The 112,609-nt window shown below is 69.5% G+C and carries 115 protein-coding genes and 4 tRNA genes (2 of these 119 cut by a window edge); 97 read left to right on the top strand and 22 right to left on the bottom strand.

Annotation, left to right across the window (positions count from 1 at the left end; genetic code table 11):
• The 7 genes in view from OG456_RS15380 to OG456_RS15350 are tightly spaced (at most 32 nt apart) and all read left to right on the top strand, a layout consistent with a single transcriptional unit that may run on beyond the window.
• Positions 1–1,537, top strand: the 3' portion of a protein-coding gene (locus OG456_RS15380; protein WP_266561263.1) for an AAA family ATPase. 1,505 nt of this gene lie to the left of the window's left edge; the window shows 1,537 of its 3,042 coding nt (coding positions 1,506–3,042); its start codon lies off the left edge, out of view; its stop codon occupies positions 1,535–1,537.
• Positions 1,515–2,801: a serine/threonine-protein kinase gene (locus tag OG456_RS15375; protein ID WP_266561261.1), complete on the top strand. Its 1,287-nt coding sequence runs from the start codon at positions 1,515–1,517 to the stop codon at positions 2,799–2,801. Before OG456_RS15380 ends, OG456_RS15375 begins: the two co-directional genes overlap by 23 nt.
• A gap of 3 nt (positions 2,802–2,804) precedes the next feature.
• Positions 2,805–7,589: a hypothetical protein gene (locus OG456_RS15370; RefSeq protein ID WP_266561259.1), complete on the top strand. Its 4,785-nt coding sequence runs from the start codon at positions 2,805–2,807 to the stop codon at positions 7,587–7,589.
• On the top strand, positions 7,586–8,047 hold the full coding sequence (locus OG456_RS15365; RefSeq protein WP_266561257.1) for a hypothetical protein: 462 nt from the start codon (positions 7,586–7,588) through the stop codon (positions 8,045–8,047). The genes OG456_RS15370 and OG456_RS15365 overlap by 4 nt, the downstream gene beginning before the upstream one ends.
• The gene (locus OG456_RS15360) at positions 8,031–8,681 is read left to right on the top strand and encodes a hypothetical protein (RefSeq protein WP_266561255.1); all 651 of its coding nucleotides are present in this window, start codon (positions 8,031–8,033) and stop codon (positions 8,679–8,681) included. The genes OG456_RS15365 and OG456_RS15360 overlap by 17 nt, the downstream gene beginning before the upstream one ends.
• A 32-nt stretch (positions 8,682–8,713) precedes the next feature.
• A complete protein-coding gene (locus OG456_RS15355; protein ID WP_266561253.1) occupies positions 8,714–11,341 on the top strand; it encodes an Hsp70 family protein in 2,628 nt (875 codons plus the stop codon).
• Entirely contained in the window at positions 11,338–11,820 is a 483-nt protein-coding gene (locus OG456_RS15350) for a tetratricopeptide repeat protein (protein ID WP_266561251.1), read from the top strand. Before OG456_RS15355 ends, OG456_RS15350 begins: the two co-directional genes overlap by 4 nt.
• Here OG456_RS15350 and OG456_RS15345 read toward each other — a convergent pair.
• The 3 genes from OG456_RS15345 to OG456_RS15335 all read right to left on the bottom strand — a co-directional run bounded on the left by OG456_RS15345 (position 11,708) and on the right by OG456_RS15335 (position 14,809).
• Positions 11,708–13,771, bottom strand: coding sequence for a CHAT domain-containing protein (locus tag OG456_RS15345; protein WP_266561249.1), 2,064 nt, complete (start codon positions 13,769–13,771; stop codon positions 11,708–11,710). The genes OG456_RS15350 and OG456_RS15345 overlap by 113 nt on opposite strands.
• Positions 13,768–14,193: a hypothetical protein gene (locus OG456_RS15340; RefSeq protein WP_266561248.1), complete on the bottom strand. Its 426-nt coding sequence runs from the start codon at positions 14,191–14,193 to the stop codon at positions 13,768–13,770. The genes OG456_RS15345 and OG456_RS15340 overlap by 4 nt, the downstream gene beginning before the upstream one ends.
• A 127-nt stretch (positions 14,194–14,320) precedes the next feature.
• Positions 14,321–14,809, bottom strand: coding sequence for a YajQ family cyclic di-GMP-binding protein (locus OG456_RS15335; RefSeq protein ID WP_116511131.1), 489 nt, complete (start codon positions 14,807–14,809; stop codon positions 14,321–14,323).
• A gap of 216 nt (positions 14,810–15,025) precedes the next feature.
• Here OG456_RS15335 and OG456_RS15330 point away from each other — a divergent pair.
• Positions 15,026–15,107, top strand: a tRNA-Tyr gene (locus OG456_RS15330).
• Between the two features lie 133 nt (positions 15,108–15,240).
• On the opposite strand, the gene nadE is transcribed toward OG456_RS15330, so the two are convergent.
• Positions 15,241–16,071, bottom strand: a complete 831-nt coding sequence (gene nadE / locus OG456_RS15325; protein ID WP_266561246.1) for an ammonia-dependent NAD(+) synthetase — start codon at positions 16,069–16,071, stop codon at positions 15,241–15,243.
• A 126-nt stretch (positions 16,072–16,197) separates the two neighbouring features.
• Between nadE and OG456_RS15320 the strand changes: the two genes are divergently transcribed.
• Positions 16,198–16,422 (top strand): hypothetical protein, encoded by a 225-nt coding sequence (locus OG456_RS15320; RefSeq protein WP_266561244.1) that lies wholly within the window; start codon positions 16,198–16,200, stop codon positions 16,420–16,422.
• 6 nt (positions 16,423–16,428) lie between these two features.
• On the opposite strand, the gene OG456_RS15315 is transcribed toward OG456_RS15320, so the two are convergent.
• Complete coding sequence (locus tag OG456_RS15315) at positions 16,429–17,085, bottom strand: SDR family oxidoreductase (protein WP_266561242.1); 657 nt, start codon at positions 17,083–17,085, stop codon at positions 16,429–16,431.
• A 76-nt stretch (positions 17,086–17,161) separates the two neighbouring features.
• On the opposite strand from OG456_RS15315, the gene OG456_RS15310 reads away from it, so the two are divergent.
• Positions 17,162–18,244 (top strand): hypothetical protein, encoded by a 1,083-nt coding sequence (locus tag OG456_RS15310; protein WP_266561240.1) that lies wholly within the window; start codon positions 17,162–17,164, stop codon positions 18,242–18,244.
• Between the two features lie 110 nt (positions 18,245–18,354).
• Here the strand turns inward: OG456_RS15310 and OG456_RS15305 are convergent, their stop codons facing one another.
• The gene (locus OG456_RS15305) at positions 18,355–19,614 is read right to left on the bottom strand and encodes an amidohydrolase family protein (protein WP_266561239.1); all 1,260 of its coding nucleotides are present in this window, start codon (positions 19,612–19,614) and stop codon (positions 18,355–18,357) included.
• 286 nt (positions 19,615–19,900) lie between these two features.
• On the opposite strand from OG456_RS15305, the gene OG456_RS15300 reads away from it, so the two are divergent.
• The 9 genes from OG456_RS15300 to OG456_RS15260 all read left to right on the top strand — a co-directional run bounded on the left by OG456_RS15300 (position 19,901) and on the right by OG456_RS15260 (position 25,252).
• Positions 19,901–19,973, top strand: a tRNA-Thr gene (locus OG456_RS15300).
• A gap of 45 nt (positions 19,974–20,018) precedes the next feature.
• Positions 20,019–20,091, top strand: a tRNA-Met gene (locus OG456_RS15295).
• Positions 20,092–20,178: 87 nt separating this feature from the next.
• Positions 20,179–20,343, top strand: a complete 165-nt coding sequence (rpmG, locus tag OG456_RS15290; RefSeq protein ID WP_100594914.1) for a 50S ribosomal protein L33 — start codon at positions 20,179–20,181, stop codon at positions 20,341–20,343.
• 125 nt (positions 20,344–20,468) lie between these two features.
• Positions 20,469–20,921, top strand: coding sequence for a MaoC family dehydratase N-terminal domain-containing protein (locus tag OG456_RS15285; protein WP_116511118.1), 453 nt, complete (start codon positions 20,469–20,471; stop codon positions 20,919–20,921).
• Between the two features lie 2 nt (positions 20,922–20,923).
• The gene (locus OG456_RS15280) at positions 20,924–21,352 is read left to right on the top strand and encodes a MaoC family dehydratase (RefSeq protein ID WP_266561235.1); all 429 of its coding nucleotides are present in this window, start codon (positions 20,924–20,926) and stop codon (positions 21,350–21,352) included.
• Between the two features lie 170 nt (positions 21,353–21,522).
• On the top strand, positions 21,523–22,092 hold the full coding sequence (locus tag OG456_RS15275) for a TetR/AcrR family transcriptional regulator (protein WP_266561233.1): 570 nt from the start codon (positions 21,523–21,525) through the stop codon (positions 22,090–22,092).
• Positions 22,093–22,206: 114 nt separating this feature from the next.
• A complete protein-coding gene (locus OG456_RS15270) occupies positions 22,207–23,652 on the top strand; it encodes a DHA2 family efflux MFS transporter permease subunit (protein WP_266561231.1) in 1,446 nt (481 codons plus the stop codon).
• A gap of 42 nt (positions 23,653–23,694) precedes the next feature.
• Positions 23,695–24,075, top strand: a complete 381-nt coding sequence (locus tag OG456_RS15265; protein ID WP_266561229.1) for a DUF3291 domain-containing protein — start codon at positions 23,695–23,697, stop codon at positions 24,073–24,075.
• A gap of 121 nt (positions 24,076–24,196) precedes the next feature.
• Positions 24,197–25,252 (top strand): UDP-N-acetylmuramate dehydrogenase, encoded by a 1,056-nt coding sequence (locus OG456_RS15260; protein ID WP_266561227.1) that lies wholly within the window; start codon positions 24,197–24,199, stop codon positions 25,250–25,252.
• 28 nt (positions 25,253–25,280) lie between these two features.
• Here the strand turns inward: OG456_RS15260 and OG456_RS15255 are convergent, their stop codons facing one another.
• Entirely contained in the window at positions 25,281–25,913 is a 633-nt protein-coding gene (locus OG456_RS15255) for an NAD(P)-dependent oxidoreductase (protein ID WP_266561225.1), read from the bottom strand.
• Positions 25,914–26,001: 88 nt separating this feature from the next.
• Here OG456_RS15255 and OG456_RS15250 point away from each other — a divergent pair, with 88 nt between their 5' ends.
• Together OG456_RS15250 and OG456_RS15245 are read left to right on the top strand one after the other, a co-directional pair.
• Positions 26,002–26,598 carry a TetR/AcrR family transcriptional regulator gene (locus tag OG456_RS15250; RefSeq protein WP_266561223.1) on the top strand — a complete coding sequence of 199 codons (597 nt, stop codon included), beginning with the start codon at positions 26,002–26,004 and terminating at the stop codon, positions 26,596–26,598.
• Between the two features lie 31 nt (positions 26,599–26,629).
• Positions 26,630–27,355: a thioredoxin domain-containing protein gene (locus OG456_RS15245; RefSeq protein WP_266561221.1), complete on the top strand. Its 726-nt coding sequence runs from the start codon at positions 26,630–26,632 to the stop codon at positions 27,353–27,355.
• An 18-nt stretch (positions 27,356–27,373) separates the two neighbouring features.
• On the opposite strand, the gene OG456_RS15240 is transcribed toward OG456_RS15245, so the two are convergent.
• Positions 27,374–28,399 carry an adenosine deaminase gene (locus OG456_RS15240; protein ID WP_266561219.1) on the bottom strand — a complete coding sequence of 342 codons (1,026 nt, stop codon included), beginning with the start codon at positions 28,397–28,399 and terminating at the stop codon, positions 27,374–27,376.
• A gap of 229 nt (positions 28,400–28,628) precedes the next feature.
• On the bottom strand, positions 28,629–29,867 hold the full coding sequence (locus OG456_RS15235; protein ID WP_266561217.1) for a pyridoxal phosphate-dependent aminotransferase: 1,239 nt from the start codon (positions 29,865–29,867) through the stop codon (positions 28,629–28,631).
• Between the two features lie 190 nt (positions 29,868–30,057).
• Between OG456_RS15235 and OG456_RS15230 the strand changes: the two genes are divergently transcribed.
• From OG456_RS15230 to tuf, 15 genes are all read left to right on the top strand, one after another.
• A tRNA-Trp gene (locus OG456_RS15230) sits at positions 30,058–30,130 on the top strand.
• A 109-nt stretch (positions 30,131–30,239) separates the two neighbouring features.
• Positions 30,240–30,527, top strand: a complete 288-nt coding sequence (gene secE / locus OG456_RS15225; protein WP_100594904.1) for a preprotein translocase subunit SecE — start codon at positions 30,240–30,242, stop codon at positions 30,525–30,527.
• A gap of 77 nt (positions 30,528–30,604) precedes the next feature.
• Complete coding sequence (gene nusG / locus OG456_RS15220; protein WP_266561213.1) at positions 30,605–31,501, top strand: transcription termination/antitermination protein NusG; 897 nt, start codon at positions 30,605–30,607, stop codon at positions 31,499–31,501.
• A 177-nt stretch (positions 31,502–31,678) separates the two neighbouring features.
• Positions 31,679–32,113 (top strand): 50S ribosomal protein L11, encoded by a 435-nt coding sequence (rplK, locus tag OG456_RS15215; protein WP_100594902.1) that lies wholly within the window; start codon positions 31,679–31,681, stop codon positions 32,111–32,113.
• Between the two features lie 82 nt (positions 32,114–32,195).
• A complete protein-coding gene (rplA, locus tag OG456_RS15210; RefSeq protein ID WP_100594901.1) occupies positions 32,196–32,924 on the top strand; it encodes a 50S ribosomal protein L1 in 729 nt (242 codons plus the stop codon).
• A 140-nt stretch (positions 32,925–33,064) separates the two neighbouring features.
• The gene (locus OG456_RS15205) at positions 33,065–33,784 is read left to right on the top strand and encodes a hypothetical protein (protein WP_266561210.1); all 720 of its coding nucleotides are present in this window, start codon (positions 33,065–33,067) and stop codon (positions 33,782–33,784) included.
• 59 nt (positions 33,785–33,843) lie between these two features.
• Positions 33,844–34,692: a DUF1396 domain-containing protein gene (locus OG456_RS15200; RefSeq protein ID WP_266561208.1), complete on the top strand. Its 849-nt coding sequence runs from the start codon at positions 33,844–33,846 to the stop codon at positions 34,690–34,692.
• Positions 34,693–34,969: 277 nt separating this feature from the next.
• Positions 34,970–35,500: a 50S ribosomal protein L10 gene (rplJ, locus tag OG456_RS15195; RefSeq protein ID WP_100594899.1), complete on the top strand. Its 531-nt coding sequence runs from the start codon at positions 34,970–34,972 to the stop codon at positions 35,498–35,500.
• 111 nt (positions 35,501–35,611) lie between these two features.
• Positions 35,612–35,995, top strand: a complete 384-nt coding sequence (rplL, locus tag OG456_RS15190) for a 50S ribosomal protein L7/L12 (RefSeq protein ID WP_266561204.1) — start codon at positions 35,612–35,614, stop codon at positions 35,993–35,995.
• Positions 35,996–36,669: 674 nt separating this feature from the next.
• A complete protein-coding gene (rpoB, locus tag OG456_RS15185; protein WP_100594897.1) occupies positions 36,670–40,155 on the top strand; it encodes a DNA-directed RNA polymerase subunit beta in 3,486 nt (1,161 codons plus the stop codon).
• 122 nt (positions 40,156–40,277) lie between these two features.
• A complete protein-coding gene (locus OG456_RS15180; RefSeq protein WP_266561201.1) occupies positions 40,278–44,177 on the top strand; it encodes a DNA-directed RNA polymerase subunit beta' in 3,900 nt (1,299 codons plus the stop codon).
• A gap of 1,129 nt (positions 44,178–45,306) precedes the next feature.
• Positions 45,307–45,678 (top strand): 30S ribosomal protein S12, encoded by a 372-nt coding sequence (gene rpsL, locus OG456_RS15175; RefSeq protein ID WP_003948652.1) that lies wholly within the window; start codon positions 45,307–45,309, stop codon positions 45,676–45,678.
• A gap of 2 nt (positions 45,679–45,680) precedes the next feature.
• Positions 45,681–46,151 (top strand): 30S ribosomal protein S7, encoded by a 471-nt coding sequence (gene rpsG, locus OG456_RS15170; protein WP_116511074.1) that lies wholly within the window; start codon positions 45,681–45,683, stop codon positions 46,149–46,151.
• Between the two features lie 39 nt (positions 46,152–46,190).
• On the top strand, positions 46,191–48,317 hold the full coding sequence (gene fusA, locus OG456_RS15165) for an elongation factor G (protein ID WP_266561198.1): 2,127 nt from the start codon (positions 46,191–46,193) through the stop codon (positions 48,315–48,317).
• A 138-nt stretch (positions 48,318–48,455) separates the two neighbouring features.
• Entirely contained in the window at positions 48,456–49,649 is a 1,194-nt protein-coding gene (gene tuf, locus OG456_RS15160) for an elongation factor Tu (protein WP_100594894.1), read from the top strand.
• 102 nt (positions 49,650–49,751) lie between these two features.
• Here the strand turns inward: tuf and OG456_RS15155 are convergent, their stop codons facing one another.
• Together OG456_RS15155 and OG456_RS15150 are read right to left on the bottom strand one after the other, a co-directional pair.
• Positions 49,752–51,761 (bottom strand): PIG-L family deacetylase, encoded by a 2,010-nt coding sequence (locus OG456_RS15155; protein ID WP_266569259.1) that lies wholly within the window; start codon positions 51,759–51,761, stop codon positions 49,752–49,754.
• 257 nt (positions 51,762–52,018) lie between these two features.
• Positions 52,019–52,330: a hypothetical protein gene (locus tag OG456_RS15150; protein WP_266561195.1), complete on the bottom strand. Its 312-nt coding sequence runs from the start codon at positions 52,328–52,330 to the stop codon at positions 52,019–52,021.
• A 491-nt stretch (positions 52,331–52,821) separates the two neighbouring features.
• Between OG456_RS15150 and rpsJ the strand changes: the two genes are divergently transcribed.
• The 31 genes from rpsJ (at position 52,822) to truA (ending at position 70,140) form a co-directional block, all read left to right on the top strand.
• The gene (gene rpsJ, locus OG456_RS15145) at positions 52,822–53,130 is read left to right on the top strand and encodes a 30S ribosomal protein S10 (protein ID WP_003948644.1); all 309 of its coding nucleotides are present in this window, start codon (positions 52,822–52,824) and stop codon (positions 53,128–53,130) included.
• Positions 53,131–53,144: 14 nt separating this feature from the next.
• Positions 53,145–53,789, top strand: coding sequence for a 50S ribosomal protein L3 (gene rplC / locus OG456_RS15140; protein WP_266561193.1), 645 nt, complete (start codon positions 53,145–53,147; stop codon positions 53,787–53,789).
• A gap of 7 nt (positions 53,790–53,796) precedes the next feature.
• Positions 53,797–54,450: a 50S ribosomal protein L4 gene (gene rplD / locus OG456_RS15135; protein ID WP_266561191.1), complete on the top strand. Its 654-nt coding sequence runs from the start codon at positions 53,797–53,799 to the stop codon at positions 54,448–54,450.
• The gene (gene rplW, locus OG456_RS15130) at positions 54,450–54,866 is read left to right on the top strand and encodes a 50S ribosomal protein L23 (protein ID WP_266561189.1); all 417 of its coding nucleotides are present in this window, start codon (positions 54,450–54,452) and stop codon (positions 54,864–54,866) included. Before rplD ends, rplW begins: the two co-directional genes overlap by 1 nt.
• Before the next feature lie 39 nt (positions 54,867–54,905).
• A complete protein-coding gene (rplB, locus tag OG456_RS15125; RefSeq protein ID WP_266561187.1) occupies positions 54,906–55,742 on the top strand; it encodes a 50S ribosomal protein L2 in 837 nt (278 codons plus the stop codon).
• 12 nt (positions 55,743–55,754) lie between these two features.
• Entirely contained in the window at positions 55,755–56,036 is a 282-nt protein-coding gene (gene rpsS, locus OG456_RS15120; RefSeq protein ID WP_100594882.1) for a 30S ribosomal protein S19, read from the top strand.
• 42 nt (positions 56,037–56,078) lie between these two features.
• The gene (rplV, locus tag OG456_RS15115; RefSeq protein WP_026249422.1) at positions 56,079–56,426 is read left to right on the top strand and encodes a 50S ribosomal protein L22; all 348 of its coding nucleotides are present in this window, start codon (positions 56,079–56,081) and stop codon (positions 56,424–56,426) included.
• A complete protein-coding gene (gene rpsC / locus OG456_RS15110; protein WP_116511058.1) occupies positions 56,426–57,268 on the top strand; it encodes a 30S ribosomal protein S3 in 843 nt (280 codons plus the stop codon). Before rplV ends, rpsC begins: the two co-directional genes overlap by 1 nt.
• 5 nt (positions 57,269–57,273) lie before the next feature.
• The gene (gene rplP, locus OG456_RS15105) at positions 57,274–57,693 is read left to right on the top strand and encodes a 50S ribosomal protein L16 (RefSeq protein WP_030782563.1); all 420 of its coding nucleotides are present in this window, start codon (positions 57,274–57,276) and stop codon (positions 57,691–57,693) included.
• Positions 57,693–57,917 carry a 50S ribosomal protein L29 gene (gene rpmC, locus OG456_RS15100; RefSeq protein ID WP_010036720.1) on the top strand — a complete coding sequence of 75 codons (225 nt, stop codon included), beginning with the start codon at positions 57,693–57,695 and terminating at the stop codon, positions 57,915–57,917. Before rplP ends, rpmC begins: the two co-directional genes overlap by 1 nt.
• Positions 57,917–58,201 carry a 30S ribosomal protein S17 gene (gene rpsQ / locus OG456_RS15095; RefSeq protein WP_100594880.1) on the top strand — a complete coding sequence of 95 codons (285 nt, stop codon included), beginning with the start codon at positions 57,917–57,919 and terminating at the stop codon, positions 58,199–58,201. Before rpmC ends, rpsQ begins: the two co-directional genes overlap by 1 nt.
• 97 nt (positions 58,202–58,298) lie before the next feature.
• A complete protein-coding gene (gene rplN, locus OG456_RS15090) occupies positions 58,299–58,667 on the top strand; it encodes a 50S ribosomal protein L14 (RefSeq protein ID WP_003974257.1) in 369 nt (122 codons plus the stop codon).
• A gap of 2 nt (positions 58,668–58,669) precedes the next feature.
• Entirely contained in the window at positions 58,670–58,993 is a 324-nt protein-coding gene (gene rplX / locus OG456_RS15085; RefSeq protein WP_100594879.1) for a 50S ribosomal protein L24, read from the top strand.
• On the top strand, positions 58,993–59,550 hold the full coding sequence (gene rplE, locus OG456_RS15080; protein WP_100594878.1) for a 50S ribosomal protein L5: 558 nt from the start codon (positions 58,993–58,995) through the stop codon (positions 59,548–59,550). Before rplX ends, rplE begins: the two co-directional genes overlap by 1 nt.
• 5 nt (positions 59,551–59,555) lie before the next feature.
• On the top strand, positions 59,556–59,741 hold the full coding sequence (locus OG456_RS15075) for a type Z 30S ribosomal protein S14 (protein ID WP_003948630.1): 186 nt from the start codon (positions 59,556–59,558) through the stop codon (positions 59,739–59,741).
• A 223-nt stretch (positions 59,742–59,964) separates the two neighbouring features.
• Positions 59,965–60,363, top strand: coding sequence for a 30S ribosomal protein S8 (gene rpsH, locus OG456_RS15070; RefSeq protein ID WP_030221010.1), 399 nt, complete (start codon positions 59,965–59,967; stop codon positions 60,361–60,363).
• 21 nt (positions 60,364–60,384) lie between these two features.
• Positions 60,385–60,924, top strand: coding sequence for a 50S ribosomal protein L6 (gene rplF, locus OG456_RS15065; RefSeq protein ID WP_266561176.1), 540 nt, complete (start codon positions 60,385–60,387; stop codon positions 60,922–60,924).
• Positions 60,925–60,927: 3 nt separating this feature from the next.
• Positions 60,928–61,311 carry a 50S ribosomal protein L18 gene (gene rplR, locus OG456_RS15060; protein ID WP_116511050.1) on the top strand — a complete coding sequence of 128 codons (384 nt, stop codon included), beginning with the start codon at positions 60,928–60,930 and terminating at the stop codon, positions 61,309–61,311.
• 42 nt (positions 61,312–61,353) lie between these two features.
• Entirely contained in the window at positions 61,354–61,956 is a 603-nt protein-coding gene (gene rpsE, locus OG456_RS15055) for a 30S ribosomal protein S5 (RefSeq protein WP_100594875.1), read from the top strand.
• Positions 61,956–62,138 (top strand): 50S ribosomal protein L30, encoded by a 183-nt coding sequence (gene rpmD / locus OG456_RS15050; protein ID WP_041985698.1) that lies wholly within the window; start codon positions 61,956–61,958, stop codon positions 62,136–62,138. Before rpsE ends, rpmD begins: the two co-directional genes overlap by 1 nt.
• A gap of 2 nt (positions 62,139–62,140) precedes the next feature.
• Positions 62,141–62,596 (top strand): 50S ribosomal protein L15, encoded by a 456-nt coding sequence (gene rplO / locus OG456_RS15045; protein WP_100594874.1) that lies wholly within the window; start codon positions 62,141–62,143, stop codon positions 62,594–62,596.
• Positions 62,597–62,878: 282 nt separating this feature from the next.
• Positions 62,879–64,192, top strand: a complete 1,314-nt coding sequence (gene secY / locus OG456_RS15040; RefSeq protein WP_266561169.1) for a preprotein translocase subunit SecY — start codon at positions 62,879–62,881, stop codon at positions 64,190–64,192.
• Entirely contained in the window at positions 64,192–64,845 is a 654-nt protein-coding gene (locus OG456_RS15035) for an adenylate kinase (RefSeq protein ID WP_266561167.1), read from the top strand. Before secY ends, OG456_RS15035 begins: the two co-directional genes overlap by 1 nt.
• A gap of 103 nt (positions 64,846–64,948) precedes the next feature.
• Positions 64,949–65,785 carry a type I methionyl aminopeptidase gene (map, locus tag OG456_RS15030; protein WP_116511040.1) on the top strand — a complete coding sequence of 279 codons (837 nt, stop codon included), beginning with the start codon at positions 64,949–64,951 and terminating at the stop codon, positions 65,783–65,785.
• A gap of 139 nt (positions 65,786–65,924) precedes the next feature.
• On the top strand, positions 65,925–66,146 hold the full coding sequence (gene infA, locus OG456_RS15025) for a translation initiation factor IF-1 (RefSeq protein ID WP_003948620.1): 222 nt from the start codon (positions 65,925–65,927) through the stop codon (positions 66,144–66,146).
• A gap of 59 nt (positions 66,147–66,205) precedes the next feature.
• Positions 66,206–66,319, top strand: a complete 114-nt coding sequence (rpmJ, locus tag OG456_RS15020) for a 50S ribosomal protein L36 (protein WP_003974245.1) — start codon at positions 66,206–66,208, stop codon at positions 66,317–66,319.
• 187 nt (positions 66,320–66,506) lie between these two features.
• Complete coding sequence (gene rpsM / locus OG456_RS15015; RefSeq protein WP_100594870.1) at positions 66,507–66,887, top strand: 30S ribosomal protein S13; 381 nt, start codon at positions 66,507–66,509, stop codon at positions 66,885–66,887.
• A 65-nt stretch (positions 66,888–66,952) separates the two neighbouring features.
• On the top strand, positions 66,953–67,357 hold the full coding sequence (gene rpsK, locus OG456_RS15010) for a 30S ribosomal protein S11 (RefSeq protein WP_003948617.1): 405 nt from the start codon (positions 66,953–66,955) through the stop codon (positions 67,355–67,357).
• 152 nt (positions 67,358–67,509) lie between these two features.
• A complete protein-coding gene (locus OG456_RS15005) occupies positions 67,510–68,532 on the top strand; it encodes a DNA-directed RNA polymerase subunit alpha (RefSeq protein WP_003966937.1) in 1,023 nt (340 codons plus the stop codon).
• Between the two features lie 161 nt (positions 68,533–68,693).
• Positions 68,694–69,191, top strand: a complete 498-nt coding sequence (gene rplQ, locus OG456_RS15000; RefSeq protein ID WP_100594869.1) for a 50S ribosomal protein L17 — start codon at positions 68,694–68,696, stop codon at positions 69,189–69,191.
• A gap of 79 nt (positions 69,192–69,270) precedes the next feature.
• Entirely contained in the window at positions 69,271–70,140 is an 870-nt protein-coding gene (gene truA / locus OG456_RS14995) for a tRNA pseudouridine(38-40) synthase TruA (protein ID WP_266561161.1), read from the top strand.
• A gap of 4 nt (positions 70,141–70,144) precedes the next feature.
• Here the strand turns inward: truA and OG456_RS14990 are convergent, their stop codons facing one another.
• Positions 70,145–71,002 (bottom strand): hypothetical protein, encoded by an 858-nt coding sequence (locus tag OG456_RS14990; RefSeq protein ID WP_266561159.1) that lies wholly within the window; start codon positions 71,000–71,002, stop codon positions 70,145–70,147.
• Positions 71,003–71,432: 430 nt separating this feature from the next.
• On the opposite strand from OG456_RS14990, the gene rplM reads away from it, so the two are divergent.
• The 3 genes from rplM (at position 71,433) to glmM (ending at position 73,987) form a co-directional block, all read left to right on the top strand.
• Positions 71,433–71,876, top strand: a complete 444-nt coding sequence (rplM, locus tag OG456_RS14985) for a 50S ribosomal protein L13 (protein WP_100594865.1) — start codon at positions 71,433–71,435, stop codon at positions 71,874–71,876.
• A gap of 42 nt (positions 71,877–71,918) precedes the next feature.
• On the top strand, positions 71,919–72,440 hold the full coding sequence (gene rpsI / locus OG456_RS14980; RefSeq protein ID WP_100594864.1) for a 30S ribosomal protein S9: 522 nt from the start codon (positions 71,919–71,921) through the stop codon (positions 72,438–72,440).
• 188 nt (positions 72,441–72,628) lie between these two features.
• The gene (glmM, locus tag OG456_RS14975) at positions 72,629–73,987 is read left to right on the top strand and encodes a phosphoglucosamine mutase (RefSeq protein WP_266561153.1); all 1,359 of its coding nucleotides are present in this window, start codon (positions 72,629–72,631) and stop codon (positions 73,985–73,987) included.
• A 14-nt stretch (positions 73,988–74,001) separates the two neighbouring features.
• On the opposite strand, the gene OG456_RS14970 is transcribed toward glmM, so the two are convergent.
• Positions 74,002–74,952, bottom strand: a complete 951-nt coding sequence (locus tag OG456_RS14970) for a DUF389 domain-containing protein (protein WP_266561152.1) — start codon at positions 74,950–74,952, stop codon at positions 74,002–74,004.
• A gap of 25 nt (positions 74,953–74,977) precedes the next feature.
• A complete protein-coding gene (coaA, locus tag OG456_RS14965; RefSeq protein ID WP_100594970.1) occupies positions 74,978–75,967 on the bottom strand; it encodes a type I pantothenate kinase in 990 nt (329 codons plus the stop codon).
• A 247-nt stretch (positions 75,968–76,214) separates the two neighbouring features.
• On the opposite strand from coaA, the gene OG456_RS14960 reads away from it, so the two are divergent.
• The 8 genes from OG456_RS14960 (at position 76,215) to OG456_RS14925 (ending at position 83,864) form a co-directional block, all read left to right on the top strand.
• Positions 76,215–76,448, top strand: coding sequence for a hypothetical protein (locus OG456_RS14960; protein ID WP_116511024.1), 234 nt, complete (start codon positions 76,215–76,217; stop codon positions 76,446–76,448).
• Between the two features lie 23 nt (positions 76,449–76,471).
• On the top strand, positions 76,472–78,331 hold the full coding sequence (gene glmS / locus OG456_RS14955) for a glutamine--fructose-6-phosphate transaminase (isomerizing) (RefSeq protein WP_266561149.1): 1,860 nt from the start codon (positions 76,472–76,474) through the stop codon (positions 78,329–78,331).
• A 30-nt stretch (positions 78,332–78,361) separates the two neighbouring features.
• Positions 78,362–78,730, top strand: coding sequence for a holo-ACP synthase (locus OG456_RS14950; protein ID WP_116511020.1), 369 nt, complete (start codon positions 78,362–78,364; stop codon positions 78,728–78,730).
• Positions 78,731–78,834: 104 nt separating this feature from the next.
• Positions 78,835–80,280, top strand: coding sequence for an NAD(P)H-hydrate dehydratase (locus OG456_RS14945; protein ID WP_266561146.1), 1,446 nt, complete (start codon positions 78,835–78,837; stop codon positions 80,278–80,280).
• 381 nt (positions 80,281–80,661) lie between these two features.
• A complete protein-coding gene (gene alr / locus OG456_RS14940; RefSeq protein ID WP_266561144.1) occupies positions 80,662–81,825 on the top strand; it encodes an alanine racemase in 1,164 nt (387 codons plus the stop codon).
• Positions 81,818–83,023 (top strand): alpha/beta fold hydrolase, encoded by a 1,206-nt coding sequence (locus OG456_RS14935; protein ID WP_266561142.1) that lies wholly within the window; start codon positions 81,818–81,820, stop codon positions 83,021–83,023. Before alr ends, OG456_RS14935 begins: the two co-directional genes overlap by 8 nt.
• Positions 82,995–83,510 carry a tRNA (adenosine(37)-N6)-threonylcarbamoyltransferase complex ATPase subunit type 1 TsaE gene (gene tsaE, locus OG456_RS14930; protein ID WP_266561140.1) on the top strand — a complete coding sequence of 172 codons (516 nt, stop codon included), beginning with the start codon at positions 82,995–82,997 and terminating at the stop codon, positions 83,508–83,510. The genes OG456_RS14935 and tsaE overlap by 29 nt, the downstream gene beginning before the upstream one ends.
• 135 nt (positions 83,511–83,645) lie before the next feature.
• Entirely contained in the window at positions 83,646–83,864 is a 219-nt protein-coding gene (locus OG456_RS14925; protein ID WP_266569567.1) for a hypothetical protein, read from the top strand.
• Positions 83,865–83,896: 32 nt separating this feature from the next.
• Here OG456_RS14925 and OG456_RS14920 read toward each other — a convergent pair whose 3' ends face one another.
• On the bottom strand, positions 83,897–84,451 hold the full coding sequence (locus OG456_RS14920) for a hypothetical protein (RefSeq protein WP_266561138.1): 555 nt from the start codon (positions 84,449–84,451) through the stop codon (positions 83,897–83,899).
• A 108-nt stretch (positions 84,452–84,559) separates the two neighbouring features.
• Here OG456_RS14920 and tsaB point away from each other — a divergent pair, with 108 nt between their 5' ends.
• The 5 genes from tsaB to OG456_RS14895 all read left to right on the top strand — a co-directional run bounded on the left by tsaB (position 84,560) and on the right by OG456_RS14895 (position 88,195).
• Entirely contained in the window at positions 84,560–85,213 is a 654-nt protein-coding gene (tsaB, locus tag OG456_RS14915; protein ID WP_266561136.1) for a tRNA (adenosine(37)-N6)-threonylcarbamoyltransferase complex dimerization subunit type 1 TsaB, read from the top strand.
• 17 nt (positions 85,214–85,230) lie between these two features.
• Positions 85,231–85,734: a ribosomal protein S18-alanine N-acetyltransferase gene (gene rimI, locus OG456_RS14910; protein ID WP_266569257.1), complete on the top strand. Its 504-nt coding sequence runs from the start codon at positions 85,231–85,233 to the stop codon at positions 85,732–85,734.
• Complete coding sequence (tsaD, locus tag OG456_RS14905; protein WP_266561134.1) at positions 85,727–86,824, top strand: tRNA (adenosine(37)-N6)-threonylcarbamoyltransferase complex transferase subunit TsaD; 1,098 nt, start codon at positions 85,727–85,729, stop codon at positions 86,822–86,824. Before rimI ends, tsaD begins: the two co-directional genes overlap by 8 nt.
• Positions 86,821–87,078, top strand: coding sequence for a hypothetical protein (locus OG456_RS14900; RefSeq protein WP_266561133.1), 258 nt, complete (start codon positions 86,821–86,823; stop codon positions 87,076–87,078). The genes tsaD and OG456_RS14900 overlap by 4 nt, the downstream gene beginning before the upstream one ends.
• Positions 87,079–87,208: 130 nt before the next feature.
• Positions 87,209–88,195: an LCP family protein gene (locus tag OG456_RS14895; RefSeq protein ID WP_266569255.1), complete on the top strand. Its 987-nt coding sequence runs from the start codon at positions 87,209–87,211 to the stop codon at positions 88,193–88,195.
• Between the two features lie 4 nt (positions 88,196–88,199).
• Here the strand turns inward: OG456_RS14895 and OG456_RS14890 are convergent, their stop codons facing one another.
• Positions 88,200–88,820: a class I SAM-dependent methyltransferase gene (locus tag OG456_RS14890; RefSeq protein ID WP_323136330.1), complete on the bottom strand. Its 621-nt coding sequence runs from the start codon at positions 88,818–88,820 to the stop codon at positions 88,200–88,202.
• 130 nt (positions 88,821–88,950) lie between these two features.
• On the opposite strand from OG456_RS14890, the gene OG456_RS14885 reads away from it, so the two are divergent.
• The 4 genes from OG456_RS14885 (at position 88,951) to OG456_RS14870 (ending at position 94,998) form a co-directional block, all read left to right on the top strand.
• Positions 88,951–90,954, top strand: coding sequence for a cell wall-binding repeat-containing protein (locus tag OG456_RS14885; protein ID WP_266561131.1), 2,004 nt, complete (start codon positions 88,951–88,953; stop codon positions 90,952–90,954).
• A gap of 167 nt (positions 90,955–91,121) precedes the next feature.
• Positions 91,122–91,478: a YciI family protein gene (locus tag OG456_RS14880; RefSeq protein WP_266561129.1), complete on the top strand. Its 357-nt coding sequence runs from the start codon at positions 91,122–91,124 to the stop codon at positions 91,476–91,478.
• 56 nt (positions 91,479–91,534) lie between these two features.
• A complete protein-coding gene (locus OG456_RS14875) occupies positions 91,535–92,848 on the top strand; it encodes an RNA polymerase sigma factor (protein ID WP_266561127.1) in 1,314 nt (437 codons plus the stop codon).
• A 101-nt stretch (positions 92,849–92,949) separates the two neighbouring features.
• Positions 92,950–94,998 carry a cell wall-binding repeat-containing protein gene (locus tag OG456_RS14870; RefSeq protein WP_266561125.1) on the top strand — a complete coding sequence of 683 codons (2,049 nt, stop codon included), beginning with the start codon at positions 92,950–92,952 and terminating at the stop codon, positions 94,996–94,998.
• Here the strand turns inward: OG456_RS14870 and OG456_RS14865 are convergent.
• The gene (locus OG456_RS14865; protein WP_266561123.1) at positions 94,976–96,187 is read right to left on the bottom strand and encodes a methyltransferase domain-containing protein; all 1,212 of its coding nucleotides are present in this window, start codon (positions 96,185–96,187) and stop codon (positions 94,976–94,978) included. The two genes, OG456_RS14870 and OG456_RS14865, sit on opposite strands and share 23 nt — an antisense overlap.
• 91 nt (positions 96,188–96,278) lie before the next feature.
• On the opposite strand from OG456_RS14865, the gene OG456_RS14860 reads away from it, so the two are divergent.
• From OG456_RS14860 to groL, 4 genes are all read left to right on the top strand, one after another.
• Positions 96,279–97,220 carry a polysaccharide deacetylase family protein gene (locus tag OG456_RS14860; protein WP_266561121.1) on the top strand — a complete coding sequence of 314 codons (942 nt, stop codon included), beginning with the start codon at positions 96,279–96,281 and terminating at the stop codon, positions 97,218–97,220.
• Positions 97,220–98,233, top strand: coding sequence for a polysaccharide deacetylase family protein (locus tag OG456_RS14855; protein ID WP_266561119.1), 1,014 nt, complete (start codon positions 97,220–97,222; stop codon positions 98,231–98,233). The genes OG456_RS14860 and OG456_RS14855 overlap by 1 nt, the downstream gene beginning before the upstream one ends.
• 226 nt (positions 98,234–98,459) lie before the next feature.
• On the top strand, positions 98,460–98,768 hold the full coding sequence (gene groES, locus OG456_RS14850; RefSeq protein ID WP_073810087.1) for a co-chaperone GroES: 309 nt from the start codon (positions 98,460–98,462) through the stop codon (positions 98,766–98,768).
• 111 nt (positions 98,769–98,879) lie between these two features.
• Complete coding sequence (gene groL, locus OG456_RS14845) at positions 98,880–100,505, top strand: chaperonin GroEL (RefSeq protein WP_266561109.1); 1,626 nt, start codon at positions 98,880–98,882, stop codon at positions 100,503–100,505.
• 135 nt (positions 100,506–100,640) lie between these two features.
• Here groL and OG456_RS14840 read toward each other — a convergent pair whose 3' ends face one another.
• The 3 genes from OG456_RS14840 to OG456_RS14830 form a co-directional block, all read right to left on the bottom strand.
• Positions 100,641–101,348: an ester cyclase gene (locus OG456_RS14840; protein WP_266561107.1), complete on the bottom strand. Its 708-nt coding sequence runs from the start codon at positions 101,346–101,348 to the stop codon at positions 100,641–100,643.
• A 173-nt stretch (positions 101,349–101,521) separates the two neighbouring features.
• The gene (locus OG456_RS14835; protein WP_266561105.1) at positions 101,522–102,295 is read right to left on the bottom strand and encodes an SDR family oxidoreductase; all 774 of its coding nucleotides are present in this window, start codon (positions 102,293–102,295) and stop codon (positions 101,522–101,524) included.
• A 445-nt stretch (positions 102,296–102,740) separates the two neighbouring features.
• Positions 102,741–103,433 (bottom strand): MOSC domain-containing protein, encoded by a 693-nt coding sequence (locus OG456_RS14830; protein WP_266561103.1) that lies wholly within the window; start codon positions 103,431–103,433, stop codon positions 102,741–102,743.
• Positions 103,434–103,513: 80 nt separating this feature from the next.
• Here OG456_RS14830 and OG456_RS14825 point away from each other — a divergent pair, with 80 nt between their 5' ends.
• On the top strand, positions 103,514–104,410 hold the full coding sequence (locus OG456_RS14825) for a LysR family transcriptional regulator (protein ID WP_116510981.1): 897 nt from the start codon (positions 103,514–103,516) through the stop codon (positions 104,408–104,410).
• A 59-nt stretch (positions 104,411–104,469) separates the two neighbouring features.
• Here OG456_RS14825 and OG456_RS14820 read toward each other — a convergent pair whose 3' ends face one another.
• Entirely contained in the window at positions 104,470–104,808 is a 339-nt protein-coding gene (locus tag OG456_RS14820; RefSeq protein WP_266561100.1) for a WhiB family transcriptional regulator, read from the bottom strand.
• 381 nt (positions 104,809–105,189) lie between these two features.
• On the opposite strand from OG456_RS14820, the gene OG456_RS14815 reads away from it, so the two are divergent.
• From OG456_RS14815 to OG456_RS14800, 4 genes are all read left to right on the top strand, one after another.
• The gene (locus tag OG456_RS14815) at positions 105,190–105,801 is read left to right on the top strand and encodes a response regulator transcription factor (RefSeq protein WP_003948568.1); all 612 of its coding nucleotides are present in this window, start codon (positions 105,190–105,192) and stop codon (positions 105,799–105,801) included.
• A 253-nt stretch (positions 105,802–106,054) separates the two neighbouring features.
• A complete protein-coding gene (locus OG456_RS14810; RefSeq protein WP_266561098.1) occupies positions 106,055–106,639 on the top strand; it encodes a sigma-70 family RNA polymerase sigma factor in 585 nt (194 codons plus the stop codon).
• A gap of 252 nt (positions 106,640–106,891) precedes the next feature.
• Positions 106,892–108,397, top strand: a complete 1,506-nt coding sequence (gene guaB / locus OG456_RS14805) for an IMP dehydrogenase (protein ID WP_266561096.1) — start codon at positions 106,892–106,894, stop codon at positions 108,395–108,397.
• Between the two features lie 114 nt (positions 108,398–108,511).
• Positions 108,512–109,636, top strand: a complete 1,125-nt coding sequence (locus OG456_RS14800) for a GuaB3 family IMP dehydrogenase-related protein (protein ID WP_116510973.1) — start codon at positions 108,512–108,514, stop codon at positions 109,634–109,636.
• A gap of 116 nt (positions 109,637–109,752) precedes the next feature.
• On the opposite strand, the gene OG456_RS14795 is transcribed toward OG456_RS14800, so the two are convergent.
• Entirely contained in the window at positions 109,753–111,006 is a 1,254-nt protein-coding gene (locus OG456_RS14795; protein WP_266561092.1) for a nucleotide sugar dehydrogenase, read from the bottom strand.
• Positions 111,007–111,290: 284 nt separating this feature from the next.
• Here OG456_RS14795 and OG456_RS14790 point away from each other — a divergent pair, with 284 nt between their 5' ends.
• A protein-coding gene (locus tag OG456_RS14790) for a glycerol-3-phosphate dehydrogenase/oxidase (protein ID WP_266561091.1) crosses the window boundary here: on the top strand, positions 111,291–112,609 show its 5' portion. 388 nt of this gene lie beyond the right edge of the window; 1,319 of the gene's 1,707 nt are visible here — the first part of the coding sequence; it begins with the start codon at positions 111,291–111,293; the stop codon falls past the right edge of the window.

The following is a 112,609-nucleotide window of genomic DNA, read 5'->3' as shown; positions in this document are numbered from 1 at the left end:
GGAGCGCAGCATCCATCTCATCGGGGTGCTCGCCGAGCACGACTACGAGGATCTGGTCGCCGCCGACCACGTCCTCCAGGAGCTGACCTGCCGTATCGACATGGCCGAGCCGGAGCGGGAAGCGGCGCGGGCCATGGTGCGCCTCGCGGCGGACGCGCTGGAGACGGAGTTCACCGGCATCCGGATCGAGCGCCACGCGGTGGCGAGGGCCGTGGTCCTCGCGGGTGACTTCGTCCGGCACCAGCGGCTGCCGCTGTCCGCCGTCAAGGTCCTGCGCCGCGCCTGCGAGGACCTCGACTACGCGCGCAGACAGCACGGCGACGAGCGCAGCGCCGTGACGCTCGACGAAGTGGCCGACGTGGTGTCCGAGCTGTCCGGGATGCCGCGCGAGCAGATCGCCGGCACGGGCGGCGAACGGGTCGACTACGCGACGGCGCTCGGCGCGGAGGTCGTCGGGCAGGACCAGGCGGTCCGGGTGGTCGCGGACGAGCTGCGACGCATCAAGGCGGGCCTGGCCGCGGTCAGTTCGGGGCCGGCGTCGGTGCTGCTCTTCGCGGGCCTGACCGGCGTCGGCAAGACCGAGCTGGCCAAGCGGGTCGCCGGTCTCTACTCGGCGTCCAAGCGGCTGCAGACGTATCCGATGGAGAACTTCACGGAGCCGCACAGCGTGTCCGGCATCCTCGGCTCACCGCCGGGCTACGTGGGGCACGAGCGCGGCGGGCGGCTCATCAACGAGCTCAACAGCGACCCGTACTGCGTGTTCCTCCTCGACGAGGCGGAGAAGGCGCACCCCGAGGTGCTGCGGCCCTTCCTCAACCTCTTCGACGAGGGCTGGATCACCGACCAGCGGGGTGTCAAGGCGCACGGCGACCGCGCCATCTTCATCCTCACCACGAACGCCGGGCACGAGATCATCTCGCGCCTCGGCGAGGGCAGTTCGGACGAGGAGATCTCCGCCGCCGTACGCGCCAAGCTCGCGTCCGAGCGCAGCCGGGACGGCACGCCCGTCTTCACCCCCGAGTTCCTGGCCCGCGTCCGCCGCGTCATCGTCTTCCGCCCGCTCGGCGGCGACGCCATGACCGCCATCGGCCGCAAGGTGCTCGACCGGCAGGCGGCCTTCTGGCGCGAGAAGCGGGAGAAGGAGCTGACCGTCCCCGAGGAGCTGGTGCGGTACGCGGGCGCGCTCGGGCACCGCCTCAACTCCGAGGCGGGCGGGCGCGAGGGCGGCCGCATCATGGCCAAGGTGCTCTCCGACCTGGTCGAGAACCCCGTTCTCGCGGCGGCCGAGGAGCGGGCGGAGGAGTTCCAGGCCTGCGACCGGATCGTCGTCGACTTCGTGCCTCCACCGCCGCCGGGCGTGCGTGACGCCCTGTTCTCCGGCCGGGACGGGGCCGGAAGTGGTTCCCGTACCCGGGTGCGCTTCCTGTCGCCGGAACCGGCGGACGGGGTGGAACTGTCCTCTGTGGAAGGCGGGTTGACCAAGTCCGGTGGGAGCGGGGAGGGGGACGCGCACGATGAACCAGGCCGCACCGGATGAGTCCGACCTGCGCGGGCTCGAAGGCCGGGTGGTCGACGGCCGCTACGCACTGAGCGGCTGGATCGGAGGCGGCGGTTTCGGGGCGGTCTTCCGCGCCGACCAGTACATCCTCGGCCATCCGGTGCGCAGCGTGGCCCTCAAGCTCTCCCGGCGCTCGGGCCTGACCGAGGAGAACGCCGCGGAGCTGTTCCAGGACGTGCTGCTGCTCGCCGAGGCGATGGACACCATGGCGGACGCCGAGGCCCGCCGCCATCTCGTGCACGTGTACGACGGCGGCCTCGCCAAGGGTCTCGGTGGCCGCGCCTTCCTCGCCATGGAGTACGTCCCCGGGGCCACCCTCGCCGGCCAGTTCGCCGAGATGGGGCGCGTCCCGGCACCGCTGCTGGTCAAGTGGGCGCGGCAGATCTGCGTGGCCCTGCGTGGACTGCACCGACTGGACCCGCCGCTGCTGCACCGCGACCTCAAGCCCGACAACGTCCTCCTGGGCAGCGACAACTGGGTCCGGCTCATCGACTTCGGCCTGGCCGCCCGGATGCTGGAGCTCGGCCACGTCCCGGGCACGGTCGGCACCCTCCAGTACATGGCGCCGGAGACCGCGGCCGGCTCCAGCGTCCCCGAGTCCGACCTGTACTCGCTGGGGCTCCTGATGTACGAGGGCCTGACCGGCCGCCACGCGTACGCGCATCTGACACCGCCGCCCGCGCTGCCCGAGTCGGCGCACGGCGACTGGCTCCAGGAGCAGAAGCGCAATGCGCCGCCCGTACGCCCCTCGGTCCACAACAACCTCGTCCCGCCCGCCCTGGACGCCCTCGTGATGCGCCTGCTCGAACTGCGGCCCGCGCAGCGCTTCCGCAGCGCGGAGGAGGTGATCGCCGCCCTGGACGTGGTCCTGGAGAGGCCCGTCGTGCGGCAGCCGGGCGAGGCCGAGCTGGCGGAAGGGCGGCGGCTGAGGACGTCCGGGCAGGGCCCGGCCGCCGCGACCGTGCTCCGCAGGGGCCTCGAACGCAACCACGTCCCCGACCCGTTACGCCTGGGCCTGCTGACCGAACTGGGGCAGGTCCACGAGTCCGCGGGCGATCACCTGGCGGCCGCCCACTCCTGGGCCGACGCCTGTGAACTCGTCCGCGGGCGCGCCCTGATGCCGTCCGGTGCGGACCGCGCCAGGCTCGCCCGCCGCGCGGAGGAGGCGTTCCGCAAGGCCGGCAACCGTTTCCAGGCGGAGCGGTTCGGGCGCATGGCCCGCGCCGAGCGGGACCGGGGGTGAGGGGTGGAGCCCCAGCGGTCCCTGAGGAAAGGTCTGTCCCGGCGCGGCCGGCTGGAGAACGCCTGGGCGAGCGCGCTCGCCGACGCCGATCCGCGCGCCGGCCTCGTGAGCCTGCGCGCGGTCCTCGCGGGCATCGAGGAATACCAGGACCGCACCGCCGACCTGTGGCCCTCCTTCCAGCGGTCCTTCCTCGGCCCGCAATTCCTGCCCCTCGTCGAGGCCGCCGACCTGGACCGGCTCGCCCAGGTCGGCGAGCGCATGGCGGCCGAGGGGCGCATCGGACTCCACCAGAGCTGGGTCCCGCTCGCCGACGCCGCCGTGGCCCGGTCCGGCGCAGGTGACCGGGACTTCGCGGTGTCCCTGTACACGCGGCTCTACCGCAGCGCGTTCGTCCACGAGGAGTCCCGCTCCATCGCCGCCACCGCCCTGGCCAGGCTCGGCGCCGACCAGGACGACCAACTGGCGATCTACGTGGACATCTTCAGGCGGTACGCGACCGTGCCGCCCGAAGTGCACCAGGTGGTGGGGCGCCTCCTCGGAGCCGGATTCGCCGACGAGACGGGCCGCGTGGAGCGGGCCTTCGCCTTCGCCACGCGACTGTCCGCGGCGGGCCTGCGCCTCGCCGGCCTCGACCGCACGCTCGGCCTCGGCGCCCTGCTGCTGCACCGCGAAGCGGCTGACGCGGCCGACCACTTCACCCGCGCCTGCAGCGCCGACCCCACCGACGGCGAGGCCCTGCGCGGTCTCGTCGCCGCCCGCCTGCACAGCGGCGCGTACGCCGAGGCCCTCACCGCCGTACGCGGACGGGAAGCCGTCCTCACGCCGCGCGGCGCCGAACTGACCGACCTGTGCCGGATGCTGGAGTGGCTCGAACTGGACCCCGGCCGCGACGGCCCCCCGGGCCCCGCAGCCCCGGCCCCGCTGACGGCCGTACGGCTCGCCACGATCGGCGACGGCGGCGACAGCCGTCCCTGGGGCCGCTACGCCCAGGGCCGCGCCCAGCTCCTCGAAGGCAACGCCGACCTGGCCGCCAAGAACCTCGTCATGGTCGCCGACGAGTTCCCGGACCGGTCCGACCTCGGCTATCACGCGGCCTGGGCCCAGCTGCTGTGCGGCGAACACGAGGCGGCGGGACGCCGCTGCCGCGCCCTGCTCGCCGACGGCGACGCGCGCGCCTGGCCGCTCGGCTGCCTCCTGGCGGACGCCGATCCCGGCCACCGCGCCACCGACGAGGAACGTACGGTCATGAAGGGCGCGGCACACGCCTTCACGGCGGTCGTCACGGCCCGGCTGAGGCTCGCCGAGGGGCGGGAACCCGGCGTCGACCTGGCCTGGGACCCGCTCGGCGCCGAGGGCGCCACCGTCCCGGAACTCCTGGAGGCCCTGCGCACCCTCCTCGGTGTCGAGGTCGCCGGCGGCCGCCGGACCGCGGTCGGCCACCTCACCGCCCTCTCGCTCTTCGGCCGCCTGCCCCTGCCCGAACAGCTGTTGTGGCGCGCCTTGTCGGCCCTGCCGGAAGACCGCGACCGGGCTCACTCCCTGCTCGAACAGGCCCGCGGCCAGGGCCTGGAGCGCGCCACCGTCGTCCTCGCCGTGGCCGAACTGAACGCCGGACGCCCCGACCGGGCGGCGGACCTGCTCGACGGCGTACGCGGCCGCAAGGCCGAACTCGTCCGCGCCCGCGCCGAACTGGCCCTCGGCCGCACGGCCGACGCCGGGCGGCGCCTCGCCCGCCTGCCGACACCCCGGGCCCGCTACGAAAGCGGCGTGCTGGCGCTGCGTGAGGCCACGGCGCTGTGGGCCGGCGGGGACGCCGACCGGGCCGTGCAGCGCGCCGGGTGGGCGGCGGCGCGGCTCATCGACGCGCAGGTCACCGGGCCCGGCGCCCTCCCGCCCGTCCCCGCCGACGCCGGACGCCTCGCCCGCGCGGCCCGCCTCCTCGCCGAACGCGCGGCACGGCCCGCCGACGGTACGGGCGCCGCACCGTGGCGCATCGTCCGCCACCACCCCCGTACGGCCTGGCTGCTCGGCGTTGGCCAGCTGCTGGTGGAGCCGCGCGGGGCGGAGCCCGTCCTGGCGGAGGCGCTGGTGGGGTGGGCGGGGGAGGCCGATGGGCCGACCGCCGCTGATGTGGGCGACGCGCGTGCCGTGGAGGTGCTCGCCAGGGCTCTGGGGCGGGCCTGCCTGCTGGGCGAAGAACCCGCTGTACGGAACGAGTTGGCCGGGGCGCTCGGTGTCCTCGCGGAGGCCTGGCCGCTGCCGGTGGTGGCGCGCGAGGCCCGTCGTGCCGCCTCGCTTGCCGGGCCGCACGACGAGACGGCCAAGGCCACGGATACGGATACGGATACGGATACGGATACGGACGCTGACACGGACGCCGCGGCCGAGGTCAGGGACGACTCGCTGCTGGCCCTGCCCCTCGCGGCGGCCGCGCTCGAAGCCGGTGACAGGGCGCATGCGGTCCGGCTGCTACGGGCTGTGGGCGGCGACGTACAGGACGGGGGCACGGAGGGCGACGTACAGGAGGGCGGCACGGAGGGCGACGTGCAGGATGAGGGCGCGGAGGGCGCCGACGGCGCAGGCGGCATCGAAGAGGCTCATCGCGCCGCCGCACAGGTCGTCGCCTTTCTCGCCCAGGCCCTCGAAGGCAAGCCGCCCGCCGAGCTGCCGTCCGTCGGCGGCAACCCCGCCCTGCCCGCCCCGCTCCTCGTCGTCCAGGCGGCCGGTCACCTCCCGGCCCAGCGCGCGAAGGCCGCCGAGGCGCTCACCCTGGCCCTGCGCGATCACGACCTGACCGGCCTGGTCGACGTGGCCGCGACCCTGCCCGCGCTCTGCGCCAGGGTGGCCCGCGCCAGGAGGCGGGACGGCCGCGCCCAGGCCCTTGCGGAGGTCGTACGCCGTCTGGCGGACCGCCTCACCGAAGACTCACCGGAAGCGGACGGTCTCGTACCTTTCGATGCCGTCACCCTCGCCCGGTGCGCCGCCGCCGTCGGGGACCACGAAGTCGCCGACAGGCTGTGGCGGCACGCCCTGAACAGCGATCCCGACGCGGACACGGCCGCCGCCGAGTACGGGAAGTACCTGTGCCACCGGGCGGTGGCCGCCAAGGCGGACGGCGACCCCGCACGGGCCCTGGAACTCCTGGGCCGGGCCGCCGGTCATCTCCCCGGGGAGCACCCGGCTCACCGGCACCGCGCCGACCTGGAGCGCAGCGACCGCTCCGACGCCCTCCTCAGCCACCTCTTCCCGGACGCGGCCCAGACCTGGGAACGCCCCGGCAGGCTCCCGGCCGTGGAGGCCGCGATGGCCGGGCACCCGGTGTGGCAGGCGCTCGCGGCGGACCAGGCGGGCGCCATAGAGCGGGAGTTGACGCGGTTCTTCGCGCGCAGGGCCGCCCGTAACGACATCCCCGTACTGCACTCGATGGCCGTGGTCTACCGCGAAGAGGCCCTGGCGAAGCTGACCCGCACCGGAGCCGCCGACGAGGACCTGGTCACCGCGACCGTCCTGTGGGTCCTGCTGCTGTGCCACCCAGGATTCTGGGAGGCGTTCGCCGACCGCTCAAGGTCCGACGACGCGGGAATCCTCGGCGCCGACGCGGCGACCGGCCCCGACGGCGAGTATCTGCGCACCTCCCTGACCGAGGAGCTCCTGACCCTGCACCACAGCCACGGCGCGCGGGCCCTCGCCGAGCACCGCGAGGAACACGCCCGCCTCCATCTGAACTGCCTGACCGCCCTGCGCCAGGGCACCCATGTCACCCGGACCCTGCTGGCCGAGGGGCCCCTGGCCGGGGTGCTGCCGGGCGTCGACGAGGACCTCTTCGCCGCCGTGTCGGACCGCGCGGGCGCCCTGCTCGACGACTGGTCGACCGACCTGGTGCGCGCGGCCGAGAAGCGCATCGACGAACCCGAGCGGGTCCGCGCCCTGCCGGACGGCATCGACAAGGACTACGAAGAGGGCATCAGCAGCCTGGCGAACGCCATCGACCACGGCTTCGCACCCAGGAACGTCCTGTGCACCGTCGTCGCCTGGCACAACGAGTGGCAGAACTGCCTCTACCAGACGGGCGACCGGGACCACATGCGCACCGTCGTGACCAAGGCCGTGCGGTACGCGGAACTGCTCGCCCAGGGCGCCGTGAAGGGACGCCCGCACCTGCGCGAGAACCAGTTGCTCGCCGCCCACTACGTGGACCGCGGCCTCCTCGACCGGGACACCGGCAAGGCCATCGCCTACTTCGAACTGGCCAAGGAGTGGAACCCGGCCAACACCAACGCGTCGCAACTCCTGGAGCAGTACCGCCAGGACGCGCTGTTCAGCGCCGCCCTCGACCACATCAAGGCGCGCCGCTACCCCAAGGCCCTCGCCGAACTCGACCGCGTCCCGAGGACCGACGCGACCAAGAAGACCCTCGACCGGCTCCGCACCAGCACCCTGATCAACCACGGCTACGTCCTGCTGGAAGCCGAGCGGCTCGACGAGGCGGAGCGCTCGGTGCGCGACGCGGAGCGCATCGCGGCCGCCGGCGACGACCCCAAGATGCGCGAAGAGGCCGCCAAGGCGCTGCGCGCGGTGGCCACCGGGATGAACAACCGTGCGGTGGCCATGAGCAACGCCGCGCTCAGCAACCTCGAACGCTCCGTCCGCATCGGCCCGAACGCCGTGGAGGGTGAACTGCAGGCGGCCATCAACCTGTTGCGGCGGGCGGAGCGGATCGCCCCGGAAGCCGCCACCCGGGACAACATCACCCGTATCGAAGACCTCCTGCGAAGGCTGCGCCCATGACGACACTGCCGTCGGCGAACCGTCGGCCCAACCCCTTCCACGTACTCGGACTCCCCGTCGACGCCACCGAGGCGCACATCGTGGAACGCGCCGAGGAAGGCATCCAGACCGCGTCCACCGCCCAGGACCGCGACCTCTACGACTGGGCGATGCGGGAACTGATCCGCAACCCGCGGGCCCGGCTGCGGTACGAGGTGACCGAGCCGCCGGGCACCGACTACCGGGACCGCCGGTGGGACGCGTTCGCCCGCGCTCACCGCACCTACCCGGCGGACCTCGGGGGCCAGAACCTGCGGCCCGAGGACTTCGACCTGCCGGAGGCGCTGCGCCGCACCGTCCGCGCCCTCGCGGCGGCGCCCGTCGCGGGGGCGGACGACGCCCTGCTCACGGTCCCTGCGGCAGCCCGTGCCCAGGACGAGGAACCGGAACTGGAAGTGCGCGATGTCCTCTTCGGATGAGCCCGGCGCCGAGCGGCCCGGCTGGGAGAACTTCGCCGAGCGCCCCGTCCCCGAGGTCCACGGCGCGACCACCGCGCCGGAGGCCGAGCTGGCCGGCGTACTGCAGCGCCGCCACGAGGAGCTGGCCGCTGCCCGCGGCGCCTCCGCGTCGGCCGCGACGCGCGTGCACGCCACGCTCTTCGAACTGGCCATGCTCATCGGCACGTTGGAGCAACAGGTCAACAGGGCGGGGGAGCCGCGCGAGGCCGTGGACGAAGAGCTCAGGCACCGTGAGCTGAAGAACGTGAAGGACCGGATGCTCGACGTGCTGCGCGGCGCCGGCGTGGAGGTGCGTGACCCGAAGGGCCTGACCGCCGACGAGGTCCTGGACTGGGCGGATCCGGTGCACTGGCTGCAGAGCCCGGAGTTCGACGCCGAGGTCGTGGCCGAGACGAACGAGTACGCGGTGTTCCACGACGGCGCCGTGGTGCGCTTCGCCCAGGTCGTCATGGGCGCCCCCGCACCCGCCCCCACCCCCGCCCCCAAGCCCGAACCCGAGCCCGAGGCTCCCCCCGAGCCGGATCCCCAGGTGAAGCCCGATCCCGACACCGAGATGCCGCCGCCGGGACAGACACCTGCACCCACGGACACCTGAACGAGCAGGCCAAGAAGGAGCGGTCACCCCACATGAGCCAGCAGATCGTCAGCAAGGCCGTAGGCATCGACCTCGGCACGACCAACAGCGCCGTAGCCGTGATGAACCCCTCCGACAGCGACATCGTGATCCACCGTGATCCGGTCTCGAAGTCGTACACGACGCCCAGCTGCGTCTGGCGCAGCCCGGCCGGCGGCGAACTGGTCGTGGGCCGCAAGGCGTTCGCCCGCAAGGGCAGCACCCCGGAGCCGGTCACCTCGGTGAAACGCCTGATGGGCAGCCGTACCACCGTCGACCTGGCCGGCGAGGAGTACACCCCGGCGCAGGTCTCGGCCGCGATCCTGGCCGAGATGAAGCGCCGGATCGAGACGGACGTGGCGGCGTTCGACAGCCCGGACGTCCGCTGGATCGTCGACCGGGCCGTGGTGACCGTGCCGGCCTACTTCGACCAGCCGCAGATCGACGCGACCCGCAAGGCCGCCGAGCAGGCCGGGCTCGAAGTCCTCGGCCTGCTCCACGAGCCGACCGCCGCCGCCAGCCACTACTGCTGGCGCACCACCACCCGTAACGGCACCTTCCTCGTGTACGACCTCGGCGGCGGCACCTTCGACGTCAGCGTCCTGCGCTGCACGGAGGGCACCTTCGAGGTGCTCGGCATCAGCGGCAACAACCGCCTGGGCGGCGACGACATCGACGAGGCCTTCGCCCGGCACCTCCAGAAGATGCTCCAGGCGGACGGCTACGCCCTCGACCTCGACCCCGAGAACGACCCCGAGGACCGGCTCCGCTTCAGCCAGCTGAAGATCCTCGCGGAGGGCGCGAAGAAGGCGCTCACGGACCAGCCCGACTACATGCTCCGCGACACCGGGCGCCTCACCGACCAGGAGAAGCGGCCGGTCGTCATCGACGCACTCCTGGAGCGGCCCGAACTGGACGACATCGCCCGCCCGTTGATCGAGCGGACCTTCGCCTACTGCGACGAGGCCCTGCGGCGCGCCGGGGAGCGGGCCGGCATCACACTCGCCGACGTCGACCACATCATCCTGGCGGGCGGCTCGACCCATATGCCGCTGGTCAGGGAGATGGTGACGCAGGAACTCTGCGCGAACCCCGCGCCCGGCTCCGAGCGCCAGGTCCGCGCGGCCTGCGAGGCGCCGGTCGTCGAGCACGCCGACACGGCCGTCGCGCTGGGCGCCGCGGTGCGCGCGGCGGCCGTCGGCGGCCTCGCCGTCTACGACGAGGCCCGTACCGTACGCGTCTCGTTCCACGGCTTCGCCGCCACGGGCTCCGAGGCCACCCACGTCGGCGGCACCGTCCAGGCGCTCGCCGACGGCCTCGACCTCTCCGGCGGCCGTGTCCACCTCACCACCACCGGCTTCGAGGACGAGGCGGACCTCTCCGAGGAGGGCGCCTTCGCCTTCACCCAGGTCCCGGTGCAGCCGGACGCGGAGAGCCTGCTCACCTTCGAGGTGTACGACGCCGAGGGCGACGTGGTCGCCACGGCCGGCCGCGCGCTCGCCCACAGCGCGCGGCCGGGCGGCGGCGGGGGAGGAGCGGCCATCACGGCCAAGTCGGTCCTCCTGGAGGTGGACCTGGGCGACGGGCGCACCGGCCGCCGCGAGCTGATCCCGGCCATGCAGCAGCTGCCCTTCGAGGCCGACTTCGACTTCGGGCACCCCGGCCGGGAGCAGGTCGAACTGCGGCTGTTCCAGCAGGCCGTACCGATCCAGGTGATCAAGGTCGTGGTCCCCTCGTCGACGCCGCGGGGAACGGCGATCCGGATGAACGTGGCCATGCAGGAGGACGCGTCCATCACCGTCCGCGGCTCGATCGGCGAGGACACCACCTTCGACGCCCTGCTCGAAGTGCCGGTCGACCCGCCGATGCCCGACGCGTCCGTGGTCGAGGAGCTCTACCACCGCTTCGAGGAGAACGTCGGCTATCTCGCGACGGGCCCGCAGACCGTGGTCCGCGCCAAGTGGACCAAGGCACGCCGCGCCTTCGAGGAGGCCCGCGACCGGGGCGACGTGGCGGCGGCGGTGCACGAGTTCCGCGAGCTGGAGGAGATCGTGGCCGTCCTGGGCGAGGCCGACCAGGAACTCCAGCCGCCCAAGCGGGAGTTCGACGCCCTGGTCGACGACTGCCTGCGGCTGCACGCCCATCTCTCCGAGTCGGGACCGGCGGGCGACAAGCCTTTCGACGCGCCCGAGGTGATCCGCGCGATCGAGGCCCAGCGCGCCGAGGGCGAACGCGCCCACGCCGCCGGTGACCAGCGCAGGTACGGCGAGGCGATCGCCCAGCTGCAGGGCCACTTCACCTACCTGAGGGGGCTGCTGCGCTCCGCCTCGGGCGGGGAACTCTCCCCGCAGGAGCGCGCCGAGGGCCTGCTGCGCTTCGGGTTCCAGCGGGCGGAGGAACTGAGCCGCGTCGCCGTGGCCACCGGCAGGACCGCGGAGGAACGCGACCTGACCGACGTCAGGAACCGGCTGGAGCAGCTCGTGCCCCTCCTCGCCACGAACCCGGAGCAGGCGGGCCAGGACGCGGGCAAGCTGGTCGCACGGCTGCGTCAGCTCGGCCAGATCCTGCTCACCGAACGGGCCGAGGCCGTCGGCATCCCGGTCGACAACCCCGGGAACCGGTCCGCAGGGGGGAACTGGTGACGTCGGACCCGGGCCGGCTGGCCTGCCCCCTGCCGCGCTGCCGGGCCGTCAACAGCGCGACGGCGGAGACCTGCCGGTCCTGCGCCACCCCGCTGCGCGCGTGGGCGCGCCTGAGGGCCCACCCGGCGAAGCTCTTCAACTCGGGTCTCGAGGCGGCCAGATCCGGCCGCACGGCCACCGCACGCGACCACTTCGCCGCCGTCGTCCACTGGTGCCCCGGTGACGCCGAGGCCCGCAGCGCCCTCGCGCTGGCCTGCCTCCTCCTGGACGACCCGGAGGAGGCCCGCGACCAATGGCACCAGGTCCTCACCCGCCGCCCGAACGACGCGACGGCGCTGAAGGGCCTGGCCCACCTGGACTCCCGGGTTACGGAGAGTCCGGAGCCCGCGGAGTCTTCGACGCCCCCGCGGAATCCGCAGAATCCGGAGCCGTCGGAGCCGCCGAAGCCTCCGGAGAAGGAGCCTGCAACGACTGAATGACCAGCTCCGGCGCCACCCCCAGGCGCCGCAGCATCGTCCGCGCCGTGGAGTCCTCGTCGGTGAGCATCGCTATCAGCAGCGTCTGCTCGTCGACGGGCTCCTGCGCGTCCCGGCAGGCCTCCTGCACCTTGGACAACGTCCGCGAGGAGAACTCCCTCGGCTTGGGATTCCCGAGCCCGGCCAGCTTCCGGAACGCGGCCGCGCCGTCCTCGCCCTGCGCGGTGAGCGCCCCGCGCAGCGCCTCACTCCCGACGACCCCGAACGCGCGCAGCATCATGTACGTGCTGATCTTCTTGCGCTGCACCGAGGCGAGCAGCCGAGCGCACTGCACGGCGGCGGCCGCACGCGGGTCGAGCGCCCCGATGTCCACGCGCTCGTCGTCGCCCTGCGCGGGCGCGTCCGAGTGCGGCAGCAGCAGCCGCTCGGGTGCGACCCCGATGAGCTGCAACAGCTCGGCGCAGCTCCCGCCGCCCGTCGCGAGGAACGCCAGGGAGATGTCGTCGACGCCGATGTCCCGCCCGGCCTCCTGGGCCCGCGCCTCGGCCCCGTCGAGGACCCGGGTCACGGTGCCGGACAGCCCGATCCGCGGCCGGTGCCCGTTCACCGCGGTGAGCGACGCGCTGCTCGACCCGGCGTGGGTCCCGCTCCCGCGCGGTGTCTGCCCCTGCATCTCGCGCAGCACCTTGGCCAGCAGATCCATGCGCTGGGCCCCGATCCGCGCGGCGGCCCGTTCCCGTACCGCCTCGTCCTCGAGCAGGGCCATCAGTAGATCGACGGAGGTGACCAGACCGCGCACGGCGGCGAACTCCCTCGTTCTGCGCAGGAGTTCGGCGGCCTCGGGGGTGAACTCGGGCCGCTCCGGCGCGGTGGGCGGCGGTGGGGCGTGCTCGGCCGCGGTGGAGATCCGCACCTCGGGATCCCCGTAGAGCACGAACGACGCCCAGGCCCAGTCCGCCCGCTGCTCCAGATCGGCCCGCGCCTGCCGCATCGCGGCCCCGGCCGTGATCTGCTCCTGGAGCTGGCCGTAGAAGGCCTCGGCGAAGCGCAGCGCGCTCGCGTCCCCGACCGGTGTCCGGGTACCGACCACAGTCTTGGCCCCCATGACCATGAAGGACATGCAGGCGCTCATGGTGAGCGAGGCCTCGGCGAGCGCACGCGAGGCCGGTTCGAGCGCGGGGTCGGCGGACGCGCAGCCGTTGATGAAGACGACGGGGGGCGCCCCGAGCCCGGCCAGGGGCTGGAGGGCGTCCATGTCGATCAGCTTCCGGTTGTGCACCATGAGCCCGGCGGCCCCGGAGGCCCCGGACACATGCCCCGAGTAGTGGAAGAGGTCGTACGGCTCCTCGTCCTCGGCCAGCTCCTGGATCACCCGGACCAGGGTCGCGTCCCGCCCGATGAGGACGGTGCACGCGACGCCGTGCCCCTCCAGCCAGGCGCTGATCCGCTCGGCCTCCTCACGGGCCGACGGCAGATCCCCCAGGGTGTCCCCGACGATCAGCGCCCGCCGCACCTGTGTGCACTCGCGCCCGCCCACCACCGGTCTGCTGACGACGGACCGGCGGCCGAGCTCGTGCACGAGGCCGAGGAAGCTCTCCCCGTCGTGCAGCAGCTCCCACGGCACCAGGGACTCGTTCGTGCTGACCAGGAGCGATCCCGTCGACTCCTTCAGCTGGCGCACCATCTCGCCCGAACCGGCGCGCGGAAAGAGCGAGTTGAAGAGGAGCCTTCCCTTCTGTCTGAGCACTCTGCCCAGCGTCGGATCGTCGTCACGGGCGTCCTTGAGCGCCTCGTCGATGTCCTTGCACAGGTCCTTGACCAGGTCCTGGCTGACATCGACGGTGTGTTCCTGCTCCAGCGGCCCCACCACGGACCCGCCACCGGACTTCAGCCCGTACGCGTACTGGGTGCGCCCCGGGCCGTGCGCCGAGGTGCGTACGTCGAGGGTGGTCATCGCCCGTCCTGCCGGTGCAGGTCCAGAAAGCGCGCGATGGCATCGCTCTGCGCGCGGTCCGACGGATACGTGATCTCGAGGCGCTGGTCGCCGATGGTGATGACGACGGACGGGACCACGTCGTCCGCGCCGGCCGGGGCGGGCTGCCGCGCCGCCGCCTCCCGCCGCCCGGCGAGCCAGCCGCGTACGGCCTCGACGATCGACACCACGTCCACCGCCCCGCCGACGAGCAGCGTGCAGACCTGGACCAGCTCGGCGACCCGCTGGTCGGAGGAGGGCGCGGTGAGTCGTACCTGGTCGACGCTGGCGGCCCCCGCGGCCGTCAGCGCCTCGTGGAGGGCGTCCAGTTCGGGCCCCGGATCCGGCCCGTGCAACGCCAGTTCGAGGGTGGAACCTGCGCCGACCGTGGGTTCTGCCGCCACAACAACCTCCAGTGCCCTGTGGGCAGCGGGAATCTAGTCCCACCAGCCTCGCACCGGGAGCGGCGGCAGACCATCACGTCAGGGCAATTGCCCCTGCTTCAGCGACAGTTACGGTCACCCGCCGTCCCTACCGGTAGTTCACGAACTGCAGCGCGAAGTCGAAGTCCTGGCCCTTCAGCAGCGCCTGCACGGCCTGGAGGTCGTCGCGGCTCTTCGAGCTGACCCGCAGCTCCTCGCCCTGGACCTGCGCCTTGACGCCCTTGGGGCCCTCGTCGCGGATGATCTTGGCGACCTTCTTGGCGTTGTCCTGCGAGATGCCCTCCTCGATGGAGGCGAAGATCTTGTACTCCTTGCCGGAGAGCTGGGGCTCTCCCGCGTCCAGCGCCTTCAGCGAGATCCCGCGCTTGACCAGCTTGGTCTGGAAGACGTCGAGGATCGCGTTGACGCGGTCCTCGGAGTTCGCCTCCATCAGGATCTTCTCGCCGGACCACGAGATCGAGGCGCCGACGTTCTTGAAGTCGTAGCGCTGCGAGATCTCCTTGGCGGCCTGGTTGAGGGCGTTGTCGACCTCCTGCCGCTCGACCTTCGAGACGATGTCGAAACTGGAGTCGGCCATGTCCTGTGGCTCCTTGTATCGGGTGGTGAAACGGCTTGCGTCTGAATGCGTCATCCACGGCCCTCGGTCCCCGGGCCGCATCCGCAAAGCCTAGCCACCACCCCGCCCCCGGGTACCGATCAATCGGGTGGCGAAGCACCCCCGTCCATCAGGTATCGTTTACGTCGTTGCCACGGAGCACCGCCCCAAAGCGGAGATCCAAAGCAGCAAACCCATGGCGGTGTGCCCGAGCGGCCAAAGGGAGCAGACTGTAAATCTGCCGGCTCAGCCTTCCCAGGTTCGAATCCTGGCGCCGCCACATGGTGGAGAACCCCCTTCGAACTGCGTTTCCGCAGTTCGAAGGGGGTTCTTTGTATTCCGGGGTCCGTGCGCGGGGGTACGAGACCGTGTCGGACAGGCGGTCTCGTACCCGCGCCCCCACGCAGCGCCCTCTAGGGCGCGATGGGGAGTTGGCGCTTGTGGTCGGTGAGGCGGTAGCGGTGGACGATCGTCTCGAAGGCCCGCCCGTCCACTGGCTTGCCCTCCAGGAAGTCGTCGATATCGTCGTACGTGACCCCGAGCGCGTCCTCGTCGGCCTTGCCCGGGTCGAGGGTCTCCAGGTCGGCCGTCGGGACCTTCCACACCAGCTCGGCGGGAGCACCCAGCGCGTCCGCGACGGCGCGCACCCGACGCTTGGTCAGGCCGGTCAGCGGGACGAGGTCGGCGGCGCCGTCGCCGAACTTGGTGAAGAAGCCGGAGACCGCCTCGGCGGCGTGGTCCGTGCCGACGACCAGGCCGTTGTGTGCGCCGGCCACCGCGTACTGGGCGACCATGCGCTGCCGGGCCTTGATGTTGCCGTGCACGAAGTCCTGGTGACCCTCGTCGCGGAAGCTCACGTCCGCGGCCAGTGAGGCCTCGAGCGCGGCGTCGCTGGCGGGCTTGATGTCCACGGTCAGCACGTGGTCGGCCCGGATGAAGGAGAGCGCGAGCTGGGCGTCGTGCTCGTCGGCCTGGACCCCGTAGGGCAGCCGCATCGCATAGAAGCGCGCCTCGTGTCCGGCGGCCCGGGCCCGCTCGACGGCGAGCTGGCACAGCCGGCCGGCGGTGGTGGAGTCGACACCGCCGCTGATGCCGAGCACGAGCGAGCGCAGTCCCGTGGAGGTCAGCCGTTCGGTGAGGAAGGCCACCCGGCGTTCGATCTCGCGCCCGGCCTCGAAGGTCTCGGCGACCTGGAGCTCCCTGGCGATCTCCTGCTGCAGGCCGTTAGACGCCGACTCGCTCACGTCTGCTCCTTGCTCCGGTTCATGAGGTGCTGTCGCGCCCACCCTACTGGGGGTGTCCCGCGGCTCAGGGGGCGCGGGATGTGTCCGGACGGGGCGTGGACGAGGCCCGTGGCGCAGACTGATCGCATGTCCGTACCGTCGGCGTCTCGCCGCAGAAACTGCCCCGAGTGCCGCCGCGACATCGCCGTCGTGGCCGGCCGCTTCGCCCGCCACGACCCGCCCGGGGCCCGCAGCGCGGGCGAGCTCGTGTCCTGCCCCGGCTCCCGCAGGCCCGCGCAGCTCGGAGCCGCGCAGCCGGCCCTCGACGGCTACGTGGTCCCGGTCGCGCCCGGCCAGCTCCCGCTCTTCTGAACCCGCTCAGTTCCCCGCGATCGCCCTGACCGCCACCGTCACCGGCGTCGACCCGGAGATCAGCTCCAGCGTCAGCCCCGCGGTGGCGGGCGTCTCCACCAGTTCCGCGAGCACCGCCGCCACGTCGTCCCGCGGCACCGTACCCCGCCCGGTGGACGCCTCCAGGCGTACGAGTCCGGTGCCCGCGTCGTTCGTGAGCATCCCGGGACGCAGGATCGTCCAGTCGAGTCCGGTCCGGGCCCGTACGTACGCGTCCGCCTCGCCCTTCGCCCGCAGATACACGTCGAAGATCTCGTCCCCCTGATGGGCCGGGTCCGCGCCCATCGACGACACCACGACGTACCGCCGCACCCCGGCCCGCTCCGCGGCGTCCGCGAACAGCACGGCGGCGCCGCGGTCCACCGTGTCCTTGCGCCCGGCCGTGCTGCCGGGCCCCGCGCCGGCCGCGAACACCGCCCCGTCCGCGCCCTCCAGAAGCCCGGCGACCTCCTCCACGGACGCCGATTCCAGGTCGCACACAAGGGGCTCGGCCCCGGCCTCCCGCAGGTCGTCAGCCTGCTCGGCACGGCGGATGATGCCCGCGACCTCGTCTCCGCGTGCGGCGAGCAGACGCTCGAGCCGCAGCGCGATCTGACCATGACCCCCAGCGATGACAATGCGCATGCTTCCGACCGTACGCCGGGCCGCCCCTGTTCGCCGCGCAACCTTGTGCGTGCCTCGCGGGTCTCCTCAGTGACCCGTGCCGCCGACGGCCGCCGGGTCTCTCATCGGACCTCTGCGGGAGTCAGACATCAGCGCCATACGCACCACCACCCTCACCGCGGCCGGCTGCGCCGCACTGCTGCTCGCGACCACCTCGGCCTGCGGCACCGTCGAGAACCTGACGGCAGGTCAGAAGATTGACAAGGCCGCCGACCGGCTCGGCGAACAGAAGTCTCTCTCCTTCGAGTTGGGCCTCGACGCGAAGCCGGACGCGCTCATGGAGCTGGCCGGCGGACAGGGCGACGAGGCCATGCCGCCGGCGGTCGCCAAGACCTTCGCCGGTGCCCACGTCACCTTCTCCGTACGGTCGAAGAAGCCGCTGTCCGATTCGGGCGAGAAGGACTTCGTCGGTATGGGTATGAAGGTGTCGGTCCCGGGCGGCACCCTGGCCGAGTACCGGCTCGCCGGAGACTTCGTCTACTTCCGCCTCGACATGCAGAAGACGTCGGAGCTCATGGGCTTCCCCGTCCCCTCGCCGAAGGACCTGCCGAAGGGCGAGGAGGGGCTCGCGAAGGCCCTCGAAGGCGAGTGGGTCAAGGTGGACCTCTCGGACGTCAGGAAGAGCACCTCGGGCAAGGGATCCGACGATTCCAAGGGCTCCGGCGGCCTCGACGAGAAGACTCAGCGGAAGGTCCTCAAGGCCCTGCGCGGCGCCATCGCCGACGATGTCACCCTCCGCAGCGCCGGCACCGAGGACGGCACGGAGCGCATCGTCGCCAAGGCGTCCTTCCGTGAGCTCCTGACGGACCTCGTCGACAAGCTCGGCCCCCTGAAGGACGAGCTGCCGCCCGGCGCCGGATTCCCCACCGCCAAGGACCTCGCGGACGCCCCGGCCAAGAAGGTCGCCGTCGACTTCTCGATCACCAACGGCGCGCTGTCGAAGATCTCCTTCGACCTCGCGGCCCTCGGCGACGGAAAGAAGGGCGGGAAGGTCCCGCTGGTGCTCAAGTTCGGCAAGGCGGGCGACATCAGCGCACCGTCCGGCGCGACCGAGGTCCCTCTCGGCGAGCTCGCCGGCGGCAACCCGTTCATGTCGGGTGCCGCTATGGGCGGCTTCTGACGGTTCCGCAGTTTGCCGATGCCGCGCGTGGGGGCGGCGGACGGGCCGACAGGAGCTGAAGCGGCAGAGGGGCGGGCAGGAAACCGAAGGGGCCCCGCGGGCGGGTCTGTTCAGCGCTGCCCGCCGCCCCCGCCCTCCAGCGGCTTCCCCGCCCGCCCCTGCCGCGGCAGATCGAGCGCCGCCGAGTCGCAGTACTCGCGCACCGCGCTGGTGCGCGCCACCACCCGCCCCCAATGCACCACGATCCGGCTGTACGCCAGCGAGAGGGCACCCGCGAGCTCATCGCCGCGTACGGCGATGAGCTCCGCGGGGAAGCCCGCCTCCACCCGCACCTCGGGCAGTCCGAGCGCGGCCCGCGCCGCCCCGCTGACGCAGTCGTACGCCTCCTCGGGGCGCAGCCCGTAGCGCGAGGCCAGCAGGTACGCGGCCTCCAGGGGATCGCCGCGGCCCACCGGGTTCGCCATGTCGCGCAGCGCCCCGCTGCCCGCGGCGACCCGCACCCCGGCCGCCCGCAGGAGCCGTACGGGAGCGGTGCCGCGCCGGTCGACGCCCGCGCAGCCGCCCTGCGGCAGGCAGACCACCGTGACGCCCGCGGCGGCGAGTTGGTCGGCGGTGCGCGCGGCGACCTCGCGCGGCAGCCGCCCGAGGCCGCCGCACGGCCCGATCGTGACGCCGGGACGCAGCCCTCCGGTCATCGTCGCGATCCGCCCGAGCCGGGCCGGATCGCCGCCGTCCGTATGCAGATCCACCGCGCAGCCGTGCTCCGCCGCGACCTCCAGGACCGTCTCCACGTAGCCGGTCGGGTCGGGGTCGAGATCCGGGCAACCGCCCACCACGGACGCGCCCATCTTCACCGCGTCCCGCAGCATCGCCAGGCCGTCGGCCCCCGCGAGGCCCGTCAGGAGCCGGGGCATCGCCACGGTCCGCAGATCGGTCAGGCCGCGCAGCGACCGCCGCGCCTGGAGCACCGCCTCCATCGGGCCGAGACCGTGCACATCTCCGATCCGCACATGCGCGCGCTGCGCGGTGGCCCCGTGCGCGAGCTGGAGCAGCGCGGCCTCGGCGGCCCGCCGCTGCACGTCGGGCCCGTCGTACGACACCGGCCCCTCCGTCTCCGCGGACAGCGCCGTGTCGCCATGGGTGTGGGGTTCGACGGGGGCGGGGAGCAGGACGTAGCCGGCGAGGTCCACGCGCTTGGAGCGGGCGACGAGACTGCCGGCCGTGCCGACGGCCTCGATGCGCCCGTTGTCTAGCCGCACGTCCACGGTCCGGCCGTCCGTGAGCCTGGCGCCGCACAGGAGGAGGGCGGTGCTCTCGGCGGTGGAGTCGTTGCCGGGGGAGTGGGGGTGCTGCGGCTGGCTGTCGGGCATCGCGCTCCTGGGGTTCGGGGGCGGCGGCCGCGTGGGCGGGGGCCGCCCCCGAACCGGGGCGGGCCGGAAGGGCGTACAAGATCACGCAGCGCGGGTCGAGCCTAGAGCTGCGGCAGGCCCGCTTCGCGGAGGAGCGCAATAGTCGTACTGCTGTGGTGCGCGGTGCCGATGAGGCGGCCGTGAGCGGCTGTTGCGGCTCCGGAAGGGCCGCGGTCCTGCCCCTGGGCGGCGGCCGCGAAACGGATTTGGGCGATCGGCAGGCGAGCGTGTAATGTCTTCATCGCTCGCCCCAATAGCTCAGTCGGTAGAGCGTCTCCATGGTAAGGAGAAGGTCTACGGTTCGATTCCGTATTGGGGCTCTGGTGTGAAGTTCCCTCACCTTCGGGTGAGGGGCATCGCATCAAAGCGGTGTAGCTCAGTCGGTAGAGCAAGCGGCTCATAATCGCTGTGTCACCGGTTCAAGTCCGGTCACCGCTACACACAGTAGCCGATTGTGGGGTCGGTCCTCCGGTCGGCTACTATTCATGCGTTCATCCGTCAACCGTCCGTCCAAGGAGCACTCACGTGGCTGCCACCGACGTCCGCCCGAAGATCACGCTGGCCTGCGTGGAGTGCAAGGAGCGGAACTACATCACCAAGAAGAACCGGCGTAACGACCCGGACCGTCTTGAGATGAAGAAGCACTGCCCGCGCTGCAACCAGCACACGGCGCACCGCGAAACGCGCTAACTCAGGCTCGTACATGAGGCCGTCCCCTTACCGAGGGGGCGGCCTCATGTCGTTATCGCGTGTGCGGCCGGCCGTAAGATCCGGCAACATCCGGCAACAGCGCAAATCCAGGAGGTGCCGAGTCCATGGCGCTCGACCAGTCCTTCGTGGGACGGTCCTACCCGCCCACCGACCCCTATGAGGTCGGCCGGGAGAAGATCCGTGAGTTCGCGGAGGCGGTGCGGGACGCCAATCCCGCCTACGTCGATCCGGAGGCGGCCAAGGCGCTCGGCCACTCCGATGTGATCGCTCCGCCGACCTTTGTGTTCGCCATCACGTTCAAGGCCGCGGGCCAGGTGATCGAGGATCCGCAGCTGGGCCTCGACTACAGCCGCGTCGTGCACGGCGACCAGAAGTTCGCGTACACACGCCCGGTGCGCGCCGGTGACCGGCTCACCGTGACCTCGACGATCGAGGCGATCAAGTCCCTTGCGGGCAACGACATCCTGGACATCCGCGGCGAGGTCCACGACGAGGCCGGCGAGCACGTCGTGACCGCGTACACCAAGCTCGTGTCGCGCGCGGCCGAGGGGGCGTGACCATGACGACGACGATTCAGTACGCGGACGTGGAGATCGGCACGGAGCTGCCGGCCCAGGCGTTCCCCGTGACCCGCGCCACGCTCGTGCAGTACGCGGGCGCCTCCGGGGACTTCAACCCGATCCACTGGAACGAGAAGTTCGCGGTCGAGGTCGGGCTCCCGGACGTCATCGCCCACGGCATGTTCACCATGGCCGAGGCGATCCGCGTCGTGACCGACTGGGTCGGTGACCCGGCCGCTGTCGTGGAGTACGGCGTGCGTTTCACCAAGCCGGTCATCGTCCCGAACGACGACAAGGGCGCGACGATCGAGGTCAGCGGCAAGATCGCCGCCAAGCTCGACGACGGCCGCGTCCGCGTCGACCTCGTCGCGACGAGCGCGGGCCAGAAGGTGCTCGGCATGTCGCGGGCGGTTGTGCAGCTGGCGTAACTGCTGCTCCGTAGCAACCTGAGTAAGGGGCACCCTCCATTGCGGGGTGCCCCTTACTCGTAGGCAGGACTCACTCGTAGGCAGCTACTCGTAGGCACGACTCGTACGCCTTCGCGGCAGTCGAGATGTGACGCTTGACATAGGTAGTGATTGACCACTAACTTAGCCGCATGGTCAGGATGAGCGCAGACGAGCGACGCGAGAGCGTCATCCGCGCGGCGATGAGCGAGTTCGCGAGGGGTGGCTACTACGGCACCTCCACTGAGGCGATCGCCAAGCGGGTGGGTGTCTCGCAGCCGTATCTGTTCCGGCTCTTCCCGGGGAAGAAGGCCATCTTCCTCGCGGCGGCGACCCGTTGCGTACAGGATGCGACGCGGCTCTTCGCCGAGGCCGCCGAAGGGCTGGAGGGTGAGGAAGCCCTGGACGCCATGGCGAACGCGTACACCGACGTCATCGCCAGGGATCCCGAGCGGCTCATGATGCAGATGCAGGTGTACGTCGCGGTTGCCGCCGCCGAGGCGGCCGGTGACCACGAGTTCGGCGAGGCGGTCCGCGCCGAGTGGATGAAGCTCTGGGAGGCGGCGCATCTGCCCCTGGGGGCGGACGTGGACACGACGACGACGTTCATGGCCTACGGAATGCTGATCAATGTCCTGGTCTCCATGGGGTTCCCCTCGGAGCACCGGATCTGGGAAGGGCTGTACCCCTCGGCTCGCGCCAAGGGGCGCCTGGAGCACTAGCAGTAGTCGGCGGCTGAGCACGGGGAGCCAGGGGCGGGTGTCCATGGAGGTCGTCGGCCTCTCCATGCCCGTGGAAGTTAGTCATCAATAACTAACCAACGTTCCGGGGGAACGATGTCACAGCAGACAGCACGCCGCGGGGGAGCCGTCTGGGCCCTCGTCATCACCAGCGTCGCCGGATTCATGGCGGCCCTCGACAACCTCGTCGTCACCACCGCTCTGCCCTCCATCCGCAAGGACCTCGGCGGAGCGCTCGACGACCTGGAGTGGACGGTCAGCGCCTACACGCTCACCTTCGCCGTGCTGCTGATGTTCGGCGCGGCCCTGGGAGACCGGTTCGGCCGCCGCCGGCTCTTCCTCGTCGGCCTCACCGTCTTCACCGGCGCGTCCGCCGCCGCGGCCATGGCACCAGGCATCGACTCGCTGATCGCCGCCCGCGCGGTCCAGGGCGTCGGCGCCGCGATCATGATGCCGCTGACGCTCACTCTGCTGACCGCGGCCGTCCCGGTGGCGAAGCGCGGGATGGCGTACGGGATCTGGGGCGCCGTCAACGGGCTCGCGGTCGCGAGCGGGCCGCTGATCGGCGGCAGCCTCACCGAGCACGTCTCCTGGCACTGGATCTTCTGGCTGAACGTCCCGCTCGGCCTCGCCCTGCTCCCGCTCGCCCGGCTGCGCCTGAACGAGTCGTACGGCACCGGCGCCCGCCTCGACCTGGTCGGCACCCTGCTCGCCAGCAGCGGCCTCTTCGGCATCGTGTACGCCCTGGTCCGCGCGCCCCGTGACGGCTGGACCAGCGGGCTCGTCCTGCTGGGCCTGTTCGCCGGCGGCGCCCTGCTCGTCGCCTTCGCCCTGCACGGCACCCGCGCCAGGAACGCGATGCTGCCGATGCGCCTCTTCCGCTCCCGCGCCTTCGCCGGGATCAACGCGGCCAGCCTGCTGATGTTCCTCGGGATGTTCGGCTCGATCTTCCTGCTCAGCCAGTACATGCAGGGCGTCCTCGGCTACTCGCCCACCGAGGCGGGCCTGCGCATGCTGCCCTGGACCGGCATGCCGATGCTCGTCTCGCCGATCGCGGGGTACCTCTCCGACCGGATCGGCGGCCGCCTGGTCGTCGCCACGGGCCTCTTCCTCCAGGCCGCGGGCCTCGCCTACTACGCCTCCGTGATCGCCGTCGACGCCTCGTACACCGCCCAGCTGCCCGCCCTGATCATCAACGGCATCGGGATGTCCCTCTACTTCGCCCCCGCCTCCAACCTGGTCATGTCCAGCGTCCGTCCGCAGGAACAGGGCATCGCGTCCGGCACGAACAACGCGCTGCGCGAGGTGGGCGGAGCGCTCGGCATCGCCGTGATGTCGTCGATCTTCGCGGCTCAGGGCGGCTACGAGCCCGCGCAGAACTTCGTGGACGGCATCCAGCCCGCGCTGTGGGTGGGCGCGGCCACGGTGGCCGTCGCGGGAGCCGCCGCCCTGTTCATCCCGTCCCGCCGGCGCGCGGCCGAGGGACTCCGGAGCGAGCCCGCGCCCGAGTCCGCCCCGGTCCTGGAGACCGCCTCGCACTGAGAACGCCCCGCATCGAACCGGCACTCCCCGAAGGAGCCCGTCATGCCCACGCTGCCCTGGACCGTCCCGAACACCCCGCCGACCGGCGCCGAGGTCCACGTCATGGCCTCCCGCTTCGAGACCCGCACCCTGTGGGGCGCCCTCCGTTTCTTCGCGAAGACCCCCTCTGTCTGGCGCCAGGTGAGCAAGGCGCCCGGCGCGTACGGGGCCTCCGTGAAGGCGGCGCCCCTGCGGCGGACCTTCTGGACCCTGTCCGCCTGGGAGTCGCCCGACGCGCTGAAGCGCTTCGCGGGCTCGGCGCCCCACGGCCCCACGGCCGGTGCTCTGCGCTCACAGATGAAGGACGCGAAGTTCGTGCGCTGGCAGACCACCACGGACGAGCTGCCGCTCGACTGGGCGGAGGCGCTGCGGCGCCTGTCGTGACCGCGCGCCGCGCAGGACCGATCCGCGCGCCGCGCAGGACCACGGACAAGCAGGACCCCAAATACGTACGAGAGAACGGCCCCGCCACGACCGGTGGGGCCGTTCTCGTACTCTTGGGCGCGTGCAGGAACTCCACGACGCCCCCCTCGCCCCCCTGACCACCTTCCGCCTCGGCGGCCCCGCGGCACGGCTGCTGACGGCGACGACCGACGACGAGGTGATCGCCGCCGTCCGTGAGGCCGACGCGGAGGGCACACCGCTGCTGATCGTCGGCGGTGGCAGCAACCTGGTCATCGGCGACAAGGGCTTCGCGGGCACGGCCCTGCGGATCGCCACGAAAGGCTTCTCGCTCGACGGTGCGAGCCTTGAGCTCGCGGCCGGCGAGGTGTGGACCGACGCGGTCGCCCGCACCGTCGAGGCCGGCCTCGCGGGCATCGAGTGCCTCGCCGGAATCCCCGGCTCCGCCGGCGCGACGCCGATCCAGAACGTGGGCGCGTACGGCCAGGAGGTCTCGTCGACGATCACCGAAGTGATCGCGTACGACCGGAAGGCCGACGAGACGGTCACGATTCCGAACGAGGAGTGCGCGTTCTCGTACCGGCACAGCCGTTTCAAGGCCGATCCCGACCGCTTCGTGGTGCTGCGCGTGCGGTTCGGGCTCGAGGACGCGGGCGGCATGAGTGCCCCCATCAAGTATCCCGAGACGGCCCGCACCCTCGGCGTCGAGGCGGGCGACCGGGTCCCCGCGGCCCTCGCCCGCGAGACGGTCCTGAAGCTGCGCGCGGGCAAGGGCATGGTGCTCGACCCCGAGGACCACGACACCTGGTCGGCCGGGTCGTTCTTCACCAACCCGATCCTCACCGAGGAGGAGTTCGCCGCCTTCCACGCGCGCGTGGCGGACCGTCTCGGCCCCGACACCGCCCCGCCCGCCTTCCCGGCCGGCGAGGCCCGCGTGAAGACCTCGGCGGCCTGGCTCATCGACAAGGCGGGCTTCACCAAGGGCTACGGCAGCGGGCCCGCCCGTATCTCCACCAAGCACACGCTCGCCCTCACCAATCGCGGCGAGGCGACCACCGATGACCTCCTCGCGCTCGCCCGCGAGGTCGTGGCCGGCGTCCACGACGCCTTCGGCGTGACGCTGGTCAACGAGCCGGTCACGGTGGGCGTGTCCCTCTGACCCGCCTTCTGACCCGCCCGGTGCCCCGCTAGTAGGCGACCCCCACGCCCTGCTTGACCGTCGCGGGGTCGTCGATCATCGCCAGCATCGCGTGGGCCACGTCGGCCCGCGAGATGCTCCGGCCGCTGCGCGGATTCCCGCCGACCACGGTCCGGTACGTGCCCGTGAGCGGCTTGTTCGTGAGCTTCGGCGGGCGTACGGAGGTCCAGTCGGTGGCGCTGGCCGCGAGCTCGCCCTCCATGGCCCGCAGATCGTCGTAGACGGGCTTGAGCAGCGAGTTGATGACGCCGAGCATGGCGCGGTCGACGAGCGGTGAGCGCTCGGGCTCGGGGCCTACCGGCGCCGCGCTCACGACGAGCAGACGCCGTACGTCCTCGGCCTCCACCGCGCCCAGAACCGACCGGGTCAGCTCGGCCGCGATGCCCGCGTCGGCGCGCCTGCGGGCGCCGAGCCCGGACAGGACCGCGTCGCGCCCGGCGACCGCGGGGCGCAGCGCCTCGGGGTCCCGCACATCCGCCCGGAACACCTCCAGGCCCGCGCCCGTCACCGTGAACCGCGCGGGGTCGCGGACCACCGCGGTGACCTGATGGCCCGATGCCAGTGCCTGCTGGACGATCTCCTGGCCGATACCGCCGGTCGCCCCGAAAACAGTGATCCTCATGGCGCACCCTCCTAGGGTGGGTAAGTGTTCACTCACCCTCTAGAGTGAGTGGATACTCACCCGCTCGTCAAGCTCGGTTGGAGCCCGCATGCATCAGAAGCCGGCCCGGGTCCGCATCGTCGACGCCGCCCATGAACTCATGCTGAGCATCGGTCTCGCCCGTGCCACCACCAAGGAGATCGCCAAGGCGGCGGACTGTTCGGAAGCGGCGCTCTACAAGTACTTCGCGAACAAGGAAGAGCTGTTCGTGACCGTTCTCAGCGAACGGCTGCCCAAGCTCGGACCGCTCCTGAGCGAGCTGTCCAAGGAGCCGGGCGCGAAGAGCGTCGAGGAGAACCTCACGGAGATCGCCCGCGAGGCCGCCCTCTTCTACGAGCAGACCTTCCCGATGGCCGCCTCCCTGTACGCGGAACCCCAGCTCAAGCGCCGTCACGAGGAGGCGCTGCGGGAAATGGGCGCGGGCCCCCACCGCCCGATCCAGGGCCTGGACGCCTACCTCAGATCCGAGCAGGACGCGGGCCGCGTCCGCCGCGACGCCGACACCTACGCCGCCGCGTCCCTCCTCCTCGGAGCCTGCGCCCAGCGCGCGTTCGCGTACGACATGGCCCCCGACCGCAAGCCCCCGCAGCCGCTGGACGAGTTCGCCGCGGGCCTCGCCCACACCCTGCTCACAGGGATCGCATAGAGTTCCCGTTCTTTCCGGGGAGGGCAAGATCATGCTGCGTGGAAGAGGGCGCCGGGGCGCCATATCGGTGCTGGTGGCGGCGCTGACGGGCATGCTCGCCGTGAGGTGCGGCCGGGGAGCGTCCGGCGGGGACGCGACCGTCGACAAGAAGCCCGAGCGGTACGCGAGTTCCGGGCAACTGCCCGAACACCTCGCGGCCGACGGCACGACGGTCGTCGTCGGGTCATCGAAGGCGGACACCGTCGTACGGCTCTATGAGGACCTGCGGTGCCCCGTCTGCCGTGAGTTCGAGGAGGACGGCGGCGCCGGCGCGCTGCGGAAGATGACCCTCCACGGCGAGGTCAGGGCCGAGTACACCCTGGCGTCGTTCCTCGACGACCGGCTGGGCGGCAAGGGCTCGAAGAAGGCGGCCAACGCGCTGCGGGCCGCCCTGGAACAGGGGAAGTTCGTCGAGTACCACGACCTCCTCTTCCAGGAGCAGCCCGAGGAGGCCGTCGACGGCTACACCGACGCGTTCCTGCTCCGCATGGCCTCGCGGGTGAAGGGCCTGCGCGGCGCCGAGTTCGACGCGGCGGTGAAGGGCATGAAGTACCGCTCCTTCGTCACCGCCTCCGAGAAGGCCTACGAGGCCGGCAAGGCGCCCGGCACCCCGTCCTTCGCGGTGAACGGCACCCTCCTCAAGGAGGACCGGTGGAACCTGATGTTCGACCCCAAGTACGTTCCGCTGGCGGTCGGGACGTCGGCCCTGCCGGAGTGACCGACGCACCGGGCCTGGTCAGGGGGCGGTGGCCAGCCAGTCGTCGACCCCTGACAGCAGCTTCGCCCTGATGTCCTGCGGCGCCGCCGAGCCGCGCACCGACTGCCGTGCCAGCTCGGCCAGTTCGGCGTCGTCGAAGTCGTGGTGACGGCGCGCGATCTCGTACTGGGCGGCCAGACGCGAGCCGAACAGGAGCGGGTCGTCGGCGCCGAGCGCCATCGGCACCCCGGCCTCGAACAAAGTGCGCAGGGGTACGTCCTCGGGCTTCTCGTAGACGCCGAGCGCGACATTGGAGGCGGGGCAGACCTCGCAGGTCACCCCCCGGTCCGCGAGCCGTTTCAGCAGCCGCGGGTCCTCGGCGGCCCGCACCCCGTGCCCGATCCGCGTCGCCTCCAGGTCGTCCAGGCAGTCGCGTACGGAGGCGGGCCCGGTCAGCTCGCCGCCGTGCGGCGCGGCAAGGAGGCCGCCCTCCCTGGCGATGTCGAACGCGCGGTCGAAGTCCCGCGCCATGCCCCGCCGTTCGTCGTTGGAGAGCCCGAAGCCGACGATGCCGCGGTCCGCGTACCGCACGGCGAGGCGGGCCAGAGTGCGCGCGTCCAGCGGATGCTTCATACGGTTGGCGGCCACCAGGACCCGCATGCCGAGCCCCGTGTCGCGCGAGGCGGTCTCGACGGCGTCCAGGATGACTTCCAGGGCCGGGATCAGGCCCCCGAGCCGCGGCGCGTACGACGTCGGGTCGACCTGGATCTCCAGCCACCCCGACCCGTCCGCGAGATCCTCCAGCGCGGCCTCGCGCACCAGCCGCTGAATGTCCTCGGGCTCGCGCAGACAGGACCGGGCGGCGTCGTACAGCCGCTGGAAACGGAACCAGCCGCGCTCGTCGGTGGCCCGCAGTTTCGGCGGCTCGGCCCCGGTCAGGGCCTCGGGCAGCCTGACGCCGTACTTGTCGGCGAGTTCGAGCAGGGTCGTGGGCCGCATCGACCCGGTGAAGTGCAGGTGCAGGTGGGCCTTGGGCAGCTGCCGGATATCACGAACCACACCCATCAACGCTCCGTAATCGCTAGGCTCTGCTCTGTGCCGGAAGGCGCCGGGCAGGGCTTGTCCGTCATGAGGCCGTCACGACCGAGTGAGAAGCCCCTCGTGGGGAGGAGTCACTCCAGGATCTTGCCGCAGAAATCCTGGCCCAGGCAGCCGAGTTCACCGAACGAGCGCGTGCCTGAACGCACAAGCGGGCCTCCGGTCCGACCGGAGGCCCGCTTGTGCGTCGTACATGTCAGTCCCTGGCCTCCGCCAGCAGCTTCTGGATCCGCGAGACACCCTCGACCAGGTCCTCGTCGCCCAGGGCGTACGACAGACGCAGGTAGCCCGGCGTGCCGAAGGCCTCACCCGGGACGACCGCGACCTCGGCCTCCTCCAGGATCAGCGCGGCCAGCTCGACGGAAGTCTGCGGACGCTTGCCGCGGATCTCCTTGCCGAGCAGCTCCTTCACCGACGGGTACGCGTAGAAGGCACCCTCGGGCTCGGGGCAGAACACGCCGTCGATCTCGTTCAGCATGCGCACGATGGTCTTGCGGCGGCGGTCGAAGGCCTCGCGCATCTTCGCGACGGCCGTCAGGTCGCCGGACACGGCGGCGAGCGCGGCGATCTGTGCGACGTTCGACACGTTCGACGTGGCGTGCGACTGCAGGTTGGTCGCGGCCTTCACGACGTCCTTCGGGCCGATGATCCACCCGACGCGCCAGCCGGTCATCGCGTACGTCTTGGCGACGCCGTTCACGACGATGCACTTGTCGCGCAGCTCGGGCAGGAGCGCCGGGAGGGACGTGAACTTGGCGTCCCCGTAGACCAGGTGCTCGTAGATCTCGTCGGTGAGAACCCACAGGCCGTGCTCGACGGCCCAGCGGCCGATCGCCTCGGCGTCGGCCTCGCTGTAGACCGCGCCCGTCGGGTTCGACGGCGACACGAACAGGACGACCTTGGTGCGCTCGGTGCGCGCCGCCTCCAGCTGCTCCACGGAGACGCGGTACCCGGTCGTCTCGTCGGCCACGACCTCGACGGGGACACCACCGGCGAGACGGATCGACTCGGGGTACGTCGTCCAGTACGGCGCCGGGACGATGACCTCGTCGCCCGGGTCGAGGATCGCGGCGAAGGCCTCGTAGATGGCCTGCTTGCCGCCGTTGGTGACCAGCACCTGCGAGGGGTCGACCTCGTAGCCGGAGTCGCGCAGCGTCTTCGCGGCGATCGCGGCCTTCAGCTCGGGCAGACCGCCGGCGGGCGTGTACCGGTGGTACTTCGGGTTCTTGCAGGCCTCGATGGCCGCTTCGACGATGTAGTCCGGGGTCGGGAAGTCGGGCTCGCCCGCGCCGAAACCGATGACCGGACGCCCGGCGGCCTTGAGGGCCTTGGCCTTGGCGTCGACGGCGAGGGTCGCGGACTCGGAGATCGCGCCGATACGGGCGGAGACCCGGCGCTCGGTGGGCGAAGAGGAAGGAGTAGCAGCAGCGCTCATAACCCCATCGTTCCAGACCGGAAACCCGGCCGGCACACGGGTTTCACGGACGATCAACGACTGGCCCGCTTCTTTCTGTTCGACGGAGGGCCGCGGAACACGTACACTCACTGCTCGTTGGCCTTCACCGGCCGCTCTCTTCCGGCACACGACGTGCAGTCGGAAGGATGCGGTACGTTGGGGCAGACAAAGGGTCGTAGCTCAATTGGTAGAGCACTGGTCTCCAAAACCAGCGGTTGGGGGTTCAAGTCCCTCCGGCCCTGCTACACACTCCTTCGCCAGGACGTGTGCGCATGTACGTACTGCAAATGCACCGCCGTGCGGCTCAACCGGGCGCGGCACGGCCACGACCCGGAATTCAGGTGAGGACGCGTGACGGACGCCGTGGGCTCCATCGACATGCCTGATGCCCAGGATGAGGCGCCGGAGTCACAGAAGAAGCCCCGTAAGGGTGGCAAGCGCGGAAAGAAGGGCCCCTTCGGTCGTCTCGCGCTCTTCTACCGCCAGATCGTCGCGGAGCTCCGCAAGGTTGTCTGGCCGACTCGCAACCAGCTCACCACGTACACCAGTGTGGTGATTGTGTTCGTCGTCATCATGATCGGTCTGGTGACCGTGATTGACTATGGCTTCAACCACGCCGTCAAGTACATCTTCGGCTGAGCCGATAGCGAAGGGCGCCGTACCCGGCGCCCCTTTCGCGTGTTCCACCCCTATGTATCCAGGAAGAAGCAGCCACAGTGTCTGACCCGAACCTGAACGAGGCGATCGAGCCCGTCGAGTCCGTTGAGGACGAGCTCGACATTGTCGAGGCGGCGGACGCCGAGAACGCCGAGGACACGGTCCAGGCCGAGGCTGCCGACGAGGCAGCCACTGAGGCTGACGAGCACGCCGAGGACGAGGTCGAAGCCGCCGAGGAGTCCCTCGAGAACGACGCCGAGGACGACGCCGCCGAGCTGTCCGACGAGGACGCCCCCGAGGCCGAGGCCGACGAGGAGTCCGCCGAGGAGTCCGAGCCGGTCGACCCGATCGTCGCCCTGCGCGAGGAACTGCGCACGCTGCCCGGCGAGTGGTACGTCATCCACACGTACGCCGGTTACGAGAACCGCGTGAAGACCAACCTCGAGCAGCGCGCCGTCTCGCTGAATGTCGAGGACTTCATCTTCCAGGCCGAGGTGCCGCAGGAAGAGGTCGCGCAGATCAAGAACGGCGAGCGCAAGACCGTCCGTCAGAACAAGCTCCCCGGCTACGTGCTGGTGCGCATGGACCTGACGAACGAGTCCTGGGGCGTCGTCCGCAACACGCCCGGCGTCACCGGCTTCGTGGGCAACGCCTACGACCCGTACCCGCTGACCCTCGATGAGATCGTCAAGATGCTCGCCCCGGAGGCCGAGGAGAAGGCCGCCCGCGAGGCCGCCGAGGCCGAGGGCAGGCCGGCTCCCTCCCGCAAGGTCGAGGTCCAGGTCCTGGACTTCGAGGTCGGCGACTCGGTCACCGTCACCGACGGCCCGTTCGCGACGCTGCAGGCGACGATCAACGAGATCAACGCCGACTCGAAGAAGGTCAAGGGCCTCGTCGAGATCTTCGGCCGCGAGACTCCGGTCGAGCTCAGCTTCGACCAGATCCAGAAGAACTAGCCCCTTCCGGCACCTTCTGGAACAAGCACTTCCGAACAGGTCAGACGGGCTCTCAAAGCCGGTCTGACCTGCTCGGTTTTTAGCTGCACATAGATACCCGTTATCGTTGTGCGGTATGCCTCCATCCGGATGACCGGGTGGTCGGCTGAAAACTCTCACTAGGACCCGGAGAGAGCAATGCCTCCCAAGAAGAAGAAGGTCACGGGGCTTATCAAGCTCCAGATCCAGGCCGGTGCCGCCAACCCGGCCCCGCCGGTTGGTCCCGCGCTGGGCCAGCACGGCGTCAACATCATGGAGTTCTGCAAGGCCTACAACGCCGCGACCGAGTCGCAGCGTGGCTGGGTCATCCCGGTGGAGATCACGGTCTACGAAGACCGCTCCTTCACCTTCATCACCAAGACGCCCCCGGCCGCCAAGATGATCCTCAAGGCCGCGGGCATCGAGAAGGGCTCCGGCGAGCCTCACAAGACCAAGGTCGCGAAGATCACCGACGCGCAGGTCCGCGAGATCGCCACCACCAAGATGGCCGACCTGAACGCCAACGACCTGGACGCCGCCGCGAAGATCATCGCCGGTACCGCGCGTTCCATGGGCGTCACGGTCGAGGGCTGATCCTCACCCCGTTTGACCTTTCAGTGGTAGGGCCAGCGCTGGTCCGCACCACGAACTCCATACCTGAACTCCAGGAGTAGAAGTGAAGCGCAGCAAGACTCTCCGCGCTGCGGACGCGAAGATCGACCGGGACAAGCTCTACGCCCCGCTCGAGGCCGTCCGTATCGCCAAGGAGACCTCCGCGACGAAGTTCGACGGCACCGTCGAGGTCGCCATGCGTCTGGGTGTCGACCCGCGCAAGGCCGACCAGATGGTCCGTGGCACCGTGAACCTCCCGCACGGCACCGGCAAGACCGCCCGGGTCCTGGTCTTCGCGACCGGTGACCGTGCTGCGGCCGCGGAAGCCGCTGGCGCCGACATCGTCGGCTCCGACGAGCTCATCGACGAGATCTCCAAGGGCAACCGCCTCAACGAGTTCGACGCCGTTGTCGCCACCCCGGACCTCATGGGCAAGGTCGGCCGCCTCGGCCGCGTGCTCGGCCCCCGTGGCCTCATGCCGAACCCGAAGACGGGCACGGTGACCCCGGACGTGGTCAAGGCCGTGAACGAGATCAAGGGCGGCAAGATCGAGTTCCGCGTCGACAAGCACTCGAACCTCCACTTCATCATCGGCAAGGTGTCCTTCGACGACACCCAGCTGGTGGAGAACTACGGCGCGGCCCTGGACGAGATCCTTCGTCTGAAGCCGTCCGCCGCCAAGGGTCGCTACATCAAGAAGGCCGCCATCGCCACCACGATGGGCCCCGGCGTTCCGCTCGACCCGAACCGCACCCGCAACCTCCTCGTCGAGGAGGACCCGGCTGCGGTCTGAGCCTGACAGCTCAGCCAAGTCGGCTCGGGCCCCGCACCTTTCGAGGTGCGGGGCCCGTTCCCGTTTTGCCGCTAACCACTCCGGGCGCGGGTGCGCTCCGCTAGCGTGCGGGGTCGACCTGGGGCTCGGCGGGGGAGCGTATGAACGGCAGGACATGGGTGCGGTACGCGACGGTCTGCCTGGCGATGGCCGGCCTGGTGTCCTGCGGCACGCACGAGGCGCCGGGGCGCGACGAGAGTGTCACCGGGGCGCTGAAGGCCGCGCGCTCCGAGGTCGTCGCCGCCGGGTCCGCGAGGATCGAGGCGACGAGCAGTACGGGCACCAGCCTGTCCTCGCGGAGCGTGGGCGTCCTGCGCTGGTCGGGCGGGCTGCGCGGCACGCTGAGGGTGACCACGACCGGCGGCTCGATGGCCTCGACGACCCGGCTCATGGGCGGCTCCCCGTCCCAGTCACGCTTCCTGCCGGACGCGTACTACACGCGGATGACCGACAAGTTCGCCGCGCTGTCGGACGGCAAGCACTGGATCAGATACCCGTACGCCTCAGGGGCCGACCTCTCGCCGGCGGCCTCCCTGAAGCTGCTGCTGTCCTCGGGGAACGCGCGCGAGGTGGGCGCCGAGACCGTGCGCGGCGTCCGCGCGACGCACTACACGGGCTCGACCCACGGGCAGCGCGTCGACGTGTGGATCGACCGCGGCCACCTCCTGGTCAAGCGCGTCCAGCGAGCCGATACGGCCTCCGGCACCTTCTCGGGGACGGTGCATTACGGCGAGTACGGCGCCCGCGCCTCGGCCGAGCGCCCGCCGGCACGGGACACGGTCGACTTCAAGGACGTCGTTGCTCGAAAGCCCGCCGCCTGAGCCTTCGGTATCGTGCGCCCACCTACGTGTATCGATCATCTGTTCCTAGGGGTGGGGTCATGACAGTGAACAGAGCGGCGGGGGCCGTGCTGGCCGCCGCGGTGCTGTGTGGCGGGGCCACGGCCTGTACGTCGTCGGGGGGCGACGGGAGAGCGGGTTCTTCGCCGCGGACGGCGGCGGCCGCGGCCGTCCTCAAGGCCACGGAGAACGGGGAGCGGCTGACGTCGTTCGGCTACCGGATGACCGGCGAGGTCCCCGGCTCGGGCCGGATCGACGGCGAGGCCGCGATCAGCGTGAAGCCGATGGCGATGCGGATGAGGATGACCTCGCCCTACCAGGGCTCCGACGGCACCCTCGAGATGCGCGTCACCGGCGGCGCCCTCTACATGGGTGGCGGCAAGGGCGCGGCCAAGGAGACGGACGGCAGGAGCTGGCTCAAGTTCGACATCTCCGGGCCCGCGTCGCAGGAGGCCGCGGCGACGAACCCGCTGGCCGGCCAGGCGGACCAGAACCCGGCCGAGCAGGTCACGTTCCTCAACGGCTCCAAGGATCTTGAGCGCGTCGGCGAGGAGACCGTGGAGGGCGAGAAGACCGCGCACTACAAGGGCACCGTCACGCTCGACCAGATGCGCGAGAGCTACAAGGACGAGGACGCGGCCACCAGGAAGCGCCGCGACAAGAACCTCTCGATGTACGAGGGCCTGGGCGTCGACAAGCTCGCGGTGGACCTGTGGATCGACCAGGGCGACCGCACCAGACGCTTCCGTACCCGCGGCGCGGCGGACAAGGGCCGCTTCGACATGACGATGACTTTCTTCGACTACGACAAGCCGGTCACCGTACGGGCTCCGGCCGCCAAGGACGTGGTGGATCTGGCGCAGATGATGAAGGGCGCGACCAGCGGTTGAGCGCCCCGGCGGGGGCCGACAGGAGCGGATTTGCCTGAGGCGGACCCCGTCACGTAATCTCCTTGAGAAGCCAAAGACCGCTGGTCGTTGCCGTGTCCTCGCAAGAGGAACCGGTGACCGAAGGATCTGCTGAAAGCGGACGACCTGCGCAGGTGACTGTGGAAAGTTCCCGGACTCGTTCCGGTCGAGCTAAGCCCCGTGCGCCTGCGCCGGGGCGTTTTGTTTTGTACAGCCCCTTCTGAGCGGTCCTCATCACCCGGAAGGAGGCCGACGCTCTATGCCGACGCCCGACAAGGCTGCCGCGGTAGCCGAGCTCACGGACAAGTTCCGCAGCTCGAACGCCGCCGTGCTGACCGAGTACCGGGGTCTCACCGTGGCCCAGCTCAAGCAGCTGCGCCGTTCTCTCGGTGAGAACTCCGAGTACGCCGTGGTGAAGAACACGCTGACCAAGATCGCGGCCAACGAGGCCGGGATCAACACGCTGGACGACCTGTTCACGGGTCCGACAGCGGTTGCCTTCGTCACCGGTGACCCGGTGGAGTCGGCGAAGGGTCTTCGTGACTTCGCCAAGGACAACCCCAACCTCATCATCAAGGGCGGTGTCCTTGACGGTAAGGCGCTGTCCGCCGATGAGATCAAGAAGCTCGCGGACCTCGAGTCCCGCGAGGTTCTGCTCGCCAAGCTGGCGGGCGCCATGAAGGGCAAGCAGACTCAGGCTGCTCAGGTCTTCCAGGCGCTCCCGTCGAAGTTCGTCCGCACTGCGGAGGCACTTCGCGTCAAGCGCGACGAGCAGGGCGGTGCCGAGTAACTCGGCTCGCGCATTGACCGTCGCCCACTAGGGAGACGGTCGCAGCGGGCCGAACGTACGCCCGCCGACATTTACATCCGGCACCTGCCGAATTAGTGGAAGGACGCCATCATGGCGAAGCTGTCCCAGGACGACCTGCTCGCGCAGTTCGAAGAGATGACCCTCATCGAGCTCTCCGAGTTCGTGAAGGCCTTCGAGGAGAAGTTCGACGTCACCGCCGCCGCGGCCGTCGCCGTCGCCGGCCCGGCCGGCCCGGGTGCCGCCGCTGAGGCCGTCGAGGAGCAGGACGAGTTCGACGTCATCCTCACCGGCGCCGGCGAGAAGAAGATCCAGGTCATCAAGGTCGTGCGCGAGCTCACCTCCCTCGGCCTCAAGGAGGCCAAGGACCTCGTCGACGGCGCCCCGAAGCCCGTCCTCGAGAAGGTCGCGAAGGACGCCGCGGAGAAGGCTGCCGAGTCCCTCAAGGGCGCCGGCGCCTCCGTCGAGGTCAAGTGACCTCGGGAGTCTGCTGACTCCTTGCTGAGCGGCTCTCGCGTAGGGCTGTAACGCGAACGTACTGAAGGGCGATCACCCAACTGGGTGGTCGCCCTTCAGGCTTTTCGGACGGCCGCTGGCGCTCCAGCTTCGGCTGCCTTGCACTGACGGTCCCGACGAGTATGGTGATCTTCGTTGTGCCTGGAGCCGGTGCCTGGAGCGGGGCCTGCGGGTGCCTGCTGGTGAGTGCGGGGGTCGGGGCAGCCCCGTTCGTACAGGACGGGGCCTTGACGAACCGCACGCAGCGCGCAATTCTCAGGACGCGTCGTCACAACGATCCGGATCCGAGGCATGGATCGGCGACGAAGAGGGCAGTAAGGATGTGCGTGCCACGAGTGACGTGGTGACGTGTTGCAGCTGTTGAGAACAACGAGGGTCTGACGAGGGTCGTTGAGGACAACGAGGGTCTCAAAAAACCCGCACTGGACATCAGTGAGCCAAGTGGCTACACTGACCCTTTGCGCTGCCTGTTAGCTGCTCCCTGCCCGTCACCAGGGGCATGCCCTCGCTCCAGCACCGTGGACTGAAGTCCTCCTGACCTGGCCCTCACGGGTCGATTCGGGAAGCTTCTGCCTCCGTGCCAGCTTGGGACCGGTACGCGCGTAGTGAGTCCGAGCCCTCGGAAGGACCCCCTCTTGGCCGCCTCGCGCACTGCCTCGACCGCGAATACGAACAACGGCGCCAGCACCGCCCCGCTGCGCATTTCCTTTGCAAAGATCAAGGAGCCCCTCGAGGTTCCGAACCTTCTTGCGCTGCAGACCGAAAGCTTCGACTGGCTGCTCGGCAACGACGCGTGGAAGGCTCGTGTCGAGGCGGCTCTTGAAAGCGGACAGGACGTCCCCAGGAAGTCCGGTCTGGAGGAGATCTTCGAGGAGATCTCTCCGATCGAGGACTTCTCCGGGTCGATGTCGCTGACGTTCCGCGACCACCGCTTCGAGCCGCCGAAGAACTCGATCGACGAGTGCAAGGAGCGCGACTTCACGTTCGGCGCCCCGCTCTTCGTCACCGCCGAGTTCACCAACAACGAGACCGGCGAGATCAAGTCCCAGACGGTCTTCATGGGCGACTTCCCGCTCATGACCAACAAGGGCACCTTCGTCATCAACGGCACCGAGCGTGTCGTTGTGTCGCAGCTCGTCCGCTCGCCGGGCGTCTACTTCGACTCCTCGATCGACAAGACGTCCGACAAGGACATCTTCTCGGCCAAGGTCATCCCGTCCCGGGGTGCCTGGCTCGAGATGGAGATCGACAAGCGCGACATGGTCGGTGTCCGCATCGACCGCAAGCGCAAGCAGTCCGTCACCGTTCTCCTGAAGGCTCTCGGTTGGACGACCGAGCAGATCCTCGAGGAGTTCGGCGAGTACGAGTCCATGCGCGCCACCCTGGAGAAGGACCACACCCAGGGCCAGGACGACGCGCTCCTCGACATCTACCGCAAGCTGCGTCCGGGCGAGCCGCCGACCCGCGAGGCCGCGCAGACGCTGCTCGAGAACCTCTACTTCAACCCGAAGCGCTACGACCTCGCGAAGGTCGGCCGCTACAAGGTCAACAAGAAGCTGGGCGGCGAAGCCCCGCTGGACGCCGGCGTCCTGACCGTCGAGGACATCATCTCGTCGATCAAGTACCTGGTGAAGCTGCACGCCGGTGAGACCGAGACCGTTGGCGACAGCGGTGTATCGATTGTCGTCGAGACCGACGACATCGACCACTTCGGCAACCGTCGTCTGCGTAACGTCGGCGAACTCATCCAGAACCAGGTCCGCACGGGTCTGGCTCGTATGGAGCGCGTCGTCCGCGAGCGCATGACGACTCAGGACGTCGAGGCGATCACGCCGCAGACGCTGATCAACATCCGGCCGGTCGTCGCCTCCATCAAGGAGTTCTTCGGCACCAGCCAGCTGTCGCAGTTCATGGACCAGAACAACCCGCTGTCGGGTCTCACCCACAAGCGCCGCCTGTCGGCGCTTGGCCCGGGTGGTCTCTCCCGTGAGCGGGCCGGCTTCGAGGTCCGTGACGTGCACCCGTCTCACTACGGCCGCATGTGCCCGATCGAGACGCCTGAAGGCCCGAACATCGGTCTGATCGGTTCGCTGGCTTCCTACGGTCGCGTCAACGCGTTCGGCTTCGTCGAGACGCCGTACCGCAAGGTCGTCGAGGGCGTCGTCACCGACGACGTCGACTACCTGACCGCGGACGAGGAAGACCGCTTCGTGATCGCCCAGGCCAACGCCGGCCTCGGCGAGGACATGCGGTTCACCGAGAACCGCGTCCTGGTCCGCCGTCGTGGCGGCGAGATCGACTACATCCCGGGCGACGACGTCGACTACATGGACGTCTCGCCGCGCCAGATGGTGTCGGTCGCGACCGCGATGATCCCGTTCCTCGAGCACGACGACGCCAACCGTGCCCTCATGGGCGCGAACATGATGCGTCAGGCCGTTCCGCTCATCAAGTCCGAGGCGCCGCTCGTCGGCACGGGCATGGAGTACCGCTGCGCCACCGACGCGGGCGACGTGCTCAAGGCGGAGAAGGACGGTGTGGTCCAGGAGGTTTCCGCGGACTACATCACCACCGCCAACGACGACGGCACGTACACCACGTACCGCCTCGCGAAGTTCTCGCGCTCCAACCAGGGCACCTCCGTCAACCAGAAGGTTGTCGTGGACGAGGGCGCCCGCGTGATCGAGGGCCAGGTCCTGGCCGACGGTCCCGCGACCGAGAACGGCGAGATGGCGCTCGGCAAGAACCTGCTCGTGGCGTTCATGCCGTGGGAGGGTCACAACTACGAGGACGCGATCATCCTGTCGCAGCGCCTCGTGCAGGACGACGTCCTCTCCTCGATCCACATCGAGGAGCACGAGGTCGACGCCCGTGACACCAAGCTCGGCCCGGAGGAGATCACCCGGGACATCCCGAACGTCTCCGAAGAGGTCCTCGCCGACCTCGACGAGCGCGGCATCATCCGTATCGGTGCCGAGGTCGTCGCCGGCGACATCCTCGTCGGCAAGGTCACGCCCAAGGGTGAGACCGAGCTGACGCCCGAGGAGCGCCTGCTCCGCGCGATCTTCGGTGAGAAGGCGCGCGAGGTGCGCGACACCTCGCTGAAGGTGCCGCACGGTGAGATCGGCAAGGTCATCGGCGTCCGCGTCTTCGACCGTGAAGAGGGCGACGAGCTGCCGCCGGGCGTGAACCAGCTGGTTCGTGTCTACGTGGCGCAGAAGCGCAAGATCACGGACGGTGACAAGCTCGCCGGCCGCCACGGCAACAAGGGTGTTATCTCGAAGATCCTTCCGATCGAGGACATGCCGTTCCTCGAGGACGGAACTCCGGTCGACATCATCCTCAACCCGCTGGGTGTGCCGTCCCGAATGAACCCGGGACAGGTCCTGGAGATCCACCTCGGCTGGCTCGCCAGCCGCGGCTGGGACGTCTCCGGCCTCGGTGACGAGTGGGCCCAGCGCCTGCAGGCCATCGGCGCCGACCAGGTCGCCCCCGGCACCAACGTCGCGACCCCGGTCTTCGACGGTGCCCGTGAGGACGAGATCTCCGGTCTCTTCGAGGCCACGATCCCGAACCGCGACGGTGACCGTCTGGTCCAGCCGTCCGGCAAGGCCAACCTGTTCGACGGCCGCTCCGGTGAGCCGTTCCCGGACCCGATCTCGATCGGGTACATGTACATCCTCAAGCTGCACCACCTGGTCGACGACAAGCTCCACGCCCGTTCGACCGGTCCGTACTCCATGATCACCCAGCAGCCGCTGGGTGGTAAGGCTCAGTTCGGTGGTCAGCGATTCGGTGAGATGGAGGTGTGGGCGCTTGAGGCTTACGGTGCCGCTTACGCCCTCCAGGAGCTCCTGACGATCAAGTCCGACGACGTGACCGGCCGCGTGAAGGTCTACGAGGCCATCGTCAAGGGCGAGAACATTCCCGAGCCGGGCATTCCCGAGTCCTTCAAGGTGCTCATCAAGGAAATGCAGTCGCTCTGCCTCAACGTGGAGGTGCTGTCCTCGGACGGCATGTCCATCGAGATGCGCGACACCGACGAGGACGTCTTCCGTGCGGCGGAGGAGCTCGGTATCGACCTGTCCCGGCGCGAGCCGAGCAGCGTCGAAGAGGTCTGACGGGCCTGGTCGGGGGCTCCCACAAGGAGCCCCCGGCCATCCCCGGGACCGTTCAGACCATGATGAAGCGCCTTACTTCGCTAACGCGAGGGGCACAACCCCGAAAGAGGGATTGACGCACAGTGCTCGACGTCAACTTCTTCGACGAGCTGCGGATCGGCCTTGCCACCGCGGACGACATCCGGACCTGGTCTCACGGCGAGGTCAAGAAGCCCGAGACCATCAACTACCGCACCCTCAAGCCCGAAAAGGACGGACTCTTCTGCGAGAAGATCTTCGGTCCGACCCGGGACTGGGAGTGCTACTGCGGTAAGTACAAGCGTGTCCGCTTCAAGGGCATCATCTGCGAGCGCTGCGGCGTCGAGGTCACTCGCGCCAAGGTGCGTCGTGAGCGGATGGGCCACATTGAGCTGGCCGCCCCTGTCACGCACATCTGGTACTTCAAGGGCGTTCCGTCGCGCCTCGGCTACCTGCTTGATCTCGCCCCGAAGGACCTCGAGAAGGTCATCTACTTCGCGGCGTACATGATCACGTTCGTGGACGAGGAGCGCCGCACCCGCGACCTGCCCTCCCTCGAGGCGCACGTCCAGGTGGAGCGTCAGCAGATCGAGAACCGTCGCGACTCCGACCTGGAGGCCCGCGCCAAGAAGCTCGAGACCGACCTGTCCGAGCTCGAGGCCGAGGGTGCCAAGGCCGACGTGCGCCGCAAGGTGCGCGAAGGTGCCGAGCGCGAGATGAAGCAGCTGCGCGACCGTGCGCAGCGCGAGATCGACCGCCTCGACGAGGTGTGGAACCGCTTCAAGAACCTCAAGGTCCAGGACCTCGAAGGTGACGAGCTGCTCTACCGCGAGCTGCGTGACCGCTTCGGCACGTACTTCGACGGCTCCATGGGTGCCGCTGCCCTGCAGAAGCGCCTGGAGTCCTTCGACCTCGAGGAGGAGGCCGAGCGCCTCCGCGAGATCATCCGTACCGGCAAGGGCCAGAAGAAGACCCGTGCGCTCAAGCGCCTCAAGGTCGTCTCCGCGTTCCTGCAGACCAGCAACAGCCCCAAGGGCATGGTGCTCGACTGCGTGCCGGTCATCCCGCCGGACCTGCGTCCGATGGTGCAGCTGGACGGTGGCCGCTTCGCGACCTCCGACCTGAACGACCTGTACCGCCGCGTGATCAACCGCAACAACCGCCTGAAGCGACTCCTTGACCTCGGTGCCCCCGAGATCATCGTGAACAACGAGAAGCGCATGCTTCAGGAGGCCGTCGACGCGCTCTTCGACAACGGCCGTCGTGGTCGCCCGGTCACGGGCCCCGGCAACCGTCCGCTGAAGTCGCTGTCCGACATGCTCAAGGGCAAGCAGGGTCGTTTCCGTCAGAACCTGCTCGGCAAGCGAGTCGACTACTCGGCGCGTTCCGTCATCGTCGTCGGCCCGCAGCTGAAGCTGCACCAGTGTGGTCTGCCCAAGGCCATGGCGCTGGAGCTCTTCAAGCCGTTCGTGATGAAGCGCCTGGTCGACCTGAACCACGCGCAGAACATCAAGAGCGCCAAGCGCATGGTCGAGCGCGGCCGTACGGTCGTGTACGACGTCCTGGAAGAGGTCATCGCCGAGCACCCGGTTCTCCTGAACCGTGCGCCGACGCTGCACCGCCTCGGCATCCAGGCCTTCGAGCCGCAGCTGGTCGAGGGCAAGGCCATCCAGATCCACCCGCTCGTCTGCACCGCGTTCAACGCGGACTTCGACGGTGACCAGATGGCCGTGCACCTGCCGCTCTCCGCGGAGGCGCAGGCCGAGGCCCGCATCCTGATGCTGTCCTCGAACAACATCCTCAAGCCGGCCGACGGCCGTCCGGTCACGATGCCGACCCAGGACATGGTCCTCGGTCTGTTCTTCCTGACCACCGACGGTGAGCTCCGTGACGTCAAGGGCGAGGGCCGCGCGTTCGGCTCCACGGCCGAGGCGACCATGGCGTTCGACAACGGCGAGCTCGCGCTCCAGTCGTCCGTCGACATCCGCTTCCCGGTGGGCACCATCCCGCCGCGCGGCTGGACCCCGCCGGTTGCCGAGGAGGGTGAGGCCGAGTACCAGTCGGGCGACAGCTTCCGTCTGCGTACGACGCTGGGCCGCGCGCTCTTCAACGAGCTGCTGCCCGAGGACTACCCGTTCGTCGACTACTCGGTCGGCAAGAAGCAGCTCTCCGAGATCGTCAACGACCTCGCCGAGCGCTACCCCAAGGTCATCGTGGCGGCGACGCTCGACAACCTGAAGGCGGCCGGCTTCTACTGGGCGACCCGTTCCGGTGTCACCGTGGCCATCTCCGACGTCGTCGTTCCCGAGGCGAAGAAGGAAATCGTCGCGGGTTACGAGGCGCAGGACGAGAAGGTCCAGAAGCAGTACGAGCGCGGTCTGATCACCAAGGACGAGCGCACTCAGGAACTCATCGCGATCTGGACCAAGGCGACCAACGAGGTTGCCGAGGCGATGAACGCGAACTTCCCGAAGACGAACCCCATCTTCATGATGGTTGACTCGGGTGCCCGAGGAAACATGATGCAGATGCGTCAGATCGCGGGTATGCGTGGTCTGGTGTCCAACGCCAAGAACGAGACGATTCCTCGTCCCATCAAGGCGTCCTTCCGTGAGGGCCTCACCGTTCTGGAGTACTTCATCTCCACGCACGGTGCCCGTAAGGGTCTGGCGGACACCGCCCTGCGTACCGCCGACTCGGGTTACCTGACCCGTCGTCTGGTGGACGTCTCGCAGGACGTCATCATCCGCGAAGAGGACTGCGGTACCGAGCGTGGCCTCAAGCTGAAGATCGCCGAGCGCGGAGCCGACGGCACGCTGCGCAAGACGGACGACGTCGAGACCTCGGTGTACGCCCGCATGCTGGCCGAGGACGTCGTCATCGACGGCAAGGTCATCGCGCCGGCCAACGTCGACCTCGGTGACGTCCTGATCGACGCGCTGGTCGCCAACGGCGTCGAGCAGGTCAAGACCCGTTCGGTCCTGACCTGTGAGTCCGCGGTCGGCACCTGTGCCTTCTGCTACGGACGCTCGCTGGCCACCGGCAAGCTGGTCGACATCGGTGAGGCGGTCGGCATCATCGCCGCCCAGTCCATCGGTGAGCCCGGTACCCAGCTGACGATGCGTACCTTCCACACCGGTGGTGTGGCCGGTGACGACATCACCCAGGGTCTGCCCCGTGTCGTCGAGCTCTTCGAGGCTCGTACGCCGAAGGGTGTCGCCCCGATCTCGGAGGCCAAGGGCCGCGTCCGGATCGAGGAGACCGAGAAGACCAAGAAGCTCGTCGTCACCCCGGACGACGGCAGCGACGAGACGGCGTTCCCGATCTCGAAGCGTGCCCGTCTCCTGGTCGGCGAGGGCGACGCGGTCGAGGTGGGCCAGAAGCTCACCGTCGGTGCCACGAACCCGCACGACGTGCTGCGGATCCTTGGTCAGCGTGCGGTCCAGGTCCACCTGGTCGGCGAAGTCCAGAAGGTCTACAACTCGCAGGGTGTGTCGATCCACGACAAGCACATCGAGATCATCATCCGGCAGATGCTGCGCCGCGTGACGATCATCGAGTCCGGCGACGCGGAGCTGCTGCCGGGCGAGCTCGTCGAGCGCTCGAAGTTCGAGACCGAGAACCGTCGTGTGGTCACCGAGGGCGGTCACCCCGCCTCCGGCCGTCCGCAGCTGATGGGTATCACCAAGGCCTCGCTGGCGACGGAATCCTGGCTGTCGGCCGCCTCCTTCCAGGAGACGACCCGAGTCCTGACGGATGCGGCGATCAACGCCAAGTCCGACAGCCTCATCGGCCTCAAGGAGAACGTCATCATCGGTAAGCTCATCCCGGCCGGTACGGGTCTGTCCCGCTACCGCAACATCCGGGTCGAGCCGACCGAAGAGGCCAAGGCCGCGATGTACTCGGCCGTCGGTTACGACGACATCGACTACTCGCCGTTCGGCACGGGCTCCGGCCAGGCCGTTCCGCTGGAGGACTACGACTACGGTCCGTACAACCAGTAAGGCGTACGTCTGACGAAGGGCGCCCACTCCGTTCTCACGGGGTGGGCGCCCTTCGGCGTGCCGAGCAGGCCTGCCCAGGCGTGCCGCGGGTGGTGGTGGCCGCGCCCGAACCGGGAACCGGGGGCCGGGGGCACCGCGGGGGTGGGCCCGGCGGCCGCGCAGGGCGGCCCGTAGGGGGCCCCGGGCGCCTGCTGGGGGACGTACGGCGTGCCGGACGGGGGCGGCGCGTACGGACGCACGGGCGGCGCTCCCTGCCCCGCCGGAGCCGGAGGCTGCTGCTCGATCAAGTCGTTGACCGCCGGCAAGAAGCGCGCGGGCGGACTCCGTCTCCTGGAAGTCCTCCGGCGAGTCCCCGGCCAGCAGTTCCAACTCGTTGCCTATGGGCGAGAGTTGGTCCTTCTGGATGCCGCCGACGACCAGCCGCGTGCCTTCGGGGTGCTGGGCGAGGTGAAGGGCCCACGCTCCGACGCCGCCAGCGCGATCGCCTCTTCGTCCAGGCGCAGCCGCAGGACGCAGGGACCGTCAGGCCGATGCCCGCCGCGAAGCCGCCGGCCTCCAGCGCCTCCTGGGCCGCGTGCTCGGTGCATGGGCTGCCCTCGATCGAGAAGCCGCGGCTGACCGGCCGCGCGAGCTGAAGGAGTTCACGGGTCAGCCGTGTCGGGACGGTCGCGCTCACCGCTCGCCACTCGGGCGATCGGACTCCAGGCAGGTCAGGAAGGGGACGCGGTCGTCGAGACCTCCGTCACCCGGTAGGTGCACCTGGCATGTGCCCCCCGATCGTCACAACGAGCGATCAAGCTACTCAAACCGAGTGGTGCGTGAACATGGGATGGCCAGGATCGGGCCACGAACGGATGGTTCGGGGGTGCGAGAAGTCCGGCGTGTCGCGGTGGACTGCATTTGTTTTGACCGAACCCGATGAGGTAGGTACGCTCAGACCTTGTGCCTGGGGTGTGCCTGGGCTCCTGTGCGTGTCGTCAGCCGCTACGGGAGTCCGCGACGGGCCGCCGTAATCTGCGCCCTTCCCGCTTGGCGGCGGGAGTTCACAGTATTCGACACACCCGACCGCGTGGGTCGGGAAATGTTCCAGGTTAGCTTTACTATTCGGCACACAGAAACCGGAGAAGTAGTGCCTACGATCCAGCAGCTGGTCCGGAAGGGCCGGCAGGACAAGGTCGAGAAGAACAAGACGCCCGCACTTGAGGGTTCGCCTCAGCGTCGCGGCGTCTGCACGCGTGTGTTCACGACCACCCCGAAGAAGCCGAACTCGGCCCTCCGTAAGGTCGCGCGTGTGCGTCTGACCAGCGGCATCGAGGTCACGGCCTACATCCCGGGTGAGGGACACAACCTGCAGGAGCACTCCATCGTGCTCGTGCGTGGCGGCCGTGTGAAGGACCTGCCTGGTGTTCGTTACAAGATCATCCGCGGCTCGCTCGACACCCAGGGTGTCAAGAACCGCAAGCAGGCCCGCAGCCGCTACGGCGCCAAGAAGGAGAAGTAAGAATGCCTCGTAAGGGCCCCGCCCCGAAGCGCCCGGTCATCATTGACCCGGTCTACGGTTCTCCTCTGGTGACCTCCCTCATCAACAAGGTGCTGCTGAACGGCAAGCGCTCCACCGCCGAGCGCATCGTGTACGGCGCCATGGAGGGTCTGCGTGAGAAGTCGGGCAACGACCCGGTCATCACGCTGAAGCGCGCGCTGGAGAACATCAAGCCGACCCTCGAGGTCAAGTCCCGCCGTGTCGGTGGCGCCACCTACCAGGTGCCGATCGAGGTCAAGCCCGGTCGCGCCAACACGCTCGCGCTGCGCTGGCTCGTGGGTTACTCCCGCGCCCGCCGCGAGAAGACCATGACCGAGCGCCTCATGAACGAGCTGCTCGACGCCTCGAACGGTCTTGGCGCTGCCGTCAAGAAGCGTGAGGACACCCACAAGATGGCCGAGTCCAACAAGGCCTTCGCGCACTACCGCTGGTAGTCGCTACCCACATCGAGACCGAGAGAAGACTGAGCCGATATGGCTACCACTTCACTTGACCTGGCCAAGGTGCGCAACATCGGCATCATGGCTCACATCGACGCGGGCAAGACGACGACCACCGAGCGGATCCTGTTCTACACCGGTGTTTCGTACAAGATCGGTGAGGTCCACGACGGCGCCGCGACCATGGACTGGATGGAGCAGGAGCAGGAGCGTGGCATCACGATCACCTCTGCTGCCACCACCTGTCACTGGCCGCTGAACGATGTCGACCACACCATCAACATCATCGACACCCCGGGCCACGTGGACTTCACCGTCGAGGTGGAGCGTTCGCTCCGCGTCCTCGACGGTGCCGTGACGGTGTTCGACGGCGTTGCCGGCGTTGAGCCCCAGTCCGAGACTGTCTGGCGTCAGGCGGACCGCTACGGCGTGCCGCGTATCTGCTTCGTCAACAAGCTCGACCGTACGGGCGCCGAGTTCCACCGCTGCGTCGACATGATCGTCAACCGCCTCGGTGCCACCCCGCTGGTCATGCAGCTGCCCATCGGCGCTGAGATGGACTTCCAGGGTGTCGTCGACCTCGTCACGATGAAGGCGTTCGTCTGGTCGGCCGAGGCCGCCAAGGGCGAGGCGTACGACATCGTCGACATCCCGGCCACGCACACCGAGGCTGCCGAGGAATGGCGCGGCAAGCTACTCGAGGCCGTCGCGGAGAACGACGAAGAGATGATGGAGCTGTACCTCGAGGGCACTGAGCCCTCGGTGGACCAGCTGTACGCGGCGGTCCGTCGCATCACCATCGCCTCCGGCAAGGGCGGCGACACCACCGTCACCCCCGTGTTCTGCGGCACCGCGTTCAAGAACAAGGGCGTTCAGCCCCTGCTCGACGCCGTCGTGCGCTACCTGCCGTCGCCCCTGGACGTCGAGGCCATCGAGGGCCACGACGTCAAGGACGCGGAGACGGTCGTCAAGCGCAAGCCGTCCGACGACGAGCCGCTGTCGGCGCTGGCGTTCAAGATCATGAGCGACCCGCACCTCGGCAAGCTCACCTTCGTCCGGGTTTACTCGGGCCGCCTGGAGTCCGGCACCGCCGTGCTGAACTCCGTCAAGGGCAAGAAGGAGCGCATCGGCAAGATCTACCGTATGCACGCGAACAAGCGTGAGGAGATCGAGTCGGTGGGCGCCGGTGACATCGTCGCCGTCATGGGTCTGAAGCAGACCACCACGGGCGAGACGCTCTGTGACGACAAGAGCCCGGTGATCCTGGAGTCCATGGACTTCCCGGCGCCGGTCATCCAGGTCGCCATCGAGCCGAAGTCCAAGGGCGACCAGGAGAAGCTGGGTGTCGCCATCCAGCGTCTCTCGGAGGAGGACCCCTCCTTCCAGGTCCACTCGGACGAGGAGACCGGCCAGACCATCATCGGTGGTATGGGCGAGCTTCACCTCGAGGTGCTCGTCGACCGCATGAAGCGCGAGTTCCGCGTCGAGGCGAACGTCGGCAAGCCGCAGGTCGCTTACCGCGAGACGATCCGTCAGGCCGTCGAGCGTCACGACTACACCCACAAGAAGCAGACCGGTGGTACCGGTCAGTTCGCCAAGGTGCAGATCGCGATCGAGCCGATCGACAGCGGCGACGCCACGTACGAGTTCGTGAACAAGGTCACCGGTGGCCGCATCCCCCGGGAGTACATCCCGTCGGTGGACGCGGGTGCGCAGGAGGCCATGCAGTTCGGCATCCTGGCCGGCTACGAGATGACTGGCGTCCGCGTCATCCTTCTCGACGGTGGCTACCACGAGGTCGACTCCTCCGAACTCGCGTTCAAGATCGCCGGTTCGCAGGCCTTCAAGGAGGCCGCGCGCAAGGCCAAGCCCGTGCTGCTCGAGCCGATGATGGCCGTTGAGGTCACCACGCCCGAGGACTACATGGGCGACGTCATCGGCGACATCAACTCCCGCCGTGGCCAGATTCAGGCCATGGAGGAGCGCAGCGGCGCCCGTGTCGTGAAGGGCCTCGTGCCCCTCTCGGAGATGTTCGGCTACGTCGGCGACCTCCGCAGCAAGACGTCGGGTCGCGCAAGCTACTCGATGCAGTTCGACTCCTACGCCGAGGTTCCGCGGAACGTCGCCGAGGAGATCATCGCGAAGGCCAAGGGCGAGTAACTCACCCGAGTTCACGCTTTAGGCTTGACACCGACCGCTGGGGTTCGTGAATCCCGGACCCCGGCGGCGGGTTTCCCAGCAAAGATCACCTGGCGCCGATGAAGCAAGGCGTACAGAACCACTCCACAGGAGGACCCAGTGGCGAAGGCGAAGTTCGAGCGGACTAAGCCGCACGTCAACATCGGCACCATCGGTCACATTGACCACGGTAAGACGACCCTCACGGCCGCCATTACCAAGGTGCTGCACGACGCGTACCCGGACCTGAACGAGGCCTCGGCCTTCGACCAGATCGACAAGGCTCCTGAGGAGCGCCAGCGCGGTATCACGATCTCGATCGCGCACGTCGAGTACCAGACGGAGACGCGTCACTACGCGCACGTCGACTGCCCCGGTCACGCGGACTACATCAAGAACATGATCACGGGTGCCGCGCAGATGGACGGCGCCATCCTCGTGGTCGCCGCCACCGACGGCCCGATGCCGCAGACCAAGGAGCACGTGCTCCTGGCCCGCCAGGTCGGCGTTCCGTACATCGTCGTCGCCCTGAACAAGGCCGACATGGTGGACGACGAGGAGATCCTGGAGCTCGTCGAGCTCGAGGTCCGTGAGCTCCTCTCCGAGTACGAGTTCCCGGGCGACGACCTGCCGGTCGTCAAGGTCTCGGCGCTCAAGGCGCTCGAGGGCGACAAGGAGTGGGGTCAGTCGATCCTGAACCTCATGGCCGCCGTCGACGAGTCGATCCCGCAGCCCGAGCGTGACGTCGACAAGCCGTTCCTGATGCCGATCGAGGACGTCTTCACGATCACCGGTCGTGGCACCGTCGTCACCGGCCGCATCGAGCGTGGTGTCCTCAAGGTCAACGAGACCGTCGACATCGTCGGTATCAAGACCGAGAAGACCACCACCACGGTCACCGGCATCGAGATGTTCCGCAAGCTGCTCGACGAGGGCCAGGCCGGTGAGAACGTCGGTCTGCTCCTCCGTGGCATCAAGCGCGAGGACGTCGAGCGCGGCCAGGTCATCATCAAGCCCGGTTCGGTCACGCCGCACACCGAGTTCGAGGCCCAGGCCTACATCCTGTCGAAGGACGAGGGTGGCCGTCACACCCCCTTCTTCAACAACTACCGCCCGCAGTTCTACTTCCGCACGACGGACGTGACCGGCGTTGTGACCCTCCCCGAGGGCACCGAGATGGTCATGCCGGGCGACAACACTGAGATGAACGTTGCGCTCATCCAGCCCGTCGCCATGGAAGAGGGCCTGAAGTTCGCCATCCGTGAGGGTGGCCGGACCGTGGGCGCCGGCCAGGTCACCAAGATCGTCAAGTAATTTCCTTGACGGTTTGACCTGGTAGCTCCAGCGAGCACCAGAAGGGGCCCGTACGACTTCGGTCGTATGGGCCCTTTCGCATGCGCGCTTCTTGGCGGGGGCTCAGATCTTGCGGGCGGTGCCGGTGCCGGTGCCGGTGCCGGTGGAGCTGTCCGGGCGCCACAGCCATGGCCGGGCGGCGGGGGAGAGGCCCGCGGCCACGGGACCGCGCGGGGTGGCGCGCAGGGTGGGCCCGTCGAGGGTGACCAGGTCGCGCGCGGCCCGCTGGATCCGGCCGCGGTGCAGCAGCTGGAGCGTGCCGACGGTGTCCCGGCCCAGGAGGTACGCCCCGCCGGCGGTCACGGGGCCGTAGCCGGGGAAGTCGACCGGGGGCCCGGCCGTCGCCGTCAGCGCGGAGGAGGCGGGGGCCCGGTAGTAGAGCCGGCCGCCCGCGGCGGCGACGGCGTCGGCGGGTACCGGCAGCCCGGCGAGCGGCGCGGGTCCCTCCGGCGTCCAGTGGTGCACCGTGTCGCGTCCCGGCGCGTACACATGGACGCCGCCGTCCTCGCCGACGACCGCGGTCAGACCGTCCTGCACGGGCCCGCCGCCCAGACCGCGCCACGGCGACCAGTGCCCGTCGAGGCCGCGTACCCGTGTACTGATGCCCTGGTCCGCGTCCCGTACGAAGAGATGGACCTGTCCGTCGCGGGCGGTCACGGCGACGGGGACGCCGATGCGGCGGCCGCGCACGGGATCGGTCTCCGGGTTGCCGAGACCGGTCCAGGCGCCGAACTCCCCGCCGGGGGCGCGCTGTTCGAGGACCACGATCTCGCGCAGGTCGGAGCCGCCGCGCCCTTCGAGGGCCGCGAGCCGCAGGCCGAGCAGCAGCTGCCGTCCGTCGCGCAGGGTCGCGGAGCCGAGGGCCGGCGCGAGCGGGCCGCCGCCCAGGTCCGTGGGCCGGCCGAAGTCCCCTTGTGGGGTTTCGCGCCAGCGGACGGCACGCATACCGAGCACGCCGTAGCCGGTCAGCTTGCCGTCCGGTTCCTGGGCCAGGGCGATCCGTGGGCCCGGGTAGCGGTAGTGCGTCGAGCGGACCCAGCCCTTGCGGTTGGTGAGGGGGCGGTCCCCGCCGACGTTGTAGTCGCCGCAGCCGGAAGGGTTGCCGCACTGCCAGTCGGGGGCCGCGCCGTACGGCATCAGCTGGGCGGCCTTGGCGTGCAGCACGTCCTCGGGGAGGTTCTCGGGCCAGTGGTGGTTGTAGTAGCCGCGGAAGGCGGTGGCCGCGAACGGGGGAGGCCCGCCCGCCGCGGTCTGCGACCAGCGGATCAGCGCCGCCCAGGTGAACGCGGCCACGGCCGTGTGGTCGGCGTGGTCGGAGAAACCGGGCTGCTCGCTGTCACGTATGCGCGTCCGCAGATCGCTGTGCTGGATGTCGGGGTCCGGGTCGAGCGTGTGTACGAGAGTGGGCCGGTAGCGCTCGAAGAGGGCCACGAGTACGTCGACGAGGCCGTCGTAGTCGTACATCTGTGCCCGACGCACCGGTGACCCGTCGACGACGACCGTGCGCAGCGGCAGTCCGCGCTCCCGCCACAGTGCCGGGGCGCCCATGTGCCCCGCCGGGGTGTGCATCGCGAGGTCGAGGAAGACCAGCTCGACGCGGCGGCCCCGGTGCTCCAGGGTGTTCACCTCGGCCTGGTGCCCGCCCGCGAGCGTGGTGAGCTCGGTGCGCCAGCCGCTGAAGACCGGCAGGCCGAGCTGGGTCGCATAGGACTGGCGGAGCCCCTGGTGACGGGCGGAGGCGTACGCGGACTTGTCGGCCGGGGGGTGCGGGCGGCCGGGGATCTTGTTGACGCCGTCGGCCTCGCCCGCGGTGACGTACACGCAGACCAGCGGGATGCCGGCGGCGACGGCCTGGCTGGTGTCCGGGTTCATGAAGTACAGGTCGTCATCGGGGTGGGCGAGGACCTGGAGCAGCAGGGCGTGATCGCCCTGGGCCGCGGGGCGGCCGGAGGCGGGGGAGGGGGCGGTGGCGATGGCCGGGGGCGCGGTCGTGGCCGCGTGGCCCACGAGGGCGGCCGCGGTGGCGGTGGCGACGGCGGCGCCCCCGATGAGCACGGCCCGGCGCCCGTGCACACCGGGCGCCGCAGGGAAGCGCTCGCCTCCGTCGGCTATTCGCCCGCCGGTGCCGTCCACCGCGTTCTGATCATGTCTGTCCTGCCCACGTCCACGTCGCACGTGTCGTCCTCCGTCCGCCGTACGCAGCGGTCGGAATGTGCGCTGCTTCTCGGTGCTTCAGCCGAGAAGAGGCTCGTCAGTGGGGGCAGGTTCCATGCAAGGACATGTTCTGTTCACCCGAACCGGCGTTCTTCGCGGCGCCGGAGTTTCGCGGCTCAGCCGCTGATGCCCCACCGCACCGCCGCCGCGATCCCGAGCGCCAGAGCGGGCGCGACCCATACCCACCCGATGACCCGCCGTACGGACGGCAGCAGCCAGAGCGCTGCCACCGATCCGGCGGCCGCAATGGTGACGGCACACGACAGGGCGATGCCCGCGTACGCGTCGTCGTCCCAACTCCCGTACGGACGAATGGAGATGGCCGTCCAGCAGAAGTACGCGGCGATGAGCGTGAGCACGCCGAAGGGCAGGGCGAGTACCACCCGCAGGCAGCCGCGGTCGTCGTCCGGGCGTGCGAGGTCTGTCATCGGCTCGGGTGCCCTCCGATTGCCTGCCGGGAGATGTCGGCGACCGTCCGGCACGAACGCGCCGCCCCGCAGCACCCACCCCCGGTTTGACCTTCGTCACTCCGGGGGTACTCTCTACGGCTCGATTGGCCAGGCATGGTCGGCCTGTGGCAGACTGTCGGGGTTGCTCGGTTGAGTGCCGATGCTGCGCGCCTCCCGCCGGGAGGACCGGAAGCGAGTCCCACAGTACTCGTCGCCCCATCTGCCGTAAGGCAGCGCTAGGGCGGACGTACGGGAATCTTTCGGGAAGTGCAGCGAGGTCGTTCAGCCAGGCGCCCGGTGGGTTTCTTCCCCCGGCTTCGCGGTTCTTGGGCCGCAGTCCCTCGCAGGGAAATCCGTATGGATATTTCCGTCAGTGAGACTGCGACACGCCCGACCGCGTGGGTCGGAGGAGGACGGAATAGGGCCCGCCAGGTTCCAGAGCGTTTCGAGAGACAGGACTACTAGTAGCCATGGCGGGACAGAAGATCCGCATCCGGCTCAAGGCCTACGACCACGAGGTCATCGACAGCTCGGCGAAGAAGATCGTCGAGACGGTGACCCGCACTGGTGCGTCGGTCGCAGGCCCGGTGCCGCTGCCCACTGAGAAGAACGTGTACTGCGTCATCAAGTCGCCGCACAAGTACAAGGACTCTCGCGAGCACTTCGAGATGCGCACGCACAAGCGCCTGATCGACATTCTCGACCCGACGCCCAAGACCGTTGACTCGTTGATGCGCCTGGACCTTCCGGCCGGCGTTGACATCGAGATCAAGCTCTGAGAGGCGCGGAAGAGATGGCTAAGCAGATCAAGGGCATCCTGGGCGAGAAGCTCGGCATGACCCAGGTCTGGGACGACAACAACCGTGTCGTCCCGGTCACCGTGGTCAAGGCCGGTCCGAACGTCGTGACCCAGGTCCGTACGAACGACACTGACGGCTACGAGTCGGTCCAGATCGCCTTCGGCGAGATCGACCCGCGCAAGGTGAACAAGCCCCTCAAGGGCCACTTCGCCAAGGCCGATGTAACCCCGCGCCGCCACCTGGTGGAGCTCCGTACCTCCGGCGCCAGCGAGTACACGCTGGGCCAGGAGATCACTGCCGAGGTCTTCGAGGCCGGCGTCAAGGTTGACGTCACCGCGAAGAGCAAGGGCAAGGGCTTCGCCGGTGTCATGAAGCGCCACAACTTCAAGGGTGGCAAGGCGTCCCACGGTGCCCACCGTGTGCACCGCATGCCCGGTTCCATCGGTGGCTGTGCCACTCCCGGCCGTGTCTTCAAGGGCATGCGCATGGCGGGTCGCATGGGCAACGAGCGGGTCACCACCCAGAACCTGACCGTTCACGCCGTTGACGCGGAGAAGGGTCTGCTCCTCATCAAGGGCGCAGTCCCGGGTCCGAACGGTGGCCTCGTCCTGGTCCGTACTGCGGCCAAGGGGGTTTGAGGAACCGATGAGCACCATTGACATCCTTTCGCCGGCAGGCGACAAGGCCGGGACGGTCGAGCTCCCCGCGGAGATCTTCGACGTAGAGAAGATCAGCATCCCGCTTCTCCACCAGGTCGTCGTCGCCCAGCTGGCCGCTGCCCGTCAGGGCACGCACAAGACCAAGCGTCGCGGCGAGGTCCGCGGTGGTGGGCGCAAGCCTTACCGCCAGAAGGGCACCGGCCGCGCGCGCCAGGGTTCGACCCGTGCGCCCCAGTTCGCCGGCGGTGGCGTCGTCCACGGCCCGCAGCCGCGTGACTACTCGCAGCGGACCCCGAAGAAGATGAAGGCCGCGGCCCTGCGCCACGCCCTCACCGACCGGGCCCGCAACGCTCGCATCCACGTCGTCACCGGCGTGGTCGACGGCGGAGTCTCCACCAAGGCCGCCAAGTCGCTGCTCGCCAAGATCTCGGAGCGCAAGAACCTGCTCCTCGTGATCGACCGTGCCGACGAGGCCGCGCTGCTCTCCGCTCGCAACCTGCCCCAGGTCCACATCCTGGAGCCGGGCCAGCTGAACACGTACGACGTTCTCGTCTCGGACGACGTGGTCTTCACCCAGGCCGCCTTCGAGTCCTTCGTGTCCGGCCCGCAGGCCAATGACACCGAAGGGAGCGAAGCCTGATGGCTACGCGTCACCCGAGCATTGCCCCCAAGGCGGCCAAGGCCGCCAAGGCCGCGCGCGTCGCCAAGGCGAAGCGCCACGAGGCCGAGGGCAAGAACACCGTTGAGACGCCGCTGAGCAAGAGCTTCACGGATCCCCGTGACGTCCTCCTCAAGCCGGTCGTCTCCGAGAAGAGCTACGCGCTCCTCGATGAGGGCAAGTACACCTTCATCGTTGCGCCCGGGGCCAACAAGACCCAGATCAAGCAGGCCGTCCAGGCGGTCTTCTCGGTCAAGGTCACCGGAGTCAACACGATCAACCGTCAGGGCAAGCGCAAGCGGACCAAGACGGGCTTCGGCAAGCGTGCGGACAGCAAGCGCGCGATCGTGACCCTCGCTGAGGGCGACCGTATCGACATCTTCGGCCAGGCCTCCTAACGGAGCGCCTTGGTCCGAATATCGGACGAGGACTGAGAAATGGGAATCCGCAAGTACAAGCCGACTACGCCGGGCCGTCGTGGCTCCAGCGTCGCCGACTTCGTCGAGGTCACGCGGTCCACGCCGGAGAAGTCGCTGGTCCGCCCGCTGCACAGCAAGGGCGGCCGTAACAACGCCGGTCGTGTGACCGTTCGCCACCAGGGTGGCGGACACAAGCGCGCCTACCGAGTGATCGACTTCCGTCGTCACGACAAGGACGGCGTGCCGGCGAAGGTCGCGCACATCGAGTACGACCCCAACCGCACCGCGCGCATCGCGCTGCTGCACTACGCCGACGGCGAGAAGCGTTACATCGTCGCTCCGCGTGGCCTGTCGCAGGGTGACCGCATCGAGAACGGTCCTGGGGCCGACATCAAGCCGGGCAACAACCTGGCGCTCCGCAACATCCCGGTCGGTACCACGATCCACGCGATCGAGCTCCGTCCCGGTGGCGGTGCCAAGTTCGCCCGCTCCGCAGGTGCCTCCGTGCAGCTGCTGGCGAAGGAGGGCCAGATGGCCCACCTGCGTATGCCGTCCGGCGAGATTCGCCTGGTCGACGTTCGCTGCCGCGCCACCATCGGCGAGGTCGGCAACGCCGAGCAGTCGAACATCAACTGGGGCAAGGCCGGCCGCAAGCGCTGGCTCGGCGTTCGTCCGACCGTCCGCGGTGTGGCGATGAACCCGGTTGACCACCCGCACGGTGGTGGTGAGGGCAAGACCTCCGGTGGTCGCCACCCGGTCTCCCCGTGGGGTCAGAAGGAGGGTCGTACTCGTTCGCCGAAGAAGGCTTCGAACAAGTACATCGTCCGCCGCCGCAAGACGAACAAGAAGCGCTAGGAGCGGGTTTAGATGCCGCGCAGTCTCAAGAAGGGGCCCTTCGTCGACGACCACCTCGTAAAGAAGGTGGACGTACAGAACGAAGCCGGCACCAAGAACGTCATCAAGACCTGGTCCCGTCGCTCGATGATCATCCCCAGCATGCTGGGTCACACCATCGCGGTGCACAATGGCAAGATCCACATCCCGGTGTTCGTCACCGAGTCGATGGTCGGCCACAAGCTCGGCGAGTTCTCGCCGACGCGCACCTTCCGGGGTCACGTCAAGGACGACCGGAAGTCGAAGCGCCGCTAAGGCGGGGTGGAATCGACTATGACGAACACTGAAGGGACAACCATGGAAGCCAGGGCCCAGGCGCGGTACATCCGCGTCACGCCCATGAAGGCCCGCCGAGTGGTGGACCTCATCCGTGGCATGGATGCCACGGAGGCTCAGGCGGTCCTGCGTTTCGCCCCGCAGGCCGCGAGCGTGCCGGTTGGCAAGGTGCTGGACAGCGCCATCGCCAACGCTGCACACAACTACGACCACACCGACGCCAATTCGCTGGTCATCAGCGAGGCGTACGTGGATGAGGGCCCGACCCTGAAGCGGTTCCGTCCGCGTGCTCAGGGCCGTGCCTACCGGATCCGTAAGCGGACCAGCCACATCACCGTGGTCGTCAGCAGCAAGGAAGGAACCCGGTAATGGGCCAGAAGGTAAACCCGCACGGGTTCCGGCTCGGTATCACCACGGACTTCAAGTCCCGTTGGTACGCCGACAAGCTGTACAAGGACTACGTCAAGGAAGACGTAGCCATCCGTCGCATGATGACCTCCGGCATGGAGCGCGCCGGTATCTCGAAGGTTGAGATCGAGCGCACCCGTGACCGCGTGCGTGTGGACATCCACACCGCTCGTCCGGGCATCGTCATCGGCCGCCGTGGCGCCGAGGCCGACCGCATCCGCGGTGACCTCGAGAAGCTCACGGGCAAGCAGGTCCAGCTGAACATCCTCGAGGTCAAGAACCCCGAGACCGACGCTCAGCTGGTTGCTCAGGCCGTTGCCGAGCAGCTGTCCTCCCGCGTCTCCTTCCGTCGCGCCATGCGTAAGAGCATGCAGACGGCGATGAAGGCCGGCGCCAAGGGCATCAAGATCCAGTGTGGTGGCCGTCTCGGCGGCGCCGAGATGTCCCGGTCCGAGTTCTACCGCGAGGGTCGTGTGCCGCTGCACACGCTGCGCGCGAACGTGGACTACGGCTTCTTCGAGGCCAAGACGACCTTCGGCCGTATCGGTGTGAAGGTCTGGATCTACAAGGGCGACGTCAAGAACATCGCCGAGGTCCGCGCCGAGAACGCTGCGGCCCGTGCGGGTAACCGCCCGGCCCGTGGTGGCGGCAACGACCGTCCGGCCCGCGGCGGTGGCCGTGGTGGCGAGCGTGGCGGCCGCGGCCGCAAGCCGCAGCAGCAGTCGGCTCCGGCCGCCGAGGCCCCCAAGGCTGACGCGCCCGCCGCTGCCGCTCCGGCTGAGAGCACCGGAACGGAGGCCTGACCGAAATGCTGATCCCCCGTAGGGTCAAGCACCGCAAGCAGCACCACCCCAAGCGCCGCGGTCAGGCCAAGGGTGGTACGACGGTTGCGTTCGGCGAGTACGGCATTCAGGCCCTCACGCCGGCGTACGTGACCAACCGCCAGATCGAGGCGGCTCGTATCGCGATGACCCGCCACATCAAGCGTGGCGGCAAGGTCTGGATCAACATCTACCCGGACCGTCCGCTTACGAAGAAGCCCGCCGAGACCCGCATGGGTTCCGGTAAGGGTTCCCCCGAGTGGTGGGTCGCGAACGTTCACCCGGGTCGGGTGATGTTCGAGCTGTCCTACCCGAACGAGAAGATTGCGCGTGAGGCGCTTACCCGCGCTGCTCACAAGCTTCCGATGAAGTGCCGGATTGTTCGGCGCGAGGCAGGTGAGTCGTGATGTCGGCCGGTACCAAGGCGTCCGAGCTGCGCGAACTGGGCAACGAGGAGCTCCTCAACAAGCTCCGCGAGGCCAAGGAAGAGCTGTTCAACCTCCGTTTCCAGGCGGCGACCGGTCAGCTCGAGAACCACGGTCGGCTGAAGGCCGTCCGCAAGGACATCGCGCGGATCTACACCCTCATGCGTGAGCGCGAGCTGGGCATCGAGACGGTGGAGAGCGCCTGATGAGCGAGAGCAACGTGACTGAAGAGACTGCCGCCCGCGGCTTCCGCAAGACCCGTGAGGGTCTGGTCGTCAGCGACAAGATGGACAAGACCGTCGTCGTCGCTGTCGAGGACCGCGTCAAGCACGCGCTGTACGGCAAGGTCATCCGCCGTACGAACAAGCTCAAGGCGCACGACGAGCAGAACGCTGCCGGCGTCGGCGACCGCGTCCTCATCATGGAGACGCGTCCGCTGTCGGCGACCAAGCGCTGGCGCATCGTCGAGATCCTCGAGAAGGCCAAGTAATTCTCTGAGGGGTATCCCTCAGAGTTCGTTCCGCCAGGCTCCCGGGGCAGTTCACTGAACTGCCCCGGGGGAACCGGCAGACAATCAGGAGATAGACGTGATCCAGCAGGAGTCGCGACTGCGCGTCGCCGACAACACGGGTGCGAAGGAAATTCTCACCATCCGTGTTCTCGGTGGCTCGGGTCGCCGCTACGCGGGCATCGGTGACGTCATCGTCGCCACCGTCAAGGACGCGATCCCCGGCGGCAATGTGAAGAAGGGTGACGTCGTCAAGGCGGTCATCGTTCGCACCGTCAAGGAGCGCCGCCGTCCGGACGGCTCGTACATCCGCTTCGACGAGAACGCCGCCGTCATTCTGAAGAACGACGGCGACCCTCGCGGCACCCGTATCTTCGGCCCGGTGGGCCGTGAGCTGCGCGAGAAGAAGTTCATGAAGATCATCTCGCTCGCGCCGGAGGTGCTGTAAGCATGAAGATCAAGAAGGGCGACCTGGTACAGGTCATCACCGGTAAGGACAAGGGCAAGCAGGGCAAGGTCATCGCGGCCTTCCCCCGCGAGGACCGCGTCCTGGTCGAGGGTGTCAACCGGGTCAAGAAGCACACCAAGGCCGGCCCCACCGCCAGCGGTTCGCAGGCCGGTGGCATCGTCACGACCGAGGCCCCTGTCCACGTGAGCAACGTTCAGCTCGTGGTGGAGAAGGACGGCAACAAGGTCGTCACGCGTGTCGGTTACCGCTTCGACGACGAGGGCAACAAGGTTCGCGTTGCCAAGCGGACGGGTGAGGACATCTGATGGCTACCACCACGACTCCGCGTCTCAAGACGAAGTACCGCGAGGAGATCGCGGGCAAGCTGCAGGAAGAGTTCTCCTACGAGAACGTCATGCAGACCCCGGGCCTCGTCAAGATTGTGGTCAACATGGGTGTCGGCGACGCCGCCCGTGACTCCAAGCTCATGGACGGTGCCGTCCGTGACCTGACCACGATCACCGGTCAGAAGCCGGCCATCACCAAGGCCCGCAAGTCCATCGCGCAGTTCAAGCTGCGTGAGGGTCAGCCGATCGGTGCCCACGTCACGCTCCGTGGCGACCGCATGTGGGAGTTCCTGGACCGCACCCTGTCGCTCGCGCTTCCGCGCATCCGCGACTTCCGTGGTCTGTCTCCCAAGCAGTTCGACGGCCGTGGCAACTACACCTTCGGTCTCACGGAGCAGGTCATGTTCCACGAGATCGACCAGGACAAGATCGACCGCGTCCGGGGTATGGACATCACCGTGGTCACCACGGCGACCAACGACGCTGAGGGCCGCGCGCTCCTTCGTCACCTCGGCTTCCCCTTCAAGGAGGCGTAACCGAGATGGCGAAGAAGGCTCTTATTGCCAAGGCTGCTCGTAAGCCGAAGTTCGGTGTGCGTGGCTACACCCGCTGCCAGCGCTGCGGCCGCCCGCACTCCGTGTACCGCAAGTTCGGCCTGTGCCGCGTGTGCCTTCGTGAGATGGCTCACCGTGGCGAGCTGCCGGGCGTGACCAAGAGCTCCTGGTAATCCCCTTCTGTCCTTAGGGACTTGGGAATTACCGGACGCTCTCGGTAAGTATTTGGTCGGCGGGAGCCCCCCTTCACATGCCGTAGGCTTGTGGGGTTGGGCGCCCGCCGCCCATACCGACTTACTACGCCGTAGGTCCCCGCACCGCACCCGTCCCGCCTCTGTGTGGGGAGAGGGATGGCGCATACAGGAAACCCCGGCGAGAGAGGCCGAAGGCCAATTCATGACCATGACTGATCCGATCGCGGACATGCTGACTCGTCTGCGTAACGCGAACTCGGCGTACCACGACACCGTGGCGATGCCGCACAGCAAGATCAAGTCTCACATCGCGGAGATCCTCCAGCAGGAGGGCTTCATCACGGGCTGGAAGACCGAGGACGCCGAGGTTGGCAAGAACCTCGTCCTCGAGCTCAAGTTCGGCCCGAACCGTGAGCGCTCCATTGCGGGCATCAAGCGGATCTCCAAGCCCGGTCTCCGGGTTTACGCGAAGTCCACCAATCTGCCCAAGGTCCTCGGCGGCCTCGGCGTGGCGATCATCTCCACGTCGCACGGTCTTCTGACCGGCCAGCAGGCAGGCAAGAAGGGCGTAGGTGGGGAAGTCCTCGCCTACGTCTGGTAGTCGGGAACGGAGGAATAGCTAATGTCGCGTATTGGCAAGCTCCCCATCACGGTTCCCGCCGGCGTGGACGTCACCATCGACGGTCGTACGGTCTCGGTTAAGGGCCCCAAGGGTTCCCTCAGCCACACGATCGTCGCTCCGATCGTCATCACGAAGGACGAGGACGGCGTGCTGAACGTCGCCCGTCCCAATGATGAGCGTCAGAACAAGGCTCTGCACGGCCTGTCCCGCACGCTGGTGGCCAACATGATCACCGGCGTGACCGAGGGTTACGTGAAGAAGCTCGAGATCAGCGGTGTCGGTTACCGCGTCCTGGCGAAGGGCTCCAACCTGGAGTTCTCGCTCGGCTACAGCCACTCGATCCTGATCGAGGCGCCCGAGGGCATCTCCTTCAAGGTCGAGTCGCCGATCAAGTTCTCGGTCGAGGGCATCGACAAGCAGAAGGTCGGCGAGGTTGCGGCCAAAATCCGCAAGCTGCGCAAGCCCGACCCGTACAAGGCCAAGGGCGTCAAGTACGAAGGCGAAGTCATCCGCCGCAAGGTCGGAAAGGCGGGTAAGTAAGCCATGGCATACGGTGTCAAGATTGCTAAGGGCGACGCTTACAAGCGTGCTGCCATCAAGCGCCGTCACATTCGCATCCGTAAGCATGTTTCGGGTACGGCCGAGCGTCCGCGCTTGGTTGTGACGCGTTCGAACCGCCACATCGTGGCCCAGGTCATCGACGACGTTAAGGGTCACACCCTCGCGTCGGCGTCGACCCTGGACACCTCGATCCGTGGTGCCGAGGCCGACAAGTCCGCGCAGGCCGGCAAGGTCGGCGCCCTGGTCGCCGAGCGTGCCAAGGCCGCGGGCGTCGAGGCTGTCGTGTTCGACCGTGGTGGTAACCAGTACGCCGGGCGCATCGCCGCTCTGGCGGACGCCGCCCGCGAAGCCGGTCTGAAGTTCTGATCCGGTTCCGTAGCTAGCGGAAAACGAAGAGAGGTAATTCCAATGGCTGGACCCCAGCGCCGCGGAAGCGGTGCCGGTGGCGGCGAGCGGCGGGACCGGAAGGGTCGCGACGGTGGCCCTGCCGCCGAGAAGACCGCGTACGTTGAGCGCGTTGTCGCGATCAACCGCGTCGCCAAGGTTGTCAAGGGTGGCCGTCGCTTCAGCTTCACTGCGCTCGTCGTAGTGGGCGATGGCGATGGCACGGTAGGCGTCGGTTACGGCAAGGCCAAGGAGGTGCCGGCCGCCATCGCCAAGGGTGTTGAGGAGGCCAAGAAGCACTTCTTCAAGGTCCCCCGTATCCAGGGCACCATCCCGCACCCGATCACGGGCGAGAAGGCCGCGGGCGTCGTCCTGCTCAAGCCTGCTTCCCCCGGTACCGGCGTTATCGCCGGTGGCCCGGTGCGTGCTGTCCTCGAGTGCGCCGGCGTTCACGACATCCTGTCGAAGTCGCTCGGCTCGTCCAACGCGATCAACATCGTGCACGCGACCGTGGCGGCCCTCAAGGGCCTGCAGCGTCCCGAGGAGATCGCGGCTCGCCGTGGTCTGCCCCTCGAGGACGTCGCCCCCGCGGCTCTGCTGCGTGCACGTGCGGGAGCGGGTGCGTAATGGCCCGTCTCAAGATCACGCAGACGAAGTCGTACATCGGCAGCAAGCAGAATCACCGCGACACCCTGCGTTCGCTCGGGCTCAAGCGCCTGAACGACGTGGTCGTCAAGGAGGATCGTCCCGAGTTCCGCGGCATGGCTAACACCGTGCGGCACCTCGTGACGGTCGAGGAGGTCGACTGATCATGGCGGAGAACAACCCGCTCAAGATCCACAACCTCCGTCCCGCCCCGGGCGCCAAGACCGCGAAGACCCGTGTGGGTCGCGGTGAGGCGTCGAAGGGTAAGACGGCCGGTCGTGGTACCAAGGGCACGAAGGCCCGTTACCAGGTTCCGGAGCGCTTCGAGGGTGGCCAGATGCCCCTCCACATGCGTCTCCCGAAGCTCAAGGGCTTCAAGAACCCGTTCAAGACCGAGTTCCAGGTCGTGAACCTCGACAAGCTGAGCGCGCTGTACCCGGAAGGTGGCGAGGTCACCGTTGAGGGTCTCGTCGCCAAGGGTGCCGTTCGCAAGAACAGCCTCGTCAAGGTGCTCGGCCAGGGTGAGCTCACCGTGGCGCTGCAGGTGACGGTTGACGCCGTCTCCAACTCCGCCAAGGAGAAGATCACCGCCGCCGGCGGTACCGTCACCGAGCTCGTCTGACCTTTTCAGGCGTCTCGATGACATGAGCGATTCCCGACCGGGGATGCCCCAGATTTGGGGCATCCCCGGTTGGTCGTTCCAAGGGGGGCATGGTCGCCGGTATGGTGGCCTGCACTGTGCTGTATCCGTCTGGGGCTGATGCCTCGGGCCGGGCGGTGTGTCCTGAAGGCGACGTGTCTGACGGATCTTCACCCGGTGCTTGACTGTTTACGCATTCCTTCATTCATCGAACCTCAAGACCGTCACCTCTGACGCACGTGCGCGGGGGTCGCAGGAGGCACCGTGCTCACCGCGTTCGCCCGGGCGTTCAAGACGCCCGACCTGCGCAAGAAGCTGCTCTTCACGCTCGGCATCATCGTGATCTACCGCATCGGTACACACGTACCGATCCCGGGAGTCAGCTACTCGAACGTCCAGACATGCGTGGACGCGAACAAAGGCACGCAGGGGCTGTTCGGTCTCGTCAACATGTTCAGTGGTGGCGCGCTCCTGCAGATCACGATCTTCGCGCTCGGCATCATGCCGTACATCACCGCGAGCATCATCCTGCAGCTGCTCACTGTCGTGATCCCGCGGCTCGAGGCCCTGAAGAAGGAGGGTCAGGCGGGTACTTCGAAGATCACGCAGTACACGCGATACCTGACCGTGGCGCTCGCCATCCTCCAGGGCACCGGCCTCGTCGCGACTGCTCGCAGCGGCGCCCTCTTCCAGGGCTGCCCCGTCGCGAACCAGATCGTCCCGGACCAGTCGATCTTCGTGACGATCACGATGGTCATCACGATGACCGCCGGCACCGCCATCGTCATGTGGCTCGGTGAGCTCATCACCGACCGCGGCATCGGCAACGGCATGTCGATCCTGATGTTCATCTCGATCGCCGCCACCTTCCCGAGCGCCCTGTGGACCATCAAGACGACCGGTAACCTCGCCGGCGGCTGGATCGAGTTCGGCGCCGTGATCCTGGTGGGCCTCGTCATGGTCGGCCTGGTGGTGTTCGTCGAGCAGGCGCAGCGCCGAATCCCTGTCCAGTATGCGAAGCGTATGATCGGTCGCCGGTCTTACGGCGGTACGTCCACGTACATCCCGCTGAAGGTCAATCAGGCGGGTGTGATCCCCGTCATCTTCGCTTCGTCGCTGCTCTACATCCCGGCCCTCGTCGCGCAGTTCGCGGGAGGCAATTCCGGGTGGAAGACCTGGATCAACGACCATCTGACCAAGGGAAATCACCCCTATTACATCGTTTCGTACTTCCTGCTGATCGTTTTCTTCGCGTTCTTCTACGTGGCGATCTCGTTCAACCCCGAGGAAGTCGCGGACAACATGAAGAAGTATGGTGGCTTCATCCCGGGCATCCGGGCTGGCCGGCCGACCGCTGAGTACCTGAGCTACGTACTCAACCGGATCACCTGGCCGGGTTCGCTGTATCTGGGTCTGATCGCTCTCGTACCAACGATGGCGTTGGTTGGCTTCGGGGCAAGCCAGAACTTCCCGTTCGGTGGGACAAGCATCCTCATCATCGTGGGTGTCGGTCTGGAGACGGTGAAGCAGATCGAGAGCCAGCTTCAGCAGCGCAATTACGAAGGGTTCCTCCGCTGATGCGTATCGTCCTCGTCGGGCCGCCCGGTGCGGGCAAGGGAACGCAGGCCGCGTTCCTTGCCAAGAACCTGTCGATTCCGCACATCTCCACGGGCGACCTCTTCCGTGCCAACATCAGCCAGGGCACGGAACTGGGCAAGCAGGCAAAGGCGTTCATGGACGCCGGCAACCTGGTGCCCGACGAGGTCACCATCGGGATGGCCAAGGACCGCATGGAGCAGCCGGACGCCGTGAACGGCTTCCTGCTCGACGGCTTCCCTCGCAACGTCTCGCAGGCCGAGGCGCTCGACGTCGCCCTCAAGGCGGACGAAGTGAAGCTCGACGCGGTCCTGGACCTCGAGGTCCCCGAGGACGAGGTGGTCAAGCGCATCGCCGGCCGCCGCATCTGCCGCAAGGACTCCGCGCACGTCTTCCACGTGTCGTACAACCAGCCGAAGCAGGAAGGCGTCTGTGACGTCTGCGGCGGCGAGCTCTACCAGCGCGAGGACGACAGCGAGGACACCGTCCGCAAGCGGCTCGAGGTCTACCACACGCAGACCGAGCCGATCATCGACTACTACCGGGCCCAGGGCCTGGTGCGGACGATTTCGGCGCTCGGCAAGGTCGACGAGGTGACCGCGCGGGCCATGGACGCCCTCAAGCGCGACAAGTAAGTCGTTGTTACGCTGCTCCGGCCGCGGTGCCCGTACAGGGCGCCGCGGCCGTAGTGTTGTGCAGGTAAACCCGTAGTGCGGAAGACGGAGAGCGCAGGCCCCCATGGTGCAGATCAAGACCCCCGAGCAGATCGCCAAGATGCGTGAGGCGGGGCTGGTCGTCGCCGCGATCCACGCGGCGACGCGTGAGGCCGCGGTGCCCGGTGCCACCACCCGGGACCTGGACGAGGTCGCGCGCAAGGTGCTCGACGAGCACGGGGCCAAGTCGAACTTCCTCGGGTACGGGGGATTCCCCGCGACCATCTGCACCTCGGTCAACGAGGTCGTCGTCCACGGCATCCCGGACGACAAGACCGTCCTCAAGGACGGCGACATCATCTCCATCGACTGCGGCGCGATCATCGACGGCTGGCACGGCGACGCCGCGTACACCGCGTTCGTGGGTACCGGTCACGCTCCGGAGCTGGTCGAGCTCTCCCGGGTGACCGAGGAGTCGATGTGGGCCGGCATCGCCGCGATGAAGAACGGCAACCGGCTCGTCGACATCTCGCGCGCCATCGAGTCCTACATCCGCCGCCAGCCCAAGCCGGGCGGCGGCAAGTACGGCATCGTCGAGGACTACGGCGGCCACGGCATCGGCACCGAGATGCACATGGACCCGCACCTGCTGAACTACGTCGAGCGCCGCCGCGGCAAGGGCCCGAAGCTCGTCCCCGGCTTCTGCCTCGCGATCGAGCCGATGGTCTCCCTCGGCACCCCGCGCACCGAGGTTCTCGAGGACGACTGGACGGTCATCACGACGGACGGCACCTGGTCCTCGCACTGGGAGCACTCCATCGCGCTGACCGAACAGGGCCCGCTGGTCCTCACGGCGCCCGATGGCGGCAAGGCGAAGCTGGCGGAGCTCGGCGTCACCGCTGCTCCGGATCCTCTCGCATAATGATCTTCAGTGTGGGGCAAACTTCCCCGATTCGTCTTTCAGGGTGCCCTGACGTAGACTGACTCGTCGGCTCTCGTGCACACGCATGCCTGCATGTATGTGCTGAGTCGATCAAGGTAGTCGATTCGAAGGGCGAAGCGTGGCCAAGAAGCAAGGTGCCATCGAGATCGAAGGCACTGTCGTCGAGTCTCTCCCGAACGCCATGTTCAAGGTGGAGCTCCAGAACGGCCACCAGGTCCTGGCTCACATCAGCGGCAAGATGCGTATGCACTACATCCGCATCCTCCCTGACGACCGGGTCGTGGTGGAGCTGTCTCCGTACGACCTGACGCGTGGCCGGATCGTCTACCGGTACAAGTAGATCTTGCCCGCACCCTGCCTTGCGCGGGGTGGTGGCACTGACCCGGAGAACCTCACCCAATGAAGGTCAAGCCGAGCGTCAAGAAGATCTGCGACAAGTGCAGGGTGATCCGCCGTCACGGCCGGGTCATGGTTATCTGCGACAACCCGCGCCACAAGCAGCGCCAGGGCTGACGCACGACTGCAGTTCGCAGAGTTTCGCGCGACGCAAGTAAGCACACATGCAGGACCCGTCCCTCTTCAGATCCATCGGTAATGGAGGGCGACACCCCCGGTCGGAGGCCGGGGACCCAGGATGTACCTCGTACGGCACCTGGGAACGGTTCTGCTGAAGACCTCCGAGTATCAACAGGAGCCTTGAATGGCACGCCTTGAAGGCGTTGACCTCCCGCGCGACAAGCGCGTAGAGGTTGCCCTCACCTACGTGTTCGGCATTGGCCGCACGCTGTCCCAGCAGACGCTGGACGCCACCGGTGTGGACCGCAACATCCGCGTTCGTGATCTGTCCGAAGAGGACCTGATCAAGATCCGCGAGTACGTGGACGCGAACATCCAGACCGAGGGTGACCTCCGTCGCGAGATCCAGGCCGACATCCGCCGCAAGGTCGAGATCGGCTGCTACCAGGGTCTTCGCCACCGTCGTGGCCTGCCCGTCCGCGGTCAGCGCACCAGCACGAACGCTCGTACCCGTAAGGGCCCGCGTCGCGCCATCGCCGGTAAGAAGAAGCCGGGCAAGAAGTAGTCCTCGCTCAGCGGTCTATCGACAGCTGTCGCTGCAGGACCGACCACCTCCCGTAGGAGTAATAGATGCCCCCCAAGGGTCGTCAGGGCGCTGCCAAGAAGGTGCGCCGCAAGGAAAAGAAGAACGTTGCCCACGGGCACGCTCACATCAAGAGCACGTTCAACAACACGATCGTGTCCATCACGGACCCGACCGGCAACGTGATCTCGTGGGCCTCCGCCGGCCACGTCGGCTTCAAGGGCTCGCGCAAGTCCACTCCGTTCGCCGCGCAGATGGCCGCCGAGTCGGCCGCGCGTCGCGCCCAGGAGCACGGCATGCGCAAGGTTGACGTCTTCGTCAAGGGTCCGGGCTCCGGCCGCGAGACCGCGATCCGCTCCCTCCAGGCCACTGGCCTCGAGGTCGGTTCGATCCAGGACGTCACGCCGACCCCGCACAACGGCTGCCGTCCGCCCAAGCGTCGCCGCGTCTGACCTGACGTACGACTGCTTGGTCTGAGGTTTTCGGGCGGTACGGCTCTTATGGGCCGTATCGCCCGTACCCTTGTACTGCATCGACACCGGGCTACCACCCGGTGGTATCAGGGCATCAAATAGTGGGTGCCCCTGACTGAAGGAATCACTTCATGCTGATCGCTCAGCGTCCGTCGTTGACCGAAGAGGTCGTCGACGAGTTCCGCTCCCGGTTCGTGATCGAGCCGCTGGAGCCGGGCTTCGGTTACACCCTCGGCAACTCCCTGCGCCGGACCCTTCTCTCCTCGATCCCGGGTGCGGCGGTCACGTCCATCCGTATCGACGGTGTCCTGCACGAGTTCACCACCGTGCCGGGCGTCAAGGAAGACGTCACCGACCTCATCCTGAACATCAAGCAGCTGGTCGTCTCCTCGGAGCACGACGAGCCGGTCGTGATGTACCTGCGCAAGCAGGGCCCGGGTCTGGTCACCGCCGCCGACATCGCGCCCCCGGCCGGTGTCGAGGTGCACAACCCCGACCTCGTCCTCGCCACGCTCAACGGCAAGGGCAAGCTGGAGATGGAGCTGACCGTCGAGCGCGGTCGCGGCTACGTCTCCGCCGTCCAGAACAAGCAGGTCGGTCAGGAGATCGGGCGCATCCCGGTCGACTCGATCTACTCGCCGGTCCTGAAGGTCACGTACAAGGTCGAGGCGACCCGTGTCGAGCAGCGCACCGACTTCGACAAGCTGATCGTCGACGTCGAGACGAAGCAGGCCATGCGTCCGCGTGACGCCATGGCGTCGGCCGGTAAGACCCTGGTGGAGCTGTTCGGTCTCGCCCGCGAGCTGAACATCGACGCCGAGGGCATCGACATGGGCCCGTCGCCCACGGACGCCGCCCTGGCCGCCGATCTGGCGCTGCCGATCGAGGAGCTCGAGCTCACCGTCCGTTCGTACAACTGCCTCAAGCGCGAGGGCATCCACTCCGTGGGTGAGCTCGTCGCCCGCTCCGAGGCGGACCTGCTCGACATCCGCAACTTCGGTGCGAAGTCGATCGACGAGGTCAAGGCGAAGCTGGCCGGTATGGGCCTCGCGCTGAAGGACTCGCCTCCCGGCTTCGACCCGACCGCCGCCGCCGACGCCTTCGGCGCCGACGACGACGCGGACGCGGGCTTCGTCGAGACCGAGCAGTACTAGGCGCTCCGCGAGGACGCCGGATTTCGGCTGCGGGTCCGCTTCGGCTGGTCGCGCAGTTCCCCGCGCCCCTTACGGGGCGCGGGTCTCCGACGGGCATCCGCCCGCTCGGACACTGACCCTGGTACCTGATACGGCCGGGGCAGACATCTAGGAGAAACACCATGCCGCGTCCCGCCAAGGGTGCCCGTCTGGGCGGCAGTGCTGCGCACGAGAAGCTGCTCCTCGCGAACCTCGCGAAGTCGCTCTTCGAGCACGGCAAGATCACGACGACCGAGGCCAAGGCCCGTCGTCTGCGTCCGTACGCGGAGCGTCTGGTCACCAAGGCGAAGAAGGGCGACCTTCACAACCGCCGTCAGGTGCTCCAGGTCATCACCGACAAGAGCGTCATCCACACGCTCTTCACGGAGATCGCCCCGCGCTACGAGAACCGCCCGGGTGGCTACACCCGTATCACCAAGATCGGTAACCGCCGTGGCGACAACGCGCCCATGGCTGTCATCGAGCTGGTCGAGGCGCTGACGGTTGCGCAGCAGGCCACCGGTGAGGCCGAGGCCGCCACCAAGCGTGCCGCCAAGGACACCGAGGCTGCCGCTCCGGCCGCCGAGGTCGTCGAGGACGCCGCAGCGGTCGAGGCCGCTGAGGAGTCCAAGGACGCCTGAGGCTCTGCCTTGATGTGAGCGGGTCCGCCCTTCGGGGCGGGCCCGCTTTCGTATTGCCTTCGCCTGAGAGGATCTGTGTGTGAGTGACGAGGTAGAGCCCGGGTTCGTGCGGGTGCGGCTTGATCTGTCGTACGACGGCAAGGACTTCTCCGGGTGGGCGAAGCAGGCCAGTGGCCGGCGGACCGTGCAGGGTGAGATCGAGGACGCGCTGAAGACCGTGACCCGGTCCGCGCAGACGTACGAGCTGACCGTGGCCGGGCGCACCGACGCCGGGGTGCACGCGCGCGGGCAGGTCGCGCATGTCGATCTGCCGGAGGACGTCTGGGCCGAGCACCAGGACAAGCTCCTGCGCCGGCTCGCTGGGCGGCTGCCGCACGATGTGCGGGTGTGGAAGGTGGCTCAGGCGCCGAGCGGGTTCAACGCGCGGTTCGCCGCCGTGTGGCGTCGCTACGTGTACCGGGTGACCGACAACCCGGGTGGTGTCGATCCGCTGCTGCGCAGTCATGTGCTGTGGCACGACTGGGAGTTGGACCTCGACGCGATGAACGCGGCCGCGGAGAGGCTGCTCGGGGAGCACGACTTCGCCGCGTACTGCAAGCGCCGCGAGGGCGCGACGACGATCCGTACGCTCCAGGAGCTGCGGTGGGAGCGGTCGCCCGGCGGGATCCTCGAAGCGACCGTCCGGGCCGACGCGTTCTGCCACAACATGGTGCGCTCGCTGGTCGGCGCGATGCTGTTCGTCGGCGACGGGCACCGGCCGCCGGACTGGCCCGCGAAGGTCCTTGCCGCCGGCATACGGGACTCGGCGGTGCACGTGGTGCGGCCGCACGGCCTGACGCTGGAGGAAGTCGGTTACCCCGCCGACGAGTTGCTCGCGGCGCGCAGCAAGGAGGCCAGGAACAGGCGGACGCTGCCGGGAGCGCCCTTCTCGGAGCCGGGGTGCTGCTGAGCCCCTACTGGGGCGCCTCGGCCGCGGCGGAGGCCTGCGCCTCGCCGCGCCGGGTGATCTGGCGGAACGTGAACTCGGCGAGGTCGTCACCGGTGGTGAAGACGGCGCGGTCCTTGGTCGTGACGTCCCGGCCGCCGCTGGTGAACCCGGCGGTCGTGAAGTACGCGTAGCGGCCGTACGAGTTGGTGGTCGAGCGGCAGATCGTCGTACGGCAGAACGCGGGGACGCCCGAGCCGGACAGGGAGGTCACGGTGCCCTTGGTGTACTGGTTCTTGGCCTTGGTGGCCTGGGCCTCCGTGTCGAAGACGGCGACGCCGACGGTGACCGCGACGCCGTCCTTCGCGTAGGTGGCGCGGATCAGGCGTGTGCAGTCGTTGGCCGTCAGGACGCCGCCGAGCGCGCCCTGGGTGGCCGAGGAGCAGCTCTTCGTGCTGGACGTGGCGCCCTTCTTGTAGACGCGGTCGCCGACGGTGAGCTTGGTGCCGGGGAAGAGGGTGTCCGCGCTGAGCGGGGCCTTGTCCTTCTTGGCGCTGGAGATGAAGTCCTTGGGGTCGAGCGGGGGCGGCGGCGTGGTCTCCGCGAACGTCGGGTCCGCCGGCGCCGTGTCGCTGGGGATGTCCGCGGTCGTCGGCAGCTGGTCGGCGGGCTTGTTCGAGGCCGTGCTGTTGCCGTTGGCGGAGACGATCGCGAACGCGACGGCCGAGCCGACGGCGACCGTGGCGAGCGCGCCACCGCCGATCATCAGCCAGCGGCGGCGCCGCTGGCGTGCCTCGGACGCTTCGGCGAGTGCCGCCCAGTCCGGTCCCTGTGAACCACCACTGCCCCCGGGACCCCACTGGGGTCCCCCCTGCCCAAAGCTCATGGGGCGCATCTTAGACCGACGCGCAGGGGGTGCCGGGGCGCGGTGGGGAAGGGTGTGCGCAGGGTCTGGCCGATCTTGTGTGTGCCTTGTGTGTGCGTGCCGTGTGCCGGGGGTCACGCTCGTACGGCGCTGCCTGCGGCGACGTGCGGTTACTCTGGTAGACGGCAGGGCCGCCCAGTGCGGCGGATTCCGGCGGTGCCGGTGTCCAGGTCCGCGTTTTGACCCGTACGGGGAAGCGCGGGTATCCTGCTTGTTCGTTATGTGTATTGGCTTTCTCATTCTCACGTGAGGGCCAAGCACAGGTTCCCTGGAGCAGTTTCCAGTGGGCGGCATACGGGCGCTGAACCCGGCACTGTCGTCCCCAGCTGCACGATCGCTTCAGTGATGCCACTTTCAGCACCCATCCACTGAAGAAGAAGAAGGCTGCTAAGTGCGTACGTACAGCCCCAAGCCCGGCGACATCACTCGCCAGTGGTACGTCATCGACGCCCAGGATGTCGTCCTGGGTCGTCTGGCGACCACTGCCGCGAACATCCTGCGGGGCAAGCACAAGCCGATCTACGCCCCCCACGTCGACGCTGGTGACTTCGTCATCATCATCAACGCGGACAAGGTGCACCTCTCCGGCAACAAGAAGACCCAGAAGATGGCGTACCGCCACTCCGGTTACCCGGGCGGTCTGCGTTCGGTTCGTTACGACGAGCTGCTGGACAAGAACCCCGAGAAGGCCGTCGAGAAGGCCATCAAGGGCATGATCCCCAAGAACACCCTGGGCCGTCAGGTGCTCTCGAAGCTGAAGGTCTACTCGGGCGACCAGCACCCCCACGCTGCCCAGCAGCCGGTGCCGTTCGAGATCACCCAGGTCGCGCAGTAGTTCCGGCCACCCCCAAAGACGAAAAAGAATCTGAGGAGAATCGTGGCCGAGACCACCGTTGAGCAGCCGGTCGAAGAGACCGAGATTGTCGACGTCGAGCAGTACACCACCGAGTCCGAGGTCCCCGTCGAGGGCGAGTACACCTCGGAGTCGAACGCCGCGCGCTTCGGCGACCCGCAGCCGGCCGCCGGCCTGGGCCGTCGCAAGAACGCCATCGCGCGCGTCCGCATCGTGCCCGGCACCGGCAAGTGGAAGGTCAACGGGCGCACGCTCGAGGACTACTTCCCGAACAAGGTCCACCAGCAGGAAGTCAACGAGCCCTTCAAGGTGCTCGAGCTCGACAACCGCTACGACGTCATCGCCCGCATCTCGGGTGGCGGCGTCTCCGGTCAGGCCGGTGCGCTCCGTCTCGGTGTCGCCCGTGCGCTGAACGAGGCCGACGTCGACAACAACCGCGGCGCCCTCAAGAAGGCCGGTTACCTCAAGCGTGACGACCGTGCGGTCGAGCGCAAGAAGGCCGGTCTCAAGAAGGCCCGTAAGGCCCCGCAGTACAGCAAGCGCTAGTCGCTGCTGCTTGTTCGTTTCGTTCGCCCCGGCGGCACGCTGTGTGCCGCCGGGGCGTTCGTATATGACGGCCCTGGGCGTATATCAGCACAAGGTGCTCATAATAACGACACAAGGTGCTCATAAGTTTGCATGCTCGGATGATTTCCGACGCTTCTTCGAGAATTGCGATAGTTCGGAGGACACCAGTGGGACGACTGTTCGGCACGGACGGCGTACGAGGTGTCGCCAACGCGGATCTGACGGCCGAGCTCGCGCTCGGACTCTCCGTGGCGGCGGCTCATGTGCTCGGCGAGGCGGGGACGTTCGAGGGGCACCGTCCGGTGGCCGTGGTCGGTCGTGACCCACGGGCTTCGGGCGAGTTCCTGGAGGCCGCGGTCGTCGCGGGTCTGGCCAGCGCGGGCGTCGACGTCCTGCGGGTCGGCGTGCTGCCCACCCCCGCGGTGGCGCATCTCACCGGTGCGCTGGGCGCCGACCTCGGCGTGATGCTGTCCGCCAGCCACAACGCGATGCCGGACAACGGCATCAAGTTCTTCGCGCGCGGCGGCCACAAGCTCCCCGACGAGCTGGAGGACCGTATCGAGCAGGTCTACGAGCAGCACCGCACCGGTGCGCCGTGGGACCGCCCGACCGGTGCCGGCGTCGGCCGCGTGAACTCGTACGCCGAGGGTGCCGAGCAGTACGTCGCCCACCTCATCGGTGTGCTGCCCAACCGCCTCGATGGCCTGCGGATCGTCCTGGACGAGGCGCACGGCGCGGCGGCGCGGGTCTCGCCCGAGGCGTTCGCGCGGGCCGGTGCCGAGATCATCACGATCGGCGCCGATCCGGACGGCCTGAACATCAACGACGGCTGCGGATCCACCCACCTCGACCTGCTGAAGGCCGCCGTCGTCGAGCACGGCGCCGACCTCGGCATCGCGCACGACGGTGACGCCGACCGCTGCCTGGCCGTCGACCACACGGGCGCCGAGATCGACGGGGACCAGATCCTCGCCGTGCTCGCCCTTTCGATGCGGGAGCACGGCGCCCTGCGCCAGGACACCGTTGTCGCGACCGTCATGTCGAACCTCGGCTTCAAGCTGGCCATGGAGAGCGAGGGCATCGAGTTCGTGGCGACCGGCGTCGGCGACCGGTACGTCCTGGAGTCGATGAAGGAGCACGGGTACGCGCTCGGCGGCGAGCAGTCCGGGCACGTGATCATCCTCGACCACGCGACGACCGGCGACGGCACGCTCACGGGTCTGCTGCTCGCGGCCCGCGTCGCCCAGACCGGCCGCACCCTCCAGGACCTCGCCTCCGTCATGGAGCGCCTGCCGCAGGTCCTGGTCAATGTGCGCGACGTCGACAAGTCCCGCGTCACGACGTCCGCCGAGCTGGCCGCCGCCGTCACCGACGCCGAGCGGGAGCTGGGCGCGACGGGCCGGGTGCTGCTGCGTTCCTCCGGCACGGAGCCGCTGGTCCGCGTCATGGTCGAGGCCGCCGACATCGAGCAGGCCCGCTCGATCGCGGGTCGCCTCGCCGATGTCGTCAAGTCCACGCTCGGCTGAGGCAGTTCGCTGCGTCAGGCCCGTCCGGCCGCGGGAGCGGCACGCTTGCGCTGTGTCGCCCAGAACCACTTCTGGGCGAGCAGCGTGAGCGTGCCCGCCAGGACGATGCCGCCGAGGTTCGCGAGGAGCTGGGCGGTCGAGCCCCACGTCTGGGCGTAGTCGCTGTACGCGAACGCCACCGCCGCGTTCGCCGCAGCCGGGACCGTCGTCACCGAGATGGCGACACCGATCAGGGCGCCCGACTTCGCCGACGTGAGGGACAGCGTCCCGGCGATGCCCGCGAGGAACGCCACGACGAACGACATCCAGTCCGGCTTCCAGATGAACGACGTGTTCGGCCGGTCCGCCTCGATCATCGAGCGGGTGAACAGGCCGAACGTGTCCAGCAGCCAGCTGAACCCGGCCGTCAGGAGCATCGCGGCGGCGAACCCCGCGAGCAGTGCCCACAGCGAGCGCCACACCAGGCGCGGGGCGCGCTGCACCAGCGCCGTGGAGATCCCGGCGAGCGGCCCGAACTCGGGGCCGACGGCCATCGCGCCGACGATCAGGATCGCGTTGTCCAGCATCACACCGCAGGCCGCGAGCATCGTCGCGACGGCGAGGAACGCCACGTAGGTGACGTTGAGCGTCGACTCCTCGTGCGTCGCGTCCGTCAGCGCTTCCCACAGGACCGCGTCCGCGCCCTCGCCCGGTGCCTCGTCCTCCGCCCTGTCGGCCAGCCTCGACAGCGACAGGTCGATGTTCTCAACCGCGATCGAGCCCGTCGTGTCGATGTGGAGGCCGCGCAGCCCGCTGATCAGCTCGTCGCCGGCCTCCCGGGCGACGTCGCACATCACGACGTCGCCCTTCGGGTCGCGGGCCGCGCCCGGCATCACCACGAGATGTGTGGTGCCGACGGTCCTCTCGATCAGGCGGGCCACCGCGTCGGTCTTGTCGGCCGGGGTGATCAGTCGCAGGTGCAGCATGCGCGAAGCGTAGCTTTCCGGTTTTCTACAGCTTCCGCAGGCTCAGCCGCTGCACCTTGTGGTCGGGGCCCTTGCGCACGACGAGCGTCGCGCGGCCGCGCGTGGGCGCCACATTCTCCAGCAGGTTCGGCTTGTTGATGGTCCGCCAGGTCGTCCGCGCGTAGTCGAGTGCCTCCTCCTCGGAGACCTGCGTGTACTTGCGGAAGTACGAGGACGGGTTCTGGAAGGCCGTCTGGCGGAGCTTCTTGAACCGGTTGAGGTACCAGCTCTCGATGTCCTCGGCGCGCGCGTCCACGTACACGCTGAAGTCGAAGTAGTCGGCGAGGCCGACGCGGGTGCGGCCGTCCTTGCCGGGCATGGCCGGCTGGAGCACGTTCAGGCCCTCGACGATGAGGATGTCGGGGCGGCGGACCGTGAGCTTCTGGCCGGGCACGATGTCGTAGATCAGGTGGGAGTAGACGGGCGCCGACACCTCGTCCTTGCCCGCCTTGATGTCGGCGACGAAGCGGGTCAGGGCGCGGCGGTCGTACGACTCGGGGAAGCCCTTGCGCGACATCAGGCCGCGCCGCTCCAGCTCCTTCGTCGGCAGCAGGAAGCCGTCCGTGGTGACCAGTTCCACGCGCGGGTGCTCGGGCCAGCGGGACAGCAGCGCCTGGAGGAGGCGGGCGACGGTCGACTTGCCCACCGCCACCGAACCGGCGACCCCTATGACGAAGGGCGTGCCCGACTGGGACGCCTTCTCGACGGTCTCGCCGAGGAAGGTGTTGAGGGCGCCGCGCAGGGTGTCGGTGGCGCCGACGTACAGGTTGAGGAGGCGCGAGAGTGGGAGGTAGATGTCCCGGACCTCGTCCAGGTCGATGACATCGCCCAGGCCGCGCAGTTTCTCCAGCTCATCGGCGGTGAGGGGGAGCGGCGTCTTGTTGCGCAGCGCGCTCCACTCGGTGCGGGTGAGGTCGACGTAGGGAGTCGCCTCCGGCTTGTGCCGGTGGGCGCTCCGGGGTGCCGTCGGGGGCACGGAGACCGAAGAGATCACAGTCCATTGTTACGGCTGTGTGGACGGGGTGGGGGGTGGGGTGCGTCACCTTGCGGTCGGCGGGGTGCGTCGGAGTGGGGTTTTCGTGCATGGCGCGTGCCTGATGCGTGCCTGATACGTGCTCGATTCCGGGAGTTCTGCGGTCGCAGGTCTGGACCGGGCGGGGGAACGGGGATACGTTCCCGGCACCCGGCGCCGAGCCGCGCCGTCCGGGTGGGAGGGAACCGTCATGGCCGTGCCCCGTTTGCGTGACCTCGTCCGGCGCAGACCCGGACCCGTCGAGGACGACTTCGCCGGGCACGTGCGCAGCGAGCTCGCCCTCGACCTGCCCGACGAGGACCTGCGCGACGATCTCGACGACTGTCTCGACCTCTACGAGATGGGCAGCAAGCCGCGCTGCGAGGAAGTGGAGTATCTGCGTCTCCTCGAGGACGCGCGGGACCGGATCGTCTGGGGCTGCTGACCGCGCGGCCTTAGGCTGCCGCTATGTGCGGAATCGTGGGATACGTCGGATCTCAGTCGGCGCTCGACGTCGTGCTCGCCGGACTGAAGCGGCTCGAATACCGGGGGTACGACTCGGCCGGGGTCGCGGTGCTCGCCGATGGCGGCCTCGCCTCGGCCAGGAAGGCGGGCAAGCTCGCCAACCTGGAGAAGGAGCTCGTGGAGCGGCCGCTGCCGGCCGGGGCCACGGGCATCGGCCACACCCGCTGGGCCACCCACGGCGGCCCGACCGATGTGAACGCGCATCCGCACCTCGACAACGCCGGCCGCGTCGCCGTCGTGCACAACGGCATCATCGAGAACTTCGCCGAGCTGCGCGCCGAGCTCGCCGAGCGCGGGCACGTCCTGGAGTCCGAGACCGACACCGAGGTCGTCGCGCATCTGCTCGCCGAGGAGTTCTCCGGGTGCGCCGGCCTCGCCGAGGCCATGCGCCTCGTCTGCCGGCGTCTCGAAGGGGCGTTCACGCTGGTCGCCGTGCACGCCGACGAGCCCGACGTCGTCGTGGGCGCCCGGCGCAACTCGCCTCTTGTCGTCGGCGTGGGGGAGGACGAGGCGTTCCTCGCCTCCGACGTCGCCGCCTTCATCGCCCATACGCGCTCCGCGATCGAACTGGGCCAGGACCAGGTCGTCGAGCTGCGGCGGGACGGCGTAGGGGACGGGGTGACCGTCACCGACTTCGACGGGCGGCCGGCCGAGGTGCGGTCGTACCACGTCGACTGGGACGCCTCCGCCGCCGAGAAGGGCGGCTACGACTACTTCATGCTCAAGGAGATCGCCGAGCAGCCGAAGGCGGTCGCCGACACACTGCTCGGGCGCATCGGCGTCGACGGGGCGCTGACGCTCGACGAACTCCGTATCCCCGCAGCCGTGTTGAAGGAAGTCGACAAGGTCGTGATCGTGGCGTGCGGGACCGCGTTCCACGCCGGTCTCATCGCCAAGTACGCCATCGAGCACTGGACCCGGATCCCTTGCGAGGTGGAGCTCGCAAGTGAGTTCCGGTACCGGGATCCCATTCTCGGCGGGCGCTCGCTCGTCATCGCCATCTCGCAGTCGGGCGAGACCATGGACACGCTGATGGCGCTGCGGCACGCCCGCGACCAGGGCGCGACCGTCCTAGCCATCTGCAACACGAACGGGTCGACCATTCCCCGCGAGTCCGACGCCGTTCTCTACACGCACGCCGGGCCCGAGGTCGCCGTCGCCTCCACCAAGGCGTTCCTCACACAGCTCGTCGCCTGCTATCTCGTGGCCCTGTACCTGGGGCAGGTGCGCGGCACGAAGTGGGGGGACGAGATCCGCGCGGTGATCCGGGACCTGGCCGACATCTCCGGTGAGGTCGAGCGCGTTCTGGAGACCATGGAGCCCGTGCGGACGCTGGCCCGTTCGCTCTCCGACAAGCGGACCGTGCTCTTCCTGGGGCGGCACGTGGGGTATCCCGTCGCCCTTGAAGGCGCCCTGAAGCTCAAGGAGCTCGCCTATATGCACGCGGAGGGCTTCGCCGCCGGTGAACTCAAGCACGGGCCCATCGCGTTGATCGAGGACGACGTGCCTGTCGTGGTCATCGTGCCGTCGCCCAAGGGGCGGTCCGTCCTCCACGACAAGATCGTGTCCAATATCCAGGAGATCCGGGCCCGCGGGGCGCGCACCATCGTGATCGCCGAGGAGGGTGACGAGGCGGTCGTCCCCTACGCCGACCATCTCGTACGGATCCCTGCCACCCCTACGCTCCTTCAGCCGCTGGTTGCGGCGGTGCCGTTGCAGGTGTTTGCTTGCGAGCTGGCCACGGCCCGGGGGAACGAGGTCGACCAGCCTCGCAACCTCGCCAAGTCCGTGACGGTGGAGTGAGGGGCTGGATCTCATTACTAGGGGCTGGATTTGATTATTGGGGTCGGGATCGACGTCGCCGAGATCGAGCGGTTCGAGGCGTCCCTCGCGCGTACGCCCGGAATGGCCGAACGGCTCTTCTGCGATCGGGAGTTGCTGCTTCCCAGCGGGGAGCGGCGCGGTGTCGCCTCGCTGGCTGCCCGGTTCGCCGCCAAGGAGGCGCTGGCCAAGGCGCTGGGCGCGCCGGCCGGGTTGCGGTGGACCGATGCGGAGGTCTGTGTCGAGGAGAGTGGGCAGCCGCGACTCCGGGTCACCGGGACCGTCGCCGCGCGTGCCGCGGAGATGGGTGTGCGGTCGTGGCATGTGTCGCTCAGCCATGATGCCGGGGTTGCGTCGGCGGTCGTGATCGCTGAGGGGTAGGGGCTCAGGGGTAGGGGCTGGGGCTGGGGGCTTCGGTCTCTCGCCGGTTCTGGCTTGGCTTCGGCCGGGGGCGAGGTGTTCCACTGTGCGGGAGACTCGGTCCTATGCGTACCGCCTACAGCGTCGACACCGTACGGACCGCCGAGCGCGCCCTCATGGCGCGACTTCCCGAAGGCGCCCTGATGCAGCGGGCCGCCTCCGGGCTCGCCGTCGTCTGCGCCGAACTCCTCGGCAAGGTGTACGGGGCCCGCGTCGTGCTCCTCGTCGGATCCGGGGACAACGGGGGTGACGCCCTCTACGCCGGCGCCCGGCTCGCCCGTCGTGGCGCCGGGGTCACCGCCGTGCTCCTGGACTCCGAGCGTGTGCACCGTGCCGGGCTTGCCGCGTTCCTCTCCGCCGGGGGGCGCGTCGCCGAATCCGGTGAGCGCGCTCTTGCCGGCGCCGATCTCGTCGTCGACGGGATCGTGGGCATCGGGGGGCGGGGCGGGCTTCGCGCGGCCGCCCTGCCCGTTGTCCGTGCCGCCCTGGAGTCCCGTGCCGTTGTCGTCTCCGTGGATTTGCCCAGTGGCGTCGACGCCGATACCGGGCAGATCGCCGGGGAGGCCGTCCGCGCCGATGTGACCGTCACCTTCGGTGCGTACAAGCCCGGGCTTCTCGTGGATCCCGGGCGGGAGTACGCCGGTGCCGTTCGGCTCGTCGACATCGGGCTTGAACCGGGGCGCGGCGAGGGCGATTTGGAGGCCCTTCAGCACGGTGACGTGGCCCGGCTGCTGCCTGAACCCACCGGGGAGAGCGACAAGTACCGGCGTGGTGTCGTGGGCATCGTCGCCGGGTCCGCCCGGTATCCCGGTGCCGCCGTGCTTGCCGTCGCCGGAGCTCTGCGGGGTGGGGCCGGGGCCGTTCGTTACGTCGGGCCTGCGGCCGGCGCCGTCGTCTCGCGGTTCCCCGAGACCCTGGTGTCCGAAGGCGCGCCGGGGAAGGCGGGGCGGGTGCAGGCGTGGGTGGCCGGGCCCGGACTTGGTGACGACGCCTCCGGGCTCGCGGATGTCCTGGGTGCGGAGGTGCCCGTTCTGATCGACGCCGATGGGCTGCGGCTCGCCGATCCTGAGGCCGTTCGGGGGCGGGCCGCGCCTACGTTGCTCACGCCTCATGCGGGGGAGGCCGCCGCGTTGTTGGGGGTTGCCCGGGAGGAGGTGGAGGCGGAGCGGCTCGCGGCTGTGCGGGAGTTGGCTGACCGGTTCTCCGCCACCGTGCTCTTGAAGGGGTCCACCACCTTGGTTGCCGGGGGGCCGGGGGAGGGTGCCGGGCGCTTGGCTCGGGTCAATTCCACAGGTACCGCCTGGCTGGCCACCGCGGGGAGTGGTGACGTGTTGTCCGGGCTCTGCGGGTCGCTGCTCGCCGCCGGGCTCGGAGCGCTCGATGCCGGGTCCGTGGGGGCCTATCTGCATGGGCTTGCTGCTCGGCGTGTGTCTGGTGGGGCGCCTGTCGTTGCTCAGGATGTGGCTGGTGGGATTGCTGGGGCCTGGGGGGATGTTCGGCACGGGTTGTAGGGCGGTGGTCTTCCGCTTCGCTGCGTGGGGGCGCCGCTTCGCTCCGTGGGGGCGCTTCGCCGTCTTCGGGGCGGGGCCGCCCCGGGATGTACGTGCTCGCTGTTCTATGGGTCGGCCCCGGCCGGCCAGGCGCCCGTAACGGGGTGGAGGTGGCTGCGCGCGCACATCCCGGTGCGTCCCCTCCTGTTGGCTGTGCGGCTGGCGGGCGGTGGGGGATTCGTCCTTCCGCCTGGTTGGTTGTGCGGCTGGCGGGCCGTGGGATTCGTCCTCCCGTCTTGGTGACTGTGCGGCTGCCGGCCTGGTGATTTGGGCTGGTGTGCGTGGTTTGGCGGGTGGTGATCACGTGGGGGTGTCGGGGGGCTCTGAGACACTGGGCGCACGATGACTGAGAGAGCACCTGCCGTGGGCCGTGCCCGGGCCGAGATCGATCTGGCCGCTCTGCGGGCCAATGTGCGATCCCTGCGCGATCGTGCGCCAGGGGCCGCCTTCATGGCTGTGGTCAAGGCTGATGCCTACGGCCACGGCATGATCCCCTGCGCGCGCGCCGCGCAGGAGGCCGGTGCCGCCTGGATCGGTACGGCCACGCCCGAGGAGGCTCTCGCGGTGCGTGCCGCGGGGATCGAGGGGCGCGTCATGTGCTGGCTCTGGACGCCCGGCGGGCCCTGGCGCGAGGGCATCGAGGCCGATCTCGACATGTCCGTGAGCGGCATGTGGGCTTTGGACGAGGTCGTCGCTGCCGCTCGGGTGGTGGGGCGTGCCGCTCGTATTCAGTTGAAGGCCGATACGGGGCTCGGACGTAATGGGTGTCTGCCCGGTGACTGGCCCGAGCTCGTGCGTTCTGCCGTGGCCGCGGAGCGCGATGGGCTTGTCGTCGTTACGGGGCTCTGGTCCCACTTCGCCTGTGCCGATGAGCCGGGGCATCCGTCGATTGCCGCCCAGTTGGAGCGTTTTCGCGAGATGGTCTCCTTCGCGGAGGGGGCCGGGGTCCGGCCTGAGGTGCGGCATATCGCCAATTCGCCGGGGACCCTGACTCTGCCTGAGACCCATTTCGATCTGGTGCGGCCCGGCATCGCCATGTACGGGATCTCGCCCAGCCCCGAGATCGGCACGCCCGAGGACTTCGGGCTGCGGCCCGTCATGACCCTGTCCGCCTCGCTCGCCCTGGTGAAGCACGCCCCGGGCGGGCTCGGCGTCAGCTACGGGCATCACTACGTCACCCCCGGCGAGACCACCCTGGGGCTCGTGCCCCTCGGGTACGGGGACGGGATCCCCCGGCATGCCTCGGGGACCGGGCCCGTACTCATCGGGGGCAAGCTGCGTACCGTCGCCGGGCGCGTCGCCATGGACCAGTTCGTCGTCGATCTCGGCGGCGACGAGCCGGCGGCCGGGGACGAGGCCGTGCTGTTCGGGCCCGGTGACCGGGGCGAGCCGACCGCCGAGGACTGGGCGCAGGCCGCCGGCACCATCGCGTACGAGATCGTCACCCGGATCGGGGCGCGTGTTCCGCGCGTCTATGTGGACGGCGGAGGAGCGGCACGTGAGTGAGAGCAGCGCCGAGGTTACGGCGGCCGTCGCGAGCTGGCGGCGGGCCGGGCTCGCCGGCGCCGCGATAGGTGTCGTGGCGGCCGGTGCCGCCGCCGGTGTCGCCGTGGAGCGGCTCACCGTCGGCCGCGGCATGCGCAGAAAGGCGCGGCTCGCGCTGGATGCCTCCGGCCCCTACGGGTCCCTGCGCGGCACCCCCGGCAGGGCCCGTGCCGAGGACGGCACCGAGCTCTATTTCGAGGTCGAGGAAGTGGAGGCCGAGGGCGGTGCGGGTCCTCGCAGGCGTCGTCTTTTCGGCCGTAAGGCCCCCGCGCCGGTCACCGTGGTCTTCAGTCACGGGTACTGCCTCAACCAGGACTCCTGGCATTTCCAGCGCGCCGCCCTGCGGGGCGTGGTGCGCTCCGTCTACTGGGATCAGCGCAGCCATGGGCGGTCCGGGCGCGGGGTCGAGCAGGCCGACGGCGGGCCCGACGTCACCATCGACCAGCTCGGGCACGATCTGAAGGCCGTCATCGACGCCGCCGCCCCCGAAGGGCCGCTCGTCCTCGTCGGGCACTCCATGGGCGGCATGACCGTGATGGCGTTCGCCGACCAGTTTCCCGAGGTCGTGGCCGAGCGCGTCGTCGGCGTCGCCCTCGTCGGGACCTCCACCGGCAAGCTCGGCGAGGTCAGCTACGGGCTGCCCGTGGTCGGCGTCAACGTCGTCCGCCGCGTACTCCCCGGCGTCCTGAAGGTCCTGGGCCAGCGCGCCGACCTCGTGGAGAAGGGGCGCCGTGCGACCGCCGACCTGTTCGCCGGCATCATCAAGCGCTACTCGTTCGCCTCACGTGACGTCGATCCCGCCGTCGCCCGCTTCGCCGAGCGCATGATCGAGAGCACGCCGATCGACGTCGTCGCCGAGTTCTACCCCGCCTTCCAGGAGCACGAGAAGAGCGAGGCCATCGAGCGGTTCGCGCGGCTGCCCGTCCTCGTACTGGCCGGCGACCGGGACCTCATCACCCCCAGTGAGCACAGCGAGGCCATCGCGGGGCTGCTCCCCGACGCCGAGCTGGTGCTCGTGCCCGACGCCGGGCACCTGGTGATGCTGGAGCACCCCGAGGCCGTCACCGACCGGCTGGCCGACCTGCTCTCGCGCACGGGAGCCGTTCCCGCAGGGGCTACCGTGGGAAGTTATGGAGACACCGCACAGCCCGGCAGCTGACGCCACCACCGCCTCGATCACCGTCAACTCGCCCACCCATATGGGGGATTTGGGCCGTCGCCTCGCCAAGCTGCTGCGCCCGGGCGACCTCGTCATGCTCACCGGCGAGCTGGGCGCGGGCAAGACCACGCTGACCCGCGGGCTCGGCGAGGGCCTCGGCGTGCGGGGCGCCGTGACCTCTCCGACCTTCGTCATCGCCCGCGTCCACCCGCCCCTCGGTGACGGGCCCGCCCTGGTGCATGTGGACGCGTACCGGCTCGGCGGCGGGCTCGACGAGATGGAGGACCTCGACCTCGACGTCTCCCTGCCGGACTCCGTGGTCGTCGTCGAGTGGGGCGACGGCAAGGTCGAGGACCTCGCAGACGACCGGCTCCACGTGGTGATTCACCGCGCCACGGGGGACACGGACGACGAGGTGCGCTCCGTGACGCTGCGTGGTCTCGGGGCGCGCTGGGCCGGCGCCGGCCTGGAGGCTCTGGCCGCCTGACTCTCGTACCTTCACCCGAACGTTCCGACATGGCGTCGGCAAAATGTTGCGCGGCGTGCGCTCGGCATGGTCACATGGAGACCAGTCCTGGTTAGGTCTACCTAACTTTGCTGCCCCGGAGCCCAGGAGGCGTCCATGTCGGCTTCAGAACGTGACGTGCCGCAGCAGCCCCGCGTGATGCCGGGGCACGGGGACATGTCCGGGATCGCCGCCTCGGGGCTGTCCATGAGAGATCTGCTCGCGTCCTGTGCCGCCGCCTCGGCCGTGTCCACTCCGCCTGCCGACGAGGTGGGGGACGGGGAGACCGAAGGCGCGGGCGCCTGTGCCGGTGAGGGGCGTCGCGACGCCGCGTGAGGGTTGTTGTGCCGTGCGTCAGATGACGGGTTCTACTGGACCACGACGATCTTCTTGCCGATCGTCGCGAAGTCCCACATCGCGTCGCCGTCCGCCCGCTTCTCGCGGATGCCGCCCGTCTTCTTGGCCGGGTCCGGCTCCGGCATCGAGCCGTCGACCGCCGCGCTGAAGCCGATCGCGATGCCGTCGACATTCGCGAACCGCACCACGTGCTCGATCGGTACGCCGTCGCTTCCGGTGATCGAGGCCGAGCGCGACGTCACCAGGTACTTGCCGACCGGCGGGTCCACCGTGCTCGGCGTCACCGTGAAGGTGCGCTGCGCCTTGCCGCCCCCCGAGATCAGCCACACCCGGTGGTCGCCCACGGAGTAGACGACCCGCGCACCGGCGCCGGACTGCGCGGGTACCGCGGTCAGGTCCTTCTTGTCCTTGGGGGACTGGGAGGCGGCCGCGGAGGGGGTCTTCCCGGTCTTCGGCGGGGCCAGGCTGTCCGGCGCGCTGGCCGACGCCTGGTAGGTGAGGAAGCCGACCACGGCGAGGGCCGCCGCGGTGAGCCCGGCCACGAATCCCGAGCTGCTCCGTGCCACCTGTGTGCCCACCTCTCGTGCCCGTACGTCTTTGGGGTGACGGTAGCAGCAGGCGTGCGGCTCACCGGGGCGGCCGTGGGCGGGGCGCCGGAGCCGTAGGCTGTTTGCGTGCTCTTGCTCGCGCTGGATACCGCCACCCCCGCCGTCACCGTCGCCCTGCACGACGGCTCGTCCGTCGTCGCCGCATCGAGCCAGGTGGACGCCCGCCGGCACGGGGAGCTGCTGCTGCCCGCCGTCGACCGGGTGCTCGCCGAGGCCGGCGTCAGACTCGACGCCGTCACCGGCATCGTCGTCGGCGTGGGCCCCGGCCCCTACACCGGCCTCCGTGTCGGCCTGATGACGGCCGACACCTTCGGGCTCGCCCTCGGTGTGCCCGTCCACGGTCTGTGCACGCTGGACGGACTCGCCTACGCCGCCGAGGTCGACGGCCCCTTCGTCGTCGCCACGGACGCGCGGCGCAAGGAGGTCTACTGGGCGCGTTACGAGGACGCGCGCACCCGCGTCACCGAGCCCGCCGTCGACCGCCCCGCCGACATCGCCGAGCAGGTCGCGGGCCTTCCCGCGGTCGGCGCCGGTGCCGTGCTGTACCCGGACACGTTCCCGGACGCGCGCGCCCCCGAGAACGTGTCGGCGGCCGCCCTCGCCGCCCTCGCCGCCGAGAAGCTCGGCGCCGGCGAGGAGCTCCAGGCGCCACGCCCTCTGTATCTGCGCCGCCCCGACGCGCAGGTGCCCAAGAACTACAAGGTGGTCACTCCGAAGTGAGCGCTGCTCTGCGCGAGATGCGCTGGTGGGACATCGAATCCGTGCACGCGCTCGAGAAGGATCTCTTCCCGGACGACGCGTGGTCCCGCGGCATGTTCTGGTCCGAGCTCGCGCACGCGCGCGGCGCCGGGTCGACCCGCCGCTATGTCGTCGCCCACGACGGCGACCGGCTCGTCGGGTACGCGGGCCTCGCCGCGTCCGGCGCGGACTCCGACGACGCCACCGCCGTGGGGGCCGACGTGCAGACCATCGCCGTCGCCCGTGACCAGTGGGGCACGGGGCTCGGCGCCCGGCTCCTCACCGTCCTGCTGCGCCACGCGACCGACTTCGAGTGCACCGAAGTGATGCTCGAGGTGCGGGTCGACAACACCCGGGCGCAGAAGCTCTACCAGCGCTTCGGCTTCGAGCCCATCGGCTTCCGCCGCGGCTACTACCAGCCGGGCAACGTGGACGCGCTCGTGATGCGTCTGACCGACCCCTCGACCTCAGTGACACCCGTACAAGGAACCGAAAATGGCTGACGAACCGCTCGTCCTCGGCATCGAGACCTCCTGCGACGAGACCGGTGTCGGCATCGTCCGCGGCCACACACTGCTCGCCGACGCGGTCGCCTCCAGCGTCGACGAGCACGCCCGCTTCGGCGGCGTCGTCCCCGAGGTCGCCTCGCGCGCACACCTGGAAGCCATGGTGCCGACCATCGAGCGCGCCCTGAAGGACGCCGGGGTCGCCGCCTCCGACCTGGACGGGATCTCCGTCACCGCGGGCCCGGGGCTCGCGGGCGCGCTCCTCGTGGGTGTCTCGGCGGCCAAGGCGTACGCGTACGCGCTCGGCAAGCCGCTCTACGGCGTGAACCACCTCGCCTCGCACATCTGCGTCGACCAGCTGGAGCACGGGCCGCTGCCCGAGCCCACGATGGCGCTGCTCGTCTCGGGCGGGCACTCGTCGCTGCTGCTCTCCTCCGACATCACGTCCGACGTGCGCCCCCTCGGCGCGACCATCGACGACGCGGCGGGCGAGGCCTTCGACAAGATCGCCCGGGTGCTGAACCTCGGCTTCCCCGGCGGTCCCGTCATCGACCGGTACGCGAAGGAGGGCGACCCCGATGCGATCGCCTTCCCGCGCGGGCTCACCGGGCCGCGCGACCCCGCGTACGACTTCTCCTTCTCCGGGCTGAAGACGTCCGTGGCGCGCTGGATCGAGGCGAAGCGGGCCGCAGGTGAGGACGTTCCGGTGCGCGATGTGTCGGCGTCCTTCCAGGAGGCCGTCGTCGACGTGCTGACCCGCAAGGCCGTGCGCGCCTGCAAGGACGAGGGTGTCGACCACCTCATGATCGGTGGCGGTGTGGCCGCCAACTCGCGGCTGCGGGCCCTCGCCCAGGAGCGGTGCGAGGCGGCCGGGATCCGGCTGCGCGTGCCGCGGCCCAAGCTGTGCACGGACAACGGCGCGATGGTCGCGGCCCTCGGCGCCGAGATGGTGGCGCGCAACCGGTCCGCGTCCGCCTGGGACCTGTCGGCCGACTCGTCGCTGCCGGTGACGGAGACTCACGTGCCGGGACACACGCACGACCACGACCACGTGCACGAGACCGCGAAGGACAACCTGTACTCATGACCGTCGCGCTGATGTGGGAGGCCCGGGCGGCCGAGGGGCGGGGCGAGGAGCTGCTCGCCTGGGCGCGGGGGCAGGTCCTCGCGGCCGAGCCGCTGCGGCGCGAGTTCTTCCGTGCCCCGCAGGACCGGGTCCTCGTCATCACCTGGTGGGACGCGGCGTACGGCGACGAGCTGCCCGAACTGCCCGAACCGGAGGGCGAGTTGGTGACCCGGACGGTGCATCGGTGGCGGTTCGAGGCGGTGGCTCCCGCCTGAGGCGGCATCGTCCGGGGACGTGAGAACCGCCTGAGATTCCCGAATAACGGCGCCTGACTGGTTTACCGTTGTAATAATTCCGACTTATGTTCGCCCTGTGAAGCGAATACAGCGCCGTCGTGGGCGTTTGGTGAAGACGGCCGGTGTCGTGGCCGGTTGCGTGCTCGTCCTCACCGGGGGCGGGGCCGCGTGGGCGTACTGGCATCTGGACCACAACATCCGGGGCGTCGACATCGACAGCACGCTCGGCGACGACCGGCCCCCGAAGCCGGCCCCGGCCACGCCGGAGCCCTCGGCGACCGCGCCGCCCGCCGGGGCGCTGAACATCCTCGTCCTCGGCTCCGACTCGCGCAGCGGCAGCGAGAACTCCGCGCTCGGCGGCGGCCACAGCGAGGGCGCCCGCTCCGACACCGCGATGGTGGTGCACCTGGACGCCGACCGTTCGGCGGCGACCGTCGTCAGCATCCCCCGCGACACCCTCGTCGAGCGGCCCGCGTGCCCGACCTCGTCCGGCGGCAGCACGCAGGCCGCGTACGGCGTCATGTTCAACAGCGCGTACTCCTTGGGCGGTCCCGTCTGTGCGGTGAAGACGGTCGAGAAGCTCACCGGCGTGCGCATGGACCACTATCTGGAGATCGACTTCTCCGGCTTCGCCTCGGTCGTCGACGCGCTCGGCGGCGTGGACCTCACGACGACCGAGGACATCGACGACGACCTGAGCCACCTCCAGCTCGACGCGGGCTACCACCACCTCGACGGCAAGCAGGCCCTCGCTTTCGCCCGCACCCGCCACGGCGTCGGCGACGGGAGCGACCTCGGGCGCATCAAACTCCAGCAGCAGCTGGTGAAGGCCCTGGTGGAGAAGGTCTCGGGCAGCGATCTCCTGACGGACCCGGCCCGCCTCTACAAGGTCGCCGACGCCCTCACGGGGAGCCTCACGACGGACACCGGCCTCGACTCCCTCGGTGAACTCCAGAGCCTGGCGGGCAGTTTGAAGGGGCTGTCGGCGGATGAGGTGAAGACGGTCATGATGCCGGTGCTCCCGGCTCCGTCCGACCCCAACCGTGTCGTCGCCGACGAGCCCGAGGCCGGGAAGCTGTGGGCCTCACTGCGGTGACGCGTCAGGCGTTGTACGTCAACAGGTAGCGCCAGAAGAGGAGTTGGCGCACCTGGCTGCCGGGGAGGAGCCGGGTGGCCTCGGTGCGGATGTCGGTGAGGGACATGTCGGGTTGGCGCACGGGGGCCTGGAGCGGGGGCGGTGCGGCGCCGCGCAGCCGTTCGCTCACATGGACCGCGGCGCGGGCCACCGCGTTCGCGGGGACGGCCACCAGGTCCCACCGGGTGATGCCCGCGTAGCAGCCGAGGACGAGCAGGACGCCGCCCGGGGCGAGGGCCTCGCGCAGCCGGGTCACCGTCGCGAACGGCATGTGGTGCAGGCTCGCCAGGCAGGTGATGACGTCGTAGTGGCCGCGCGGCAGGTCCGTCGTCGTCACGTCGGCGCGGCGGTAGCGGGGACCCCCGCCGATCGACTCCGCCGCGGCCGCGACCTGCGGCGACGGGTCGAGCGCGTCGACCTCGTAACCGCGGCCGGCCAGGCGCCGTGCGAAGCGGTCGGTGCCGCAGCCGGCGTCGAAGGTGGTACGGCCGCCGCTGGGCAGGTGGCGCAGCAGGAGGCGGTGGTAGTGATCGTTGTGGTCGAACGGAATGGGGCGCGATCCTGGCACGGGGCGTGTAGGTGGCATGTGAAGGAAAGTCATTCCCTTCCGGTCACCTGCGCCGCTACAGTGACGCAGCTGTCGTGCAGGAACGTGAGGTTTCCGTTCCGCGTCGGGGAGACGAACGACGGTCCTTCGGACACTCTTGTGGGGGCACATGAAGATTCGCAGATGCCGCGTGCTCGCGGCATTGGGCACCACCGTCGCTCTGGCGGCGGGCATGGCGGCGCCGGGGGCGGCCGCCGCCGAGCCGGTCACGTGGCAGGCCACGGACGGCACGCTGATGTTCCTCAACGGCGCGCTGAACGTGCTGCAGACGCACGAGCTCGGCACCAGCACGTACACCGACTTCCTCGCCGGCGCGGCGGAGCCCGCGTGGTCGCCGGACGGCAGCCGGGTCGCGTACGTGAAGGACGGCAGGGTCGAGACGCGCCGCTACACGGGCTCCACCTTGGTGAAGATTCCTGAGCGCGACAGCTCGGTGCGCGGCGTGGCCCACCCGACGTTCCTCTACGGCGGCGGCACCGTTGTCTACTCGGGCGACGGCCGGCTGCGGTACGCGCCGTCCGACGGCTCCGGCTACGGGCAGCCGCTGTTCTCCACAACGGAGGACGGCTGCGACCGCGCGCCGAGCGCCTCGGTGAACGGCCTGATCGCCTTCGTCCGTACGGGCGACACCTGCGGTACGACGACCGGTTCCGCGATCTGGCTGTACGACGCGAACACCGGCGGCTTCACCAAGCTCACCGACGTCGGCCAGGACCCCGCGATCTCGCCCGACGGCACGCAGGTCGCCTTCGTGCGGGAAGCGGGCGGGCTGACCAGGCTCTTCGTCATCGGCGTCGACGGTACGGGCGAGCGCCAGCTCACCTTCAGCGACGCCGCCTACACCCCGTCCTGGTCGCCGAGCGGCACGCGCATCGCGTTCAACAACGGCTACGACGAAGACGCGTCGGCGACCCGCATCGTCGATGTGAAGAGCGGCGACGTCACGACGATGCCGAACCCCTCCAGCACCTCGTCCACCACGGACATCGCCTGGCAGCCGCTGCGCCACAACGACACCGCGCGGGTGTGGGGCGCCGACTCGCCGGGCACCAACGCCGCCGTGTCCCGCTGGAGCTGGAACAGCGTCGGACAGAGCGAGCCTGGCCTCGTCGACGCCAGGACGGCCGTGCTGGTCAGCCAGGACAGCCCGTCCTACGCGCTCACGGCCCAGTCGCTCGGCGGCCAGAAGCAGGGCCCGGTCCTGATGACGCCGAAGTCGTCGCTGTCGACCGCGGTCCAGAGCGAGCTGAAGCGCACGCTCAAGCCCGGCTCGACCGTCTATCTCGTCGGCGGCACGGACATCCTCTCCAGCGCGGTCGCCACCAAGGTCACCTCGCTCGGTTTCACCCCGAAGCGGCTGGCGGGCACCTCGCGCTACTCGACGTCGGTGGCCGTGGCGAAGGCGGTCACCGGCGCGCCCAAGTACGTGTTCCTCGCCACCGGCACGGACTACCACTCGGCGATCGCGGCCTCGGTGGCGGCGGGCGCGCTCGGCTACGGCGGCAAGGGCACCGTCGTCCTCAACGACGGCAACTCGCTGACATCCTCGGTGAAGTCGTACCTCAACTCGCTCGACCCGGACACGACCATGGTCATCCCGGTCGGCGCGTCGGCGAAGTACGCGCTCACGCACACCGCGTTCTCCCACTGGCCCGACCGCTGGTCGTACTACCCGGTCTCGGGCAGCGGCCACGACGGGACCTCGGTGGCGCTGGCCAGGTTCTGGTGGTCCTCGCCGCACCAGGTGGGTCTCGCCTCGACGGGCAGCTGGCGCGGCGGGGTCTCCGCGGCCACCGGGCAGCTCTGGTACGGGCCCGTGCTGTGGACCGACGAGACGACCCTGACGGACGCGGACGCGACCTATCTGCGCTCTCAGGCCGCCGGTCTCCAGCACGTCATCGCGTACGGCGGCACCGGTTCGGTGTCGGCGTCCGAACTCGCGGCCGCCGGTTCCGCGGTCAGCGCGAGAAGCTCGCTCGTGGACTACTTCCCGTACTACAAGGGCGTGGCTCCGGCGGGAACGGCGACGACGCGGCAGTCCGAGCGGCCGGCAGCCTCCGTGGCGCCGCAGCCGCAGCCGCAGGCCCGCTCGCTGAAGACCACCGTCGAGTAGGCATCACAGCAGGTCGCAGCCCCGGGCGGACACATCCGCCCGGGGCTGCGACCTGCCGGAGAAAATTCCCGAAGTGAATACGGCGCGCGTGTCGATTCGCCGGTCTCCCGTTCGACGCGTAAGTGAGAGCGGGGACAAGCCCCGACCGCACCGAACGAGGAGTCACCATGCCGCGCTACATGACGCTGGTCCGTATCGACGAGAGCACGGCCCCCGCCGAGGGCCCCAGCGAGGCCCTGATGCAGCGCATGGGCGAGCTGATCGAGGAGATGACCAAGGCCGGCGTGCTGCTGGACACCGGGGGCCTGCACCCGTCGTCCGAGGGCACCCGCCTGCACTACGAGAACGGCGAGATCACCGTCACCGACGGGCCGTTCACCGAGTCCAAGGAGGTCATCGGCGGCTACGCGATCATCCAGGCAAAGGACCGGGCCGAGATCCTGGAGTGGACCAAGCGGTTCCTGAAGGTCCACGAGGAGCACTGGACGGTCACCTCCGAGATCCGGGAGATCGCCGAGGGCTGAGCCACGCCGGACAGGCCCTTGGCCGCCCCGTGGGCGCGGGTGTCTGATGGTGGGCCGTGACAGCAGAACGTACTGCCGAAGCGGCCCACGCCATCGAGACCGTCTTCCGCCTGGAGGCGCCCCGCATCATCGCCGGTGTCACGCGCATCGTCCGGGACGTGGGCATAGCGGAGGAACTGGCGCAGGACGCGCTCGTCGCCGCCCTGGAGCAGTGGCCGGACGAGGGGATCCCCGACAACCCTGGCGCGTGGCTCACGGCCACCGCCAAGCACCGGGCGATCGACCTCGTGCGCCGCAAGGAGCGCTACGCGCGCAAGCTGGCGGAGGTCGGCCGTGACCTGGAGGCCGCGCCGCCCCACCTGGATGAGCCAGCGGACCCGGACGACATCGACGACGACCTGCTCCGCCTCGTCTTCACGGCCTGCCACCCGGTCCTGTCCGCCGAGGCCCGGGTCGCGCTCACGCTGCGGCTGCTCGGCGGCCTGACCACCGCCGAGATCGCCCGCGCGGTCCTGGCCCCCGAGGCGACGGTCGCCCAGCGCATCGTGCGCGCGAAACGCACGCTCGCCACGAAGAACGTCGCCTTCGAAGTGCCCTACGGCCCCGAGCGAGCGGCCCGCCTCGGCTCGGTCCTTGAGGTCATCTACCTCATCTTCAACGAGGGGTACGCGGCCACGGCGGGTGACGACTATCTGCGCCCCGGCCTGTGCGAGGACGCCCTGCGGCTCGCCCGGCTGCTGGCAGCCCTGATGCCGAAGGAGCCCGAAGTCCACGGCCTGGCCGCTCTGTTGGAGCTCCAGGCCTCGCGCTCGGCCGCCCGTACGGGCCCCTCGGGCGAGCCGGTTCTCCTCAAGGACCAGGACCGTACGCGCTGGAACCAGCTCCTGATCCGGCGCGGGTTCGCGGCGCTCGGCCGCGCGGACGCGGTGTCCACCGGCGGCGGCCCCGGCCCGTACGCCCTCCAGGCCGCCATCGCCGCCAGCCATGCGCACGCCCACGCGTACGCGGAGACGAACTGGGAGGGGATCGCGACCCTGTACGGGCTGCTCGCCGCCCGGGCGCCCTCCCCCGTCGTCGAGCTGAACCGGGCGGTGGCGGTGTCCATGGCCGAGGACCCCGCGGCCGGCCTCGCCCTGGTCGACGCCCTGGCCGGTGAACCGGCGCTGCGCGACTACCACTTGCTGCCGAGCGTGCGCGGAGACCTGCTCGATCGGCTCGGGCGGCGTGAGGAGGCGCGGGCCGAGTTCGAGCGGGCGGCGTCGCTGACGCGCAACGAACGGGAGCGGGAGCTGCTGCTGGCGCGCGCGGACAAGTGCCGTGAGGAGCGGGGAAATCCCTATTCCCATGGGTCTCACCAGCCACTACAGTGACGCGGCTGCCGTGACACGGCCGCGTCGGCGGGGGGAGACCCCGACGTGGTGGCGTGAGCGAGCGGCAATCCGACATTTCTGATCCGTGGGGGGTCACACTCTTGAAGTTCTTCACGCGCCGCCGTGCCGCGGTGCTCGCCACCGCGGTCGCGCTCGCCGCGGGCAGTCTGGCGACCGCGCCCGCCGCATCGGCGGACGCCGGCCCCTGGCCCGGCACCGAGGGCAAGATCCTTTTCGACGGCCCGCAGCTGTACGACCCGGCCACGGGCGCCGTCACCCAGGTCCCCAACACGTACGACGGGGACTGGTCCGCCTGGGCCCCGGACGGCAGCCGTCTGGTCAGCGCCTGGCAGGACGTCCAGAGCATCCGCCCGAGCGGCGCCTCCAAGGTCACCCTCCCGGACGGCGAGGGATTCCATGCCAGCTACATCCCCAGTGACCTCACCTACGGGTGGGGCGGCCGGTACATCTTCTTCACGTCGAACGGCCAGCTCGGCTACGGCCCCTCCGACGGCTCGTGGGCCCCGCGCCCGCTCCTGACGAGCGCTCAGGAGCCGACCACCGTCTGCGACAACGACCCGACCGTGAGCACGTCCGGTGTGATCGCGTTCGAGCGGCGCGTCAACTACGGCTGCTACGACAACAAGGGCATCTGGACCTACGACCCCGAGTCCGGGACGGTGAAGCAGATCCTCACCGAGGGCGAGCAGCCCGCCTTCTCACCGGACGGCACCCGGCTGGCCTTCGTCCGGTACCCCGACGGCGGCCCGTCGCAGATCTTCACGGCGAACGCCGACGGCACGGACGTCAAGCAGATCACCACCGGCCCGCGCGGCTACGCCAACCCGTCCTGGTCACCCACCGGCGAGCGCATCATCTTCGACGCGGACACCTCGGGCGACAGCTCCGACGTGCACACCACGGAGTACGTGGACCTGGCGAGCGGGACGCTGACCGCGGTGGCGGGTCACCAGGAGGGCAACTTCGGCTACAACCCCAGCTGGCAGCCGCTGCGCAAGAACACCACGGGCCGTGTCTGGGGTGCAGACACCTACGGCACCAACATTGCCTCCTCGCGCTGGACGTGGAACACGGTCGGGCAGAGCGAGCCGGGCCTGATGGACGCCAAGGCGGCGGTGCTGATCAACCGCGACAGCCCCTCGTACTCGCTCACGGCGCCCGCCCTCGCGGGCAAGAAGCACGGGCCGGTCCTGATGACGCCGTCGGGCGGTCTGTCGTCCGCGGTGAAGACGGAGCTCAAGCGGACGCTGAAGCCGGGGGCGTACGTCTATCTCGTCGGCGGCACGTCCATGCTCAGCAGCACCGTGTCCTCGCAGGTGACCGCGCTCGGCTTCACACCGAAGCGGCTGGCGGGCACCTCCCGCTACTCGACCTCGGTCGCCGTGGCCAAGTCGATCACCAGCGCGCCGAAGTACGTGTTCCTGGCGACCGGGACCGACTACCACTCGGCGCTGGCGGCGTCGGTCGCGGCCGGCGCGGACGGGACGAGCAGCGCGGGCGGAGTCGTGCTCAACGACGGCAACACGCTGACCTCGTCGGTGAAGTCGTACCTCAACAGCCTCGACCCCGACGACACCATGATCATCCCGGTGGGGACGTCCGCGAAATACGCGCTGACGCACACGACGTTCTCCAGCTGGCCCTCGACGTACACCTACTACCCGGTCACGGGGACCGGGCACGAGGGCACCGCGGCCGCCCTTGCCAAGCTCTGGTGGAGTGCGCCGAGCCAGGCGGGGCTCGCCTCGGTCGACTCATGGCGCGGCGGTGTGTCCGCGGGCTCCGCGATGAACGTGTTCGGTCCCGTGCTCTGGACCACGCCCGGCTCCCTGTCGAGCGCGACGAGCAGCTATCTGATGCGGGAGTCCGCGAGCGTCCAGTTCGCGGTCGGCTTCGGCGGCAGCGGGTCCGTGGCGGCCGGCGCGCTGGACGCCTCCGGAGCCGCGATCAGCGCGGGCAGCGGCCAGTACGTCTATCACCCGTACTACAACGGGGTGGAGCCGCAGAGCACGCGGCAGAGCACCTTCCTGGCCCGCACGAACGGCGGTGACGCCACCTCGGTGGAGCGGACCGGCCCGATCGGTGCCGAGCCGAACCTGGAGCCGCTCAGGACCCGGCACCACCAGTAGCCGGCTGCGCGGGCGCCCCCAGCAGCATCGTCGGGGCGCCCGCGACGCGGGTCAGGAAGACCGTCACCGCGTTCGGGCCGTGCCGCTTCGGCAGCGCCTTGCGGCGCAGTTCCTCCGGCTCCACCGCCGACCCCCGCTTCTTCACCGTAAGGATCCCGACCTCGCGCTCCCGCAGCAGCGCCTTCAGCTTCTTCACGTTGAAGGGGAGTCGGTCCGTGATCTCGTACGCGGTGGCGTACGGCGTCGCCCGTAGCGTGTCGGACGTGACGTAGGCGATCGTCTCGTCGATCAGCCCGCCCGCTACCTCCTCGGCCACGTCGGCGACCAGGTGGGCGCGGATGACGGCGCCGTCGGGCTCGTACAAGTACCGCCCCACGGACCGCACTTCGGGGTCAGGGAGACCGCGGCCGGTGAGTGCGCGCGGCCCGGGGAGCAGCGTCGCCCGCATGCGGCCCGGCTCGGTGCCGAACCAGAGCACGGCCTCCTTCACGTCCCCGCCGTCCGAGATCCACTCGGCGTCGGCCGCGTCGGGGATCGCCTCGTGGGGGATGCCGGGCGCGATCTTCAGGGCCGCGTGCCGGGCCCCGAGCGCCGCGCCGACCGCCCAGGACAGGGGCGGGGAGTACGCCTCCGGGTCGAAGATCCGGCCGCCCCCCTTGCCGCCGCCCCGGCGCGCGGGGTCGACGAACACCGCGTCGTACGGCTCCGTGTCGACCTCGGTGACATCGGCCTCGCGGACCTCGATCAGCCCGTCGAGGCCCAGGGCCTGAGCGTTCGCGCGGGCGACCTCGCAGGTCAGGAGGTCGCGGTCGACGGCGAGTACGGAGATTCCGGCGCGGGCCAGCGCGATCGCGTCGCCGCCGATGCCGCAGCACAGATCGGCGACGGAGCGCACCCCGAGCGCCTTGAACTCCTGCGCGCGATGGGTGGCGACGCTCGTGCGGGTCGCCTGCTCGACGCCGTTCGCCGTGAAGTACATGCGGCGCGCGTCCGCCTCGCCGAACTTCGCCGCGGCACGCTGCCGCAGCCGGGCCTGCGCGATGGCCGCCGAGACGAGGTCCGCCGGGTGGTCGCGGCGCAGCCGGGTGGCGACGGCGAGCTCCTGGCCGGGGGTGATGTCCCGTACGTCGTCGAGGAGCGCCTGGCCCTCCGCGGAGAGCAGCGAGCTGAAGGAGGCGAGGTCGTTCATCAGGCCCATTGTGGGCCAGTCGGTGGACGGTGCGCGCCCGGCCGCGGTGTCGGGCCCTGATCAGTGCCGTGAGCTGCGAGGATCCGGCGCCATGCGACTTGTACGACAAAACGACAAAAGAGCCGTTAAAGGGGTGTCGGGCCGGGGGCCCCGGCGCGCCCGTGCGCGGGCCGGCCTCGCCGTTCTCGCCGCCTGCGCGGTCGCTTCCGGGTGTGCCGCGGCCGACGCCGAGAAGGCCGTCGAGCCGGCGCCCGGCCAGCAGCCCCTCCAGGCGCCGCCCGCCCCCGACTCCCACGCGGGCAAGATGCGTGCCGCCCAGGCCGTCCGCGTAGCGATGGCCAAGAAGTGGCGCCTGTCGAAGCCGCCGCTCCTCGCGCCGCCCGCGCCCGCGGAGAAGCCCGTGATCAGGGCCCGTAAGGGTTTCGAGGTCGAGGGCCAGGAGGATCTGCCGCCCGTCTTCACGACCGTGCCGACCAAGGACAAGGTCGTGTTCCTCACCATCGACGACGGCTCCGAGAAGGACCCGGCGTTCCTGAAGATGATGAGCGACCTGAAGATCCCGTACACCGCCTTCCTCAGCAACTACCTGGTGAAGGACGACTACGACTACTTCAGGAAGATGCAGCCCCGCGGCGTCACGCTGAACAACCACACGCTGACGCACCCGTATCTGCCCGGCCTGTCCTACGCGGGGCAGCGGCGCGAGATCTGCGGCATGCAGGACATCATGCAGAAGCAGTACGGCGAGCGGCCCGTCCTCTTCCGGCCGCCGTACGGCAACTACAACCGGGACACGCTGCGCGCCGCCAAGTCCTGCGGCATCAAGTACGCGCCGATCTGGAACGAAGAGGTGTACGTCGACCACGTCGAGTGGCGCGAGGAGGACCGGGACCTGCACCCCGGCGACATCATCCTGACCCACTTCCGGGGCCGCGAGGAGTGGAAGGGCACCATGCCCGACATGGTCCGCCTGCTCATGAAGTACGTGACCGACAAGGGGTACGCGGTGGCCAGGCTGGAGGACTACCTGTGATGTCCGTGCGGGCGCGACGGGCCTCCGCGCGCACCGGGCCCAGGCGGCTGCTCGCCGCCGCCCTGGCCGCCGGTGTCCTCGTACCCGCGCTGCTCACCGGGTGTGCCCAGTCCGTGGACCCGATCGAGCGGCTCAGCAGGAAGGCGGCCGAGAAGGTCCGCCACTCGCACGACGCGGCACCGACGGCCACACCGACCGCCGGTCCGGGGGGTGGGTCGTGGGGTGCGCTCGGGGCCTGGAAGGCGGGGGCGGGCGGGGGACCGGGGCGCCTCGCACCTCTTCACGCCCCCGCGCGCCACGGTACAACTCCGCGCGGCGGCCGCGCCCCGGACGCCTACCGACGCTGGGGACTCTCCGCGCCGCTCGCCCCGGCGCCGAGACCCCCGGCACGCCACGTGGCCGGGGCGGGACCGGGACCGCACGCGCTCCCGCCCGTCGTGGATCACGTCCGCACCAAGGACCACGTCGTCTTCCTGACCTTCGACGACGGGGTGGACCGCGATCCGCGCTTCGCCGACATGGTCCGCGACCTGCGGCTGCCCGTCAGCGTCTTCCTCACGGACGGTGTCGCGGGCCCCGGCCACGACCACTTCGGCAGGCTGCGGACCTTCGGCGCGGGCGTGCAGAACCAGACCCTGAACCACCACCTCCTGCCCTCGCTCCCGTACGCCGAGCAGCACTCCGAGATCTGCGGCCAGCAGGACCGGCTGAAGAACCGCTTCGGCACCCGCCCCCGTCTCCTCCGCCCGCCCTTCGGCGAGTACGACCAGAACACCCTGCGCGCCGCCGCCACCTGCGGGGTCGACGTCGTGGTCCTGTGGCGCGCCTCGGTGGGGAGCGACGACCTGCGTCACACGGACGGGGGCAGGCTGCGTCCCGGCGACATCGTCCGGGCCCAGTTCCGTGACGCCGACGACCCGCGCGGGACGACGCTCACCGGGACGACGACGCGGCTGCTGCGCCGTATCCAGGCCCAGGGGTTCACGGTGGGGAGGCTCGAGGACTACCTGTGACGGACGGGCTGGAGGGGGCGTGCGGAGGGGCCGTGCGGAAGACTCGCCCTCAGTGAATTGGCACTCCGCTTGACCGAGTGCTAATCGCAGTCATAGTCTCGGCCCTGGCACTCCCCACTGGAGAGTGCCAATAGCGACGGGCAGGTCCGGCACCCGCGACGACGGATCCACCTGGTCGCCACCTCAGACAGTTAACCCCGTGATCTCCGAAGGGGGAGGTCGGATCGTGACGACCACCAGCTCCAAGGTTGCCATCAAGCCGCTCGAGGACCGCATTGTGGTCCAGCCGCTCGACGCCGAGCAGACCACCGCCTCTGGCCTGGTCATCCCGGACACCGCGAAGGAGAAGCCCCAGGAGGGCGTCGTCCTCGCCGTGGGCCCGGGGCGCTTCGAGAACGGTGAGCGCCTGCCGCTCGACGTGCAGACCGGCGACATCGTGCTGTACAGCAAGTACGGCGGCACCGAGGTGAAGTACAACGGCGAGGAGTACCTCGTCCTCTCGGCTCGCGACGTGCTCGCGATCGTCGAGAAGTAATTCACCCACCTGTTTTAGTTCTGCGCCCCTGGCCCCCGATACTCAGCTGCGATTCGTCACAGCATGCCGGGCGTCGGGGGCGCAGTTCGTTCGAGAGGACTGATCAGCTCCATGGCGAAGATCCTGAAGTTCGACGAGGACGCCCGTCGCGCCCTCGAGCGCGGCGTCAACAAGCTTGCCGACACGGTCAAGGTGACGATCGGCCCCAAGGGCCGCAACGTCGTCATCGACAAGAAGTTCGGCGCTCCCACCATCACCAACGACGGTGTCACGATCGCCCGCGAGGTCGAGCTCGACGACCCGTACGAGAACCTCGGCGCCCAGCTGGTGAAGGAGGTGGCGACCAAGACCAACGACATCGCGGGTGACGGCACCACCACCGCCACCGTGCTCGCCCAGGCCCTGGTCAAGGAAGGCCTGCGCAACGTCGCCGCGGGCGCCTCCCCGGCCGCCCTGAAGAAGGGCATCGACGCCGCGGTCAAGGCCGTGTCCGAGGAGCTCCTCGCGACCGCCCGCCCGATCGAGGACAAGGCCGACATCGCCGCCGTCGCCGGTCTGTCCGCCCAGGACTCGCAGGTCGGCGAGCTCATCGCCGAGGCGATGGACAAGGTCGGCAAGGACGGTGTCATCACCGTCGAGGAGTCCAACACCTTCGGTCTGGAGCTGGACTTCACCGAGGGCATGGCGTTCGACAAGGGCTACCTGTCTCCGTACTTCGTGACGGACCAGGAGCGCATGGAGGCCGTGCTCGAGGACCCGTACATCCTGATCAACCAGGGCAAGATCTCCTCCATCCAGGACATGCTGCCGCTGCTTGAGAAGGTCATCCAGGCCGGTGGCTCCAAGCCGCTCCTGATCATCGCCGAGGACGTCGAGGGCGAGGCCCTGTCGACCCTGGTCGTCAACAAGATCCGCGGCACGTTCAACGCCGTCGCCGTCAAGGCGCCCGGCTTCGGTGACCGCCGCAAGGCGATGCTCGGCGACATGGCCACCCTCACCGGTGCCACCGTCATCGCCGAGGAGGTCGGCCTCAAGCTCGACCAGGCCGGTCTGGACGTGCTCGGCACCGCCCGCCGCGTGACCATCACCAAGGACGACACCACGATCGTCGACGGTGGCGGCATCAAGGGCGACGTCGAGGGCCGCGTCAACCAGATCAAGGCCGAGATCGAGAACACGGACTCCGACTGGGACCGCGAGAAGCTCCAGGAGCGCCTCGCGAAGCTCGCCGGCGGCGTGTGCGTGATCAAGGTCGGCGCCGCCACCGAGGTGGAGCTCAAGGAGAAGAAGCACCGTCTGGAGGACGCCATCTCCGCGACCCGCGCCGCGGTCGAGGAGGGCATCGTCTCCGGTGGTGGCTCCGCTCTGGTGCACGCCGTCAAGATCCTCGAGGGCAACCTCGACAAGACCGGTGACGAGGCCACCGGTGTCGCGGTCGTGCGCCGCGCCGCCGTCGAGCCGCTGCGCTGGATCGCCGAGAACGCCGGCCTCGAGGGCTACGTCATCACCTCGAAGGTCGCCGAGCTCGACAAGGGCCAGGGCTTCAACGCCGCGACCGGCGAGTACGGCGACCTGGTCAAGGCCGGCGTCATCGACCCGGTCAAGGTCACCCGCTCCGCCCTGGAGAACGCCGCGTCCATCGCTTCGCTGCTGCTCACGACCGAGACCCTGGTCGTCGAGAAGCCGGCGGAGGAGGAGTCCGAGGCCGGCGGCCACGGGCACGGTCACTCCCACTAGTGCACTGAGCCACTGGTGCGCTGAGTAACTGGTGCAGGGCCAGTCCGACTGGCGTCTGTTCGTACGAGGCCCGGTTCCGCGTTCTTCGCGGGGCCGGGCCTCGGCGTGTGCGGCGCCGGGTCCGGGCCCGAGCGGTCAGGACTCGAGCTGATCGAGTGCGCCGAGCTGGGCCATCAGCCCCAGCCGGTCCTCGTGCCACCAGCCCTCGACGATCTTCCCGTCCTCCTGGAACCGGAAGATGGTCGCGCCGGTCATCGTGACCTGGATGCCCGTCGCCGGAACCCCCATGAAGTCACCGTTGTGGTCGCCCTTGAAGGTCCACCGCGTGCACACGCGGTCGCCTTCGGTGATCTGGTCGTCGATGGTGAAGTCGATGTCGAACCCGGCGCGGTACATCTCGATCTGGCGCCGCATCGCGTCGAGCCCGATGGTGTCCGTCACGTTGCCGGGGTCGTGGTCGTGGTAGTCCTCCGCGAGCAGGTCGTTGAGCGGCGGCAGTTCACCCTCGGTGGCGACCGTCTCGAAGAACCGGCGCGCGTTGCCCGCGTACAACTGCTCGTCCCGCACCACCTCGAGGTCGGTGAAGGTGGGCATCTCGTCGCAGAGGGCGACCATCTCCCGGAAGATCGTGTCGGTCTCCGGAAGGTTCGAGTTCCGCATCGCCTCCTCGTACGACGGGAACTCCACGATCTCGATGAAGTGCGAGGCGTCGGACCGGTCCTTGGCGACGACGCTGTGCGTCGCGGTCCGCTTCCCCTTGGTCCGCTCCGCCCATGTGTCCATGAGCTGGTTCATCTCGTCGAATCGGCTGGTCTTGCAGTCGATCAGTTGCACGAACGTCATGACGCCACCCTCCGGCCCCCCTGCGTGCGGTCCGGACAGCTCCATCCTCCCACCGCCGTGTAACGACCCGGCGGGAGCGGGAGCGGGAGCGGGCCCTGGCGGGGCCGAGGTCCCGCCGGACCCGGCCTTGGTCCCGGACCCGGACCTGGACCTGGACCCGGACTCGCCGCGCCTTACTGCGGCCCGTACTTGCGCCCCGTCTTCGCCGTGACGCCGCCGAGCAGCCCGCGAGGCGCCAGCTTCACGACGCCCATCAGCGTCTTGTACCGCGGATCCGGGATCGACAGCGACTTGCCGCGCGCCAGATCGGCGAGCGCCGCTGCCACCAGCTTGTCGGCGTCGAGCCACATCCACTTGGGGATGTTGTCGGTGCCCATGTCGGCCCGCTCGTGGAACTCCGTACGGACGAAGCCCGGGCAGAGCGCCATCAGCCGCACACCGCTGCCGGCCAGGTCCCGCGCCGCGCCCTGCGTGAACTGCACGACCCATGCCTTCGACGCGCCGTACGTCCCGCGCGGCACGAACGCCGCGACCGACGCCACGTTCACCACGCCGCCCCTGCCGCGCTCACGCATCGGCGCCACCGCGGCGGACGTGAGCCGCAGGACCGCCTCGCAGTGCACCTTCAGCATGGTCAACTCGTCGGCGAGCGGGACCTCCAGGTACTGGCCCTTGTTGCCGAAGCCCGCGTTGTTGATCAGCAGGTCCACCGGACGCTTGCGGTCGGTCAGCCGTGCCTCGACCGCGCCGATGCCCTCGTCGGTGGCGAGGTCCGCCGTGAGCACCTCGGCCTCGATGCCGTGCCGGTCGTGGAGCTCGGTGGCCTGCTCCCGCAGCCGCTTGGTGTCACGCGCCACCAGGACGAGGTCGTGGCCGTCCGCGGCGAGCCGGCGCGCGAACGCGGCACCGATCCCCGAGGTGGATCCCGTAATCAGAGCGGTAGTCATGGGGCAAGGCTAGTGACCGCCGTGGGCATGACCACGCTCGGGAGTCCCCGCGCGTTGTCCCTTGTCCACGACCACGAACTGCCCCGGCACACCACTGTCCTCGTGGGAGAGCGGACGGCAGCGGACATGTACGGAGTGCCGGGAAGAAGCACCCACGCGCCGCCCCGTCGCTTTCCGATATCTCCAACTTGCCTATATCCACGGGCGGTTCGGGTAGTCGCGGGGGTGGTCCCCGATGCGGTGGGGGTGCGTCGGGCGGGAAGCCCGACGCATGTCCGCTTCAAGCGCGTTCTCCGCGGGGCCGGTTTGGCCGTCACCGGCGTGGCGCTCGCGACCAGTTGTGCAACGTCCACGCGGACCAGTTGCGCAACCGCCGTGCGGAGCAAGGCCGCTGGCGACGCGCGCCCGAGTGCGCCCCCGCCGCGCGCCCAGGCCCGCTCCGCCCCTACGCCGCGTCGCCCGCCAGGTCCCCGCCCCCGTACTTCGCCACGTACGTACGAGCCGCCTCGACTGCCTCGGGGGCGAGTGCGTCCGCCGCGACGAGCAGCCGCGGGAGCAGGTCCCGGTCGGTCGTGACGGCCCGGAACTGGAAGGCGACGGTCACCTCGTGGTCGGGCCGGTGCACGATCTCGATCGTGTCGCCCGCCCGGATCGCGCCCGGCTCGATCACCCGCAGATACGCCCCAGGGGCGGCCCGCGCAGTGAAGCGCTTGACCCACCCCCTCTCGCCGAGGTGGCCCTGGAACGTGCGGCAGGGGATCCGGCCCGAGGCGACCTCGAGGACCAGGTCGGGGCCGACACGCCAGCGCTCGCCGATCTTCGCGCCCGTCACGTCGACACCCTCGGTGGTGAGGTTCTCGCCGAACGAGCCGTTGCGCAGAACGTGGCCGAGCGTGCCCTGCCACTCGTCGAGGTCCTCGCGGGCGAAGGCGTAGACCGCCTGGTCGTCGCCGCCGTGATGGCGCATGTCGCACACGGCGTCGCCTTCGAGACCGCTGGCCCCGACCCCCTTGGGCCCGGGTGCCGCCACCCGGACGGGGCCCGGCACCGGCCGCTTGTCGATACCGGTCACCCCCTCGGCCTGGTCGGTGTGCTCACTGGCCTCGGGGCGACCCACATTCAGAGACAGAAGCTTCATGACGGCACGTTAAGCGACACGGCGCCAAAGCGTCGACGCAATATTTCCCGTTGTATCCAAGGCTCCCTTATGCTTGAGGAATGATCGAGGCCCGTCATCTCCGTGTCCTGCGCGCCGTGGCCGCCACCGGCTCCTTCTCGGCGGCCGCCCGCGAACTCGGCTGCACCCAGCCCGCGGTCAGCCAGCAGATGAAGGCCCTCGAATCCTCTGCGGGTACCCCGCTCCTCATCCGTACGGGCCGCGAGATGCGACTCACCCAGGCGGGTGAAGCTCTGGTGCGACACGCGGCGGGAATCCTGGCCGGACTGACCGCGGCGGAGGAAGAGGTCGCCGCCATCGCGGGTCTGCGCGCAGGCCGTGTCCGGCTCGTCTCGTTCCCCAGCGGCAGCTCCACGCTCGTCCCCACGGCGCTGGCCGCCCTGCGTGCCGCGCACCCCGGCACCCGCGTCTCCCTGGTGGAGGCGGAGCCGCCGCGCTCGGTCGAGATGCTGCGTGAGGGCGACTGCGATGTGGCCCTGGCCTTCCGTTACGAAGGGGCGCAGGCCGCGGAGGACTGGGACGACCTCGTCGTACGTCCGCTGCTGGCCGACCGGCTCGTCGGCCTCGTCCCTGAGGGGCACCGGCTGGCCAAGTCGGACGCGGTCTCCATCGGCGAGCTGGCCGACGAGCCCTGGATCGCGGGCTGCCCGCGTTGTCGCCGGCAGTTGGTGGAGGTCTGCGAGGGCGCGGGATTCACTCCGCGCATCGACTTCGCGACCGACGACTATCCGGCGGTGATCGGCCTGGTCGGTGCAGGCCTCGGTGTGGCGGTCCTGCCGGAGCTCGCCATCGAATCCGTACGCCCCAAGGGTGCACGCACGGTGACGGTGGAGCCGGCTGTGCAGCGCGAGATCGTCGCCCTCACACTGCCCGACCTGGCCCAGGTGCCGGCCGTGGCAGCCACGCTGGACCACCTGGCGCGGGCCGCGGCCCGCTGATCGGGCCCACACAGGCCCACGGGCACGTCACTGCGTGCCCACCTTGGAAAAACGTTCCTTCAGTTGTTCACCCCGGGTGGTGCGCCGCCCGCCGGTGCGGGTGCGGCGGCGACGAGCCGGTTGCGGGCGCGGCCCATGAGCTCCTCGCGCTCGTCCTCGGTCAGCCCGCCCCACACGCCGTACGGCTCGCGTACCTGGAGCGCATGAGCAGCGCACTCCGCGCGCACCGGACACCTCATGCAGACCTCTTTGGCCGAGTTCTCGCGGGCGCTGCGCGCCGCTCCCCGCTCCCCCTCCGGATGGAAGAAGAGCGAGCTGTCCACCCCGCGGCAGGCCGCGAGGAGCTGCCAGTCCCACAGATCTGCGTTCGGTCCGGGAAGGCGGGAGAAATCTGCCATTGCTATGTCCCCTTGTAGCCGTTCTGACGCGGGAAGGTGCCCAAGAACCGTACATCTACTGTCTAAGGAGATGAAAATATGACTCATTGCGAATCTAGCCTCAGACACCACTGAAAGTGAAGAAAAAGGGCTAAATGGGGCATGACTTGTGGTGAAACCTGGTGGGTCGCTTGCGCCGTCTGCTCTGTGTCCGGTCCCTCACGTAGAGTGCCGAAGCAGACCGTCGAACCCGTAACTCTTTCGGGTGACCGTCGTTGAGAGTGCGGAGGCGGTTGAGAGAACAAGCGCTCGGGCATCTGTCCGAGAGCGTCGACCGCACAGGTGACGATTCGTACCAGCCTGGAGGCCCAAGGTGACGCGCATCAGCTGCGGAGGACGGTCATGACATCCGTCCTCGTCTGCGACGACTCCCCGCTTGCCCGAGAAGCGCTCCGCCGCGCGGTCGCGACCGTCCCCGGCGTAGAGCGCGTGACGACCGCGGCCAACGGCGAGGAAGTCCTGCGCCGCTGGGGCGCCGACCGCTCGGACCTGATTCTGATGGACGTACGCATGCCCGGTCTGGGCGGCGTCGAGACGGTCCGGCGGCTGCTGTCCGCCGATCCCGGTGCGCGCATCATCATGCTCACCGTGGCCGAGGATCTGGACGGTGTCGCGCTCGCCGTCGCCGCCGGCGCCCGCGGCTATCTGCACAAGGACGCCTCGCGTGCCGAACTGCGTGCCACGGTCACGCAGGCGCTCGCCGACCCGACCTGGCGGCTCGCGCCGCGCAGACTGCGGTCGGCCGAGATGGGTGCGGCGCCGACGCTCACGGCGCGTGAGATCCAGGTGCTCGAGGGCATGAGTCACGGCCGGTCCAACGCGGAGATCGGGCGCGAGCTCTTCCTCTCCGAGGACACGGTCAAGACGCACGCACGCCGCCTCTTCAAGAAGCTCGGCGCCTCGGACCGTGCGCACGCCGTGGCGCTCGGCTTCCGCTGGGGCCTGGTCCGCTAAGGCGCACGGTGCGCCGCCGCGGGGGCACAGCGATCCCCGTCCGCCCCAGGGCGGACGGGGCTGCGGACGGCCGCCGGTCCTCGTTTCGCCGGACATGCCGCATCCTTGAGTTGTGGAGTTCCTCAGGGACAAGTCGGCCGAGCGGAAGGGGAGGGCGCACGAGATGAGTTCCGGCGCACCTGCTCATAACGCTTCAGTGCACAACTACGGACGCGGTGCCACGGACCGGACGCCGCCAAGGCACCATGGACCGATGCGCGACGACGAGGCAGCCGGCCGAGGAGCCATCGGTGCACTGGTCCACAGCGCCGTCGAGGGTGACGAGCAGGCCACGCACGACCTTCTCGCGCACGTCCACCCCCTCGCGATCCGCTACTGCCGCAGCCGTCTGACCCGACTGCCGGGTGACGCACGGCACTTCGTGGAGGATCTCGCGCAGGAAGTCTGTGTCGCGGTGCTCCTCGCGCTGCCGCGCTACAAGGACACCGGGCGCCCCTTCGAGGCGTTCGTCTTCGCCATCGCCGCGCACAAGGTCGCTGACCTGCAGCGCGCCGCCATGCGGCATCCCGGTTCCACCGCCGTGCCTTCCGACGAGATGCCGGAGCGGCCCGACGACTCGCTCGGACCGGAGGAGCGGGCCCTGCTCAGCAGCGATGCGGAGTGGGCGAAGAAGCTCCTCGCCAACCTTCCGGACAACCAGCGCGAGCTGCTGCTGCTCCGGATCGCCGTCGGCCTCACCGCCGAGGAGACCGGACAGATGCTCGGCATGTCGCCGGGCGCCGTCCGCGTCGCCCAGCACCGCGCGCTCAGCCGGCTGCGGGCGCTCGCCGAGCAGTGAGCCGGGCAAGCCGAGTAGCGAGTTGAGCGGCGGGCCCAACACCGAGCCGAACGTCGAGCCGAGCGGCGGACCGAACGTCGAGTCGTTGAGTGAGACGCGCCACGCTCGCGTGAGGCGCACCCAGGGCGGGCCACGGTCTGCGCACGTGTGAACGTACAAATCTGCTCGGTGATCTTGATCGTGGAATGAGACACCTCCGGATCCCGTTAGCATGGACATCCGCACCGATCAAGGCCATTTGGGGAAGGTGTCATGACTGCAAACGTCGACGGAGTGCCCGAGAAATTCGCGACACTCGGGCTGACCTACGACGACGTGCTGCTGCTGCCGGGCGCGTCCGAGGTCCTCCCGAACGCGGTCGACACCTCGTCCCGCATCTCCCGCAACGTGCGCGTGAACATTCCGCTGCTGTCGGCGGCGATGGACAAGGTCACCGAGTCCCGCATGGCCATCGCCATGGCGCGGCAGGGTGGCGTCGGCGTGCTGCACCGCAACCTGTCGATCGAGGACCAGGTCAACCAGGTCGACCTCGTGAAGCGTTCCGAGTCCGGCATGGTGACCGACCCGATCACCGTGCACCCGGACGCGACGCTGGCCGAGGCCGACGCGCTGTGTGCGAAGTTCCGCATCAGCGGCGTCCCGGTGACCGACCCGGCCGGCAAGCTGCTCGGCATCGTCACCAACCGCGACATGGCCTTCGAGTCCGACCGCAGCCGGCAGGTGCGCGAGGTCATGACGCCGATGCCGCTCGTGACCGGCAAGGTCGGCATCTCCGGCGTCGACGCCATGGAGCTGCTGCGCCGCCACAAGATCGAGAAGCTTCCGCTGGTCGACGACGCGGGCGTGCTCAAGGGCCTCATCACGGTCAAGGACTTCGTGAAGGCCGAGCAGTACCCGAACGCCGCGAAGGACGCCGAGGGCCGCCTCCTCGTCGGTGCCGCGGTCGGCGCCAGCCCCGAGGCCCTGGAGCGCGCTCAGGCGCTGGCCGAGGCGGGCGCGGACTTCCTCATCGTCGACACGTCGCACGGACACAACAGCAACGCGCTGAACTGGATGGCGAAGATCAAGTCCAGCGTCGGCGTCGACGTCATCGGCGGCAACGTCGCGACGCGTGACGGCGCGCAGGCCCTGATCGACGCCGGTGTCGACGGCGTGAAGGTCGGTGTGGGCCCCGGCTCCATCTGCACCACGCGCGTGGTCGCCGGTATCGGTGTCCCGCAGGTCACCGCCATCTACGAGGCGGCTCTCGCCGCCCGCGCCGCCGGCGTCCCGGTCATCGGTGACGGCGGTCTGCAGTACTCCGGCGACATCGGAAAGGCGCTCGCCGCCGGTGCCGACACGGTCATGCTGGGCAGCCTCCTCGCGGGCTGTGAGGAGTCCCCGGGCGAGCTGATGTTCATCAACGGCAAGCAGTTCAAGTCGTACCGCGGCATGGGCTCCCTCGGGGCGATGCAGTCCCGCGGGCAGGGCCGGTCGTACTCCAAGGACCGCTACTTCCAGGCCGAGGTCGCCTCCGACGACAAGCTCGTGCCCGAAGGCATCGAGGGCCAGGTGCCCTACCGCGGCCCGCTGGCCAACGTGCTGCACCAGCTCGTCGGCGGTCTGCGCCAGACGATGGGCTATGTGGGCGCCGCCTCCATCGACGAGATGGAGTCCAAGGGCCGCTTCGTGAGGATCACGTCCGCGGGCCTCAAGGAGAGCCACCCGCACGACATCCAGATGACGGTCGAAGCACCGAACTACAGCCGCAGCAAGTAGCCGCAGACAGTCGAAGACAGGGTCAGGGGCGGCCCCGGGGTTCCCGGGGCCGCCCCTGGCGCGTATGTCGGGGATACTGGAAGGCGCTGAAACGCAGAGGGAAAGGCCACACACGTGACTGAGATCGAGATCGGGCGCGGCAAGCGCGGCCGCCGGGCGTACGCCTTCGACGACATCGCCGTCGTACCGAGCCGTCGTACGCGCGACCCGAAGGAGGTCTCGATCGCCTGGCAGATCGACGCCTACCGTTTTGAGCTGCCGTTCCTGGCAGCTCCCATGGACTCGGTCGTCTCGCCGGCCACCGCCATCCGGATCGGGGAGCTCGGTGGCCTCGGCGTGCTGAACCTCGAGGGCCTGTGGACCCGCTACGAGGACCCGCAGCCGCTGCTCGACGAGATCGGCGAGCTGGACACGGAGAGCGCCACACGCCGCCTCCAGGAGATCTACGAGGCTCCCATCAAGGAGGAGCTGATCGGGCAGCGCATCAAGGAGGTGCGCGACTCCGGTGTCGTCACCGCCGCCGCGCTGTCGCCGCAGCGCACCGCCCAGTTCTCCAAGGCCGTCGTGGACGCGGGCGTCGACATCTTCGTGATCCGGGGGACCACCGTGTCCGCCGAGCACGTCTCCGGTGCCGCCGAGCCGCTGAACCTGAAGCAGTTCATCTACGAGCTGGACGTGCCGGTCATCGTGGGCGGCTGCGCCACGTACACCGCCGCGCTGCACCTGATGCGCACCGGCGCTGCCGGTGTGCTCGTCGGCTTCGGTGGCGGCGCCGCGCACACCACGCGCAACGTGCTGGGCATCCAGGTGCCGATGGCGACCGCCGTGGCCGATGTGGCCGCCGCCCGCCGCGACTACATGGACGAGTCCGGCGGCCGGTACGTGCACGTGATCGCCGACGGTGGCGTGGGCTGGTCCGGCGACCTGCCGAAGGCCATCGCCTGCGGCGCCGACGCCGTGATGATGGGCTCCCCGCTGGCGCGCGCCACGGACGCGCCCGGCCGCGGCCACCACTGGGGCATGGAGGCCGTCCACGAGGACGTGCCGCGCGGCAAGAAGGTCGACCTCGGGACCGTCGGTACGACGGAGGAGGTCCTCACCGGGCCTTCGCACACCCCGGACGGTTCGATGAACTTCTTCGGCGCCCTCAAGCGCGCCATGGCGACGACCGGCTACAGCGAGCTCAAGGAGTTCCAGCGGGTCGAGGTCACGGTGGCGGACTCGCAGCACCGCCGCTGACGCAGTACTACGTGGAAGGGGCCCGCACCGAAACGGTGCGGGCCCCTTCCACGTAGAGGTTCATGACAGCTCTACGTAGAGGGCCTTCACAGGTCTACGGATCTACGGAGAGGGGTTCACAGGCGGTGGGCCGCGCCCGTCGGGGTGGCGCCCCTGGTGTCCAGGAGCAGCTGGGCCTTCACGGACAGGCCCTGGAGGTCGTACGTGCGGTGCTGCTGGAGCAGGATCGTCAGGTCGGCGTCCGCGGCGGCCTCGTAGAGGGAGTCCGCGCGGGGGACCGGGTGGCCGAGGACGTTCCACGACGGGATGTGCGGGTCGTGGTAACTGACCGCCGCGCCCAGCTGCATCAGCCGGGTGGCGATCTCCTGGGCGGGGGTGCCTTCCAGATCGGCGACGTCGGGTTTGTACGTGACGCCGAGGAGCAGGACGCGGGCGCCGCGGGCGGACTTGCCGTGTTCGTTGAGGAGGGTGGCGGCGCGCTGGATCACGTACTGGGGCATGTGGTGGTTGACCTGCTGGGCCAGTTCCACCATGCGCAGGGGGCGGACCGGGAGGGGCGGGCGTGAGAGGTCCTGGGGGACTCCGTGGCCGCCGACGCCGGGGCCGGGACGGAACGCCTGGAAGCCGAACGGCTTGGTCTCGGCGCAGCGGATGACGTCCCACAGGTCGACGCCCAGGTCGTGGCAGAGGACGGCCATCTCGTTGACCAGGGCGATGTTGACGTGGCGGTAGTTGGTCTCCAGGAGCTGGACGGTCTCGGCCTCGCGTGGTCCACGCGCGCGAACCACCTTGTCGGACAGGCGGCCGTAGAAGGCGGCGGCGGACTCGGTGCAGGCGGGGGTGAGGCCGCCGATCACCTTGGGGGTCGTGGCGTACGCGTGCGTGCGGCTGCCGGGGTCGAGGCGGCCCGGCGAGTAGGCGAGGTGGAAGTCGCGGCCGGCCCGCAGCCCCGAACCGTCCTCAAGGAGGGGGCGCAGGACGCCTTCGGTGGTGCCGGGGGCGACCGGGGTCTCGATGATCACCGTGGTGTGGGGACGCAGACGGGCGGCGAGGGCGCGCGTGGCGTCGGTGAGCTGCGTGAGGTCGAGGGAGCGGTCCGCGCCGAGGGGGGCGGGGGCGCAGATGACGGCGGTGCGGACGCGGCCGAGTTCGACGGGGTCGCCGGTCGGCCGGAAGCCCCCCGAGAGCATCCGGCGGATGTCGGCGGCGGTCAGGGTTCCCTCGGCGCCGTCGCCGGGGAGCCGGCCGGCCGCGAGGTCGGTGGCGCGTACGGGGTCGTAGCCGATGGTCGCGATGCCGGTGGCGACGGCGGCCTGGGCGAGGGGCAGGCCGAGGTGACCGAGTCCGATGACGGCGAGATCTGCGGGCATGGCGGTGGGCCGTCCTTCCCAATAGCCGGAGCGGGAGGAGAGCGCAAGCCCTGTGGACAGGATGGGCGAGCGCAATGTCACACTAGGAGTAAATATGACCGTTATGCGGTATTGCGCGGCCGGGAATCCGGGAGTGTTGTCCACAGCCTGCGGGTGAGTGGTGGCTGAAGTTCGGCCCGGCGGTCAGAATCGGTGCATGGGTGATGCGAGCCGGGGCGCATCAGACAGTGACACCGGTGGGACCGACTGGACCGACGCCGACTGACCGACAGCGGGAGGTAGCAGTGAGGGCAGCGACACTGGGACCGGCGGAGCGTGCCGAGGCGCTCGCGGGAATGGCCGAGCGGGAGCTGGACATCCTGGTCGTGGGCGCGGGGGTGGTCGGCGCGGGCACCGCGCTCGACGCCGCGACCCGAGGTCTGTCCACCGGCCTGGTCGAGGCGCGGGACTGGGCCTCCGGCACATCGAGCCGGTCGAGCAAGCTGATCCACGGCGGGCTCCGGTATCTCGAGATGCTCGACTTCGCACTCGTGCGTGAGGCGCTGAAGGAGCGCGGGCTGCTCCTGGAGCGGCTCGCCCCGCACCTCGTGAAGCCGGTGCCGTTCCTGTATCCCCTCCAGCACAAGGGCTGGGAGCGGCTGTACGCGGGCTCGGGCGTCGCCCTGTACGACGCGATGTCGATGGCGCGCGGGCATGGGCGCGGGCTGCCCATGCACCGCCATCTGAGCCGGCGTCACGCGCTGCGGGTCGCGCCCGCGCTCAAGAAGGACGCGCTCGTCGGCGCCTTGCAGTACTACGACGCGCAGATGGACGACGCGCGGTATGTGGCGACGCTGGTGCGCACGGCCGCGATGTACGGGGCGAAGGTCGCCAACAGGGCGCGTGTGACCGGGTTTCTGCGGGAGGGCGAGCGCGTCGTCGGCGCCCGCGTCGAGGACGTCGAGGGCGGCGGGGAGTACGAGATCCGTGCCCGCCAGATCGTGAACGCGACGGGCGTGTGGACGGACGACACCCAGGCGATGGTGGGCGAGCGGGGCCAGTTCCACGTACGCGCGTCCAAGGGCATCCACCTCGTCGTGCCCAAGGACCGGATCAACTCGACGACCGGGCTCATCCTGCGCACCGAGAAGAGCGTCTTGTTCGTGATCCCGTGGGGGCGTCACTGGATCGTGGGCACCACGGACACGGAATGGGACCTCGACAAGGCGCACCCCGCGGCCTCCAGCGCCGACATCGACTATCTGCTCGAGCATGTGAACTCGGTGCTCGCGGTACCCCTCACGCGCGACGACGTCCAGGGGGTCTACGCGGGCCTGCGGCCCCTGCTCGCCGGTGAGTCCGACGCCACGAGCAAGCTCTCGCGCGAGCACACGGTGGCGCACCCCGTGCCGGGGCTCGTCGTCGTGGCGGGCGGCAAGTACACGACGTACCGGGTCATGGCCAAGGACGCCGTCGACGAGGCGGTGCACGGGCTCGACCAGCGGGTCGCCGACTGCGTCACCGACGACATTCCGCTGATCGGGGCCGAGGGCTACCACGCGCTGTGGAACGCGCGGGCGAGGATCGCCGCGCGGACCGGGCTCCATGTGGTGCGGGTGGAGCA

It is taken from the genome of Streptomyces sp. NBC_01446 (genome assembly GCF_026340095.1).
Classification (GTDB): Bacteria; Actinomycetota; Actinomycetes; order Streptomycetales; family Streptomycetaceae; genus Streptomyces; species Streptomyces aureus.
The sequence above is the reverse complement of the archived record's forward strand: the minus strand, read 5'-3'. Positions and strand labels throughout refer to the sequence as shown.

Excerpts from the sequence above, each read along its gene's own strand:
- OG456_RS15375 (WP_266561261.1), top strand. The coding sequence starts at position 1,515 with ATGAACCAGGCCGCACCGGATGAGTCCGACCTGCGCGGGCTCGAAGGC.
- OG456_RS15365 (WP_266561257.1), top strand. The coding sequence starts at position 7,586 with ATGACGACACTGCCGTCGGCGAACCGTCGGCCCAACCCCTTCCACGTA.
- OG456_RS15360 (WP_266561255.1), top strand. The coding sequence starts at position 8,031 with ATGTCCTCTTCGGATGAGCCCGGCGCCGAGCGGCCCGGCTGGGAGAAC.
- OG456_RS15355 (WP_266561253.1), top strand. The coding sequence starts at position 8,714 with ATGAGCCAGCAGATCGTCAGCAAGGCCGTAGGCATCGACCTCGGCACG.
- OG456_RS15345 (WP_266561249.1), bottom strand. The coding sequence starts at position 13,771 with ATGACCACCCTCGACGTACGCACCTCGGCGCACGGCCCGGGGCGCACC.
- OG456_RS15335 (WP_116511131.1), bottom strand. The coding sequence starts at position 14,809 with ATGGCCGACTCCAGTTTCGACATCGTCTCGAAGGTCGAGCGGCAGGAG.
- OG456_RS15320 (WP_266561244.1), top strand. The coding sequence starts at position 16,198 with ATGTCCGTACCGTCGGCGTCTCGCCGCAGAAACTGCCCCGAGTGCCGC.
- OG456_RS15315 (WP_266561242.1), bottom strand. The coding sequence starts at position 17,085 with ATGCGCATTGTCATCGCTGGGGGTCATGGTCAGATCGCGCTGCGGCTC.
- OG456_RS15305 (WP_266561239.1), bottom strand. The coding sequence starts at position 19,614 with ATGCCCGACAGCCAGCCGCAGCACCCCCACTCCCCCGGCAACGACTCC.
- OG456_RS15285 (WP_116511118.1), top strand. The coding sequence starts at position 20,469 with ATGGCGCTCGACCAGTCCTTCGTGGGACGGTCCTACCCGCCCACCGAC.
- OG456_RS15280 (WP_266561235.1), top strand. The coding sequence starts at position 20,924 with ATGACGACGACGATTCAGTACGCGGACGTGGAGATCGGCACGGAGCTG.
- OG456_RS15275 (WP_266561233.1), top strand. The coding sequence starts at position 21,523 with ATGGTCAGGATGAGCGCAGACGAGCGACGCGAGAGCGTCATCCGCGCG.
- OG456_RS15270 (WP_266561231.1), top strand. The coding sequence starts at position 22,207 with ATGTCACAGCAGACAGCACGCCGCGGGGGAGCCGTCTGGGCCCTCGTC.
- OG456_RS15265 (WP_266561229.1), top strand. The coding sequence starts at position 23,695 with ATGCCCACGCTGCCCTGGACCGTCCCGAACACCCCGCCGACCGGCGCC.
- OG456_RS15255 (WP_266561225.1), bottom strand. The coding sequence starts at position 25,913 with ATGAGGATCACTGTTTTCGGGGCGACCGGCGGTATCGGCCAGGAGATC.
- OG456_RS15250 (WP_266561223.1), top strand. The coding sequence starts at position 26,002 with ATGCATCAGAAGCCGGCCCGGGTCCGCATCGTCGACGCCGCCCATGAA.
- OG456_RS15245 (WP_266561221.1), top strand. The coding sequence starts at position 26,630 with ATGCTGCGTGGAAGAGGGCGCCGGGGCGCCATATCGGTGCTGGTGGCG.
- OG456_RS15240 (WP_266561219.1), bottom strand. The coding sequence starts at position 28,399 with ATGGGTGTGGTTCGTGATATCCGGCAGCTGCCCAAGGCCCACCTGCAC.
- OG456_RS15235 (WP_266561217.1), bottom strand. The coding sequence starts at position 29,867 with ATGAGCGCTGCTGCTACTCCTTCCTCTTCGCCCACCGAGCGCCGGGTC.
- rplK (WP_100594902.1), top strand. The coding sequence starts at position 31,679 with ATGCCTCCCAAGAAGAAGAAGGTCACGGGGCTTATCAAGCTCCAGATC.
- OG456_RS15205 (WP_266561210.1), top strand. The coding sequence starts at position 33,065 with ATGAACGGCAGGACATGGGTGCGGTACGCGACGGTCTGCCTGGCGATG.
- OG456_RS15200 (WP_266561208.1), top strand. The coding sequence starts at position 33,844 with ATGACAGTGAACAGAGCGGCGGGGGCCGTGCTGGCCGCCGCGGTGCTG.
- rplJ (WP_100594899.1), top strand. The coding sequence starts at position 34,970 with ATGCCGACGCCCGACAAGGCTGCCGCGGTAGCCGAGCTCACGGACAAG.
- rplL (WP_266561204.1), top strand. The coding sequence starts at position 35,612 with ATGGCGAAGCTGTCCCAGGACGACCTGCTCGCGCAGTTCGAAGAGATG.
- rpsG (WP_116511074.1), top strand. The coding sequence starts at position 45,681 with ATGCCTCGTAAGGGCCCCGCCCCGAAGCGCCCGGTCATCATTGACCCG.
- fusA (WP_266561198.1), top strand. The coding sequence starts at position 46,191 with ATGGCTACCACTTCACTTGACCTGGCCAAGGTGCGCAACATCGGCATC.
- OG456_RS15150 (WP_266561195.1), bottom strand. The coding sequence starts at position 52,330 with ATGACAGACCTCGCACGCCCGGACGACGACCGCGGCTGCCTGCGGGTG.
- rpsJ (WP_003948644.1), top strand. The coding sequence starts at position 52,822 with ATGGCGGGACAGAAGATCCGCATCCGGCTCAAGGCCTACGACCACGAG.
- rplC (WP_266561193.1), top strand. The coding sequence starts at position 53,145 with ATGGCTAAGCAGATCAAGGGCATCCTGGGCGAGAAGCTCGGCATGACC.
- rplD (WP_266561191.1), top strand. The coding sequence starts at position 53,797 with ATGAGCACCATTGACATCCTTTCGCCGGCAGGCGACAAGGCCGGGACG.
- rplW (WP_266561189.1), top strand. The coding sequence starts at position 54,450 with ATGGCTACGCGTCACCCGAGCATTGCCCCCAAGGCGGCCAAGGCCGCC.
- rplB (WP_266561187.1), top strand. The coding sequence starts at position 54,906 with ATGGGAATCCGCAAGTACAAGCCGACTACGCCGGGCCGTCGTGGCTCC.
- rpsS (WP_100594882.1), top strand. The coding sequence starts at position 55,755 with ATGCCGCGCAGTCTCAAGAAGGGGCCCTTCGTCGACGACCACCTCGTA.
- rplV (WP_026249422.1), top strand. The coding sequence starts at position 56,079 with ATGGAAGCCAGGGCCCAGGCGCGGTACATCCGCGTCACGCCCATGAAG.
- rpsC (WP_116511058.1), top strand. The coding sequence starts at position 56,426 with ATGGGCCAGAAGGTAAACCCGCACGGGTTCCGGCTCGGTATCACCACG.
- rplP (WP_030782563.1), top strand. The coding sequence starts at position 57,274 with ATGCTGATCCCCCGTAGGGTCAAGCACCGCAAGCAGCACCACCCCAAG.
- rpmC (WP_010036720.1), top strand. The coding sequence starts at position 57,693 with ATGTCGGCCGGTACCAAGGCGTCCGAGCTGCGCGAACTGGGCAACGAG.
- rpsQ (WP_100594880.1), top strand. The coding sequence starts at position 57,917 with ATGAGCGAGAGCAACGTGACTGAAGAGACTGCCGCCCGCGGCTTCCGC.
- rplX (WP_100594879.1), top strand. The coding sequence starts at position 58,670 with ATGAAGATCAAGAAGGGCGACCTGGTACAGGTCATCACCGGTAAGGAC.
- rplE (WP_100594878.1), top strand. The coding sequence starts at position 58,993 with ATGGCTACCACCACGACTCCGCGTCTCAAGACGAAGTACCGCGAGGAG.
- OG456_RS15075 (WP_003948630.1), top strand. The coding sequence starts at position 59,556 with ATGGCGAAGAAGGCTCTTATTGCCAAGGCTGCTCGTAAGCCGAAGTTC.
- rpsH (WP_030221010.1), top strand. The coding sequence starts at position 59,965 with ATGACCATGACTGATCCGATCGCGGACATGCTGACTCGTCTGCGTAAC.
- rplF (WP_266561176.1), top strand. The coding sequence starts at position 60,385 with ATGTCGCGTATTGGCAAGCTCCCCATCACGGTTCCCGCCGGCGTGGAC.
- rplR (WP_116511050.1), top strand. The coding sequence starts at position 60,928 with ATGGCATACGGTGTCAAGATTGCTAAGGGCGACGCTTACAAGCGTGCT.
- rpsE (WP_100594875.1), top strand. The coding sequence starts at position 61,354 with ATGGCTGGACCCCAGCGCCGCGGAAGCGGTGCCGGTGGCGGCGAGCGG.
- rpmD (WP_041985698.1), top strand. The coding sequence starts at position 61,956 with ATGGCCCGTCTCAAGATCACGCAGACGAAGTCGTACATCGGCAGCAAG.
- rplO (WP_100594874.1), top strand. The coding sequence starts at position 62,141 with ATGGCGGAGAACAACCCGCTCAAGATCCACAACCTCCGTCCCGCCCCG.
- OG456_RS15035 (WP_266561167.1), top strand. The coding sequence starts at position 64,192 with ATGCGTATCGTCCTCGTCGGGCCGCCCGGTGCGGGCAAGGGAACGCAG.
- map (WP_116511040.1), top strand. The coding sequence starts at position 64,949 with ATGGTGCAGATCAAGACCCCCGAGCAGATCGCCAAGATGCGTGAGGCG.
- rpmJ (WP_003974245.1), top strand. The coding sequence starts at position 66,206 with ATGAAGGTCAAGCCGAGCGTCAAGAAGATCTGCGACAAGTGCAGGGTG.
- rpsM (WP_100594870.1), top strand. The coding sequence starts at position 66,507 with ATGGCACGCCTTGAAGGCGTTGACCTCCCGCGCGACAAGCGCGTAGAG.
- rpsK (WP_003948617.1), top strand. The coding sequence starts at position 66,953 with ATGCCCCCCAAGGGTCGTCAGGGCGCTGCCAAGAAGGTGCGCCGCAAG.
- OG456_RS15005 (WP_003966937.1), top strand. The coding sequence starts at position 67,510 with ATGCTGATCGCTCAGCGTCCGTCGTTGACCGAAGAGGTCGTCGACGAG.
- rplQ (WP_100594869.1), top strand. The coding sequence starts at position 68,694 with ATGCCGCGTCCCGCCAAGGGTGCCCGTCTGGGCGGCAGTGCTGCGCAC.
- OG456_RS14990 (WP_266561159.1), bottom strand. The coding sequence starts at position 71,002 with ATGAGCTTTGGGCAGGGGGGACCCCAGTGGGGTCCCGGGGGCAGTGGT.
- OG456_RS14970 (WP_266561152.1), bottom strand. The coding sequence starts at position 74,952 with ATGCTGCACCTGCGACTGATCACCCCGGCCGACAAGACCGACGCGGTG.
- OG456_RS14960 (WP_116511024.1), top strand. The coding sequence starts at position 76,215 with ATGGCCGTGCCCCGTTTGCGTGACCTCGTCCGGCGCAGACCCGGACCC.
- glmS (WP_266561149.1), top strand. The coding sequence starts at position 76,472 with ATGTGCGGAATCGTGGGATACGTCGGATCTCAGTCGGCGCTCGACGTC.
- OG456_RS14945 (WP_266561146.1), top strand. The coding sequence starts at position 78,835 with ATGCGTACCGCCTACAGCGTCGACACCGTACGGACCGCCGAGCGCGCC.
- alr (WP_266561144.1), top strand. The coding sequence starts at position 80,662 with ATGACTGAGAGAGCACCTGCCGTGGGCCGTGCCCGGGCCGAGATCGAT.
- tsaE (WP_266561140.1), top strand. The coding sequence starts at position 82,995 with ATGGAGACACCGCACAGCCCGGCAGCTGACGCCACCACCGCCTCGATC.
- OG456_RS14925 (WP_266569567.1), top strand. The coding sequence starts at position 83,646 with ATGTCGGCTTCAGAACGTGACGTGCCGCAGCAGCCCCGCGTGATGCCG.
- rimI (WP_266569257.1), top strand. The coding sequence starts at position 85,231 with ATGCGCTGGTGGGACATCGAATCCGTGCACGCGCTCGAGAAGGATCTC.
- tsaD (WP_266561134.1), top strand. The coding sequence starts at position 85,727 with ATGGCTGACGAACCGCTCGTCCTCGGCATCGAGACCTCCTGCGACGAG.
- OG456_RS14900 (WP_266561133.1), top strand. The coding sequence starts at position 86,821 with ATGACCGTCGCGCTGATGTGGGAGGCCCGGGCGGCCGAGGGGCGGGGC.
- OG456_RS14890 (WP_323136330.1), bottom strand. The coding sequence starts at position 88,820 with ATGCCACCTACACGCCCCGTGCCAGGATCGCGCCCCATTCCGTTCGAC.
- OG456_RS14885 (WP_266561131.1), top strand. The coding sequence starts at position 88,951 with ATGAAGATTCGCAGATGCCGCGTGCTCGCGGCATTGGGCACCACCGTC.
- OG456_RS14880 (WP_266561129.1), top strand. The coding sequence starts at position 91,122 with ATGCCGCGCTACATGACGCTGGTCCGTATCGACGAGAGCACGGCCCCC.
- OG456_RS14865 (WP_266561123.1), bottom strand. The coding sequence starts at position 96,187 with ATGAACGACCTCGCCTCCTTCAGCTCGCTGCTCTCCGCGGAGGGCCAG.
- OG456_RS14860 (WP_266561121.1), top strand. The coding sequence starts at position 96,279 with ATGCGACTTGTACGACAAAACGACAAAAGAGCCGTTAAAGGGGTGTCG.
- OG456_RS14855 (WP_266561119.1), top strand. The coding sequence starts at position 97,220 with ATGTCCGTGCGGGCGCGACGGGCCTCCGCGCGCACCGGGCCCAGGCGG.
- groL (WP_266561109.1), top strand. The coding sequence starts at position 98,880 with ATGGCGAAGATCCTGAAGTTCGACGAGGACGCCCGTCGCGCCCTCGAG.
- OG456_RS14840 (WP_266561107.1), bottom strand. The coding sequence starts at position 101,348 with ATGACGTTCGTGCAACTGATCGACTGCAAGACCAGCCGATTCGACGAG.
- OG456_RS14835 (WP_266561105.1), bottom strand. The coding sequence starts at position 102,295 with ATGACTACCGCTCTGATTACGGGATCCACCTCGGGGATCGGTGCCGCG.
- OG456_RS14830 (WP_266561103.1), bottom strand. The coding sequence starts at position 103,433 with ATGAAGCTTCTGTCTCTGAATGTGGGTCGCCCCGAGGCCAGTGAGCAC.
- OG456_RS14825 (WP_116510981.1), top strand. The coding sequence starts at position 103,514 with ATGATCGAGGCCCGTCATCTCCGTGTCCTGCGCGCCGTGGCCGCCACC.
- OG456_RS14820 (WP_266561100.1), bottom strand. The coding sequence starts at position 104,808 with ATGGCAGATTTCTCCCGCCTTCCCGGACCGAACGCAGATCTGTGGGAC.
- OG456_RS14815 (WP_003948568.1), top strand. The coding sequence starts at position 105,190 with ATGACATCCGTCCTCGTCTGCGACGACTCCCCGCTTGCCCGAGAAGCG.
- OG456_RS14810 (WP_266561098.1), top strand. The coding sequence starts at position 106,055 with ATGCGCGACGACGAGGCAGCCGGCCGAGGAGCCATCGGTGCACTGGTC.
- guaB (WP_266561096.1), top strand. The coding sequence starts at position 106,892 with ATGACTGCAAACGTCGACGGAGTGCCCGAGAAATTCGCGACACTCGGG.
- OG456_RS14795 (WP_266561092.1), bottom strand. The coding sequence starts at position 111,006 with ATGCCCGCAGATCTCGCCGTCATCGGACTCGGTCACCTCGGCCTGCCC.